This window comes from Arcicella sp. GW821-FHT09D11, from assembly GCF_059416265.1.
In genome coordinates this window covers 1-115343 of record NZ_JBWKOV010000008.1, presented here as the reverse complement: position 1 = coordinate 115343, position 115343 = coordinate 1, and the positions used below count along the sequence as shown (strand labels likewise).

At 34.3% G+C, this 115343-nt stretch carries 84 protein-coding genes, 1 tRNA gene, 1 other RNA gene and 2 CRISPR repeat arrays (1 of these 88 running past the window's edge); of the genes, 45 read left to right on the top strand and 41 right to left on the bottom strand.

Going from position 1 to position 115343, the window contains the following annotated elements; genetic code table 11:
- The 7 genes in view from AC07N0_RS19250 to AC07N0_RS19220 are tightly spaced (at most 60 nt apart) and all read left to right on the top strand, a layout consistent with a single transcriptional unit that may run on beyond the window.
- Positions 1–1119, top strand: partial view of a phage tail tape measure protein gene (locus tag AC07N0_RS19250; RefSeq protein WP_494590558.1) — the end only. It extends 2544 nt beyond the left edge of the window; the window shows 1119 of its 3663 coding nt (coding positions 2545–3663); its start codon lies beyond the left edge, outside the window; its stop codon occupies positions 1117–1119.
- The gene (locus tag AC07N0_RS19245; RefSeq protein WP_494590557.1) at positions 1116–2204 is read left to right on the top strand and encodes a hypothetical protein; all 1089 of its coding nucleotides are present in this window, start codon (positions 1116–1118) and stop codon (positions 2202–2204) included. Before AC07N0_RS19250 ends, AC07N0_RS19245 begins: the two co-directional genes overlap by 4 nt.
- Positions 2201–4057, top strand: coding sequence for a hypothetical protein (locus AC07N0_RS19240; protein WP_494590555.1), 1857 nt, complete (start codon positions 2201–2203; stop codon positions 4055–4057). Before AC07N0_RS19245 ends, AC07N0_RS19240 begins: the two co-directional genes overlap by 4 nt.
- A 60-nt stretch (positions 4058–4117) precedes the next feature.
- Positions 4118–4684: an N-acetylmuramidase family protein gene (locus AC07N0_RS19235; protein WP_494590553.1), complete on the top strand. Its 567-nt coding sequence runs from the start codon at positions 4118–4120 to the stop codon at positions 4682–4684.
- Positions 4681–4983, top strand: a complete 303-nt coding sequence (locus AC07N0_RS19230; protein WP_494590552.1) for a hypothetical protein — start codon at positions 4681–4683, stop codon at positions 4981–4983. The genes AC07N0_RS19235 and AC07N0_RS19230 overlap by 4 nt, the downstream gene beginning before the upstream one ends.
- Before the next feature lie 34 nt (positions 4984–5017).
- Positions 5018–5209, top strand: a complete 192-nt coding sequence (locus AC07N0_RS19225; RefSeq protein ID WP_494590551.1) for a hypothetical protein — start codon at positions 5018–5020, stop codon at positions 5207–5209.
- Between the two features lie 20 nt (positions 5210–5229).
- The gene (locus AC07N0_RS19220) at positions 5230–5706 is read left to right on the top strand and encodes a phage holin family protein (protein WP_494590550.1); all 477 of its coding nucleotides are present in this window, start codon (positions 5230–5232) and stop codon (positions 5704–5706) included.
- A gap of 49 nt (positions 5707–5755) precedes the next feature.
- On the opposite strand, the gene AC07N0_RS19215 is transcribed toward AC07N0_RS19220, so the two are convergent.
- The 3 genes from AC07N0_RS19215 to AC07N0_RS19205 form a co-directional block, all read right to left on the bottom strand.
- Positions 5756–6964, bottom strand: coding sequence for a site-specific integrase (locus AC07N0_RS19215; RefSeq protein WP_494590549.1), 1209 nt, complete (start codon positions 6962–6964; stop codon positions 5756–5758).
- 134 nt (positions 6965–7098) lie between these two features.
- Positions 7099–7182: transfer RNA gene (locus AC07N0_RS19210), tRNA-Leu, on the bottom strand.
- A 148-nt stretch (positions 7183–7330) separates the two neighbouring features.
- Positions 7331–8572, bottom strand: coding sequence for an ABC transporter permease (locus AC07N0_RS19205; RefSeq protein WP_492799143.1), 1242 nt, complete (start codon positions 8570–8572; stop codon positions 7331–7333).
- A 161-nt stretch (positions 8573–8733) separates the two neighbouring features.
- On the opposite strand from AC07N0_RS19205, the gene AC07N0_RS19200 reads away from it, so the two are divergent.
- Positions 8734–9999: an asparagine synthetase B gene (locus AC07N0_RS19200; RefSeq protein WP_494590548.1), complete on the top strand. Its 1266-nt coding sequence runs from the start codon at positions 8734–8736 to the stop codon at positions 9997–9999.
- Positions 10000–10045: 46 nt separating this feature from the next.
- Here the strand turns inward: AC07N0_RS19200 and AC07N0_RS19195 are convergent, their stop codons facing one another.
- The 10 genes from AC07N0_RS19195 to AC07N0_RS19150 are packed head-to-tail and all read right to left on the bottom strand — an operon-like array spanning position 10046 to position 22452.
- Positions 10046–11065, bottom strand: coding sequence for a glycosyltransferase family 2 protein (locus tag AC07N0_RS19195; protein WP_494590547.1), 1020 nt, complete (start codon positions 11063–11065; stop codon positions 10046–10048).
- A 59-nt stretch (positions 11066–11124) separates the two neighbouring features.
- Positions 11125–12063, bottom strand: coding sequence for a glycoside hydrolase family protein (locus tag AC07N0_RS19190; protein WP_492799146.1), 939 nt, complete (start codon positions 12061–12063; stop codon positions 11125–11127).
- Positions 12060–12719, bottom strand: a complete 660-nt coding sequence (locus tag AC07N0_RS19185) for an acetyltransferase (protein WP_323246810.1) — start codon at positions 12717–12719, stop codon at positions 12060–12062. Before AC07N0_RS19185 ends, AC07N0_RS19190 begins: the two co-directional genes overlap by 4 nt.
- 47 nt (positions 12720–12766) lie before the next feature.
- A complete protein-coding gene (locus AC07N0_RS19180) occupies positions 12767–13465 on the bottom strand; it encodes a WbqC family protein (RefSeq protein ID WP_494590546.1) in 699 nt (232 codons plus the stop codon).
- A 19-nt stretch (positions 13466–13484) separates the two neighbouring features.
- Entirely contained in the window at positions 13485–15536 is a 2052-nt protein-coding gene (locus tag AC07N0_RS19175; protein ID WP_494590545.1) for a glycosyltransferase family 39 protein, read from the bottom strand.
- 5 nt (positions 15537–15541) lie between these two features.
- On the bottom strand, positions 15542–16618 hold the full coding sequence (locus AC07N0_RS19170; RefSeq protein ID WP_494590544.1) for a DegT/DnrJ/EryC1/StrS family aminotransferase: 1077 nt from the start codon (positions 16616–16618) through the stop codon (positions 15542–15544).
- A gap of 50 nt (positions 16619–16668) precedes the next feature.
- On the bottom strand, positions 16669–17925 hold the full coding sequence (locus tag AC07N0_RS19165; RefSeq protein WP_492799150.1) for an ABC transporter ATP-binding protein: 1257 nt from the start codon (positions 17923–17925) through the stop codon (positions 16669–16671).
- 44 nt (positions 17926–17969) lie between these two features.
- Entirely contained in the window at positions 17970–18797 is an 828-nt protein-coding gene (locus AC07N0_RS19160) for an ABC transporter permease (protein ID WP_492799151.1), read from the bottom strand.
- Positions 18798–18810: 13 nt separating this feature from the next.
- On the bottom strand, positions 18811–19899 hold the full coding sequence (locus tag AC07N0_RS19155) for a hypothetical protein (protein WP_494590543.1): 1089 nt from the start codon (positions 19897–19899) through the stop codon (positions 18811–18813).
- A gap of 21 nt (positions 19900–19920) precedes the next feature.
- Positions 19921–22452 (bottom strand): polysaccharide biosynthesis/export family protein, encoded by a 2532-nt coding sequence (locus AC07N0_RS19150; protein WP_494590542.1) that lies wholly within the window; start codon positions 22450–22452, stop codon positions 19921–19923.
- Positions 22453–22798: 346 nt separating this feature from the next.
- On the opposite strand from AC07N0_RS19150, the gene AC07N0_RS19145 reads away from it, so the two are divergent.
- From AC07N0_RS19145 to AC07N0_RS19120, 6 genes are all read left to right on the top strand, one after another.
- Positions 22799–24673, top strand: coding sequence for a DNA topoisomerase IV subunit B (locus AC07N0_RS19145; RefSeq protein ID WP_494590541.1), 1875 nt, complete (start codon positions 22799–22801; stop codon positions 24671–24673).
- Positions 24674–24705: 32 nt separating this feature from the next.
- Positions 24706–25782, top strand: a complete 1077-nt coding sequence (gene pheA, locus AC07N0_RS19140) for a prephenate dehydratase (RefSeq protein WP_494590540.1) — start codon at positions 24706–24708, stop codon at positions 25780–25782.
- A 384-nt stretch (positions 25783–26166) separates the two neighbouring features.
- Positions 26167–26913 carry a 3-oxoacyl-[acyl-carrier-protein] reductase gene (gene fabG, locus AC07N0_RS19135; RefSeq protein WP_492799155.1) on the top strand — a complete coding sequence of 249 codons (747 nt, stop codon included), beginning with the start codon at positions 26167–26169 and terminating at the stop codon, positions 26911–26913.
- 165 nt (positions 26914–27078) lie between these two features.
- Positions 27079–29160 carry a vWA domain-containing protein gene (locus tag AC07N0_RS19130; RefSeq protein ID WP_494590539.1) on the top strand — a complete coding sequence of 694 codons (2082 nt, stop codon included), beginning with the start codon at positions 27079–27081 and terminating at the stop codon, positions 29158–29160.
- 80 nt (positions 29161–29240) lie between these two features.
- The gene (locus AC07N0_RS19125) at positions 29241–30554 is read left to right on the top strand and encodes an alpha/beta hydrolase family protein (RefSeq protein ID WP_494590538.1); all 1314 of its coding nucleotides are present in this window, start codon (positions 29241–29243) and stop codon (positions 30552–30554) included.
- An 84-nt stretch (positions 30555–30638) separates the two neighbouring features.
- Positions 30639–31244: a trimeric intracellular cation channel family protein gene (locus AC07N0_RS19120; RefSeq protein WP_494590537.1), complete on the top strand. Its 606-nt coding sequence runs from the start codon at positions 30639–30641 to the stop codon at positions 31242–31244.
- Between the two features lie 33 nt (positions 31245–31277).
- On the opposite strand, the gene AC07N0_RS19115 is transcribed toward AC07N0_RS19120, so the two are convergent.
- The 5 genes from AC07N0_RS19115 to AC07N0_RS19095 form a co-directional block, all read right to left on the bottom strand.
- The gene (locus AC07N0_RS19115) at positions 31278–31529 is read right to left on the bottom strand and encodes a hypothetical protein (protein ID WP_494590536.1); all 252 of its coding nucleotides are present in this window, start codon (positions 31527–31529) and stop codon (positions 31278–31280) included.
- Between the two features lie 20 nt (positions 31530–31549).
- On the bottom strand, positions 31550–32257 hold the full coding sequence (locus AC07N0_RS19110; protein ID WP_494590535.1) for an SIMPL domain-containing protein: 708 nt from the start codon (positions 32255–32257) through the stop codon (positions 31550–31552).
- A gap of 136 nt (positions 32258–32393) precedes the next feature.
- The gene (locus AC07N0_RS19105) at positions 32394–33032 is read right to left on the bottom strand and encodes a hypothetical protein (protein ID WP_494590534.1); all 639 of its coding nucleotides are present in this window, start codon (positions 33030–33032) and stop codon (positions 32394–32396) included.
- 91 nt (positions 33033–33123) lie between these two features.
- Positions 33124–33561: an aminoglycoside 6'-N-acetyltransferase gene (aac(6'), locus tag AC07N0_RS19100; protein WP_494590533.1), complete on the bottom strand. Its 438-nt coding sequence runs from the start codon at positions 33559–33561 to the stop codon at positions 33124–33126.
- Positions 33562–33642: 81 nt separating this feature from the next.
- Entirely contained in the window at positions 33643–34002 is a 360-nt protein-coding gene (locus tag AC07N0_RS19095) for a hypothetical protein (protein WP_494590532.1), read from the bottom strand.
- Positions 34003–34364: 362 nt separating this feature from the next.
- On the opposite strand from AC07N0_RS19095, the gene AC07N0_RS19090 reads away from it, so the two are divergent.
- The 15 genes from AC07N0_RS19090 to AC07N0_RS19020 all read left to right on the top strand — a co-directional run bounded on the left by AC07N0_RS19090 (position 34365) and on the right by AC07N0_RS19020 (position 64943).
- Positions 34365–34736, top strand: a complete 372-nt coding sequence (locus AC07N0_RS19090; RefSeq protein ID WP_494590530.1) for a DUF2200 domain-containing protein — start codon at positions 34365–34367, stop codon at positions 34734–34736.
- Between the two features lie 136 nt (positions 34737–34872).
- Positions 34873–35364, top strand: a complete 492-nt coding sequence (locus AC07N0_RS19085; protein ID WP_494590529.1) for a YchJ family protein — start codon at positions 34873–34875, stop codon at positions 35362–35364.
- Positions 35365–35485: 121 nt separating this feature from the next.
- The gene (locus AC07N0_RS19080; RefSeq protein WP_494590528.1) at positions 35486–36478 is read left to right on the top strand and encodes a DUF2027 domain-containing protein; all 993 of its coding nucleotides are present in this window, start codon (positions 35486–35488) and stop codon (positions 36476–36478) included.
- Between the two features lie 267 nt (positions 36479–36745).
- Positions 36746–38155 carry a DUF4403 family protein gene (locus tag AC07N0_RS19075; RefSeq protein WP_494590527.1) on the top strand — a complete coding sequence of 470 codons (1410 nt, stop codon included), beginning with the start codon at positions 36746–36748 and terminating at the stop codon, positions 38153–38155.
- A 24-nt stretch (positions 38156–38179) separates the two neighbouring features.
- Positions 38180–38581: RNase P RNA component class A (rnpB, locus tag AC07N0_RS19070), an RNA gene on the top strand.
- 224 nt (positions 38582–38805) lie between these two features.
- Entirely contained in the window at positions 38806–39597 is a 792-nt protein-coding gene (gene cas6 / locus AC07N0_RS19065) for a CRISPR-associated endoribonuclease Cas6 (protein ID WP_494590526.1), read from the top strand.
- A 421-nt stretch (positions 39598–40018) separates the two neighbouring features.
- Complete coding sequence (gene cas8a1, locus AC07N0_RS19060; RefSeq protein ID WP_492799169.1) at positions 40019–41419, top strand: type I-B CRISPR-associated protein Cas8b1/Cst1; 1401 nt, start codon at positions 40019–40021, stop codon at positions 41417–41419.
- Between the two features lie 34 nt (positions 41420–41453).
- Entirely contained in the window at positions 41454–42539 is a 1086-nt protein-coding gene (gene cas7i / locus AC07N0_RS19055; protein ID WP_494590525.1) for a type I-B CRISPR-associated protein Cas7/Cst2/DevR, read from the top strand.
- A gap of 2 nt (positions 42540–42541) precedes the next feature.
- Positions 42542–43222 carry a type I-B CRISPR-associated protein Cas5b gene (cas5b, locus tag AC07N0_RS19050; protein WP_494590524.1) on the top strand — a complete coding sequence of 227 codons (681 nt, stop codon included), beginning with the start codon at positions 42542–42544 and terminating at the stop codon, positions 43220–43222.
- Positions 43203–45530: a CRISPR-associated helicase Cas3' gene (gene cas3, locus AC07N0_RS19045; RefSeq protein WP_494590523.1), complete on the top strand. Its 2328-nt coding sequence runs from the start codon at positions 43203–43205 to the stop codon at positions 45528–45530. The genes cas5b and cas3 overlap by 20 nt, the downstream gene beginning before the upstream one ends.
- A gap of 166 nt (positions 45531–45696) precedes the next feature.
- Positions 45697–46227: a CRISPR-associated protein Cas4 gene (gene cas4 / locus AC07N0_RS19040; RefSeq protein ID WP_494590522.1), complete on the top strand. Its 531-nt coding sequence runs from the start codon at positions 45697–45699 to the stop codon at positions 46225–46227.
- 47 nt (positions 46228–46274) lie between these two features.
- The gene (gene cas1b / locus AC07N0_RS19035) at positions 46275–47279 is read left to right on the top strand and encodes a type I-B CRISPR-associated endonuclease Cas1b (RefSeq protein WP_494590521.1); all 1005 of its coding nucleotides are present in this window, start codon (positions 46275–46277) and stop codon (positions 47277–47279) included.
- A gap of 113 nt (positions 47280–47392) precedes the next feature.
- Positions 47393–47656 (top strand): CRISPR-associated endonuclease Cas2, encoded by a 264-nt coding sequence (gene cas2 / locus AC07N0_RS19030; protein ID WP_323246861.1) that lies wholly within the window; start codon positions 47393–47395, stop codon positions 47654–47656.
- Between the two features lie 204 nt (positions 47657–47860).
- Positions 47861–62856: a CRISPR direct-repeat array (repeat unit 29 nt; unit sequence CTTTTAATCGTACCAAGTGGAATTGAAAT).
- Between the two features lie 164 nt (positions 62857–63020).
- On the top strand, positions 63021–63977 hold the full coding sequence (locus tag AC07N0_RS19025) for a hypothetical protein (RefSeq protein WP_494590520.1): 957 nt from the start codon (positions 63021–63023) through the stop codon (positions 63975–63977).
- A 117-nt stretch (positions 63978–64094) separates the two neighbouring features.
- Positions 64095–64943 (top strand): SDR family NAD(P)-dependent oxidoreductase, encoded by an 849-nt coding sequence (locus AC07N0_RS19020; protein WP_494590518.1) that lies wholly within the window; start codon positions 64095–64097, stop codon positions 64941–64943.
- Positions 64944–65014: 71 nt separating this feature from the next.
- Here the strand turns inward: AC07N0_RS19020 and AC07N0_RS19015 are convergent, their stop codons facing one another.
- The 5 genes from AC07N0_RS19015 to AC07N0_RS18995 form a co-directional block, all read right to left on the bottom strand.
- The gene (locus AC07N0_RS19015; protein WP_494590517.1) at positions 65015–65725 is read right to left on the bottom strand and encodes an SDR family oxidoreductase; all 711 of its coding nucleotides are present in this window, start codon (positions 65723–65725) and stop codon (positions 65015–65017) included.
- A 121-nt stretch (positions 65726–65846) separates the two neighbouring features.
- The gene (locus AC07N0_RS19010) at positions 65847–67307 is read right to left on the bottom strand and encodes an APC family permease (protein WP_492799178.1); all 1461 of its coding nucleotides are present in this window, start codon (positions 67305–67307) and stop codon (positions 65847–65849) included.
- 294 nt (positions 67308–67601) lie between these two features.
- A complete protein-coding gene (locus tag AC07N0_RS19005; RefSeq protein ID WP_494590516.1) occupies positions 67602–68228 on the bottom strand; it encodes a Uma2 family endonuclease in 627 nt (208 codons plus the stop codon).
- Positions 68229–68343: 115 nt separating this feature from the next.
- The gene (locus tag AC07N0_RS19000) at positions 68344–70770 is read right to left on the bottom strand and encodes a zinc-dependent metalloprotease (RefSeq protein WP_494590515.1); all 2427 of its coding nucleotides are present in this window, start codon (positions 70768–70770) and stop codon (positions 68344–68346) included.
- 56 nt (positions 70771–70826) lie between these two features.
- Positions 70827–72875 carry a S9 family peptidase gene (locus tag AC07N0_RS18995; RefSeq protein ID WP_494590514.1) on the bottom strand — a complete coding sequence of 683 codons (2049 nt, stop codon included), beginning with the start codon at positions 72873–72875 and terminating at the stop codon, positions 70827–70829.
- Between the two features lie 67 nt (positions 72876–72942).
- Here AC07N0_RS18995 and AC07N0_RS18990 point away from each other — a divergent pair, with 67 nt between their 5' ends.
- Together AC07N0_RS18990 and AC07N0_RS18985 are read left to right on the top strand one after the other, a co-directional pair.
- On the top strand, positions 72943–73848 hold the full coding sequence (locus tag AC07N0_RS18990) for an EamA family transporter (RefSeq protein ID WP_494590513.1): 906 nt from the start codon (positions 72943–72945) through the stop codon (positions 73846–73848).
- A 59-nt stretch (positions 73849–73907) separates the two neighbouring features.
- The gene (locus AC07N0_RS18985; protein WP_494590512.1) at positions 73908–74822 is read left to right on the top strand and encodes an alpha/beta hydrolase; all 915 of its coding nucleotides are present in this window, start codon (positions 73908–73910) and stop codon (positions 74820–74822) included.
- A 73-nt stretch (positions 74823–74895) separates the two neighbouring features.
- On the opposite strand, the gene AC07N0_RS18980 is transcribed toward AC07N0_RS18985, so the two are convergent.
- The 4 genes from AC07N0_RS18980 to AC07N0_RS18965 all read right to left on the bottom strand — a co-directional run bounded on the left by AC07N0_RS18980 (position 74896) and on the right by AC07N0_RS18965 (position 78248).
- Positions 74896–75891 (bottom strand): glycosyltransferase family 2 protein, encoded by a 996-nt coding sequence (locus AC07N0_RS18980; protein ID WP_494590510.1) that lies wholly within the window; start codon positions 75889–75891, stop codon positions 74896–74898.
- A 449-nt stretch (positions 75892–76340) separates the two neighbouring features.
- On the bottom strand, positions 76341–77027 hold the full coding sequence (gene trmD, locus AC07N0_RS18975) for a tRNA (guanosine(37)-N1)-methyltransferase TrmD (protein WP_492799185.1): 687 nt from the start codon (positions 77025–77027) through the stop codon (positions 76341–76343).
- A 16-nt stretch (positions 77028–77043) separates the two neighbouring features.
- A complete protein-coding gene (gene rimM, locus AC07N0_RS18970; protein ID WP_492799186.1) occupies positions 77044–77607 on the bottom strand; it encodes a ribosome maturation factor RimM in 564 nt (187 codons plus the stop codon).
- A 107-nt stretch (positions 77608–77714) separates the two neighbouring features.
- Entirely contained in the window at positions 77715–78248 is a 534-nt protein-coding gene (locus AC07N0_RS18965; protein ID WP_323246884.1) for a 30S ribosomal protein S16, read from the bottom strand.
- A gap of 356 nt (positions 78249–78604) precedes the next feature.
- On the opposite strand from AC07N0_RS18965, the gene AC07N0_RS18960 reads away from it, so the two are divergent.
- From AC07N0_RS18960 to AC07N0_RS18950, 3 genes are all read left to right on the top strand, one after another.
- Positions 78605–79153 (top strand): gluconate 2-dehydrogenase subunit 3 family protein, encoded by a 549-nt coding sequence (locus AC07N0_RS18960; protein WP_494590509.1) that lies wholly within the window; start codon positions 78605–78607, stop codon positions 79151–79153.
- 56 nt (positions 79154–79209) lie between these two features.
- A complete protein-coding gene (locus AC07N0_RS18955; protein ID WP_492799188.1) occupies positions 79210–80934 on the top strand; it encodes a GMC oxidoreductase in 1725 nt (574 codons plus the stop codon).
- 294 nt (positions 80935–81228) lie between these two features.
- Positions 81229–82551: a DEAD/DEAH box helicase gene (locus AC07N0_RS18950; RefSeq protein WP_494590508.1), complete on the top strand. Its 1323-nt coding sequence runs from the start codon at positions 81229–81231 to the stop codon at positions 82549–82551.
- A 183-nt stretch (positions 82552–82734) separates the two neighbouring features.
- Positions 82735–84526: a CRISPR direct-repeat array (repeat unit 29 nt; unit sequence CTTTTAATCGTACCAAGTGGAATTGAAAT).
- Between the two features lie 189 nt (positions 84527–84715).
- Here AC07N0_RS18950 and AC07N0_RS18945 read toward each other — a convergent pair.
- Positions 84716–85486 (bottom strand): DUF475 domain-containing protein, encoded by a 771-nt coding sequence (locus AC07N0_RS18945; RefSeq protein ID WP_492799190.1) that lies wholly within the window; start codon positions 85484–85486, stop codon positions 84716–84718.
- A gap of 366 nt (positions 85487–85852) precedes the next feature.
- Between AC07N0_RS18945 and AC07N0_RS18940 the strand changes: the two genes are divergently transcribed.
- The 6 genes from AC07N0_RS18940 to AC07N0_RS18915 all read left to right on the top strand — a co-directional run bounded on the left by AC07N0_RS18940 (position 85853) and on the right by AC07N0_RS18915 (position 91862).
- Positions 85853–87523: an amidohydrolase gene (locus AC07N0_RS18940; protein WP_494590506.1), complete on the top strand. Its 1671-nt coding sequence runs from the start codon at positions 85853–85855 to the stop codon at positions 87521–87523.
- A gap of 215 nt (positions 87524–87738) precedes the next feature.
- The gene (locus AC07N0_RS18935; protein WP_494590505.1) at positions 87739–88503 is read left to right on the top strand and encodes an SDR family NAD(P)-dependent oxidoreductase; all 765 of its coding nucleotides are present in this window, start codon (positions 87739–87741) and stop codon (positions 88501–88503) included.
- Positions 88504–88519: 16 nt separating this feature from the next.
- The gene (locus tag AC07N0_RS18930; RefSeq protein ID WP_309916067.1) at positions 88520–89188 is read left to right on the top strand and encodes an SGNH/GDSL hydrolase family protein; all 669 of its coding nucleotides are present in this window, start codon (positions 88520–88522) and stop codon (positions 89186–89188) included.
- Positions 89189–89194: 6 nt separating this feature from the next.
- Positions 89195–90049, top strand: a complete 855-nt coding sequence (locus tag AC07N0_RS18925; RefSeq protein WP_494590504.1) for a fumarylacetoacetate hydrolase family protein — start codon at positions 89195–89197, stop codon at positions 90047–90049.
- A 155-nt stretch (positions 90050–90204) separates the two neighbouring features.
- Positions 90205–91032 carry an amidohydrolase family protein gene (locus AC07N0_RS18920; protein WP_492799195.1) on the top strand — a complete coding sequence of 276 codons (828 nt, stop codon included), beginning with the start codon at positions 90205–90207 and terminating at the stop codon, positions 91030–91032.
- 47 nt (positions 91033–91079) lie between these two features.
- A complete protein-coding gene (locus AC07N0_RS18915) occupies positions 91080–91862 on the top strand; it encodes an L-fucose dehydrogenase (protein WP_309916077.1) in 783 nt (260 codons plus the stop codon).
- Between the two features lie 93 nt (positions 91863–91955).
- Here the strand turns inward: AC07N0_RS18915 and AC07N0_RS18910 are convergent, their stop codons facing one another.
- The 6 genes from AC07N0_RS18910 to AC07N0_RS18885 all read right to left on the bottom strand — a co-directional run bounded on the left by AC07N0_RS18910 (position 91956) and on the right by AC07N0_RS18885 (position 100369).
- On the bottom strand, positions 91956–92606 hold the full coding sequence (locus tag AC07N0_RS18910; RefSeq protein WP_494590503.1) for a SanA/YdcF family protein: 651 nt from the start codon (positions 92604–92606) through the stop codon (positions 91956–91958).
- A 214-nt stretch (positions 92607–92820) separates the two neighbouring features.
- The gene (locus AC07N0_RS18905; RefSeq protein WP_494590502.1) at positions 92821–95487 is read right to left on the bottom strand and encodes a DNA gyrase/topoisomerase IV subunit A; all 2667 of its coding nucleotides are present in this window, start codon (positions 95485–95487) and stop codon (positions 92821–92823) included.
- A gap of 192 nt (positions 95488–95679) precedes the next feature.
- A complete protein-coding gene (locus AC07N0_RS18900; RefSeq protein WP_494590501.1) occupies positions 95680–97407 on the bottom strand; it encodes a hypothetical protein in 1728 nt (575 codons plus the stop codon).
- 72 nt (positions 97408–97479) lie between these two features.
- Complete coding sequence (locus AC07N0_RS18895) at positions 97480–98109, bottom strand: NUDIX hydrolase (protein WP_492799199.1); 630 nt, start codon at positions 98107–98109, stop codon at positions 97480–97482.
- A gap of 109 nt (positions 98110–98218) precedes the next feature.
- Positions 98219–99793: an NAD(P)/FAD-dependent oxidoreductase gene (locus AC07N0_RS18890; protein WP_494590500.1), complete on the bottom strand. Its 1575-nt coding sequence runs from the start codon at positions 99791–99793 to the stop codon at positions 98219–98221.
- A 135-nt stretch (positions 99794–99928) separates the two neighbouring features.
- Positions 99929–100369, bottom strand: a complete 441-nt coding sequence (locus tag AC07N0_RS18885) for a hypothetical protein (protein ID WP_494590499.1) — start codon at positions 100367–100369, stop codon at positions 99929–99931.
- A 115-nt stretch (positions 100370–100484) separates the two neighbouring features.
- Between AC07N0_RS18885 and AC07N0_RS18880 the strand changes: the two genes are divergently transcribed.
- Both AC07N0_RS18880 and AC07N0_RS18875 read left to right on the top strand, forming a co-directional pair.
- Entirely contained in the window at positions 100485–102107 is a 1623-nt protein-coding gene (locus tag AC07N0_RS18880) for a T9SS type A sorting domain-containing protein (RefSeq protein WP_494590498.1), read from the top strand.
- Entirely contained in the window at positions 102104–104074 is a 1971-nt protein-coding gene (locus tag AC07N0_RS18875; protein WP_494590497.1) for a thioredoxin domain-containing protein, read from the top strand. Before AC07N0_RS18880 ends, AC07N0_RS18875 begins: the two co-directional genes overlap by 4 nt.
- Before the next feature lie 116 nt (positions 104075–104190).
- Here the strand turns inward: AC07N0_RS18875 and AC07N0_RS18870 are convergent, their stop codons facing one another.
- Positions 104191–104481 (bottom strand): putative quinol monooxygenase, encoded by a 291-nt coding sequence (locus AC07N0_RS18870; protein ID WP_492799204.1) that lies wholly within the window; start codon positions 104479–104481, stop codon positions 104191–104193.
- Positions 104482–104493: 12 nt separating this feature from the next.
- Entirely contained in the window at positions 104494–105090 is a 597-nt protein-coding gene (locus tag AC07N0_RS18865; RefSeq protein ID WP_494590496.1) for an NAD(P)H-dependent oxidoreductase, read from the bottom strand.
- Between the two features lie 96 nt (positions 105091–105186).
- Here AC07N0_RS18865 and AC07N0_RS18860 point away from each other — a divergent pair, with 96 nt between their 5' ends.
- A complete protein-coding gene (locus tag AC07N0_RS18860) occupies positions 105187–106080 on the top strand; it encodes a LysR family transcriptional regulator (protein ID WP_494590495.1) in 894 nt (297 codons plus the stop codon).
- A 66-nt stretch (positions 106081–106146) separates the two neighbouring features.
- Complete coding sequence (locus tag AC07N0_RS18855) at positions 106147–107058, top strand: histone deacetylase family protein (protein ID WP_494590494.1); 912 nt, start codon at positions 106147–106149, stop codon at positions 107056–107058.
- A gap of 146 nt (positions 107059–107204) precedes the next feature.
- Here the strand turns inward: AC07N0_RS18855 and AC07N0_RS18850 are convergent, their stop codons facing one another.
- The 5 genes from AC07N0_RS18850 to AC07N0_RS18830 form a co-directional block, all read right to left on the bottom strand.
- Positions 107205–107978: a glycosyltransferase gene (locus AC07N0_RS18850; RefSeq protein ID WP_492799208.1), complete on the bottom strand. Its 774-nt coding sequence runs from the start codon at positions 107976–107978 to the stop codon at positions 107205–107207.
- A gap of 38 nt (positions 107979–108016) precedes the next feature.
- Positions 108017–108910: a glycosyltransferase family 8 protein gene (locus AC07N0_RS18845; RefSeq protein WP_494590493.1), complete on the bottom strand. Its 894-nt coding sequence runs from the start codon at positions 108908–108910 to the stop codon at positions 108017–108019.
- Between the two features lie 380 nt (positions 108911–109290).
- Positions 109291–110178, bottom strand: a complete 888-nt coding sequence (locus tag AC07N0_RS18840) for a glycosyltransferase family 8 protein (RefSeq protein ID WP_494590492.1) — start codon at positions 110176–110178, stop codon at positions 109291–109293.
- 117 nt (positions 110179–110295) lie between these two features.
- Positions 110296–110706, bottom strand: a complete 411-nt coding sequence (locus tag AC07N0_RS18835; protein ID WP_492799211.1) for a hypothetical protein — start codon at positions 110704–110706, stop codon at positions 110296–110298.
- 107 nt (positions 110707–110813) lie between these two features.
- Positions 110814–112040 carry an alpha/beta hydrolase family protein gene (locus AC07N0_RS18830; protein ID WP_494590491.1) on the bottom strand — a complete coding sequence of 409 codons (1227 nt, stop codon included), beginning with the start codon at positions 112038–112040 and terminating at the stop codon, positions 110814–110816.
- A 301-nt stretch (positions 112041–112341) separates the two neighbouring features.
- Here AC07N0_RS18830 and AC07N0_RS18825 point away from each other — a divergent pair, with 301 nt between their 5' ends.
- Positions 112342–115155, top strand: a complete 2814-nt coding sequence (locus AC07N0_RS18825; RefSeq protein ID WP_494590490.1) for a TonB-dependent receptor — start codon at positions 112342–112344, stop codon at positions 115153–115155.
- Positions 115156–115343 lie beyond the last annotated feature (188 nt).

Here is a 115343-nt window from a genome sequence, read left to right as displayed (position 1 = left end):
AGATTAGAATTACACAAAGATGAATTACAGGCTGAATTAGAAGAAGCAAAATCTTCTGAAGATTTAAAAGCTATTTATACGGCTGAGCTAAATCTTAGTGTAGCAGAAGAAGAAATTGAACTTGCCAAAGCTACAGCTGAAGAAAAAGCACAAATAGAGAAAAACTTTGCCAAAGTACGTAAAGCTATTCACGATAAATTCACGAAAGACCGTGAAACTAAAGATCAAAAGGAGAGAGCCAACGAGTACGATAATAAAATGAGCTTAATAAAGGCTGAAGAGGAAGCCCGAAAAAAGTTATTTGATAAAATCGCTCAATGGCAACAGTCAATCAATCAAGTAGTTTCTGCTTTTTTTGATTTTCAGTCACAGGGCTATCAGAACCAACAAACCCGAGAAGATAATCTTTATAATAAAAAGCTCCAAAATCTTGAGTCTCAAAAAACTAAAGGAATTATCTCTGAAGGGGAATATAATAAAAAGAAAACTGCTTTTGAAAAAGAACACGATGCCAAGAGCCGTACCATTAAACAGAAAGCAGCTGAAGCTGATAAAGTGGCTAGGATTTCTCAGGCAGTAATGACAACCGCACAGGCGGTAATTAATGCATTCGCAGTAGGTAAAGACCCTTTTTCAATTGCAACGTTAGCAGCAACAGCAGGTATCGTAGGAGCTTTGCAAGTAGCCAAAATTGCAGGCACTGAAATTCCACAATATTTTGATGGAGGCTGGACACACCAAAGCTCCAACAAAGGTGTAGATGGGAAAGGTGGACGTGTATCAATTACCCATCCAAACGAATTTTATGTCAATGCACGTGGTACTTCAGCTCCAGCCTTTGCAGCGGTTTTGCCGATTCTGGAAAGCCTAAATGCAGGCAATTCTATCAGTACACAAACAGTAGTCAATAATAGTAATGTATCTAGTACTAGCCAAGCTAATCAAGATAATAGTGCTTTGGTACAAACCCTTGGTAAAATGGTTGAGGTAACTAGTAAGCTTAGTGATAAGTTGGATAATCTTGAGGCTAAGATGGTATGGGATTACTCAACCCATAAAGACTATAACCGTTCTAAAAATAATTACGATAAATCTAATCAAGAATCATATTTACAATGATAGCATCACAGAAATATACACAAAACAGCATCCTGATGGCTGGGAATCCGATTGATATAGATTTTTCAGGTATTAGTCTTACAGAAAGGTTATTGATTACCGTAAAGGATGGGCCAACGGATATTCATAACCAACCGATGATAGCAGATTATAACGGTACTAACTATCAATGCACTGCCAATCGCCCAATATTGGATTATCTTGCTCCGATACCTTTTCCAGACTTTACTCAAAGGGGTTTTGTGGATGTTCCTGAGTTTTCAAAAGCTTTTGATATTGTATATCAAACCAAAACAGATAATACATTCCATGTTATTCAAAGTATGCGAGTAGCCAGGGCGAAAGTAAAGAAAACAGTTTTTGATATTACTAATCAGGAATTCCTTTCTCGTGCTATTGACTGGCATACTCTAAAACCCTTGATGAATCCAGTATATCCCTTGGACAACCTTTTGCATTTTCTCTGTAATCTCAATCCTGTGCCAGCTTCTATCACGGCCAAGGTAAAGATATATCATAGTGCTACTCAAGTAAAGGTTTTTGATTATGCCAGTATAGCACCTACTGAAAATACCTTATATTCTTTAGATATCTCTTTGTCAGAGATATCCAAGGTTTCGGGCATTGAAGCAAATAAAATAAGTTGCTTCGAAATTTTCTTAAAAGATGAAGCCAACGTAAGGCTTACACAAACCAAAGCTTTTTATCCACGTTCAGTTTTACCACCTTCTTTCAGGTGTATCTGGTATCTATCCACTTTGGGCGTTTGGGAAAATCATGTTTTTGCTGGACAACGAACACAAGCCCGTGAAATTGATGCCTTCAGAGATGAATACAATTTTCAACAAACAGAATTTTACACACATTCATTTCAGAAATTCACCCTGAATTCTGGTATACTTTTCCCTGATTATCAAGCTTATTTAGAGTATCAGTTAACACATTCAGAAAAAATCATGATGCTTGAGCCTGATGGAAGCTACCAGCAAATTGTAAAACTTAGCAAGTCTATCAATACCTATGACAGCCTAGAAGTGGATGAATGTTTAACCTTTGAATTTAGATATATCAATACCGAAATATGATAGTATCCATCCTTATTGATGATTTGGTGATAAATATTCCCATGGATCAAATCACTACGATTCAAAACCAAGAATCGTTCCTCTATCGCCAGAGTCGTGGCGAACGCTCTTTCCCATATCGTTTACCTTGGACGCCAGAACTTAGAAAAGTATTTGGTTATCCTGAAACAGTAGCCTTTCAGAAGCTTGATTCTTATAAGACCCAAGCAGTATTAAAGTGTGATGGATATTTGCTTACAGAAGGATTATTGGTAGTAACAGACGCCACTGAAAAATATTGTCAGATAGAATTTAGGATTCCACCAGGCAATATTCCTTCAGCTATTTGGAATAAGAAATTACGGGAATGTGATTGGGGAAATGAGACCGTCCCTAACAGTAGCTTAACGACAATTGAGCTATCAGAACACTATAAAAAGTTTGATGGCAATACCGCCATTCACCATACTACTACCGCTGGTGGGATTGACTACACTCAGCGAACTTTTAGACTACATCTTTGGTATAATCCCAATGGAACTTTAGGGTCAGTTTGTAAGGTGGATATCAAAGGCACACCCGTAAATTTAGGCGGTGGAAATTCAAGAATTGATTTTGAGGTAAGTGATATTTTAGCAGCACTTAGTTTGTTGAATAATGCCATTACTGCCAGACAAACCGATGATGGTTTTCCACCCATTAATGTTACCTACGCTGATGGCGTTCTGGTATATTATAATGAAACAATTGATAACAATTACTCCCTAAAAATCAACATTACTGATTTTTATAACATCACGTTAGATTTCACTAGTCATTCATATCAATCCGTCGGCAATTATTATAATACTTATGCTTATGGCGATATTTCAAACAGAAAGCTTGCTTTGCCACAAATGTATAATGCCGATTTTTATGCTGATGGTGGAGATACTTATATTAATAAGCGAACATCATCTGGAGGAATTGAATTAAATACAGAAGATAATCCCGTGGGTAATGTATTAATGCCTTGTTTGACCTTGCATTTTATCCTGGAGAAAATAATGGCAGAAATTGGCTATACCCTAACGGGCGATTTGGCGGATGATATTTTCTTAAAAAAGGCAGTGGTAGTAACAAATGTTGCCGTAGGGCGATCAGTATTAGGTACAGACTATTTCGATGTATTCGCCACAAGCTTTGGCTATGCCAGTTTAGCTCCTGATTTTAGCATTAAGGAGTTTGTAGATTATCTATTTGATCAGCTTGGAATCGTACCTGAATATGATACTACCAGAAAACTATTGCATACTACTTATGTAGACGCCGTCATTACGAATAGTAATAATATCACTCAGTTAACTAAAACCAAGCAAGACCGCAAAGTACGCCTAACAGAAGCAAAGCCAATAAGGGTAAAATGGAATGATGTGGACGATAGCCTACCACAATACCAGGCGTATCCAGTAGCAGAAATTGCAGATGCAGAATCCATTGACTTGCATTTTCCACCAGTACGGTTTGCAGATGGCTATTATCTAACAGACGAAGCAGGCGTTACCACGATTAAAAATCAAAGTACTAATAAACCTCTGTGCAGGCTCTGTTTTGTAGATGATGCTGGCAATGTTAGGAATAATTATGGTAGTTGGAATATTTCACTCTTTGGTACAGATAATTTATACGATAAAGTTTTTGCTCCACAGATAGAATACCTAAGTTCAGCAGAATATGAATACCAAACTTATCTTACACTATCGGCCCTGCTTAGTATTTCTTCAAACAGTAAGCTAAATATTGAAGGCGTGAACTGTTTCAGGAAAGAACTCATCTACAAAGTTCGCCCAAATTCTAATTTAGTTGAAGCTACTTTTACAGTAGTAGTAGCCTAAACATTATCCTTTTTATAACTCATTTTAGCAGTAATCTTTGGTGTATAATGAAAGATTATTATGCTAAAAGAACAAGATTATCAAAATGCTTCAATCCTTTTAGGCTGTTCAATAGCAGCTATCAAAGCCGTTACCGAAGTGGAAGCTCAGGGAGAAGGGTTTTTGAAAAGTGGTAAACTAAAAATCCTATTTGAAGGGCATAAATTTTTCAAATATGTCCCTAATCCTTCGGAAGTAGCCAAACAAGAACCTACAATTTGTTACCAAAAGTATTCTAATCAGCATTACTTAGGGGGCGAAAGTGAATACAAACGATTCAACAAAGCATTTGAAATTAATGCACGTGCTGCCATGCTCAGTACATCTTGGGGAATGTTTCAGGTAATGGGATTTAATTTCCAAGACGCTGGCTACACTAGCGTAGATGAAATGATTGATGATTTCAAAAAAGGAGAAGATAGACAACTACTAGCCTTCTGTAGGTTTCTGAAAAAGGTTGAGTTAGACAAATGCCTTCAGGGAGATAATCCAGACTTTGAGGCTTTTGCAAAAGGCTATAATGGTGAATTATATAAGATTAATAAATATCATATCAAACTTCCAAAAGCATACCAAAAATACTTATGAAAATTCTAATCATCCTTTTTATGCTTTTGGTATTGATGGGCTGTTCGAGTAACAGACAACTATTAACCGAAATAAGAGATAGGGTAGGGAAGCTACCAACACAAGAGCAATTATTTGCTTTTCAGAAAACATTTAGTGCTTTGGATAGCACCATCCGTTCAACCCAAATAAATGTATTACAGTATGAAATCAATAAGACAAATAGCATATACGATACTTTGCGTACTGATGATGCTATCCTTAAACGGACAAACGAAGTCCTCAACAGGCTACGTAAATCTACCGATAGAAAGCCTTAAAATTCTAACCCAAGCGGCTGACGTTGGCGAACAAATGGCAAGCCAGAATGTACAGTTAAAAGCTAATATTGCGGTAAAAGATGAGCTTATTTTAAAACAACAGTCAATCATTAAGCAAAATATAGAACAAATTAGTAGCATGAAAAAGACTTTGATTTATGTTTCTATTGCGAGTTTTATATTAGCTATTGGACTAATTTATCAATCCAGGAAACAAAAAACCTAACCACATTTTACAATCTTCTCATGAAACAATTATTGAATTTCTGTGACACATTCACAAACAAGATTTCTATTTTAATTACGATGCAACTTGCATTGGTAATAGAGCTAATTAAAAGTATTGCTAATACGTATTTATGGTCTGATTGGCAATATATTGGCTTTGTATGTACGATTATCGTTGTCGATACCATAACGGGGGTAATGGCTTCTAAATTTGGTAGGAAAGAAAACTTCTCAAGTAAAAAGTTAGAGGGTTTCTTTATAAAAATTATTCTTTATGTATGTTACCTTATCTCTGTCCATGTAGCACTACACTTTACCATAGAAGGCGAAAAGTCTTTATTGTTTGATTATTTTAAAACTATCTTCTATATAATGCCTATTATCAGAGAAATAAGGTCGATTATAGAAAACTTTGAAGCCCTAGGGTTTACTATTTTCCCTGCCTGGATAAAAGATAAAATACAGGATTTGACGGAGAAAAAACCTAACCCATAAAAATAGCCTGGCAATTTATTGTCAGGCTATTTTTATGAATTAGGTTGCCCTAAGCAACTTTTTTAAAATTTTCATCATCGAAAAATGTATCCAAAAGTTTGATTTGATTACGCTTATGTTCTTCAGTGACGTGAACGTAAATCATCGTCGTTTCTATTTTAGTATGTCCCATCAATTCTTTTAATACTTCCAATTTGCCTCCTTTTTCTAAGAATTGAGTTGCAAAGCTATGTCTGGCGACATGAGTAGTAATATTTTTATGAATTCCGCATATAATTGCAATCTCTTTTAATATCTCGTTAGATTTTTGATTTGAATAAACAGTAAACAAATTTCCCTTTTTTGTTTCTATCAGATATAGGGCATTTGAACAAAGCGGTACTATTACTATTTTCTGAAGTTCCCTGGTTTTATATGGCTCAAAAACCATGTCATTGTTCTTTTTTATTTGTTTCCAAGTTATTCTTTCTAAATCGGAATGCCTTAGACCTGTAAAACAGGCAAATAGAAAATGTCGGAGAACAATACGGTGAGATTCATTAATCGTATCAGCGTGAAAATATTGCCATAATGCTAATATTTCATGTTTGTCGAGAAAAGTAATCGAGCCTTTAGTTGTAGCTATTTTTATATTTTCGAATGGGTCTTCAAATAATATACCATCAGCTTTTGCTGTCTTCAGATAGAATTTAAAATCAGTCAAGAATTTGGCTATTGTATTTATTTTATATTTAGTGCCTTTGTTCGTTTTCTGTTTTTTTACAAATAGTTTAAACTCTTCGACAGTTTTATTATTTAAATCTTTAAAAGGTAATTGCTCTTTAAATTTTAGAAGCATATTCAAAGAACTATTTACATTTTTATAGGTCTGCTTTGATATAAGTTCATTCTTAAGCTTTTCATCAATTTTAGTTTTCCAATACACCAAAAAGTCTTGTCTAGACTTTGTATTTAATATCTCTTCTTTAAAAACCTCTTTCGTGATTTGTTTGCCCGACAGTCTGTAAAATTTAAAAATTTCATTGATGTCAGCTCTAACTGTTTCAATGATCATCAAATAATCATGAAAATCCTTATCGTTTTTATGTCGTGGAAGTATTGTGTCTTTCTCTGAATCAAAAAAAGCCACTGGCCAACGCAAATTTATCTTTACGGGCACTTTTTCGGAATCTATTATGACTTGAAAATAAAGGGATGAATATCCATCCTTACTAATTTTTTGTTTGTTGTAAACCAATTTAACAGAGAATGATGCCATAGGAATGATGTTGAAAAAGGTTGAAATTGGTTACTCATAACAGTCCTTAACGCGCGCAAACTCCTTAGGTTGAAATAGGTTGAAACCGAAAAACCCCTTTCAGAGCTATCTGAAAGGGGTTTTAACAGTTTACGTACCCAGAGCCGGAGTCGAACCGGCATGCCAATGAAGACACAGGTGTTTGAGACCAGCGCGTCTACCAATTCCGCCATCTGGGCATTTGATTTCTCAAACTTGATGCAAAGATAAGTGATACTTTTTTACTACACAACCTTAACATTTAATTAATCTAAAACTTTTTTGTAAGTGTTCTTGTAAGTTTCTGATTACTAGCTTGATTATTGAATGAATAAATTTGAAAAAAAATTATTCATATCTCAATGATTCTATCGGATCAAGCTTTGAGGCCTTATAAGCTGGGTAAATTCCAGAAAATAATCCTACTACTACACAAACTCCAATCCCGATTGACATCCATAGCCAAGGAATGATAAAGCTTGAAGTTCCACCCATCAATAATTGAGCAAATACGTTACCAATGATAATGGCTAAGAAAATACCGCCCAGACCTCCTAAAATACAAATTACAATGGCTTCAATCAGGAATTGTAAACGAATTAGATAGGGGGTAGCTCCTAATGATTTTCGAATACCTATTTCTTGTGTCCGTTCAGTGACCGAAACTAACATAATATTCATTAAAGCAATGGCAGCACCTAATAAGGTAATAAAACCTACGCCAAAGCCTGCTATTCTAAGAATACCTGTAATACTTTCAGACTGCTTAGCCAAAGAATCCGAACGTTCTATTGAAAATGAATCTGGTTGACCGATTTGATCCTGTCTGATGACCCTCATGACCCCTCTAGCTTCTTCTATTACGTTGTCAATATCTGTAATGTTAGGTACAGATGTAACAATATCATAAGTAAGTGTTTTGCCCTGAGCCATCTTTCTTCCAGTTTCCAAAGGCATAAAGATTACTCTGTCATCACCACCGCCCATCAAACTGCCTTTTTTCTCTAATAAGCCTATTACTTTAAATTTTTGTCCAAGAATATTGATTTCTTTATCAAGAGGGTTAATGTTTTTTCCAAAAAGTTGATCTACAATGTCGACCCCAATAATACAAACATTGACAGCATACTGTAAATCATTGGCTGAGAATGTTCTGCCTTTCAAAATTTTATAGCCTTTTATGTCCATAAAATTATCGTCAGTACCCATTATCCTTGAATTGGGATTGGTTTTTTTCGATTCATATTTTACTTCTACCGAAAAACTAACATTAATTTTTAGACCAATAATGGCTGAATGACCAAATTTTTCTTTGTATAATTTTGCTTCACGATAATCAATTTGGGGATAATTTTTTTCTTTTTCGCCATCTTTTCTGATTTTGAAAATATCTCTGTTTCTAAGGTCGAAGGCATTAGCACCCAAGCCTGCAAAACTGTTATTTACAGAACTTTGAATACCATCAATTACGGTAAGGCTACCAACCAAGGCAGTCACACCAATGGCAATGATTAGGGCTGTGAGGGTGGTTCTAAGCATATTTGCCCTGATAGAGCGTAAGCCCTCACGAATATTTTCTAATAAATTCATAGTTGTGGATATTGAAATGGATTCGATTTGAAACCAACATAAATTATGACGAATATATGTTTAATCCTAATCAGCATTGTGATTAGCACTAATAATATACTAAATTCGTTTATCGTTTATGAATAACAAATTTAGTTCAGAGAACTTAAATAACTTCACCAATGAAAAGGCTATTATTTCCGTTTATCATATTCTTGACCTTTACAAGCCGTTTATGGGCTTCTCAGATCTTGATTCCGATGGATGACACTCAAAAAAATCATTTAAAATCTTACGGAATTGCCTATTGGATTCTCAAAACGCATGATACAGAAGTAGAGTGGCTTTTGAACTATAGAGGAGGGGCTTTTATGTTTCCACAAGCCCAGCAATTCGAGAATGAGTTGATTATTCGAGGGGTAAGTTACGAAGTGATTTCGGAAGGACAGGCTTCACAAATTAGGGCAGAAGTAACTAGTCCTGATGTAAATATGGATGTTGTGAAATTGCAAAAACCACCCAGAGTGGCTGTATATTCCCCTAAAACAGCCCAACCTTGGGATGATGCTGTTACTTTGGCCATGACTTACGCCGAAATACCTTATGATTTGATTTTTGATGATGAAGTAATGAATGGGAAGTTACCTGAATACGATTGGCTACACTTGCATCACGAAGATTTTACAGGACAAATGGGTAAATTTTTGAACCAAAGCGGTCAGCCGTGGTATCAGGCACAATTGAGGGAAGATAAAAAGAATGCTCAAAAATTTGGTTTTGATAAAGTGTCGCAATTGAAACTAGGCGTAGCCAAAAAGATTCAAGAATTTGTGGCAGGCGGAGGATATATGTTTGCTATGTGTACAGCTACAGATACGTATGATATTGCATTGGCGGCCGAAGGAATTGATATTGTAGATGCGTTTTATGATGGTGATGGTTATGATAAAAATGCGAATGGAAAGCTTGACTTTGCGAAAACGTTTGCTTTTCAGAACTTTAATTTAATTTTTCTGCCACAGGTAATAGAATTTTCAAATATTGAAGCCTATTCAAATGAATCGAGACCAGTAGGAGAGGAGAATGATTTTTTCAACCTTTTCCAGTTTTCTGCTAAATGGGACCCTATTCCAACAATGTTGACACAAAATCATGAAACAACGATTCATGGTTTCATGGGGCAGACTACTTCTTATAAAAAAGAATTGATAAAACCTGAAGTAGTAGTATTAGGCGAGAATCGTTCTTTGAATGAAGCTAGGTATATTCACGGTACTTTTCTGAAAGGCTTCTGGACGTTTTATGGCGGACACGACCCTGAGGATTATAGACACTACGTTAATGAAGAACCAACCGATTTGAACTTACATCCCAATTCACCGGGCTATCGATTAATTCTCAATAATGTACTTTTCCCTGCTGCTAAGAAGAAAAAGCAAAAGACTTAATCGGCATAAAATATTGTCTGTCTTGTCCACAAAAAAGGCTCTCAAATTATTGAGAGCCTTTTTTGCCAAATAACTTTTCTATTTTCCATTTTACATTCGCATAAACTTTCATCAGTCCATTAGGAATAATAAACGTTTGTAAAACATCTTTTAAGTGCTTGCTTGAATTGGGTCTTGATAAATACAAGGAAATGAAAGCAAAATAAATACTTTGAAAATATTGATTTCTTATTTTAAAAACATTCGTCAGCAATAAATAATATTCACCAAGAATAGGTTTAATCAGATGGGTATATTTATAGCCTAATTCTTTATCAACATTTGAATACATAAACATCCTATTCTTAATAAAAACCTCATCAAGGTTACTGTCTGTATAACTCATCCCGCCCAAGTGTCTTCTATAAACGCACATTACTTCTGGTAGATAACCAATATAGCCTTTGCTTGATAGGAGAAGGTAAAGAGGAATATCACCGCTTTTAGATAACAAGAACCAATCTGGAAATTTATCGCCGATTAGATGTCTCCTAAACATTACACTGGCTGTAGCCATAAACCATACTTCCTTTTTAGTCAGTAAGTCTTCAGGATATATTTTGTCTTTTTGGTCAGGCGGATTAATATTCTCATTGGGTCTTCCTGTACCATCCTCGTATGCCATGATGGCATTATGAAAACAAGCTGATGCTTCTGGATTTTGCTCAAGAAAATCATATTCCATTTGAAGTTTATGATTGTTGATTAAATAATCATCTCCTTCAATATGGACGATATACCTGCCTTTGCATTGGTAAAAAGTATTGACAAAATTACCTTTGCCAGGGCATTTCTTTGAGCCCTGATTTACTTCATACAAAAGTGGTACGATAATATCTGGGTATTGATTGGCATATTCAATGAGAATGGCTCTAGAAGTATCAGGGGAACAATCTTCGCCAACAACAATTTCAAATTTGAAATTAGTAACTTGATTTACTAGACTATCTAAGCACTCTCTAAGAAAATGTTCGTGATTATAAACAGTAACAAGAATGCTTACCTCAGGTTTGATTACTTCAGACATTATCAGACGCGTTATATGATTAATTAAATTAAAGTAAGTAGTGTAGAAAACAATAACAATTAAAGCGCAGCTTCAGCATAACCAAAACCACTGGCTCCAAATCCGTTTCCGTTATAAAACATTATTTTTTTATCAAGGTGATTCATCACCAAAGGATATTCTATCATTTCAGCATCCCAACCAGTTTCGGATACATCAATCCCCACTTGGTCGTCTAATCTTGTCCAATCCATACCATTATCTGATTCTGCATAGCCAATTCTGTAGCTTCTTGCTACATTGTTTCTATAATCATCAATGGCTCTGTAAGAATACCACATTTTATAGATACCATCTTCTATTAAAACAGATGGACGCGAAATACCACCTTCTACTGCATCTTTATAATCAATGGCGATTTTCCCTTGGCGAACCCAATTGATACCATCTTCAGATTCCGCATATTTAATATTATAACAAGGTTCTAGCTTTCCATCAGGCGCATTATACCAATGTGTACAATTAAGATACCATACTTTAAAAATGCCTTTGTCAAATAAGACACAGCAACTGCCATTAAAAAGAGGCTCTGTAGCAATGGTATGAATGACAGGTCCTTCAAATAGCTTGGTGAAGTTTAACCCATCAGTACTTTTGGCAATTCCGATTGAATTATGGTATGGAATGGTATTTCTAACTGTCCAACCGATGTAATAGAGCCACTTTTCGCCATTAGGATGATGCAATAACCAAGTTGGCATAATACCACAGTCATCAAATGTACCTGCTGTCCCTAATTCAAGAATGGGCTTATCATGCACATAAATTACTTCTGCTAAGTTTGTAGGATTCAAATCCAGAAAAGATGCAATACACCTTCCTTTTTGGTCGCGTGCAGAATAATAAATTCTTACTTTGTCTTCAAAACTAGTGTCTGCACAAACCACATGAGCATGTGTTTGATTCCAGCCAAATTTGCCATCAGGCTTATATATCAACCCCTTTTTCTCCCAAATCATAGATTAATGTCTTTACTTGAAACTTTTGCTTTTTCTGCTGGATTACCTTTATAAATACTCCATTCATCTGTCTTCTTGCCAGTAAAATTCGTTCCCATCGCTATCAATGTACCTTCTGCTAAATGCACGCCATCTCTAATAGTCGCGTTTACCCCTAAAAAACAATAAGGCTCAACAACACAGCGACCAGAAAGTACGATATGAGAGGTAAAATAAACATGGTCTTTAATCACACTATGATGCCCAATATGGTTGCCCGACCAAAGTACTACGTCGTTGCCAATCGTTACAAAAGGCTGAATGGTGTTATCTTCTAAAATAAAGCAGTTTTCACCGATTTTATCAGTCAATACTGTAGCTTTCGAGCTGATGTATGAAATAAATTCATAGCCTTTATCCTTTGCTTCTTGATATACTTTTGCCCTTACCTGATTCATTTTGCGTTCAGAAAGAGGAGCAAAAAACTTATATTCAGTCGTGGGATAAAGCGTAGTTACCTCCTCAAATGGAACTACTGGAAGTCCACAAAAAGTAGGTTCTTTGATATATGCTTGATTGACTGTAAAAGCAACAATTTCGTGCTCAGAGTCGTGTGTTAAATAATAGTGCGCTAATTCTGCCACTAATTCCGTTCCGAAAACTACTACTTTTGCCATCCTGTAAGGTATTTATTAAGTATGAAAACCATTTCTTTTAATATCATCTACACTAACTCAAAGTTATCTAAGAACTCTTTAATCGTTTCTTTTGAATTAAACATCAACACATCAATGATTGAAAGCCAAGGTACAAACTCATTTTTAAATTGAGGGTAAACACAAGGTTTACTTTTGATAAAAAACAATTCCATCTCTTTTTTGCTAAAAGCAGATTTATCATATAATTCAAGTCCACCAATCGGATTAATATATGTATCAGCTTTTTCTTGCAAGCAGATATCTATAATCCTTTCCTGTGCCTTTAAATAAGTGTTGACGTATATACTTGAGCTTGATACAATTTCAGTAGTAATATTTAGGTATTCAGCAATAATTGTTAGGTTATTCGTAATTACTGCTGAAACATTGGTCTGTTCGGTATTAATCGTTTTTTCAATTAATGGAAGAACATCTGCATAGAAAGGAGCTTTTTTATAGCTTAATTCTATCGTTTTTTGAAACTTATTTTTCCAAGCAACATCCCAATTTATATCAATTGTATTAATCAATTTATTCTGGCTTGCCTCTTTCAATGGAATGGTAAATAAACTATCTTTTCCATTGACTAATATCCTGTTACGATTAATCCAACCCTTGTTGATATAATTAACATCATCATAAATTATAAATTTATCAACAGCATTAATTAATTGAAAATACCCAATGTATGGGAATATATAGGGTTGCATAATGGCAATTTTCATAGTCAGTCATTAAGGATAACTAGCGTAATTTTCGGAGGTAATAATCTTCACCTTTTACGATTACATTAACCATCGTTGTATCTGTCCCCAAGCGAATATCGCCAATTTGGGGTTTAATAACACTTTTAGCAAAAAATAAATAATCAGCTTCTTTAGGAATAGGTCTAAGCCCTTGTTCAAATGGGTTAATAACGATTAACTTTCTAGTTAATTTATCTCCCCAAAGCGGATATTCATAATCATCATTTATCGTTGCCAATGCCACAGTGGCATTTTGTGGAACAAGCTTATTGAAATTCTCATAAGCCTTAGTAATGTCGGGACGGGCTTCTGTTAATATTTCCATTCTCGTCATATCAAAAGCCGACTTTCTACCATACGCACTTATTGGTAAACATCTATAGTTTAAAAATGTTGCTAAAAGCCCTGAAACAATACCAATGGCTACCACAAAACCTACATAGGTTTTTAAGAATACATGATTAGGCTTTTCGATAGAATATTTTCCTGTGAAAAGTAAGGTAAGAAAAGGCACAGCAAAAATTGCTGTACTTATCATGTATCTACCTTTCCAAGGGTCGTAGGCAGCAGTATAGGATAATGCTACGAAATGTAAAACAAATGCAAGACCCAAATAATAATAAACAGCCTTGTTTCTGATAACGCCGATTAATACAAGGATAATCAATGGAATAATTAACGCAAATCCGAAAATGCCCCAATAGGGACTCATATTATAAAACTCGAATCGTTTATCATACGTAAATGGAACAATCGTAAAATTAGTTTCAGCTTCTAAACGAGTTTTGAGCACATTTCTTTCAAACCACATAATTGGTTTTTTCATGGCTCTGTTCAGCTTTTCTCCTTGATCCCAATTTCTAAAACCATCTAAATTGATTAAGTCGATACTATATCTGAGGACATTACGAGACCCCTGTTTAATGAGATTTGCCTTTGTGCCTGCTCTGTCAATAGATTGGTGTTTTAAAGCCGTTGGAGGGCCAATCGGGTGATGATATTCCTGAATATTAGGAATGTAACCAGCTGGAAGTGTAAACAATACAAACCCAAGCACAAAAGCTACAAACAGGTGTTTAAAATGAGCAAATGTTATATGAAGGAAATTGCTTTTTTTGTCGTCTTTGAAAACAGTATAAAGCAATATCAAAAACACAGGAGGAAGCGAAAACACAAACGTTATTTTATGACCTAAAGCTATGCCAAAAGTCAGTCCTGCCAAGTAAATGTATCTTCTTTTCTTCTTTTCATTAAAGCTAAATAGAAAATATACCAGACACCCCAAATAAGAAGCAAGCACTATATCAGACTCAGTTGTAATGGCTTGTTTTAATACATCAGGCAACATCAAAACCACTAAGCCACAAAAAAAGCTTGCTGTAAGGTTTTTGCTGATACTTCGTGCAATACCAAAAACGCTGAATCCTATCATCCAATAAGCAGTATGATGAATGGCTTTGAACCAGTTTTCAACCTTGCCAGACATTAGGTAATTATAGAGTTGGATCGTACAAGCACTTCTAGGGTAAGTATCTATGTTCCAATTAGTTCCACCAAAATGTGCCATCGTTCCATGTTGAAGGTAGTACAACAAACGGTTTAAATGACCAGTCATACTGTCCCATTCATTAGGTGGAGTATAGCAGATTAGGATAAAGTTGGTGATTTCAATAATCGCTAAGGTAATGAAAAGACCACCGAAGATAAATTTTAAGAATAGTGATAAATTGCCAAACCAATTCCAAACGGCTTGGATTCTGCTGCCAATTATTTGAAAAATAGTAAAGTTTTCGTTCCTATCTTTCCCGAAGAAATTGTTGAATTGAATATAGAAAATATAAGCAGGAATAAATACACCAACTGCCCAGAACCTTCTATCATTCATTTTATTGATTTCAGAAAGCGTAAAACCTGTTAGGATAACACTTCCACAGAAAACAACATAAGCAATAATAATGATGTCAATTAATGATTTTTGACAAACTCGTGCCGATACTCTAAATACAAAGCCAATGAAAATGGCAAATATGATAGGATACAAGAAAGTCATATTGTTTATGAAATAGTGTTATTAATTATCGTACTAATTCTTTCAACATCGGTATGTGCTAAATCATAGTAAAGAGGCAATGCTAGAGCTCTAGGAGCAAAGTCATCTGAAATTGGACAATTACTTTGTTCGGTAACAAACTTTAAGGTACTTAAAGAAGGGTAGAAGTATCTTCTAGGAATAATGTTTTCAGCTTCAAGCGCCGCTTTTACTTGTAATAATGCTTCTTCTGATTCCAGAAAAATAGGATAGTAAGCATGGTTACTTACTATAGGTACCTTCACGACAGGTTTGACTAATTTATCCCAATTCAATAGTCTGTCGTATAGTTCAAAAATCTTTTTCCGGGCTTCTACAATTTCAGTAACCTTGGGCAAAACACATAACCCCATTGCTGCATGGAATTCAGAGTTTTTACCATTTATGCCAATGGTATAATAAGTATCACTCTTATGTCCGAAACTTCTATAACTATCAATCAAATAAGCTAAATTATCATCGTTTGTAAAAATTGCACCGCCTTCTGTCGTATGAAAAACTTTAGTAGAGTGAAAACTACAAGTGCTTATATCTCCAAAATTAAATAAAGACGTTCCATCTACTTTTACCCCAAAAGCATGTGCCGCATCATAAATTAATTTGATGTTGTGCTTTTTGGCAATATCTGCCAATTTTTCTACTTCGCAAGGATTACCATATACGTGAGTAGCCAAAATAGCTTGTGTATTTTCAGTAATTAGTGCTTCAATTTTTGAAGGGTCTATACAAAAATCATCAGGAGAAATATCAGCAAAAATAGGCGTACAGTTTTCCCACACGATTGAATGAGAAGTAGCACAATATGAAAAGGGAGTAGTAATTACTTCTTTGGTAACATTCAATACTTTCAGTGCTATTTGTAAGGCAATCGTTCCGTTACTCACATAAAAGCAATGCTTTACACCTAAGTATTCTTTGAGTTTTTTTTCTAATTCCTGAACTAAAGGTCCATTATTAGTTAATTGGTTTCTCTGCCAGATACCTTCTACATATCGCTGGAATTCTTCAATTGGAGGTAAGTATGTTTTTGTAACGTTTATCATTTGTTGATGCTATGCTAGAATAAGTAATAAAAAATAAAATATACTTGGTCCTAAATAACATTTTCTAGTTCAAGTTGAGTAATAGGGAAGTTGATTTTTGGTCGGATATAGCCCGGCCATTTTCCATACCATTCACTACCCTCACGATAATCTTCAATCTCAAAAATCAATACCTCTCCGAAATTATAAATTACACTAGACTTATCTTTGACAGCCATTAATGAAATCGAGTAAGACCCATCATTCATAAAATCAGCAGGAATCTCGCATTCTGCATAGATTACTCCTTTTCTTAAGTTCAAAGATGGCGTACCAATGTTAAAAATACATTCACCCGTCAAAGAATTAAGATGGAGGCTAATATTAGTATCAATATCATCGACCATACTCCAAAATTCAATTTGAATTTTGAAAGAAGTCCTTACATCAATATGTTTTAAATTATCGTGATAATCAGGCGTAAGTTTTACTTTCTTTAATCTAATGCTGTCATTACCAGGGGCTTCGTTAGGATTCGTCCAACTTGATTCTAAGGCTGTTTTTTGTACATGGCTTAGATAAGTTGCCAATACCTGATTGGTTTCGCCCATTTCAAGCAATTTGCCTTTTTGCATATACATTGACTTATTGCAAAGCCCTTGTACAGCCGTAAGGTTATGGCTTACAAAAAGAATAGTTCTACCCGAAGTAGAAGCATCTTTCATTTTGCCTAAACATTTTCGCTGAAACTCAGCATCACCTACCGCTAGTACTTCATCAACGATTAAGATTTCTGGTTCTAAGTGGGCAGAGATAGCAAAACCCAGACGTACGTACATCCCAGATGAATATCGTTTTACAGGAGTATCTAAAAACTTTTCAACACCAGCAAAATCAACAATAGCATCAAAATGCTTTTTGATTTCCTGTCGCTTCATTCCTAAAATAGAACCATTTAAGAAAATATTTTCTCGTCCTGATAATTCTGGATGAAACCCCGTTCCAACTTCTAATAAACTGGCTACCCTTCCTTTTATCTTGATTTTCCCTTGTGAAGGCTCAGTAATCCTACTCAATATTTTAAGCATTGTTGATTTCCCAGCTCCATTAGAGCCAATGATACCAACCCTATCACCTTGATTAATCTGAAAACTAACATCCTTCAAAGCCCAAAATTCTTCATGGCTTATTTGTTCTTCAGTTTTCTTTGAGAATATGTTTTTTAGTTTATCCGTGACTACCTCTCTCAGCGTATCAGCTTTCGCATTACTTTTGATGTGGTCGATAATGTATTTTTTACTTATATTTTCAGCTTCAATTACCGTCATTTTCAAGGGGTTTTTTTACATTATTTTTTCAAGTTAGAATAATGTTAAATGTAATCCACAAAAGAGTTTTCTTTTTTCCGGAAAAAAATAATTGCTAGTGTAGTTGTGATTGTTACAAAAATAATTGTTGGGATAAATGAATTCCATTCAAAATCTTGATAATTTGGAATTAAACACCATCTAAACCCTTCTATGATGCCTGCTAATGGGTTAATCCACTGATAAATGGGATACCAAGGAAAGCTTTTAAGCGAAGCCAGCGGATATGCCACAGGGCAAACAAAAAAGCCGTATTGAACTACTAAAGGAACTATTTGTTGAAAGTCTCTGAATTGTACATTTAACGAAGCGAAAATTACCCCCAAACTAAACGAAGCAAAAAAGGCTAAAAATAAAAAAACTGGTACAAATAAAATATTTATAGTAGGTGGGTATCCTTTATAAATCAGAAAAGGAATCATTACAACAAAGCCAACGATGAAGTCAAGCAAAGGAACAGCTACAGCACTTAACGGCATTAATAACCTAGGGAAATATACTTTAGAAACTAAGTTGGCATTACCAGTAATACTGTTGCTTACTTGTTGGAATGACATCGCAAAGAAGTTCCAAAAAATAACTCCTGTAAAAATAATAATTTGCAAAGGTATTGCAGAATGACTTTCAATTTTAGCTACTTTATCAAAGGCAAAAACGAAAACTAGCACTGTAAGTACGGGTCTGAAAATAGCCCAAGCTACCCCCACAAATGTTTGCTTATACTTTACGGTAATATCTCTAATTGCTAAAATATAAAGTAATTCTCTGAATCTCCATAAGTCTTGCCAATAGTACTTTTCTGACCGTCCTGACTCTATTACTGTTTCGTGCATAATATTTTTAAAATTATTCTTCTGTCTTGTGCGCTATTTTTCCAAATGTTTTTGAAAATACAATATATAAGATTGAGAGAAATAGGCCCAGAACAGTTCCAATAATTGTTCCTTTTGTAATTCTATCTATTTCTTTAGGAAAAGGTAATTCTGCGTCATCAATAATTGTAAATAGCGGAGATTCCTTTACCATCGAAAACTTCATATTGTCTAAGCTTCTTACAGCTTCAAAATACAAACTTTGTAATTGAGAGCTATTGGTAGATAAACGTTGTTGTTGGATTAAGCCTTGCTGAACGATTACTTGTTGATTTTGGTCAGCAAATCTTGCCGCTGCACCTTGCGTATAATATAGTTCCTTTCTTAAAGAGTCTACTCGTCTTTCTACTAAATTAAGTAGATCTTTAGTCTTTTTGGTCTTAGTCTCAATATAAAAATTAGTAATTGTTTTCAAGTAAAGATGAGCCCATTCGTTTGAAAGCGTATCATTCCTAGTGATAACATGCAAGGTCACAAAAGAAGCTTTTTTACTCTCATTTACCATGCTAGTCAAGGGCATCAAGAAGTTCTGAATAGTTCTAAGATAAGCCTTTTCTTTAATCGTACACTTATCAAAAGCATCATGCGTAAACTTGAAAGTTTGAATCACCTCATCATCATACATTTCAATTTCACGAATTCCACTTTTTTTCAAGACATAATTAGCAAAAATTTCATCTTTACCTTTTATTTTCACTCTTGTAAGTAGTGCTCTATTGTAAAGGTTTTTAGTCCTAATCAACTCGTTAAAGTTCTCGCCAGTAAATAAATTAGAAGAAGGAGCTGCGCCAGTATTTACCCCGAAAGCACTTGCTAAATCAGATAACCCGCCTCCACCTGAACTACTACTATTTTCCATATTAAACAATATAGTCGCAGTATAAACAGGTGGTTTTCTAGTGATTAACTCCCATGCTAGTCCACAAGAAGCACCGACGATGGTAGAGATAAGTATTACCTTCCAGTTTTGTACTATCAGTTTTTTTAGCTTTACTACTTTTAAAGCAATGTCTTCCAGAGAAAACTGATCTTCAGGTAATGTGGTATGTTGTTTTGCTGACATTTTAAATCCTAAATTATAATATTACTTGAAAGCTCTGATAAGTGCAAAAACAGTCCCTAGACTTGTTAAACCTATTGATATTGTTTGAATCGTTTGTAATACCTGTTGCGTAGCACCTTGTCTGATATTCAAACTTGGAACGATGATTTCTGAACCCGGATAAACTTTAGGATATATGTTAATTATTCCCAAGAATTTTCTTGTTCTATCAACAGAGCCATTAGCATAGATGATATAAGAACGCTTGCGTGATGATAATTCTGTAAAACCACCTGCTTCAGAGATATAGTGTTTAAATGGCAAGCCATCAATATATCTCGTTGAAGTAGGGTACAATACTTCGCCTTGCATTCTTACAGTTTGTGGCTCTTTAGGAATTTTAATGATGTCGCCATCTTGTAATAACATATTCGCTGGAGAATCTGGCTTGTCTAAGGCCTCTACTAAATCAATGCCTACTGATTCAGAAGTTTCTTCTTTAACAGCTTTTACTTTTACAGAGGCTTCTTGCGTATTGTCTGAAAGTTCGCTAAACTGTTCGCTTTTTCTGTCAGCTTCTTGCTTACTTATTTTAAATTTACGCACTAACGTAGCTCCTTTTGGATACGCTTGAGCATTTAATCCTCCCGCTCTAGCGATTACATCCGAAATACGTTCATTTTTTCTTTCTAGTCCATATACACCTGGAAATGTAATCTGTCCTTCAATAGAAATAAACTGTTGTTTTTCGTAGTTTGGAGACGAACGAACAAACACTTCATCAAATGGCTCTAAGATAAATTTAGAAGCATTTGGATCAAGCGATAAATTATTATTGATAGAAAAATTAAAGCGTTCTCCAATCGTTGAATTGATTTGCGCTGGGTCGTCCTTACCAATATTTTTCTTTCTTCTGATTACTTCAATTCTACCTGTAGCAGCAGATTCTTTTAAACCACCCGCCTTTTCAATTAAATCCTCTACAGTCATATTGTAGATAAATGGAAAAGTACCAATAGGAGAGTCGTTATTAGGGCTTTCGCTTGGTGTTTCTGAAACCCCAGTGGAGCCTTTATCTGTAGCACTCGTTAAAGGTGCTGTGTCTTTCAAATTAATTTCTCCCTGAATTCTGACAGTATATTTTTCCATTAATTCAACTACTGAATAAATAGTCACAATATCTTCACGACGAAGGGCTATATCAGGAATTTTACCTGAGGTAAGGTCGTTGTAATTAATAGAAATATTTTCTTTGGTTAAATCATCACGAAGTCTGGTAATAGTTATTCTTCCAAGAAAAGCATCTTCTCTGAAACCTTCTCCTCGCTTGATTAACTTTGTTAGTGTTGGGCTATCATTAACCGAAAACTTTCCTGGTCTGAACACTGCACCTTCTAACGTTACAGCATTTTCAATTCTGTTCGTTAAAACTTTTTCGACAGTAATAATATCGCCTGGTTTTGGATAAAACGATGAAATTAAATCATTGCTTAAATCGATTAATTTACTTTCCTTTTCAGTAATACGCTGAACTTTCAAGAGACCTTTATAAGCCATCGCTGTAAAGCCACTGCCATATTCATTGATGATTCTTTCTAAGTTTTCGTTTGGTAAAACCTCAAACACAGCTGGCTTTTTTACTTCTCCTATAATCTCAACTCTTGATTTATAAGCACCTACTTGGATAAGGTCTTGGTCTTGTAGACCAACGTTTTGGCGTAAATTTCCTGTTGTCAACAAGTCATATAAATCTACTTGTGCAATTAGTTTTTTATCTCTTATTACTTTAATCTCACGGAATGTACCATTTTCGTTAGGTCCGCCAGCTAAATAAAGTGCATTCATTACCCTTGATAGAGAAGAAATAGAGTAGGTTCCTGGGGCTACTACGTTTCCTAATACCGAAACTCTGATAGTTTTGATGCTACCAAGGGATACTGTGGCAGTAGTATTGGCAGGAGCACCACCATAAGGCTTAAGGCCAATATAAATTTTTGATAATCTATCAACAATTCTTCTCTTAGCTTCTTCGATGGTAATGCCACTTACAAAAACATTCCCCACTTTCGCGATTTTGATATATCCATCTGGCGTAACTGGAAGTGTATAATGCTCTTCAGAATATCCATTAATGTCAATCACTAATTCGTCACCAGCCCCTAATATGTAATTTTTAGGCGTTGGGATATTAAGTGAACTTTCAAAAGTAATGTTTGGATTATTGAAAATATCGATACCAAATATTTTTTTGCGATAGGCAGCACTCGCAGAATCTGCACTTGATAAAGCTTTCTCTGCTGATTTTGCCTTCAAACTATCACTTGATACTTTATTGCTACCTGCTGAGTTTACCTTTCTCGGGTCTGCGTTTGGCAATTTTGTTGCCGATGTTTGAATTTTAGCACCCTGCATAGGTAACGCTAAATTTTGAAGATCTCCGAGGTTAAAGGTTTGACCATTACTACGATTTGATAGAAAGGAGAGACATAGAAAAAGAATAGAAACGATAAATTTACTAATGTGTGAAGAAATAAATCGTACGCCTACCTGATTTGGGCAATCGTTTGCTTGCATGATTTTAAACATATAAATTGTTGCCTGTGGGTTTAAAAGGATTCTTTATGCTATCAATTTAATCTTATTGACAATGTTTGATAATTCTAAACAAAATGCAAAGTAAAACAACTTTTAGTAATTTCTAACGCCCTCCGTCAATATTAATTATGTGTCATAAGATTAAATTACGCTAATTTTATAAATTCTTAATGTTTTTGTAGCTTTGTTTCTCTGATATACGGAATAGTGAAAACGTACAATTTTGTATTGAATCATTTTTGTAGTAATTATTAGTTTTTAATTGTTGTTGGATAGTGTTTATGTTGAAATAAATGCTATAGTAGTACTAAATCCTTGCTTGAATATGTCAACAAACCCTACTTCAGTACAATATACAGAAGATAATATTCGCTCTCTTGACTGGAAAGAGCATATTCGCCTTCGTCCAGGTATGTATATCGGGAAATTAGGAGACGGTTCTTCTATTGATGATGGTATTTATGTCTTAGTGAAAGAAATCATGGATAACTCTATCGATGAGCACATGATGGGAAACGGAAAAACCATTGAGATTAAAATCAGCGACCATCGGGTAGAAGTTCGAGATTACGGTCGTGGTATTCCGCTTGGGAAAGTGATAGATTGTGTCTCTAAGATTAATACAGGAGGTAAATACGATTCTGGTGCATTCCAAAAATCAGTAGGGTTAAATGGTGTTGGTACGAAAGCGACCAATGCACTTTCGTCGTATTTCAAAGTTCAATCTTTCCGTGAGGGTAAAACCAAATGGGCTGAATTTAAACAAGGTGAATTAATCGCTGAATCGCCAGACGGAACAGAATCTAATGCCAGAAATGGTACGTTAGTGATGTTTGAGCCTGATAATACTATTTTCAAAAATTATCATTACATCCCTCAATATTTAGAAAATCTTATTTGGAATTATGCATATTTGAACGCTGGATTGACAATCAATTTCAACGGTCAGAAGTATTATTCACAAAATGGATTATTTGATTTGTTGAGTAAATATTCTGCCGAAGAAGAGCGCAGATACCCAATCATTCATTTGAAAGGCAATGATATTGAAGTAGCACTTACGCATGGAAATCAGTATGGCGAAGAATATTATTCTTTTGTAAACGGACAAAATACTACACAAGGAGGCACGCACTTACAAGCTTTTCGTGAAGCCATCGTTCGGGCGGTTCGTGAGTTCTATAAAAAGGATTATGCTCCTGAGGATATTCGGGCTAGTATTGTTGGCGCTATTGCCATTCGTGTACAAGAACCTGTTTTTGAGTCGCAAACTAAAACGAAGTTAGGTTCAAATAATATGTCGCCTGATGCTAGTTCACAATCTGTAAGAAGCTTTATTGGAGATTTTATCAAAACTAATCTTGATAATTATCTGCATAAAAATCCTACAACTGCTGATGCTATCAAGAAAAGAATTGAGCAGTCGGAACGTGAGCGTAAAGACATGGCAGGCATTAAAAAGCTAGCCAATGAACGTGCTAAAAAGGCCAATTTACATAATAAAAAACTAAGAGATTGTAGAGTACACCTGACAGATGAAAAAGCAGATAACAGATATGAATCGATGCTTTTTATTACCGAAGGGGATTCTGCCAGTGGTTCAATCACTAAATCTAGGAATGTGCAAAGCCAAGCCGTATTTAGTTTGAGGGGTAAGCCTTTGAATTGCTTTGGCTTAACCAAGAAAATAGTGTACGAAAATGAAGAATTTAATTTACTTCAACATGCGCTAAATATTGAAGAAGGATTGGAAGGACTTCGTTATCATAAAATTATTATCGCAACCGATGCCGATGTGGATGGTATGCACATTCGTCTGTTAATGATGACTTTCTTCTTACAATTCTTCCCAGATTTAGTAAGAAACGGGCATTTATATATTTTGGAAACGCCTTTGTTTAGGGTAAGAAATAAGAAAGAAACGATTTACTGTTATTCAGACGAAGAACGTTTGAATGCTATCGAAAAGTTAAGTCCAAAACCAGAGATTACTCGTTTTAAAGGCTTAGGTGAAATTTCACCAGAGGAATTTGGGAAATTCATCAACGATGATATTCGATTGGAACCAGTGATTTTGACAAAAGATACAACGATACCTAAGATTCTGACTTATTTCATGGGCAAAAACACGCCAGACCGTCAGAAGTTTATCATTGAAAATCTAATCATAGAAAAAGACCCTGCCGAATTAGCGGCATAAATTCAGCGAAGTTCGCTCTAATAAAAGTTAAAATGTCTCTCGAAGAATTAAGAAATCAAATTGACTCGCTTGACAACCAAATGCTTGAAATTCTCAACAAGCGGATGGATGTTGTGAAACAAGTCGGTGAGTTAAAAAAACAAACTCAAACAGTTATTTATCGTCCAGAACGAGAAAAGCAAATCGTTGATCGGCTTGCTGCTGCTAATAATGGATTATTGAATAGAGCGGCCATAGAAGCCATTTATTTAGAGATTTTTGCTGTTTCTCGTAATTTAGAATTACCCGAAAGAATTGCCTATTTAGGACCAGAAGGAAGTTTTACACATCAAGCAGCCGAAAGTAGATTCGGCGCCATGAGCGATTATTTAGCTTTGCCCAATATTCGTTCTGTGTTTGAAAGCATTGATACAGGTCGCGCACGCTTTGGGGTAGTACCTATCGAAAATAATTTAGAAGGAATTGTTAAAGAGACGATAGATTTACTCAATGAAACAGACTTGAAAATTGTTTCAGAAGTAATCATTTCAGTACATTTTACCTTTGCGACAAAAGCTGAAAAACTATCAGATATTAAGAGAATCTATTCAAAAGACATCGCTTTTGGTCAATGCGAAAAATTCTTGAATGATTATTTTGGTGGAAAAGAAGATGATTTTTTTGTACAAGTAGATTCGACCTCAAAAGCAGCAAAATTGGCTGCTTCGGAAACAGATTCTGCGGCAATATGCTCGCACATCGCGGCTAAGTTGTTTGATGTCCCAATTCTATTTGATAATATTCAAGATTCAGCCCAGAACCGTACGCGTTTCTTTATCATTGGTAAAGATTTTATCAATCAAAAAAGCGGGAATGACAAAACAACGATTATTGCAAAATTACCAGAAGATGGTAAGCCCGGTACGTTGGTTAGGTTTTTGCAAGAATTTGAAAGTCAGGGAATTAACCTATTGAAAATAGAAAGCCGTCCCGTAAAAGAAGGCGAGCAATTCAATTTCTGGTTTTTGATGGAATTTGATGGTTATTTCTTAGATGAAAGCGTGCAAACGATTATGTCTAAGCATGCTTCCGAAATAAAATGGTTGGGTAGCTATGTTAAAACCCAGTAAAGTAATATAGAACATGAGTCATCGCGAATTTTAAAATCACAAAAAAGCGGTCGAAATTAGTTTTCGACCGCTTTTTGATTTACGGAGACAGATTATAGTTCCGTTAGGAACACTATATCGGTAGAAGAAGCATCGTATTAACTCCTCCAAGCCCCATCGGGACGAAATATTTCGCCCCGATGGGGCTTGGAGGGAATGTTATTTACAATAAGGCTACCTATATTTCGCCTCTATGAGGCTATTTTAATTAGAAATACATAAAAAATAAACACCTGAATAACATAAAATAGAAAGCACTAATGCTAAAGATACTGGATATAATTTTGTGGTCTTGGGGCGTTATGTTATTTTTGAACTTTGGAAATAACAATTAATTCAAAATAAATGGCTTTATTACAAGACAAGGTGGTGTTAGTAACGGGTGCTTCAAGAGGCATCGGCCGTGCAATTGCCTTTAAAATGGCTCAAGAAGGAGCAAGTGTTGCTTTTACTTATCTTTCATCTGTAGAAAAAGGACAGGCTTTAGAAGCAGAATTGTCTGCTTTAGGAATAAAAGCAATTGGCTATCGTTCAGATGCTTCTGACTATAAGCAAGCAGAAGAATTGATGAATTCAGTTGTTGCTGATTTTGGTAAAATAGATGTATTGATCAACAATGCAGGTATTACCAAAGACGGCTTATTAATGAGAATGACTGAAGAACAATGGGATTCGGTTATCCAAGTAAACTTGAAATCTGTTTTTAATTTGACAAAAGCAGCTACCAAGCCAATGATGAAAGCCAAAGCTGGTTCTATCATCAACCTTACCTCTGTAGTAGGTATTCGTGGTAATGCTGGTCAAGCAAATTATGCGGCCTCTAAAGCAGGTATTATTGGCTTTACTAAGTCGGTTGCTTTAGAATTAGGCTCTAGGAATATTCGTTCAAATGCAGTTGCTCCTGGTTTTATCGAAACTGAAATGACAGGAGAATTGAATGCTGCGGCTACCGAAGAATGGAAAAAATCAATTCCATTGAAACGTGGCGGACAGCCAGAAGAAGTAGCAGATGCTTGTGTTTTTCTTGCGTCAGATATGTCTCGTTACATCACTGGTCAAGTATTACAAGTAGATGGCGGAATGTTAACTTAGTGATTAGTAATTGGTGATTGAGTGATTTTAAATAGTTGTGAGTTAGTGAATTGTGAGTTAATGTTATAAAGGAAAATAAACTCAACATTAACTCACAATTCACTAACTCATAACTCACAACTAATTTTTCTACCCTTTTTTGATAAGAGACAACAAACAAAGCCCATGATGAAATTCGATTTTCTCTTTCAATCTTCTCCTTGGTTTATTCCACTCTGTTTTTTATTGGCTGGCGTGTATGCGTTTGTGTTGTATCAAAAAAATACAAATTGGACAAAACGCCAAAATTACATAATGGCAGCTTTCAGATTTTTGGCTGTCAGTATTTTAAGTATGCTTTTGTTGAGTTTTTTAATAAGACAAATAAGCCAGAATATTCAAAAGAAAACAGTGGTTTTTGCTATAGATAATTCACAGTCGATGAATGTGGCAGGGCAAAAAGTATTAGAAGAGCTAAAGAAGAATCTGAATGAAATAAAAGAAAACCTTCTTGAAAAAGACTATGAAGTAGCCTTTGTAAGCTTTAATGAAGAGAATACTCAAGACCTAGAAAAACTTCAATATAACCAAAAAACATCCAACCTTTCAAATTTACTTTCAGGCATCAAAAACACGTTTGAAGACCAAAATTTAACTGATGTCGTCCTAGTGTCAGATGGAATCGTTAACGAAGGTATTTCTCCCGCTTCCGAATCTTTCAAATTTCCTGTACATACCATTGGCTTAGGAGATACCATTCCTAAAAAGGACGTTGCCGTTAAAACGGTTTATGCCAACAAGATAGCATATTTAGGTAACAAGTTTCCTGTACAAACGGATATTACCGCTTTTGGATTTGAAGGAAAAACTGCCAATGTATATTTAAAACAAGGAGGGAAGTTATTAGAAAAACAGACAGTAGTTTTCAATCAAAAAGACGATTTGAAAACATTGACCTTCAATACTACCGCCACTCAGGTAGGGGTACAGCACTTAACAGTTGAGGTAGATTTACTGTCAGGAGAGTTTTCAAATAGAAATAATCGTCAGGAAGTTTATATAGAAGTAATTAATGGGAAAGAAAAAATATTACTCTTGGCATTGGCTCCGCACCCTGATGTAAAGGCATTAAAAAGCATCATTGAGAAAAATGAAAATTATGAGTTAGATGTAAAGATTCTGACAGAAAATGCCAATCCAGAAATTAACAAAACTTACGACTTACTGATTTTACATCAACTGCCAGATGGCTACAATACGTTCTCTAATGTCTTTAAACCCTTATTAGACAAAGGAATACCTGCTTTTTTTGTGTTGGGGAATCAATCAGGGATGAATTATTTAAACCAACTGAATCAGGTAATGCAAATAAATGCTGGTTTAGGAGAAAGTGATAAAGTAACAGGTATTTTTAATAAGAATTTCAAGGTATTGAATTTTGATACAGAACAAATGGATATTATTTCAAAGTTCCCTCAGCTTTCGGTTCCTTTTGGCGATTTTACGTTGCTTCCTAATACAGAAGTATTATTGTATCAAAAAGTTGGTACTGTTCAAACCCAGAAACCACTTTTGGCTATGAATATGGGGGCTAAAAAATCTGCTATTTTTACAGGCGAAGGACTTTGGGCATGGCGATTAGAAGAATTTCAATTGACAGAAAAACATGTAGTCGTTGATGATTTCATCACCAAGGTTTTGCAATATCTTTCTGCCAAAGATGATAAAAGAAAATTAAGAGTTTATCCATTAAAAACACCTTTGTCTTTAGGAGAAAAAGTAGTGTTTGAGACCGAAATATATAACGGTATCTACGAAAAACTATACAATCAGCCAATCAAGCTTACGATAAAAGACGAAAAAGGGTTTACTCGAAACTATACATATTCGACTACAGCCGACAATACTAAGTTTGAAATTAGTGGATTACCCGCAGGTGTGTATCGTTTCAATGCAACTTCCACCATACTTGGTAAAGTTGAACAAGCCACAGGCGAATTTGTCATTCAAGATTTACAAATTGAAAATGTTAACCTTACCGCTGATTTTGATGTGCTAAGGCAATTATCTAATAAAACAGGAGGGAAGTTTTTTAATAAAAATGAATTTGAAAAACTGAAACAGACAATGCTAAGTCACCAAGTGCCAGAGAAAATAGAAGCTACTGAAGATTTAAAAGAAATGATAAACCTTCGCTGGATTTTCTTCTTGATTCTTACACTGCTCACAGCCGAATGGGTGATGAGGAAATATTTGGGAGGATATTAAATTTACTATAAATTCAGTCTATAACAGGCTGAATTTATTTTTTTATGCCATCTTTAAAAACAAATCATCTCAAAACAACTATGAAAAACAATCCTCATCCATTGCTGAAAGTAGCAATATTAATATTATTGGTTTTATTTACTTTTAAGACCAGTTTACAAGCACAACATAATGAATCATATATTTTTGGGGATGCCTTGCCCGACGCACCCGAATTGTCAGTAAGAGGAGAATACAAAGTGGGAGTACGGACACTAGAATTTATTCATAAAGGGCAAATAGATGTACTAAAATCTAAAGATGGGGTAGATGCTGTTTATGACCGTCCTTTGAAAGTAGAAGTTTGGTATCCTGCTAATTTGTCTGATAATGAAAAAGAAATCGTAACTTATGACCAAGTATTTGGGGTGTCAAACGACCCTAAACGCCCTTTGATTCCCTTTCAGTTTTTAGGTAGAGCAGCCCGAGATGCTAAACCTAACACTGGTGTTGGTGCTTTCCCTCTAATTGTAGTTTCGCATGGGTATTTAGGGTCAAGACTGTTAATGACCTATTTAACAGAGAATCTGGCTTCTAAAGGTTATGTAGTCGTAGCCATCGACCATACAGAGTCTACCTATCGTGATGCATCTCCCTTTCCAAGTACTTTATTGAATCGTGCCAAAGATATTTTATTTACTCTCAACCAAATAGCTGAATTGGCTAAATCCAAGAGTAAAAGTTTTTTAGAAGGATTGGCAGATGCTAATAATACTGCATTAATTGGTTATTCAATGGGCGGTTATGGTGTTCTGAATGCAGCAGGTGCTGGTTATAGTCAGCAAGCAGGTACATTATTTACTACCATGACAGGCGGAAGTAAAGCTATTGAAGTACGAACATCAGGTAATGCTGACTTTATTGCTTCGCAAGATAGTCGTATTAAAGCAGTAGTAGCTTTTGCACCTTGGGGAATGCAACGGGGTGTGTGGGATGCCGAAGGATTAAAAGGACTAAAAGTGCCTACTTTTTTTGTAGCAGGTAGTCAAGATGATGTATCGGGTTATGAAGACGGTATCAAAGCCATTTATAAAGGAACAATTAATAGCGACCGTTACTTGCTTACTTATATGAATGCCCGCCATAATGTAGCGCCGAATCCGCCACCAGCCGAATCTTACAAACCTGAACGTGCCAGAGATTATGCGCATTATTCAGAACCTGCTTGGAATGAAAGACATATTAATAATATCAATCAGCATTTTGTAACAGCCTTTTTGGGAATACAACTAAAACATCAGGATTTAGGAAAATACCTATTGCTTCAACCTAATTCAAATGAAAAGAACTGGACAGGCTTTCCGCCACGTTCGTCGGTAGGTTTAGAGTTATTGCATGAAGTGCCAGTAAAATAGCTTAATTTTGTGGAAAATATTAAAAATGACTTGATGATTGCTTTCAAAGTAATTATCAAGTCATTTTTACAAATAGTTATTCAGATGGAATTTTTCACAATTATTAATATCGGCGGAACCATAGCTTTTGCCATTTCTGGTACTTTAGCAGGCATACGTAAACAATTAGATATTTTTGGTTTATTGGTTATCGCTTTTGTTACATCCATTGGCGGAGGAACTATTCGTGATATTTTAATTGGTCATTTGCCTGTAAGATGGCTTTTAGATTCTTCCGTGATTTTATTAATAACCTGTACTTTTATTCTGACAATCCTCTTAAAAAATCATATCGACAAACTAGATAAAACACTCACTTTTTTTGATTCGCTTGGTTTGGGTTTCTTTACGCTAAGAGGCATTCAAGAAGGATTAGCCATCAATTTAGACATTTCTGCTTGTGTTATTTTAGGAACAATCACCGCTTGTTTTGGAGGATTAATTCGAGATATTTTGTTAAACGAAATTCCGTATCTTCTTAGGAAAGAAGTTATTTATGCCACGCCCTGTATTATCGGTGGTTTGTGTTATTTCTTGATGAAACAACTAGCTTTGCCAAATGAGTTGGTAGATTTATTAACCATTCTTATCATTTTTGGAATTCGATTATTAGCTGTAAAAAAGAGTATTACCTTGCCTAAGGTTAGTTAAAGAGACTTCTGTTTGTGATTGGATTTATACAGGTTAATTGGCTTTTCGTGATTTTATTTCAGTTTCTATTTGCTTTAGAACGATAATACTTGGTAAAAGAGTGAGACCACTACCACCAGCAACAGCAAGTAACGCATAATTTTTACTTTTTGTAGCAAGATAAATAAGGGTAATTAAAGCAATTGCCATCACAATGCCGAGTCCTATAACAGCACCTTTTGCCTTTTTTTGTTTTGCCTGTAGCTCTTCTAATGTTAATTCTGTGAGGTTTTTATTCTCTTTCATGTGATTATTTTGTTGAAATTTTATTTGAGTATAAATTTTACGCTTACTGTTGCGCTTATTTTAATCTTTTCAAATTCTATTTTTGGAGCTTCATATTTTGCTTTGTCAACCGTATTATATCCACGAATTTGGACACCTGGAATTCGCCCCTGAAGTTGATTATCAAGGTTTGTTTCATTGTCTGTAATGTAAATTGCGTTTCCAATAGTTTGTGAAATAGGTTTGGTCAATGCAATGGCTTTTTTTTGTGCATTCGCAATTGCTCTGGTTCGGCAAATATTTTTCAAATTTTCAATATCAGAATGGTCAACTTTTTGAATAGAAGAGTTTGATATCCCTAAGTCTTCAAGTTGTATAAATACTTTACTTGCAGTTTCGGCATTGGTAACTTTTAAAATATACTCTTTGGTCTTTAGGATATCTTTTTGTTTTAAGAAATAAAACTTGTAATTACTCACCATATCGCTACTGGTCAGGTCCATTTCTATATTAATACCCATTGCTTTAAATGCTGTAATCATCTTTATTTCTTGTTCTTCAACAGGAACTTTATCTCTACTGTCTTTTTCTGTAATGATGATTTTAATATAGATGAGATTTGGCGTTACTAAGGTATCTTGGTAACCACTAACTTCAATATAAGGCTGGTCAATAAAGTTTTTTTTCTGTCCATATCCCAATGTCAATATTGTGCAATAGAAACAAAATGTTAAAAGAGTTTTTTTCATTTGTGAGTTTTGTATTTAGAGTGTTTTAGCATGATAGTTAAATAGGTATTCTACTTGTTTTGAAAGCCAAGTATAACTTTTGATAAATCGGGTTTTTAATCTAAATATTAATTATTTAAACGTTTGAAGAACATTTTTATCTATAGGATTGCCGTAGAGGAACAATTGGAACAGCTTGAATAAGAGAGCTAGGTAAATGCATTCTCTTTATATCATCTATCTGCCACTTATCTTCGTATTTGCTAAGATTATAGGTGATTTCATTTCCATAGGAAAAATATAATTTTATTGTGGCACTATTATTTGATATAATTTTCGATTTTATTTTGGCTTTTTCTACTATCTCCAAATCATCATTATACTCTTGCCCTAACATTATAAAGTCAAAATCAAAGCCATCAGCTGGTCCGTCGTTAGTTTGAGGATTTTCTTCCAAGTTTTGCTCACACTTTTTGAAATATGCTCGCCATTTGTTTATGTATTTATCAGAGATATAACCTGTACTTTGTAATTTAGATAAATACCTCTCTGTTTCATAAAAATTAATTGAATAATATCCTATTGTATCTTTTGGCAAATTTGGATCAATTTTCAACAGATTTCCTTGCATTCCTGTATTATTACGATACCATTTTAGGAAATCAATTATAGTTTTTACAGGTTGCTGATAAATGGTAAACTTAGGAGACTGTTTTGTTTTTCCTATTTGAGCCTTAGCAATAAGGGTACAAATAGATAAAATAAGTATTAAAAGTATTGTAGTATATCGTTTCATATCTCTATTTTAACACTTATTTATAATCTGTTGTCAGCAATTACCTAACATTTTTAAATAAAATAATAGTCGATTCTTGTGGTTTTTAATTTTATAAATCTTTAATCAAACAAACTATACGTTCCACTTCGGTAAACCCCATCTTCTTATGAAAATCTATGCTTCCAGTATTCATAATCTCTGTATCAGAGGCAAGTTGCTTGTAACCTTTTTGCTTAGCCCAATCTTCTGCAACATTCATTAGTTTTTTCGCAATACCGTGTTTTTGATAAGTTGGTTTTACATAAATACCCTCAACATAAGCTACTGGCAAATCTACGGCTCCTTCCACATAGTCATTTCTAGTGCTTACATGTATAAACGCAATATAATTTTCTTGATTTTTGCATAGATAACAAATTTCATTTTCAGAACCAATTATGTCTTTGTAATTCTCAAATTCTTCCTCAAACTCACAATCTTCCCAAAGTGCTAAAACAAGTTCTATTAGCTGTGTGAGGTTGTCTATTGAAAGCTTTTCTATTTGCATTTTACTATAATTCAATGTATTGTATAAATCAGTTGAGTGATTTATACTTAAAGTTTCATTTGAAAAATTTGGATTCTGCAGTTATTTTATTTTTTCAGAAGAGAGCATTTTCTTTCTTAGATATCCTGCAATAATCGTGACTAAAACAATTAAAATTGTGAGTAAAAAAGGTTTTCCTTTATTGATATGCACAAAAACTACAAATGTCATATAAGAAGCTAAAATTGAAGTACCTATAATTACTGTTTTTTGAAATAAAAATAAAGCAGTGGCAATTAATATAAAAATGCCTACCAAAATAACGGATGTGTTACTTAATCCAAGTTTAGATATTTGATTTGACTGAAATATTTTTTCAATAGCATTTTGGATAAAGAATAAAGCTATTATTATTGAAGGAAGCCATATTAAAGCCGTCTTAACATTTTTTTTAGTTATCATTTTATTTTAGCTGAATATATGTGTTGAATGGCAAAAAATACTGATAATTACAAACTGAAATTTATCAATTGAAATAGCGTCAAGAAGTATCAATAATGTTTTCATATTCTGCTTTTATAATCGCTAATATGCAAAAGGGGTTGTAGTACTTCTTATTTTTTTCCTAAAGTAATAATTTATTCTTAATGCCTAATAACAACCTTATTTTAATTAATCAACAGATTTACCTTTTTCAAGCTTAAAACCAAACTCAACTAATTTTTAATAGTTATTTTTGACGGATAAAATAAAGTCGATTTAATTCTTTATATAGATTTGAATTATTTGGTAATATCAAGAGACTTGACATAAAAACATACCTTATGAAAATAACAGCAGAACACAATGAGCGAATGGCAAAATTGACTTTTGCATCGGTATATCCACATTATGTTGCAAAAGTTGAGAGTAAAGGCAGGACAAAAGCGGAATTACACCAAGTAATAACATGGTTGACTGGCTTTGATGATGAGAAACTACAGCAACTAATTGATGAAAAAGTGACTTTTGAAACATTTTTTCAAAGAGCCTCACTAAATCCAAATGCTTCACTTATTACTGGAGTAATTTGTGGCTATCGCATAGAAGAAATAGAAAATACTTTAACTAAAGAAGTAAGATATTTAGACAAATTAGTAGATGAATTGGCGAAAGGCAAAAAGATGGAGAAAATTTTGCGTGTTGCCAACATATAAATAAGTAATGAATATAATTTAAGCGATGGTTTTTAATAAATAATTGATAATTAGAAATTTATAATTCTACCGCGCCGGCGGACCGTTCACCAATCACTATTTACTACTTAACTCGCAATTCACAACTCCAAACTTTATGATTTCTATTCAATGTTATTGTGGTTCAAATGTAGCCTTTAGTGAATGTTGTGAACCGATTATTTTAGGAAAAAAAGAAGCACCTACTGCAGAGGCATTGATGCGTTCAAGGTATTCAGCTTATGCCTGTGTTGCACCTGATTATTTATTAGCAAGTACGCATTCTTCCGAACGTGCTAAGTTTACCAAACAAGATTTAGCAGATTGGGCAAGCGAAAATCAATGGCAAAAATTAGCAATACTTCATACTAAAAACGGTCTGCCAAATGATATAAATGGTGAAGTAACTTTTAAAGCCTATTTCAAAAACGCTAATGGGCAAACGTCAATTCATCATGAGCAATCTACTTTTGTGAAAGAAAATGGTAAATGGGTTTATGTAAAAGGAATTATTTATCCTAAAAATATTACTTCAGAAGGCCTAATTAACAGAAATGACCCTTGTATTTGTGGAAGCGGAAAGAAATATAAAAAATGTTGTGGCGTTTAAATAGCTGTAAGCTTTGAGATGTGAGCGGTGTTTTAAGGTTAAATTTTATACATAACAGATTACAAATAACCGATAACCGCTTGCAAAGTCCTAAATTGCGGACAAATTAACAATTAAGAAAATGAATATAGGAGATAGAGTAAGACTATTACGTGGAAAAGAAGAAGGAATCGTCACCAAGATATTGTCGAATAATATTATTGAAATAGAAATTGAAGACGGTTTTACGATACCCGTAAAGCGTTCTGATGCTGTAATTATAGATGAATTAGAACAAAAAACATTTAAGCCTGTTGCCCCTTCTCGTTCTTTTGAACCACAAGGAAGTATTGAGCGTCGCCAACCAACAACACCTGAAATTTTGGCAAACAAAGGTGTTTATATGGCTTTTGTACCAGTGAACGACCGTGAACTTTCGCAACACCTTATCAACAATACCGATTGGGAATTGCCATTTATGCTTTCTGTAGGTGCAGACCCACACCATAAAGGTTTGGCATCTGGAACGTTGAAGCCAAAATCATCTATCAAAGTTCAAAATGTATTGGTGAAAGACTTTGAAGAATGGGGAACCTTTGTATTCCAAGCATTTTTCTACCGTTTGGCATTTATGAAATTGCCAGAACCATTGATAAGACGACTAAAATTCAGGGTAAATACTTTTTTCAAGAGCAAGCAAAAAGCACCAATTTTGAATCAGGATGCACATTTGTTTCAGTTAGATGCTGAGGATTCTGTTAATCCTGTTCCTACAAAAATTGATACGGAGAAATTGAAGGAGCAAATGTTTGAAAAACAAGCTCCTGCACCTGTGGCAACTTTGCCAACTAAACCAGCTCTTGAAGTTGATTTACATATCGAAAAGCTATCTGCTGATGCTTGGGCGATGTCAAACAGAGAAATGTTGGCGTTACAATTAGCAACTTTCGACAAACAATTTGAAGCGGCAATTGCCAATGGAATGGACGAAATTACGTTTATTCATGGTGTTGGCAATGGGGTATTGAGAGATGCTATACATAAAAAACTTTCGGGGCATAAAAATGTAAAATACTTTGAAGATGCTCAGAAAGAGAAATTTGGTTATGGGGCAACGAATGTGAAGATTAAGTAGTTGTCGGCTATGAGCTATGAGCTATAAGCCTTGAATAGGAGAAAAGTCGAAATTGTTACAATATTACTAGCGAGGGACTTAAGTCCCTCACTAGTGATAAGTGTAAGATTATCAAATACTTATATGATTGTTGGTAATCAGTAGAAACTAAGTCGCCTGCTAGAAATAAAGATTAGAGAAATTATATTCTTGATATTAACCCAATTAATTTTTAATAAAATATTCCCTTATAAAAAGTCATCATTTTAACAATTGTTTTAACCAAAAATGAAAAAAATACTTATTGCCTTAATAGCTGCAAGCTTATTTCAAGGCTGTTCAAGTTCAAAGAATACTAATACTACTGCTAATCCAGAAGCTCCAAAAGAATCTTACATGTATAATGGAAAACAAGTAGAAAAAAGTCTTTCCACTATTGGCATTCCTTTTGAAATTACCATGGGGGATGTTGAAAGACAAATAAATGCTAATATCAAAGATTTGATTTATGAGGACGCCAGCATGGAAGACAACAATTTTGATAACTTCATGTGTAAAGTTAACAAAAGAGACAACATCACCGTAACGACCAAAGATGAAGCCTTTTTGTTTAGTGTGCCTCTGAAAGTCTGGGTAAAAGCTGGTTATAAAGTAATGGGTATTTCAATTCCTCCACAAGAACTATCTTTTGATTTTAACCTGAAATTTGGTACAAAGTTCTCAATTGCTCCCAACTGGACGGCTACTGTACAGAGTTTCCCATTAGGTTATGAATGGATTAAAAAACCAACTTTACGCTTAGGTGGATATGAAATTCCAGTTACATCACTAGTAGAAAGAGCTTTAAATTCGCAACAAGCTACTTTGTTGAAATCGGTTGATGATGCTGTAAAGAAAAATGTAGATATTAAAAAATATATCGTTCAGGCTTGGAATACAGCTATGCAACCATATTTACTTTCTGAAAAATATCGTACATGGTTAAAAGTAACGCCTATAGGATTACAGATGTCGCCCCTTACTACAGTCAATAATAAAGTAAAAGCGATGATTGGTATTCAGGCTTATACAGAAACGATTACAGGAGCTAAACCAAGTTTTCAAGCTGTCAATACTGTACCTGATTTGAAATTGGTTAACGATATTGCTGATAACTTTAAAGTAGGCATTATTGCTGAAATACCTTTGAGTGAAGCCGCTAAATTGACCGCTGATACCTTGATTGGTCAAAATTTTTCTTTTAAAGACGGGAAGTATAACGTAGGGGTGACAGAAGTTGATATTTATGGAGACCAAGAAAAAATGGTTATCAAAGCAGGTTTAAAAGGCAGTATTAATGGTAACATTTATTACAAGGGAGTGCCAGCCTATAACCCAGCTACAAAATCTGTTTATTTAGAAAACTTTGATTACGACTTAAAAACCAAGAATTTGTTGATTAGTACGGCCAACTGGTTTTTCCAAGGGAAATTTGCTAAAAACATGAAAGACGCTTTAACTTTTAAAATTGGTGGGCAAATTGATGAAATGAAAAAGCAAATGCAAGCTAACTTAACCAATAATAAAGTCGCAAAAGGAGTTACTTTGAATGGAAGCATTAGTGAACTAACGCCTGATAAAGTATATCTAACGCCTAATTCAATTATCGCTGTAATAAATGCCAGTGGAAAGTTAGATATAAAAGTAGATGGTTTGTAAAAACTAAAAGTTAACTTTGTAGCAGAAAGCATTCGTCTTATCGCCTTTGTGAAAGCAGGGGAGGAAAGTCTGGACAACACAGAGCATCATGCTTCCTAACGGGAAGGTACGTTTTTGGAGACGAAACCGTAACAGCAAGTGCCACAGAAAATAACCGCCTGCAAGGGTAAGGGTGAAAAGGTAGCGTAAGAGACTACCGCTCGGTTGGTGACAAACGAGGCATCGGTAAACCTCATGAGTTGAAAGACCAAATAGGCTGGCAAGCGGCGTTGGTAACAACAAAGTAAAGGACGGCTCGTTCGTGTCAGTGGGTAGGTTGATAGAGGTAGTAGGCGACTACTATTCGAGATAAATGATAAGACTTTTGGAGATTTCTGCAAAGAAAAATTCAATCGACAGAATCCGGCTTATAGAATGTTTACTAAAAAAAATCCCTACAGTATTTTAAACACTGTAGGGATTTTTTTTTGACTTTGGGAGTTGTGGACTTTAAGACTTGATTACTTTAGGTATGATACTATTTAAAATCTTTTAGTCCTCCAGTCCTGCAATCCTCCTAAACTACCGTTTAATAAAAATTGAATTATTTTTTGAAACAATATGGAGAAAATATGTAAGTTTAATCATCGTTTTAAAATTAATATATATTCATGCGTTTTACACTACATCTAACTCCCCAAACTAAGCATCCAAAATTGATGTGGAACTATCATTATCCTTTGGCATCATGGCTTTATGGTATTATTGCCAAGGCTGATGCCGAGTATGCAACTTTTTTGCATCAAAAAGGATATGTATCTACTAATGGAAAATCATTTAAGCATTTTACTTTTTCAGACTTGCGCTTTAAGATGGGGAAGAAGTTAACGAATGGTTTTGAAATTGCTTCTCCTAAAGTACAATGGACAGTATCGTTCTTAATAGACAAAACAGCAGAACATTTTATTATAGGACTTTTCCAAAACCAAGAAATTCAACTTTTTAACAAAGAATTTGACACAACGTTTATTGTAGAACGTGTAGAGACCTTCCCTGAACCAGTTATTAGTACTATTACCCAACTTTGGGCATCTTCGGCAATGGTGGTTGCTGAAAAAATAAATGGTAAAGACCAATACTTAGAACCCACAGATGAGCTATTTGGAAAATATTTGATTGATGGATTAATTGATAAATATATCAGCATGAGGTTAGAAAGAGGTGAAGTAATAGATCCAACGTTGAATAATCAGCACATTACATTCAAATTGTTGGATACCTCAAAAATGAAATCCAGAAAAGTAACCATTAAAGAAGGAGGAGGAGCTGCTACTGAAATAAAGGGTTATCGTAATTTTTCTTTTGAACTAACTGCCCCACCAGAGATTATAAAAGTTGGCCTTTATGGCGGGTTGGGGAAGTATGGAGCTACTGGGTTTGGGTTTTGTGAAAGGGTTATTTAGTGAATTTCTATAAGGGAAAGTAAATAGGGGTATTCAATTGGTACGATTAAAATAAACAACTTGTTTATATATTTCAATTCCTCAAAGAATATCCCCTGCTTTGAAGTTAATTAATTTTTAGAAGTTTAACACAAATTAAAGAGATATTTTCTTATCAAAAATCTAATTTTTAAAATATTTTTATTTACATCTTGTATATATTGGATGATATATTATATATTTGTTTAAATCTTTTAAAAAGAGAAATATGACAAATAATGATATATTGATTAATAGGCCTTTTTATAGACAAAAATGTCTAAAATGTTGCAGAATTATAGATGCGATAGTAGATGATTGCCAAGACTGTAATAATCTATATTTTATAGTTGGAACAAATAGCTTAGAATATTAAGTATATATACAAAATATGTAATTGGAAATGAAAGAAATACAAGAAAGTTTTACAAAACCTACTGGAGACCCTTTTATAGATGTTGGAGGGTACGTCATACAATGTTTAGGTGAAAGGTTTCCTCAAAAAACAATTTTTGAGTTAGTAGAGTATGCGACAACCATTTATGTAAAACAATGGAACAGTAAGTTACATACCTACTTTTTAAATTCATCTATCACTCAACCTGCATTTAATGCAGAGAAGAAAGTTGCTGAAACCTTGAAGTATTATAAAGGGCTTCTCGAAGAAACCAACCCAGATATTAAATATGGTTTTTGTAGAGTTTTAGGAGAAGAAACAAAATTATATGTAGCAGGGAGAAGTAACCACATGATGTCTGCATCGGGCGCTTTTATAAATTTTCATAGTGCTTACGAAAGTGGATTATATTTATCTAAGGAAGCTTTGATACGTATATTCTTTGTTCCTTTAGGTGTTTGTTTTGTGGGAGATAAAGTTGCTTTGTTGCAAAGTAATCATGTTCAAGTATCAAGCTTTCTAATACAGAAGAACGTTGAAGAAAACCTAAAAAATGTTTCATCAGGTTTATCTGAAGGAACATTGAAATCTGAATATGGTATTGTAGCTAATGCCTTATTTAGCTATGCTGATTTCTGTATTGGTAATCTAAGAATTGCTATTCTAGACGAAGAAGACCCTCTTGCTTTAAAAGATGTTCAATTGAATATGTATCATTTTACCAATTTTGGAGCAAGTCCAGACATTGTACTGTACACATTTTCTAATATACTATTTTCATTTTATGCTTACTGTAAAAAAAACTATTCAAAAGAATGGAATGGATTTATAAATCAGCATTTCAAATATTCAAAATTCAAAGATGCTCATTTTGATGTATCAAAACAGGAATGGTATAATACCAAAGAGCGATTAGGTTTTGATAGTTACAAAATTTGGAATAACCCTATTCTCAACAAGTTATTGAAAAATGAATCTATTATTGGGCATTTATGTAAATGGAGTCGTAAAAATCAGTTTAGTTTTAACATTGTAGAAATTTATTGTATTAATTTATTGAAAATGGACAAATATACAATTCAGAAAATCAAGGAGTTATCGGATTTTATTTTAACTAATAAGTCTGATGATCAAATTACAAAAGCGATAGTGAAACTTAATGGTTTAAAAGGTAGTGCAGACTTTAGGCTTTTTCTAATAAAGCTTATTAAGGAAAACTATGAAGCAAAAAATCCTGCGCCACTAATTACTTTAGAGGACTATGTTTTATATCTTTTCCCAGATGGTTCATTTTGGAAAAATACAAGGGATTTATTGCTCATTTCTATTTATCAAAAATTGCATGAATTAAACTTAAGATTAAATGACTTGCCTGATATAGAAGATATTGAAGAAAACGAAGAATAATTTAAAATTTAAGCCAATTAAATAAACTAAGAAAATGGAATTATTAAAAACCCAAGGTTTTGTACTTATTGACGTAGATGTTGTTGCATTAAACAATGCAGGTGCAAGTACTACTACAAATTTTGACAATGGTGTAGCTACTAAGACAATTACAAAAAATGGAAAAAAATATGCTTACGTATCTGGACAAGCATGGCGTTATTGGTGGAGAGATACATTAAAGAAGGATTTTGGCTGGGATTTGTCACCTATAACAAGAGAAAGTAAGATAGCTTTTACAGATGCCAATCCTTTAAAATATTCAGATGATGATGTATTTGGTTATATGAAGGCAGCTAAGGATATAATTCTTAAAGAAGATGGTTCTCCAGAATTAGATTCCAAAGGTAAAGAGAAAAAAGAAGATGTTACAGTAACTCGTGTTTCACCATTGAAAAACTCTGTACTTGTATCAGTAGCAAGTATAAAATCAGAAGAACACTGGTCTAGTATGGCACGTCATGAAGGTGATTCTGTTCCTTATAGCAAAGAAGAGTATAGTGCTATTATGAAAGGAATGTTTTCTTTAGATTTAGCTCAAGTAGGTACTTTCGCAACCTATAATAAAACGGGGTTCAAAAACCTTACCACCAAACTACAAGAGGAGGGTTTGACTAATGGCTGTACTTTAGTAAGCGATTCATTTGTTAAAGATGCGAAAGGTAATCCCAAACAATTAGTACAATTACCATTATCAACCAGATTAAAAAGGGTAGCTGATACATTGAAAGCATTAAAAACTATTTCAGGTGGAGCTATGCAAACTAATAATTTAGCTGATGTTACTCCCAAATTTATTGTTTTAGCTACCACTAAAAGTGGAAATCATCCTTTTTCTCATATTGCTTCAGGAGAAGGTTTATACAATAATATTGCTGTTTTAAATATCTCAGCCTTAAAAGAAGTATTAGAAGATTATAAGGAACAAATAATCGGTACAGTATTTATTGGCAAAAGGTCTGGATTTATGGATGAATGCAATGGCGATTTAGCAACACTTAACTCAGAGTTTGTTCAAGTAACTACTATCAATCAAGCAATTGATGGCTATTGCGAACAGCTAAAAAAACAATTGAATTAATTATGAAATTCCATAAAATTGATATTTCAGGTTGGACAGCCAGTTTTAGATACCCTAATCTATTAAGTGGTTTTCAGCCCACATTGGAAGTACCACCATTGAGTACAGTGTTAGGACTAATTAATGCAGCTGCAGGAAAATTTATTACTTATGAAAATGAAAAATTAGGGTATTATTTTGAATATGATTCAAAAGCTGTTGATTTGGAAACTATTTATCAAATGGATGGAAATGGTAAAAGTACATCGAATAATAATGCAAAATCAAATGTTATTCGAAGAGAGTTTTTATTTAACCCACACCTTATAATTTACACTAGTAATAATGAAATTGCTCAATATTTTAAAGAGCCTGTATATCCTTTGCTACTTGGTAGGATGAATGACCTAGCTAGTGTTGATAATATTGCAGAGGTTGATTTATCTATAAACGATAATGTTAGTGAACTTAAAGGGCAGATTGTTCCTGTGTTCCCCTATAAATTGTCAGGGATGATACAAGCTTTGCCACAATACTTTACGAACACTTTCCCTAGGAAGAATTTAGGAACAAAACCCTATTCTATTGTTTCATGTAAGAGTGCTGTAGGTACATCTAATATTGAAACCTTCAGAGACGAAACTATTGGCTTGAATGTATTTTTACATCAACTAAATTATAGTTATGAACAACTTGTTAGCTAAATCTGAGCCTCAGATAACATTATTAGGTCATATAAATGATTGTTTATCTATCCATTCACTTTTAGAACGCCAATTTGCTAATATTATCCAAATGCCAAACATCCCAAAAGATTTTTGGCATTTGGTAAAAATAGCGATGATTTTTCATGATTTAGGGAAAGGTCATATTGAGTTTCAGAAAATGTTGAGAAAAGAAAAAGATAATTGGAAAAGACAAAGACATGAACTCTTTTCATTACCTTTTTTTCTAGCTTTTGATGAAATTCAAGAGAGTAACATTAATCACTTAATATTTTTAGCAATAGCGGGTCATCATAAGGATTTTGGTCAACTCTTTTCAAAGTATATTTCTAATTTCTATGAATCAGATAAGAATGACCCTTACAACCTTGATTTAGGCTCAATAGATAAAATTACATTTGAGTTAGAATTTAGTAAAGTTAAAGTAAAAGAGATTAGAGAACTTCTTAAGGATGAGTTCAATATTACGTTAAAGGATAACCCCAAAAAATATTTAAATGCCATTCAAAATGAAATCCCCAAATATTTAAAAAATGGAATAAATATTAAAAATAAAGATTATTGGTTTTTAGTGTTGTTATTTGGTGCTATTAAAAATTGTGACCATTTAGGTTCAGCAGGGGTAAAGCACATTCCAGCGACAACTTTGAAGGATTTTGGATTTTTAAACAAGTACCAACTTGACCTAAAGACAAAAGGTTATGATTTTTATCAGCATCAAAAAGATTGTGCTGAAACACTAGGGAATGTTATACTTACTGCTCCAACAGGCTCAGGAAAAACTGAGAGTGCTTTTCTATGGTTAAGAAGACACTTTGAAGAAAGCCAAACTGGTAGAATTTTTTATATTCTTCCTTTCACGGCATCTATTAATGCTATGTTTGAAAGACTTAGAAAGGTAATTGATGATGAAAAAGTAGGAATGCTACATGGAAAATTGAGTGCATATCTCAATAATTATTTTGAAGAACACCAATATAGTCAAAGTAATAAAATAGAAGCAATTAAAGAGTTAAAGCAGAAATTTAAATATGTAACCACCCCAATAAAAGTATGTACACCCTTTCAATTGCTAAAAAATCTTTTCGGTTTAAAAGGATTTGAGCAAGGTTTTTTTGAATGGGTTAATGGATATTTTATTTTTGATGAAATTCATGCGTATGACCCTAAAACATTTGCTCAAATAAAAGTATTATTAGAGCTTGCTACAAAACATCTTAATGTTAAAGTTATGATTATGACAGCAACATTGCCTCGGTTTTTAAGAAATGAACTTGTAATGGCAATTGGTGAATATAAGCCTGTTTTTGCTAACAATGCTCTTTTTGATACTTTTAAAAGACATAAAATTATCTTAGAGAATGGTTTATTAGAGGAAAACTTATCTATTATACAACAAGATTTAAGAAAAGGTAATAAAGTTTTAGTTGTTTGTAATACTGTGGCAAAATCACAAGAAATATACAATATCTTAAAGAAAGAAAATGTTAAGTCTGTGCTTCTTCATGGAGGTTTTAATGGAGTGGATAGAAATAGTCATGAACAAACACTTTTACAGTCAGAATTAAACAAAGATATAGATGATGTAATGTTGCTAGTAGGTACCCAAGCTATTGAGGTTAGTCTTGATATTGATTTTAATATAATTTATACAGAACCTGCCCCTATTGATGCTTTGCTTCAACGATTTGGAAGGGTAAATAGAAAAAGAGAGAAAGGGATTGCGCCATGTATCGTATTTCGTGAAAATAATGAATCTGATTTTCATATTTATGATAAAACAGTGATAGAAAGAACTATTGAAATATTTTCTAAAAATGAGAATGAAGGCATAATAGATGAAGCAATTTTACAGAAGTATATAGACTTTGTTTATCCTGAATGGTCGATAGAACAGTTAAATGATTTTCAAACGACTTATGAAACAATGAAAGCTACTATTGATTTGTTGATTCCTTTAGTTCATTCCAAAAAGACAGAAGATGATTTTTATTCTAAATTTGATGGAGCAAAAATATTACCACAGATGTACAAAGAACAATTTGAGAAGTATTTGGTTTCATTTGATTTTATTAGTGCTGAGAACCTTAAAGTTTCAGTAAGTAAAAGACGTTTTGCGAGTTGGATTAATAAAGATACTATTAGAAAAGAATCATTTGCATTTGAAAAAAATAAGAAAGGTGATTTAATGAAGATAGATTATTTTTTAACAAATAAAATTTATAACACTGAATTGGGGCTTTTTACCGATAAAGAAAATCCTTGGGTTGATGACAATTTATGGTAGACAAAACCATACAAAACTTAAAATAAATATAATTCAATTATTAATTAAAAAAAGGATTTGTTACATATCAAGATAATTTGTATTTCAACGCCTATAAATTGAGGTCTTTTGTACAATCATATATTAATAATCACATAAATGTAAACAAGATAAAATTTTACACACTATGAATATCACCGCTACACATTTAAACTACTTACATGTATGTCATCGAAAGGTATGGCTGTTTTCCAATAATATTACAATGGAGCATACTTCAGATTTAGTAACTGAGGGAAAGCAAATTGGGGAGGAGAGTTACCCGCAAAGAGCTGAACGAAATCAAGAAGTAGCTATTTCTACTGAGATTAATGGGATAACCTGTAATGCAAAAATAGATTTTTATGATGCCAAGACTGGAGTAGTTCATGAAATAAAGAAGTCTAGTGCTAAAGAGATGGCCCATGTTGCTCAGGTACAATTTTATTTGTATTTGTTGCGTAAAAATGGAATATCAGCTAATTATGGATTGATTGAATACCCCAAGTTAAGGCAAACTGAAAAAGTTGAATTGTTGGAGGATGACATTCAGAATGTAGAACGTTGGGTGGAAAAAGTGAATGAGATTATCAACCAAGAAATGTGTCCGCCTCCATTACCAAAAAGTAAATGTAAAAATTGCTCTTATTTCGAATTTTGTTGGAGTGGAGAAGAATAAAGATGTACTATTAAAATATATAGCTTACCGTTAGTAAATCTACAATGATGAAAAAGCCCTATTATTTATTTAACCCTGGAAGATTATCTCGACAAGATAATACATTGAAATTTCAACCTATTGATGAACATGGCAATGAAGGTCAGCCCCGATTTATCCCTATCGAAACAGTAGATAATCTTTATTGTTTTGGCTCTTTAGATGCCAATTCAGCCATGTATAATTTTTTGGGAAAGAATCAAGTAGCTGTTCATTTCTTTGATTATTATGAGCACTACACAGGTTCATTTATGCCCAAAGAGTATTTACTGGCGGGTAAAATGCAGGTAGAACAAACAAAATATTACCTAACCAATAAAAAGCGAATTATACTTGCCCAAAAGTTCGTATTAGGAGGAGCTACGAATATGTTGAAGAATTTAAGCTATTATAATAATCGACAAAAGGACGTAGCAAGACAAGTAAAAGCAATAGAAGGATATATAGAAAAGATTGCTCTGACTACTCAAATAGATGAATTAATGGGTTTAGAAGGAAACGTTAGACAGACTTATTATGAAGCCTTTGATGTAATAATTAATGATTTTCAGATGGGAAATCGAACTAAACAGCCTCCTAATAATGAAATAAATACCTTAATTTCTTTCGGAAATATGATGTGTTATACCCTTTGTTTAGGACAAATTTATCATACTCAGTTAAATCCTACGATAAGTTTTTTGCATGAACCAGGCTATAGGAGGTATTCTTTAGCGTTAGATTTAGCTGAAATATTTAAACCCATATTAGTGGATAGAACTATTTTTAGCTTGCTCAATAAGAAACAAATTCAATCAAACGATTTTAGACAGGAATTGAACCGTTGTGTGATGAAAGAATCTGCCAGAAAGATATTTATGGCAGCCTTTGACGAAAAACTAAAAGAGACTTTTAAACACAGAAACCTTGGGCGGTCAGTAAGTTATAAACACCTTGTAAAACTGGAATGCTATAAATTGAGTAAACATATTTTGGGAATAGAAGAGTATAAACCTTTTAAGATGAATTGGTAAAGGGTAGCAAAGTGTCTAATAGTTTTTATGTAACATTTGTACATATAAATTATTAGACATTAGTCTTTTAATATACCAGCAACATTTTTAATTAACAGATAGATTATAAAATTATGTATGTAATATTAGTATACGATATTGGTGAAAGACGAGTAGGCAAAATGTTGAAACACTGCCGAAAATATTTAAATTGGATTCAGAATTCTGTTTTTGAAGGAGAGATTACAGAAGTGAAGCTTAAAGAGCTAGTGATAGGAGCGAAAAAAATAATGAATGAAGAATTTGATAGTTTAATTTTGTTTAAAAGTAGAGACCAAAAATGGCTAGATAAACAGATAGTAGGTAAGGAATTAAGTAACATTGATAATTTTTTATAAATATAAATGTCGTCGAAGAAGAAAAACCCCAATATTTTTTAAGCATAATTAACTTGAAAAATATCTCAAAATAAGCTAAGTGATTGATTATCAATTGTCGTCGATATCCCATTAAAATCATATCATTATAGGTTGACGATTTTTAGTTGTTTTTTATAACAAAAAAAGTGTTAAATTGAGGCAAATAAGCCGTTTTTGCAACGGCTTTTAATCGTACCAAGTGGAATTGAAATTTAGAACCTGATCAGTATGTATATAGTAACATCAGCTTTTAATCGTACCAAGTGGAATTGAAATATTGTAGGCCTTGATTTACAATACGACGACGATAAGCTTTTAATCGTACCAAGTGGAATTGAAATGATGGTGATTATGAGTATGTCTCACTATACATTAACTTTTAATCGTACCAAGTGGAATTGAAATATACATTTGTAACAAGTGGAGCGAAATATATTACTGCCTTTTAATCGTACCAAGTGGAATTGAAATTTAATAGTTTTGTCGCTTTGTCTTTTTCAGGATTGCTCTTTTAATCGTACCAAGTGGAATTGAAATATGGTTTTTACATGAAAACGTTTTGGGAGTTCCTGATACTTTTAATCGTACCAAGTGGAATTGAAATTAAAATAATTTCTCTATCTACAAGTTCCTCAATGACTTTTAATCGTACCAAGTGGAATTGAAATGCAAAGGTCACTATCCTAAACGATATAGACCCAGCCTTTTAATCGTACCAAGTGGAATTGAAATTTTGAAAAGTGGTTTAGTTCATCCATTAACAAAAACTTTTAATCGTACCAAGTGGAATTGAAATTTTAATATGGTTCTAGGTATCAACAGTATTACACTAGACTTTTAATCGTACCAAGTGGAATTGAAATGTAACTTGCACGTTGTGCATATTCATCCGCTTTCTTCTTTTAATCGTACCAAGTGGAATTGAAATAGTTCTAATACTTCAACCTCTTCGTGTATTTTGTGTACTTTTAATCGTACCAAGTGGAATTGAAATTTTGACAATATTTCGTCGCTAGGTGTTCTTATATCTTTTAATCGTACCAAGTGGAATTGAAATCTCATGCCACGTGTCTAAGTCAATTAATTCCTTTTTCTTTTAATCGTACCAAGTGGAATTGAAATAGTGCATCTTTTGAGAATGCAATTCTACCTTTGAAGCTTTTAATCGTACCAAGTGGAATTGAAATCAAAATGAAAAAGGGGCTACTCTAATGAAGACGCTAGACTTTTAATCGTACCAAGTGGAATTGAAATATTCCAGAACTTTTTTATTAATTCCTTTTCCTCTTTCTTTTAATCGTACCAAGTGGAATTGAAATTGAATTTTTATATAATCAACCGCTCTAGGGTCGCTTATTCTTTTAATCGTACCAAGTGGAATTGAAATAGTAATTGTGTAATCGTTGGGCGTAAAGCTTCATCCTTTTAATCGTACCAAGTGGAATTGAAATGAAGGAACAGCATAGGCATTCCCTAAAATTGGAAACTTTTAATCGTACCAAGTGGAATTGAAATTTTGATGTAATGCGATTAATGCAAAATGTTTGAACCCTTTTAATCGTACCAAGTGGAATTGAAATAATTGAGCAAAAGAGAATTGGTAATTGTAAAAGGTACTTTTAATCGTACCAAGTGGAATTGAAATGAAAAAGAAGACCTTGATAAAGAACTTAAAGAGAAAACTTTTAATCGTACCAAGTGGAATTGAAATGAAAATAAGTACTTCTCTTGATGGCACAACAGTGCTCTTTTAATCGTACCAAGTGGAATTGAAATATACTTAAACTATTCAAATCCACAACAACGCTTTTAGCTTTTAATCGTACCAAGTGGAATTGAAATTCACCTGTTATTTGTGCAGAAACATAAACCTTATCAGTCTTTTAATCGTACCAAGTGGAATTGAAATAAGCCTAGTAGCGTTAGATTCCTATACCTTAACTCATCCTTTTAATCGTACCAAGTGGAATTGAAATCCTTTTGATATTCCTAAGCATACGAACGGAAAATACTTTTAATCGTACCAAGTGGAATTGAAATACCAGTTGGAAAATTCTGAGTAAAATCCGAACAGAAACTTTTAATCGTACCAAGTGGAATTGAAATAGATTTGGCGGACATTGATTTTCATCAAAATGCGGGCTTTTAATCGTACCAAGTGGAATTGAAATAGCTTCCAATTTCTTTGCTTGATTATAATATTGTGGCTTTTAATCGTACCAAGTGGAATTGAAATTACTTTTTTGATTCTGCTTAGTTTGCTGAAGTACTTCCTTTTAATCGTACCAAGTGGAATTGAAATGACAAAACTCTTGTAGTCAAGTTTATTTTTGCATCCCTTTTAATCGTACCAAGTGGAATTGAAATAAATCTGATAATACAGGTAGAAAAGGTAGAATTGTTCTTTTAATCGTACCAAGTGGAATTGAAATTTGAAATTTCTGTAGGGGACGAGACTAGAATCTTTCGCTTTTAATCGTACCAAGTGGAATTGAAATGCTAAAAGGCCTTTTACAAATTCTTGTGAGTCAATTCTTTTAATCGTACCAAGTGGAATTGAAATAGTGAAGTGCCAACTTTTACCCACATTTCATCACTACTTTTAATCGTACCAAGTGGAATTGAAATATTATCGCTATTGTAGGAGTTATTAAAGTTCTGGACTTTTAATCGTACCAAGTGGAATTGAAATATACAAACCTCAGTCTCAGCCCTAAAATTCAAATAACTTTTAATCGTACCAAGTGGAATTGAAATTAGGCTTATAATTTTTAACAATTCAATATCATCATGCCCTTTTAATCGTACCAAGTGGAATTGAAATTGTTCATATTTTAGGAAATAAAGTTTCGCTAATAATACTTTTAATCGTACCAAGTGGAATTGAAATATAATTGTGAATGATAATGCAACGCATTATCATGTCTTTTAATCGTACCAAGTGGAATTGAAATGTGCAACCCAAGCCGCCGCCGAAGCCCAAAAAGCCGCCTTTTAATCGTACCAAGTGGAATTGAAATTCGTATGTTTGATAAGCTGAACCTGAAATATTCCCCTTTTAATCGTACCAAGTGGAATTGAAATGCATCAACGCTTGAAGGGTCTGCGACTTTGTTCAAACTTTTAATCGTACCAAGTGGAATTGAAATTTTGAGGTGGGGGTACGCTTAATAAACCTTTTAAGCTTTTAATCGTACCAAGTGGAATTGAAATATGATGGGCGGTTTGTTCTGAATTTTGAAACCATGCTTTTAATCGTACCAAGTGGAATTGAAATTCACCTATTGTGCTTTTTCCTGAGCCGTTTTTGCCCTTTTAATCGTACCAAGTGGAATTGAAATGCTACGGATAATAGCACTTATGGAATTGATGGGATTAGCCTTTTAATCGTACCAAGTGGAATTGAAATTACTTCGTCAGGATTTTGAATAATATCGTTTATCTTGCTTTTAATCGTACCAAGTGGAATTGAAATTTTTGTTCCATCAATCCCGTTTTTGCCAGTAAATAACTTTTAATCGTACCAAGTGGAATTGAAATGCGAGTGAACGGAGGTTTGCAGATGCGTTGCGAAACTTTTAATCGTACCAAGTGGAATTGAAATATAATAAAAACCAACCCCAAAACCTATGTAACGGCAGACTTTTAATCGTACCAAGTGGAATTGAAATAAAAATGGTAGAGACGAGGGAAGTTAAAAGAATACGACCCTTTTAATCGTACCAAGTGGAATTGAAATCTGCGATTGAGTTGTAATTTCCCTGTGCCTTCCCCTGCTTTTAATCGTACCAAGTGGAATTGAAATTTGTTTTATATTTATTTTCTTTCAAATTTATATTTACTTTTAATCGTACCAAGTGGAATTGAAATTTCCTTCTCAGATGGCAACAGCAAAGAAAGCTGAAATCTTTTAATCGTACCAAGTGGAATTGAAATTTAATGACTGTAATAGGATTAGATGAAATTGTAGGAGCTTTTAATCGTACCAAGTGGAATTGAAATTGAAATGAGCAAAGAATCATTGATTTACCGCCTTCTTTTAATCGTACCAAGTGGAATTGAAATTGATACAATCAACGAAATGTTGAAAACAATAGGTTTTGAACTTTTAATCGTACCAAGTGGAATTGAAATTCTGCTGAGAAAACTGATGATTGGAGAATCACATTTGCTTTTAATCGTACCAAGTGGAATTGAAATTAAATTGACGCTGTGGCATTTTGATGGTATGGGCTTCTTTTAATCGTACCAAGTGGAATTGAAATGATGGTAAAATAACTCATGAAGAAATATCATCATTCTTTTAATCGTACCAAGTGGAATTGAAATACTGTTGATGTGCTTTATGGTACGAATGACGAACACTTTTAATCGTACCAAGTGGAATTGAAATATTATTTGCATTGGGTATGTCAGTGCATTAGATGTCTTTTAATCGTACCAAGTGGAATTGAAATGAAATTGAAAGAGAGAGGTATATAAAAAAATACAAAGCTTTTAATCGTACCAAGTGGAATTGAAATTTTGGAGAGGGGGAGTAAACTAAAAATAAAGATGAACTTTTAATCGTACCAAGTGGAATTGAAATTTAAATCTTTTTTTGCTTCACTAACCTGCTTTTGCTTTTAATCGTACCAAGTGGAATTGAAATTGGATAGTGTACGAGCCTGAACCTGAATCGGTTTTCTTTTAATCGTACCAAGTGGAATTGAAATAAAAGGACAAATACGATAGAATAGAATCCATGTCGCTTTTAATCGTACCAAGTGGAATTGAAATTCTTGTCCCTTCTGTATTGATTGTGTGCTACTTGAACTTTTAATCGTACCAAGTGGAATTGAAATTTATAGTCTGCATTTATATTTTGAATTACAAAAATCTTTTAATCGTACCAAGTGGAATTGAAATTAGTTATTTTGTCTCCGTTTTCATCAATAGCTTTTTCACTTTTAATCGTACCAAGTGGAATTGAAATACAAAATACAAAATACAATTGTTGATATAAAGGGGGCAAAAACCTTTTAATCGTACCAAGTGGAATTGAAATGACAAATCTAGAAAAGCTTCGTCAATACTGTAAACTCTTTTAATCGTACCAAGTGGAATTGAAATTGAACGACCTACAGCATCGAACCTCAATTTACATTTCTTTTAATCGTACCAAGTGGAATTGAAATGCTACTAATATCTTGGTACTTAATCATTTTTGTAAACTTTTAATCGTACCAAGTGGAATTGAAATTATAGTGAGTCACTATCGTTACCTTGGTTACTGATTCTTTTAATCGTACCAAGTGGAATTGAAATGCAGCATTATCAGGGAGGCCTTTTAAGCCTTCGATATTCTTTTAATCGTACCAAGTGGAATTGAAATAACGAAAATCGTTTGGGCTATTTTTTGTATTTATTTTTCCTTTTAATCGTACCAAGTGGAATTGAAATTTTGGTACGGAATGGCAGCGTGTTATGATGCGTCATCTTTTAATCGTACCAAGTGGAATTGAAATATCTTAATCATCAGCATGCTTTAGCTACTGAAAGTAACTTTTAATCGTACCAAGTGGAATTGAAATTTGGAAAATGATAAGGCTTTGTCCAAGCACTAGTACTTTTAATCGTACCAAGTGGAATTGAAATAGTTCTCTTTGGAGTTTGCAAAGCATCTAATTTGGTGCTTTTAATCGTACCAAGTGGAATTGAAATTCAGTTTTAAAACAGGAATATTTTTCGCAAGCTCACTTTTAATCGTACCAAGTGGAATTGAAATATGATGAAATGTGGACAGATTTGATTGATGTTAACTTTTAATCGTACCAAGTGGAATTGAAATCAAAACATAAATCCTACATTTTTAGATAACATTGATACTTTTAATCGTACCAAGTGGAATTGAAATAATGGTTGGAATTGCAGATGTTACGTGATACCTCGTCTTTTAATCGTACCAAGTGGAATTGAAATTTTACTATTTCGTTGCGAAATAATACAATTGAAGTTCTTTTAATCGTACCAAGTGGAATTGAAATTTTTCAAACTTTATTTGCTTCGGATTCCCTACACTAACTTTTAATCGTACCAAGTGGAATTGAAATTTCATCATTGGGATAATGACTTTCCAAACCAATAAAACTTTTAATCGTACCAAGTGGAATTGAAATCACATACCACCCAACAAAATAGACATAGCCAGATGTTCTTTTAATCGTACCAAGTGGAATTGAAATAGTTTGGTTCACAATGGGGGCTTTTACCTTACGCAGAACTTTTAATCGTACCAAGTGGAATTGAAATCACGGTTTATGGCGTGTGCCAATTGCTTTTTATAGGCTTTTAATCGTACCAAGTGGAATTGAAATGTAAAGTAGATCTCTATTAGTGTCATGGTAGTATTCATCTTTTAATCGTACCAAGTGGAATTGAAATAAATAGGGGATTTAATCAAAAACACGGCAGTTTTTCTTTTAATCGTACCAAGTGGAATTGAAATCATGATATTTTTATAGAAACACACGCAGGGTTAGCACTTTTAATCGTACCAAGTGGAATTGAAATATTCTCTTTGGCTCAAAGATATAGCCGAAAAGGATTCTTTTAATCGTACCAAGTGGAATTGAAATTTACTGTTGTGGCTTTGTATGTTTTCTGTGGCAATAATCTTTTAATCGTACCAAGTGGAATTGAAATAAAATGTACATGATAAGGTTTCGTTTACTCAAGTCGAGCTTTTAATCGTACCAAGTGGAATTGAAATATTGTGACAAATAAAGGCACGCTAGGTAAATATTTAGCTTTTAATCGTACCAAGTGGAATTGAAATATTTTATTGTTTTTGAACACGGTCGTAATGATTCACTTTTAATCGTACCAAGTGGAATTGAAATTTGATTTAGCTTTAGAAATACCATCTTCACTTAATAACTTTTAATCGTACCAAGTGGAATTGAAATTAAATAAGGGCGTTTCCATAACAGCGAATTGTATAGCTTTTAATCGTACCAAGTGGAATTGAAATTCAAATCTTAGAAGTGCATTTCAAACCGAAGTGATTCTTTTAATCGTACCAAGTGGAATTGAAATGTACAGCAGTTTCGGATGACGCTAAAGAAACTACTCTTTTAATCGTACCAAGTGGAATTGAAATCGATAATTGTATTGGTGGCATAGTACTCTATAAAATTCTTTTAATCGTACCAAGTGGAATTGAAATCAGTTCCCACACCAGCCACAGCAGCAGTCGCAGACACTTTTAATCGTACCAAGTGGAATTGAAATAAGATAACTCAATGTAATCAGTAGCAGGCGAAGGACTTTTAATCGTACCAAGTGGAATTGAAATATTGGCATCCTCATTGTATTGAGAATCAAAACTATTCTTTTAATCGTACCAAGTGGAATTGAAATTTTACGTCAAGATTTTCACCTAAGTTTTGATTTTCAGCTTTTAATCGTACCAAGTGGAATTGAAATGACAAACGACCCTGATGCTGATTATGAGCAATATTCTTTTAATCGTACCAAGTGGAATTGAAATGATAAATGGTTTTACCGTACCAGACTAAAAAACCCTAACTTTTAATCGTACCAAGTGGAATTGAAATATTCTTCTTGAGCTTTCCGCTCTAGTTGAATTGTCTTTTAATCGTACCAAGTGGAATTGAAATTTAGTCGGGGACGCCTCTGAAAAAATTCTTTACTTCTTTTAATCGTACCAAGTGGAATTGAAATGTATTTCCTCGAATTTTGACATTTATTTAATTGTTTCTTTTAATCGTACCAAGTGGAATTGAAATTAAATGTTGATTATAAGGCACAGCATAAGTCTATAATTCTTTTAATCGTACCAAGTGGCATTGAAATCAAGGAAATATTTTAAAAAAGGTAGAAAAGCAAAATCTTTTAATCGTACCAAGTGGAATTGAAATAAATGTAAGCCGATAGATTGGAATATGGTTTTGCCACTTTTAATCGTACCAAGTGGAATTGAAATTTTGATAAGTCAACCTTAGCAGGAATCTTTGCAAGCTTTTAATCGTACCAAGTGGAATTGAAATCAAACTAATCTTACACCGCTTTATTGCCGTCTTACTCTTTTAATCGTACCAAGTGGAATTGAAATAAATGTAAGCCGATAGATTGGAATATGGTTTTGCCACTTTTAATCGTACCAAGTGGAATTGAAATTTTGATAAGTCAACCTTAGCAGGAATCTTTGCAAGCTTTTAATCGTACCAAGTGGAATTGAAATCAAACTAATCTTACACCGCTTTATTGCCGTCTTACTCTTTTAATCGTACCAAGTGGAATTGAAATACTATTGATGTGCTTTATGGTACGAATGACGAACAGGCCTTTTAATCGTACCAAGTGGAATTGAAATCTGGCAACCCAAATGGGTTTACAATTTCGTTAACCGACCTTTTAATCGTACCAAGTGGAATTGAAATTTGTTAGTATTGGATGACGTCGTCCTAAACAAAGTATACTTTTAATCGTACCAAGTGGAATTGAAATGTAGATTTAGGATATTGGGGTTCTTTTCTTATATTTCTTTTAATCGTACCAAGTGGAATTGAAATTCAGCTGAAAAGGATGCTGAGATTGAAAAATTAAAGCTTTTAATCGTACCAAGTGGAATTGAAATTTTCTTCAAGTAATTTTCTTAATTCAAAAACTTTGCCTTTTAATCGTACCAAGTGGAATTGAAATTGGTAATACTAATAGTTTGCTCCTCATAAGAACTCCTTTTAATCGTACCAAGTGGAATTGAAATTTGTAAATACACTATTTCAGCTTCATTTTGAAAAGGCTTTTAATCGTACCAAGTGGAATTGAAATATCCTCAAAGAATCTTCTTGTGATTTAAAAGATTCAATCTTTTAATCGTACCAAGTGGAATTGAAATAGATTTTATAATGTTTTAAAGATGGATATACACAAACTTTTAATCGTACCAAGTGGAATTGAAATTTGCTCTGAGGCGTGGACGTGTTGGGTACATGGACGCACTTTTAATCGTACCAAGTGGAATTGAAATAGATTCCCGTCCTCAAATGCGATACTAACATTAGGTAACTTTTAATCGTACCAAGTGGAATTGAAATAAGTTTCTTGAGATTGCACCGACAACTTTGTCATCACTTTTAATCGTACCAAGTGGAATTGAAATGTGCTCATGTCAATGACAATCGCAATATTGGATTTCTTTTAATCGTACCAAGTGGAATTGAAATCATTGGGTATCTATATTGTTTTCCCAAGGAAGTCCTGTACTTTTAATCGTACCAAGTGGAATTGAAATGCACTTGTTTTATGTAGTACCTGAACTTTCCCACCCTTTCTTTTAATCGTACCAAGTGGAATTGAAATAAAGAGCTACATCTTTTTATTCAGCAGTCCGAAACTCTTTTAATCGTACCAAGTGGAATTGAAATTTGCTATCGAGCCATCCACTTTGTTTACATATTCTAGGCTTTTAATCGTACCAAGTGGAATTGAAATCCTTTTGGTATGCTATTACTCTATCAATCAAAAGAGTCTTTTAATCGTACCAAGTGGAATTGAAATTTTGTTAGCAAGTACATCAAAATCCCATTGACCATTACTTTTAATCGTACCAAGTGGAATTGAAATTATTAGGTTCGATTGATATTCCAGATTCAATATACTCTTTTAATCGTACCAAGTGGAATTGAAATCATGTATTTGGTACATATTCTACACTAAAACTTGGCACTTTTAATCGTACCAAGTGGAATTGAAATACGTTATAATGATATAAGGCTTCTTAGTGTCTGGTAAACTTTTAATCGTACCAAGTGGAATTGAAATATGTTTCGGTTGCTAATTCTTTCAAATTAGATAATTCTTTTAATCGTACCAAGTGGAATTGAAATTGCTGTGATGGTTTAATGGTAAAAGCTTTTACTTGTCTTTTAATCGTACCAAGTGGAATTGAAATTTGTTACAGGCATTGTCGAGACAAACGTAATCCTCCACTTTTAATCGTACCAAGTGGAATTGAAATTGCTGTGATGGTTTAATGGTAAAAGCTTTTACTTGTCTTTTAATCGTACCAAGTGGAATTGAAATATATTTTTCAAGTAGGCATTGATGATTACAATCATCCCTTTTAATCGTACCAAGTGGAATTGAAATAACGTACAAAATTCTCATCAATGGAGTTTTCAATCACTTTTAATCGTACCAAGTGGAATTGAAATGAACTTTTTTTATTTATGTGAAAATCGTTGATATACTCTTTTAATCGTACCAAGTGGAATTGAAATTACGATAATGTCCGATAATGGAATAATAGCAACCCCTTTTAATCGTACCAAGTGGAATTGAAATGAAAGATATGGAACGAGAAATTTTTAAAGTAAATAACTTTTAATCGTACCAAGTGGAATTGAAATTTCAAATAATATCTTTTTGATTAAAGACAAACAGCTCCTTTTAATCGTACCAAGTGGAATTGAAATTTTACAGTCCTTCCTATTTTATAAAGCTCATCCTGCTTTTAATCGTACCAAGTGGAATTGAAATATTAGAAATATTTACAAAGCATAACCATGAATTACACTTTTAATCGTACCAAGTGGAATTGAAATAGATTATCTAAAGATGAGCTTGCAATTATAGCCAAACTTTTAATCGTACCAAGTGGAATTGAAATATAATCATTGCTATCAACTTCAAATTCATGCTTTTTCTTTTAATCGTACCAAGTGGAATTGAAATCTTTTCAAACTCTTTCTCTTCACGATGTTTCTTTATACTTTTAATCGTACCAAGTGGAATTGAAATTAGTAGTAAAACTATTAGCACGCTACAGTTACTCACTTTTAATCGTACCAAGTGGAATTGAAATAATTTTTAGGGCAAGCAAGCAACGACGCGTTACTAGGCTTTTAATCGTACCAAGTGGAATTGAAATTTTGTTAAGGGGTGATAGTACTCGCGAGCTATGTACTCTTTTAATCGTACCAAGTGGAATTGAAATAGTCTAAAATTTCCAAAGGTTCCACTCCGTTTAGTTTTCTTTTAATCGTACCAAGTGGAATTGAAATATCGAACAAATAAGCTCGTTTTCGTATGCATGGTATCTTTTAATCGTACCAAGTGGAATTGAAATTTATAAACAATTAGGTTTCCTTTTATATTTGTTACCTCTTTTAATCGTACCAAGTGGAATTGAAATAGCAAATACCTGTTGAAAGCCCTTGAAGGAAAATATCTTTTAATCGTACCAAGTGGAATTGAAATTTCGTTTAGTCTTCTTTCAATGCTTAGAGAACCAAAAGCTTTTAATCGTACCAAGTGGAATTGAAATGTACTAAGCAAAGCATTAGTTGCATCGTAAATAGGGCTCTTTTAATCGTACCAAGTGGAATTGAAATGAGATTTATAAATTCATCATTCAAAATGAATTTACCTTTTAATCGTACCAAGTGGAATTGAAATTTGTTTCAGAAAAGCCTACTCTACCACCATGAGGCAGCTTTTAATCGTACCAAGTGGAATTGAAATAAGGATTTAACAAGTCAAAATATGCAGATACTTAGCGCTTTTAATCGTACCAAGTGGAATTGAAATTTGCGCGAACTCGTCCGCTTTGTCTTGCGAGTAGTCTTTTAATCGTACCAAGTGGAATTGAAATTCCTAAATCTGATAGGTCTTTTGCTTCAACTTCTATCTTTTAATCGTACCAAGTGGAATTGAAATATTCCTCTTAATAACCAATCGAGCGTACATTTAAACTTTTAATCGTACCAAGTGGAATTGAAATTTGTTGGAAGTCGTCAATGTTGTTAGATACATCAAATCTTTTAATCGTACCAAGTGGAATTGAAATTTTTGAAACCTAAGTCCAACTTGTACACATTTTGTCTTTTAATCGTACCAAGTGGAATTGAAATTAAGGAATATCAGTTATTGCAATATCAAAGAACCCGCTTTTAATCGTACCAAGTGGAATTGAAATTTGATGCAAATCAACGGAATTCATGTAGGTAAGCGTACTTTTAATCGTACCAAGTGGAATTGAAATTAATTTTTTCTATGGCTTCGTTTAGCCTTTTTCTTCTCTTTTAATCGTACCAAGTGGAATTGAAATAACGGCTTAACACGCAAATACTTCAACTTAATTTTCTTTTAATCGTACCAAGTGGAATTGAAATGTGTCGATATTTCAGCCTGTTTTTACTCGACATGTTCTTTTAATCGTACCAAGTGGAATTGAAATATCTTACTTGGCGAAGTGGGAAACTAGAATAGGAACACTTTTAATCGTACCAAGTGGAATTGAAATATACCGAAAATGTTTTCTTGAAAACAAAAGTCAGGGTGCTTTTAATCGTACCAAGTGGAATTGAAATTTTTAATTTGCAAAAGAAAAAATCCTTTTGCAAATTCTTTTAATCGTACCAAGTGGAATTGAAATAGGAGAAAAAAGCGTCCAAAGAAGATAAAGAACAGCACCTTTTAATCGTACTAAGTGGAATTGAAATTGAACTTTAGTAATGATGATATTCTTTCGTTATTTGATCTTTTAATCATACCAAGTGGAATTGAAATGCAGGTTGTACACATATCTCTTTCCAAATCTATGCTTTTAATCGTACCAAGTGGAATTGAAATCCTGAAGGAATTCCTCGTTCATTACAGATTATTACCACTTTTAATCGTACCAAGTGGAATTGAAATGACACAGACAAGCTCTTAACTTTTAGAAATTATTTCTTTTAATCGTACCAAGTGGAATTGAAATGACTATGAGGATGTAGTCAGAACGAAGGTAGATAACTTTTAATCGTACCAAGTGGAATTGAAATTATTTTGAGCATTAATCAATAGTCGTTTCATTAAACTTTTAATCGTACCAAGTGGAATTGAAATTTGAAAATCTTCTTAATAAGTACTCCTTTGCCATCCTTTTAATCGTACCAAGTGGAATTGAAATTGGGTACTAATAATTGACCCACCACTATTTTTGTAACCTTTTAATCGTACCAAGTGGAATTGAAATATACGGTATATGATAAAATTGTTTGCTCGTCAATACTTTTAATCGTACCAAGTGGAATTGAAATGTAGCATTCATTCTTTGATTTTTGCTTTCAATCGGAACTTTTAATCGTACCAAGTGGAATTGAAATTACACTAGGGCGTTGTTGTAGTGGTGCTTTTAGCCCTTTTAATCGTACCAAGTGGAATTGAAATGAAATTCGGGCAATTCGTGATAGTGTGTACATGAAACTTTTAATCGTACCAAGTGGAATTGAAATTAGCATAAGACTTTTGCATAAAATTTTTAATTGAACTTTTAATCGTACGAAGTGGAATTGAAATATGATAGCAATACGGGCATATGGGTTATACTGATAACTTTTAATCGTACCAAGTGGAATTGAAATGAAATAAACCGATATACATTTTATTACATGCAATTCTTTTAATCGTACCAAGTGGAATTGAAATTAATATGCCCGTCATTAATCTTGTGCTTCTTGTGACTTTTAATCGTACCAAGTGGACTTGAAATTGGAAGTGATTGGAACAACAAAAATACAAGGCACTCCTTTTAATCGTACCAAGTGGAATTGAAATCATAAACCCTACTAGCCGCTTGTACAATTGGCTGAGGCTTTTAATCGTACCAAGTGGAATTGAAATGATGTAATAGCTGCTTTCCATCCCGAATGGTTTCCTGACTTTTAATCGTACCAAGTGGAATTGAAATAAATGGGACCTTCGTTCCATGCCTGGGCAGATGGTTTCCTTTTAATCGTACCAAGTGGAATTGAAATATGAAGATAATGAGTTAGACTTCGCACCCGATACTCTTTTAATCGTACCAAGTGGAATTGAAATCAAACCGAGAGCAAAATGTATATCAAAGAATTGGAGCTTTTAATCGTACCAAGTGGAATTGAAATAGGCTAATGATTTAGCAAAACTCAAAATGAAGTTTGCTTTTAATCGTACCAAGTGGAATTGAAATTTAATCGTGTCAAAATTTAACAAAAAGCCTACGAAGCTTTTAATCGTACCAAGTGGAATTGAAATATGCTACCAAGCGAAGATCGACATGATTAGCCATATCGCTTTTAATCGTACCAAGTGGAATTGAAATACGATATCACCTAAGCCCTTTGCAGGTTGTCTGCGATTCTTTTAATCGTACCAAGTGGAATTGAAATGTAATTGATATTCTAGTTCAGCATCATACTTTGGGACCTTTTAATCGTACCAAGTGGAATTGAAATAGGGTTTGTATGCAGTGGTTAATAAACCATGCTTCGGCCTTTTAATCGTACCAAGTGGAATTGAAATTGTGAAAATAAACATTTACTGGAAACGCTTAGTGGCCTTTTAATCGTACCAAGTGGAATTGAAATGATTAAAGCTGAAACAGTCGATGCCAATGTCGAGGTCCTTTTAATCGTACCAAGTGGAATTGAAATCTCATTTCATCATCCAAAATCATAAATTTCTCACTCCTTTTAATCGTACCAAGTGGAATTGAAATAATAAACCAAATTCACAAAAAAAGCTACTAAATATTCTTTTAATCGTACCAAGTGGAATTGAAATCTCATTTCATCATCCAAAATCATAAATTTCTCACTCCTTTTAATCGTACCAAGTGGAATTGAAATAATAAACCAAATTCACAAAAAAAGCTGCTAAATATTCTTTTAATCGTACCAAGTGGAATTGAAATAACATTTTTGTTAAATGTTGTTTTAAATCTTGGGCTGCTTTTAATCGTACCAAGTGGAATTGAATTTTTTTTAAGCCTAATAGAACTTTGTTCATTTTTTCTTTTATCGTACCAAGTGGAATTGAAATAATTTCTCTATCTACAAGTTCCTCAATGAGACTTTTAATCGTACCAAGTGGAATTGAAATATTTATTCAGGTTATGAAACAGATTGTAATTTCTCAACTTTTAATCGTACCAAGTGGGATTGAAAGTTGACCGTAATTTTGTTACAGGCATCAACCTTTAGTTGCTTTTAATCGTACCAAGTGGAATTGAAATCTACCATCTGTATAGTAAATATCTGATGCTGACGTAGCCTTTTAATCGTACCAAGTGGAATTGAAATGACTTTGATATTGATTTCAGTTGGGATGAAAGAGATGCTTTTAATCGCACCAAAAGGAATTAAAATAAGTAATTAAACCTAATCGTTATATGGCTGAAATTTAATTCTAATTGTATTAAGGATAGTTAAAAGCATTTTATATGATATAATTTTGCCTCAAAATTTCACCAAAACTTGCATGTTTTACTTTTCTGTGCCTTCTTGCGTGAAATCACAAAATTCCCCATAAAATGAAAACTAAGTTGTTATTTTTTTTTATCTCTCTAACTTTTTGTTTTACTACTTTAGCCCAAAAGAAAAAACCTGCTAAAAAAACTCCTCCTGTTAAAGTTTCAAAAATTGATTCTACTGAGCTACTTAATAAAAATCCTCTAAAGGTGGGTGCTCAACAAGCAAATGATGTTGTCGAAGCTAGCCTCACTGGTAAGGATTTAACGGCTAATCAAAATGGAGAAAAACGTTTTTATGATTCTTATAAATTATTGCTTCATGCGGGTGAAGAGCTTTTTTTAGAACATTCTTCTTCAAATTTTAGAGTGATGCTTAGCTTGAAAACACCTGCTAAGGATAAACAGGATCTTAGCTACGATTCTCAACCTTTTAAAGGAAATAGTACAAATAAATTCCATTATGTTGTGCCAGTTACGGGTACTTATACTTTATTGGCTACGTCAATGGACGCTGGACAAACTGGAAAGTATAAAATTACTAAAACGATAACAACGTCTTCGGTAATAGAAGCTGGACTTGACCAAAATTTTGCTAATCAATTTAAAGCTCTTGAGAAATCAAAGAAGGTGAACTTTAAAAATATTACTGGCGATAAAATTAAAAAGGATAAAAAAGAGGAGAAGAAAGATAAAAGTGCTGGATTAGAGAGCTTTAAAACATCTTTTGAGTTAGTGACTGGAAAGTCTGCTTTTATTTTTCAAGATAATGGGGGACAAACGGCTAATTATAAAAGTATTTTGCTAGAAAGTGAGAATGAAGCTGATGCAAAGGCTTATTTTGAAACATTAAAAAAACAATTGCAAGTGCTTACTAGAAATTGGATAGAGCAAAGTAATACCGAAGCTAACTATAGTTCTTCAACAGATGCTGATTTTATTACCTTGAAAATTAATACGATTCCTCCTCTAAAGAAAAAACAAAAGCAACTTTATCAAGTAGAGTTCGTTTATAATTAAGGAGGGTTAATATTATCTTCAAAGAAATTAAAACAGATGGCATGGCTCACTAAGTCATGCCATCTGTTTTAAAAATGATTGCTCGTTTAATTTATAACCTTTATAACAAAAATGATTATGCAAATAGCTTTGATTACAGGTGCAAATTCTGGTATTGGATTGGCTACAGCAAAGGCTTTGGCTATTGAAAAATTTGAATTGATCTTGCTAGTTAGAAGTCATGAGAAAGCAATGGCTACTGAATCTGAGATTTTAAAGGTTGCGCCTACCACTAAAATGAATTTCATTATTGCTGATTTAATGGATTTGGCTTCTGTTAAAAAAGCTACGGATGAGATTAAAACAAAATATACTACAATCGACCGCTTAATTAATAATGCTGGATATTCACCTGTAGGAATTTCTTTTACAAAAGATGGTTACGAAAAATCTTTTGTAGCAAATCATTTAGGGCATTTTGTATTGACGATGAATTTGATTGATTTATTGAAGAAATCAAAAGAAAGTAGAGTAATTAATCTTTCTTCTGCAGCGCATGCTTTGGGAAAAGTAACGCGTCTTTTCGAGAAAAATAATACAAAATTATCGGATATGGGTGCTTATGGTGATGGTAAACTAGCCAACATTTTGTTTACCAAAGGTCTAGCTAAGTATTATAGAGATTCTTCAATTACTGCTTATAGTGTACATCCAGGCGTAGTAAAGTCAAATTTTGGAAGTGATATGAATGGGTTACTAAAAATAGGTTTTGCAATAGCCCGTCCATTTATGATTTCTGTGGAAAAAGGGGCTGCTACTTCCATCTACTTAGCCACTACAGATATTCAGGATTTAAGATTCAGAAATGGGTACTATTTTACAAAATCAAAACCAGCTTCGACCTTCAACAGTGGCATTACTCCAGAAAGTATTGAATGGTGTTGGGAAAAAAGTTTAGAAGCTACAGAAGAGTTTGTTAAGCTATAATGAGCTATAAGCTTTGAGCATTGAGCCTTGAGATTTTTTTTAACTCATGGCTCAATGCTCATAGCTCCTAGCTAAGCAGGCATTGTAGGACGAACCTCTATTTTACTAGGTAACGTTCTTGCAGGCATTTTGATTAAATCTGCTACAATCTGCCCAATATCTTCTGGTTGAATCTTCCAAGCATCTTTTTCTGAAGGAGAATGTCCGTTAAAATGAGTCGCAACCGAGCCTGGCATTACGGTTGTAACCTTAATACCATCTTTTCTTAAATCCATCATAATGGCTTGTGAAAAACCTACTACGCCAAATTTACTAGCATTATATGCGCCACCATTTGCGAAAAAGTTGGTACCTGCCAAACTAGAAATAGTAATAAAGTATCCTTGAGTCTCTTTCAATGCAGTGTAAGAAGCCTTGATACTATTAAAAGTTCCCGTTAAATTAATGTCAATTGTTTCTTGCCATTGTTCAGCCGTAAGGTCTTGAATAGGAGCGAAGTGACCCACCCCTGCATTGGCAATAACATAATCAAGCCTACCCCAAGTAGCGATAATGGTATCAACAGCACTTTGTTGTGAAGCAAGGTTTCTTACGTCTGACTCAATACCAATTGCAAAACCTTCTTTGATTTTATTTAATTCATTCGCTGCTTCGTCGGCACTGCTTTGTGTACGACTTGTGATTGCTACTTTAATGCCATCTTTAATAAGGGCTTCAGCAACGCCATAGCCTATTCCTTTTGAACCTCCTGTGATAAGAGCTGTTTTGATAATGTTTGTCATTGATTTATAAATAAGTTTGTTCCAGTAATTATGAAAAAGAATTGCCTTGTTCTTCATCTTGACATGAAACGAACAAGGCAATTCGCATTAGAGTAACATTAAGAGGTAACTTGAAGTTCGACTAAACTTTTTTCTTTTTCCACAAATAAAAAACTGGAATACCCAACGCTACAATCCCCACACCTGCCCAAGATGGTACAGGTTTGTAAATCAGAAGATTGACACAAAGTGCTGTAGCAAATAGAAGATAAATTGCTGGAATTACTGGATACCCAAAAGCCTTGTATGGTCTTGGTACATTTGGTTGTTTTTTACGAAGAATAAATACACCTACAATGGTAAGAATATAGAATACTAGAATAGCAAAAACGGTATAGTCTAATAAGTCACCATAAGTCCCTGTTAAACAAAGTAAGCAAGCCCATCCACATTGAATTAATAATGAAAAGGCAGGAACACCTTTACTATTTAATTCACCTGCTTTTTTGAAAAAAAGTCCATCTTTTGCCATGGCATAATATACTCTGGCTCCTGATAAAATGATGCCATTATTACAACCAAAAGTAGAAATCATGATAAAAACTGCCATAATGATAGTCGCAGGATTGCCAAAAATCATTTCAGCAGCAGCCGTTCCCACGCGGTCATTTGTGGCAAACATAATTCCTCTAGAAAGTGTATCTACACCATTTGGATGTCCCTGTACGGGCAAAAGCATCAAATAAGCAACATTGGCTAAAATATACAAAGCACTTACCGTCAAGGTTCCATATAGTAAACTTAGTGGGATATCACGTTTGGGGTTTTTCATTTCTCCTGCGGTATAAGTAACATTGTTCCAAGCCGATGATGAAAACAAAGGACCAATCAAGGCTAAACCCATTGCTGACCATAATCCTATACCCGACAAATATTCATAGTCCATGATTTTTCCATTTTCCCAAATGATTTTCACGGGACTCCAGAAGTCAATTGAATTAATTGCCCACATCCCTTTTTTAGGGTCAGCACCTACAATGATTCCTACAACTGCTAAACCCAACAATGCCCCAATTTTGGTAACGGTAAAGATTAATTGTACCAATTTGGCATTTTTTACACCTTGAATATTAATGAAAGTGAGTAGAAGAATGAGGGCAATGGCAAGGAGCTGTTGAGTATCAAAAAATAAAAATTTATGTTCTGTGCCGATGTATTGTGGCAATAGTACACCTGTGTATTTGGCAAAAGCCACAGCTACGGCTGCAATGGTTCCAGTTTCGATGACTAAAAAGGTTGTCCAGCCAAACAAGAAACCCGTTAAGGAATTATAGGCTTCTCTTAAATAAACATATTGACCGCCAGCGTTGGGCATCATACCTGCCAATTCACCATAAGAGAGCGCTGAGATTAAGGTAATGATACCTGTGATAATCCAAGCTAATAATAAATAACCAGGGGAGCCAAGATTTCGGGTAACGTCTGCTGAAACAATAAAAATACCAGAACCAATCATTGAGCCAATCACAATCATGGTGGCATCAATTAGGCTGAGTTCTTTTTTAAGTTCTTGTGATGAAGTAGGGGAAGTGTTTTTTTCCATTGAAGGACTTTGGGTTAGTTTGGTTGATAAACAAACTTAACGAAATGAAGCCTGATTTCAAAATTAATCAATACAGATGGCATGACTTCAAGTCATGCCATCTGTATAAAGTCATATTTTAAACAGAGATTACACTGATTAGACAACTTTCTAAAAAGTTGTCTAATCTAAACAAGACTATAAACGACAAAGCCCAATTATTCTTTTTGAATGATTGGGCTTTGAAAAAAATTAAGTAGACATTATCTGCTACACAGATTAGACAACTTTCTAAAAGTTGTCTAATCTAAGGTATTATCCCTCAAACTTAATTTTATGATAAATATCTGATACCAAAATACTATTTCCTTCTACAGTTATTGAATCTTCTAGAGAATAAAAGTCTTGATTTATCCAAGTATTTGGATTATCAGAACGAATAAAAGTAGAAACACTTACTTTCTCAGGATTGATGTAAATCACTTGTTGAAGACTGCTCAATAATTTATATTCAGATAGTTTTTCTGATAAATCAAAGGCTTTGGTGGCTGGAGAAAGTACTTCAACAATGATATAAGGATTAGTGATGATTGCTCGAGAGTTGGCTTTAAATGTAGGATTTCCTTTCACCACCATCACATCAGGCATATAATATCCACCTTCAAATTTTGGAATTTGTACACCAGAATTACTTCCTAAAACAAGAATATCTTCGTTTTTGAAAAAGAGTATATTGAATATTCTACCCAAATTCATAATAATGGCTTCATGCCATAAAGATGCTAATCCCATTGTAATAATCTCATTTTCATGATATTCTATTTTAAAAGGCAAATCGGCTACAACAGAGAAGAATTCTTCCTCTGAGGCAGGAATTCGAACCAATTGCTGAGCGTTAAGCTCAGATAGTATGGCTTCTTTGATATTTTTAGCAACTACCATAACCTTTATTTTTAATCAAATATAATGAAAATTATTATTCGTATTACTGCTGACATCAATCGGACAATAGATTAGTCAACTTTCCAAAAGTTGACTAATCTGCTTATAAGTCTTCTTAAAATTCATCTTCACAACCAATCGGTGCACCTGGAGGTAACTCTTTGTGAACAGCTATTTTGGCAGCCGATGGACTTTTCATACGTTCTAACACATAATCTAAATGTGCTAAATATCCTGAATCTTTTGCCGTCTTTTTACTTTCTTCTATATAAGCCTTTAAGTCTTTTAGATTTTTAGCAATCAATGCCTTCACCTGATAGCTAGCTTTTTCATTTACACTCAAAGCTAATAAATGTGTCAACAAAATTTGCTCTGTTTGATACTGTACTTCAAGAGCTAAACCTTTCTGACGTGGGACTTTAAATGTTCCTTCTATTAATTGGCTAGTTAAATCATCTAAAGTTAAACCTTCACCACGAGAAGCATATTCTACCATTCTTGAAGCGCGTTCTGGATGTAATAAGAACTGCAAAGGAAAATCTGCGGCCGATTCTGCCGCTGCTAAAGCATCAAATGCTAAACCTGTTCTCTTTTTAAACAATTCTCTTGATGCATTATATCCCGCAGGGCGAGGAGGAATCAATTTGATAATGCTTTCGGAAAGTGTCAATACTTCTGGACTTAAACATTTAATCGCCGCTGTCAATGCTTTTTGTTGTGTTTCTTTTGAAACTAAAATAGTCGGTGTTTGTCCGTCACCACGTAAAGCATAACGATAATCAACTCCACCTACGATTTTAGCAACGGCTTCTATTTGATAACGATGTAAATTGTAAACTGGTACTAATGCATCTTCTAAAAAGGCCATAGGCACTCCTTCACGAATGGTCTTTTCGCCAAAATTACTTAATGCTTTTTCTCTTACTTTCAATAGTGTTGTCAACCCTTCAATAGGGTCTTTGCCTTCGTCCCATAAATGAGCATTCGGACTTACTGCACCTGCTGGACGAGCATCTTGATCCGTTAAAAACAATAAACCTTTATTTCTAGCTTCTTGCAGAATCTTGTTTAACCCCGCTTTTTCATCAGTTCCTTTAGGGAAATCTTGATAACCGAAAGCAATAGATGCTTTGTCCCATGCTCCAATACCCACAGCATAAGCATCAGACATATCGATATCTCCTTTCGCGTTCAAGGTTACTCGCGGATGCGGATAGTCCATCACCGAAGCACGTTCATTCGTACTTGCTGAATAATTGTGCATAATGCCCAACGTATGACCTACTTCATGAGCCGCTAATTGTCTGAGACGAGCCAAAGCCATTTTCAGCATCGGGTCTTTTTCAGGGTCTAATTTTTTGCCATTTTCAAAAGGAGAAAGTAAGCCTTGGGCTATGAGGTAATCCTGACGAACACGTAAAGAGCCCAAAGTAACATGTCCTTTCAGAATTTCGCCAGTACGTGGGTCAATCACTGAAGCACCATACGACCAACCACGCGTAGAGCGATGTACCCAGTTGATTACATTATAACGAACATCCATTGGGTCGGCATCATCAGGTAATAATTTTACTTGAAAAGCATTTTTATAACCAGCGGCTTCAAAAGCCTGATTCCACCAAGACGTACCTTCCATCAAAGCCGAACGAATAGGCTCAGGGGTACCATTGTCTAAATAATAAATAATGGGTTTTACCGCTTCAGATACCTTAGCATTAGGATCTTTTTTCTTTAGGCGATGTCTTACAGTATAGTATTTTTCAACAGGTTCGCTTACAGGAGTTGAATAGTCGAAATACGAAATAGCATTGAAGCTTGAACGTGGGTCGAATTCTCTTTTCTCAAACTGATTATCTGGTAATTGTACAAAACCGTGATGCATTCTTAACGTAATAGCATCAGACGAAGGTGTAACTGATCTGACAAATCTTCCTGCATCACTTCCGCCAGTAAATGTCAGACTTACTTCAAATTCAGAGTTTTGAGGAAAGTTTTTAGTACGTTCAAAATACATGGCTGAACGAGACTTATCTAATGAATAAGAACCTTCGCCCATGCCTTTAATACGGTCTGTTACACCCATGGCATCCTGCATTAGCAAGTCGGTGATGTCAACTAAGTATTTGCCATTTTCCTCCGCTTCAACGGTAAAACCTGCAATAGTAGACTGTGCGAAAGATTGCATAACAGCACGTTTCTCATTGGCATCGTTTGTTATAGCACGATACTTTAAATTAGGCTGAATTAATAAAATCTTTCTACCTACTTTGTTGAAAAATACCACTTTTTCATCGCCTAGAAGTCCACGGTCTAGTCCAATGTCATTTGAACCCAAACCCGCAGGAAGTGAAGTAATGTATAGAAACTCTTGATTGAGATTAGCGACTTCAAGCCAAATTTTGCCATTGTCTTCATCCCACCAATAATTCATAAAACCTTCATATTTTTTGAAGGAAGCCGTTTTTTCAGCAATCGTGGGCAATTTCTGCGCATAACTTTGAAAGAAAATTAACAATAAAGTGAGGGAAAATAGTTTTTTCATTGAATTGTAATAAGTTGATGAAAATTAAATTAAGTGAGTAAATAATATAAAAGCTTTTATTTATCTAAAGGCATTTCTACTGCCTCTTTCCAGATGTATTTATTAAACCAAATCCAGTTGTGCCACATCGCCGCCAGGCGTTCTTTGGGTTTAGTAATTCCGTGTCCGAAACCTTTGTAAACAATCAGTTTTGAAGGAATACCTCTATCTTGAAGACCCTGTAATAACTCATAAGCATTGGAGATGGGTACTCTTCTATCTAATTCTCCATGCTGAATAAGCGTAGGAGTAGAGGCATTATTGATGTTGGTCATCGGAGAGGTCTTTGAATAAACGTCTTTATCGCTCCATGGCGTTGATTGTAGGTATTGTCTGGTAAAAGGATGGATGTCTGTACTGACATAATACGTTACCCAGTTCGATATACCAGCACCTACCGAAATGGCTTTGAAAACATTGGTATTAGTTGTTAAAAATGCCGAGATATATCCACCTTGGCTCCAACCCATTGAGCCCATCCGAGTAGTATCAACAATGCCTTTGCTTTTTAAATAATCAACACCTGACATTACATCCCACATATCGCCAACGCCCAAATTTCTAACATTCAGCGAACGAAAAGCTTCTCCATACCCAGCAGAACCTCGATAGTTAGGACGAAGTACTAACGCCCCTTTTTCCAGAAATTGTAAAATAGGATAAACACTTCCACCTGGTGTTGGCGTTGGTACATCTATACCTGTTGGACCACCATGAATCAATACTAATAATGGATATTTTTTGGTAGGGTCATAATTTTTGGGTTTATGCAAAATGCCTTCAATCTCTGCACCATCCTTGCTTTTCCATTTTATTACTTCACTACTAGCGGTTTGCCAACCAGCAATTTGGGCATTCATATTGGTCAAGGCAGTAAATTTTAAGTCTGATACTTCACCAATTTGTATATCAAAAAGGCTATCATAATTTCTGCCTAAAAAGGCAACTTGTTTAGCATCTTTTGAAAAACTTGGACTAGCTATCAAATCAAATTTAGCCTGAATTTCTTTTACTTTTCCTGTGATATTATCCGCCAAAAACAATTTCATTTTAGTTCTTTGCGAAGCTGTAAAATACACGCCCTCATTCGTCCACTCTAATATATTAATGTCTTCATCAAAATCACTCACCCACTGTTTCGTCTTTTTTGAACCTAAATAGATGCTGAAAGTTTTAGGATTTTTATAATAATTTGAAGTTGTATCATTCAGCGAAGTAGTATATAAAATACTTTTTGAAGCTTGGTCACAAGATTCAAAAAAATCACCCCCTGTATTGTTAACTAATAGTGTACTCTTCTTAGATAAAACGTCTAAATATGAAACATCAGAATAAGCACTTGATTGAATGAGCGGATTAGGTTGATGAACAAACGCAATCTTAGTCCCATCAGGCGACCATTTGAAATAAGTAACCGTAAAATCACCTTGGGTCAGCCTACGAGGTTTAGGTAAGGTAATACAGGTTTTAGTAGAGTCTTTTGAATCATAGCAAGGTTTTTCGTTGGGTGACGGAAACAAATCTGTTGAAAAATCTACCAACCATAAGTGCGAAAGCTTAAATTCTTCATCATCTACCTCAAAGCCTCCATAACGTTCTTTCTTGGATTTTAGGCTTTTTGAATCTTTTTCGGTGATAGAAATCGCTAAAGTTTTACCATCTGGCGACCAACTAAAGCTATTAATTCCTTCGTCTTCTTTGGTTATTTGTTGTGCTTCTCCACCGTCAGCTCTGATGACATAAATTTGATTTTTATCCCCTCTATCTGCTAAAAAAGCAATCCATTTACTATCTGGTGACCAACTAGCAGCTACACTATTCCCTTTTACTGTTCTGGTTAATTGAAAGGGCGTTTGTTTGTTTTTAGATAACCATAACTCTGTATCATAATTATTCTCTTTCCAGTCTGCTGTCGTAACCGAAAAAACAACATTTTTTCCATCCGGTGAAATAACAGGATTTGCTACATTTCGTAAAGACAGGTAATCTTCAAACGTTAAACTACTATTTTTTTGAGCAAATGTACTCAGAGAGAGTAAAAGTAAAATAATGACATTCTTTTTCATGGAGGTTGATTGATGAATAGTTTGTTTTTACAGTTTAAATATCGTAAAAAAACGCCAATTTTGTGTCATGAATAATCAAAATCAACGACTTAAAATTTGGGCAGGACTAATTACGCTTTACTTAGTTTGGGGTTCTACTTATCTAGCATTGCGGTTTGTTGTAGAAACCGTTCCATCGATGATGGCCTCTGGTTTTAGAAATCTAATTGCTGGTACTATACTTTTTCTTTTTTCTATCGTTAGTAAAAAGTATCAGAAACCCTCTCGTAAAATGTTGGTCACTTGCTTATTTACTGGCTTTTTGATGCTATGCTTTGGTAATGGATTATTCACTATTGCCGCCAAATGGATGCCTTCAAGCTATTCAGCCTTGTTTTCAGCCTTAGGGCCTGTTATGCTGGTTTCTTTGCTTTGGATATTCAATCATGAAAAACCTAAACCTAAAGTAATTGCTGGGGCATTGTTGGGTATTGTTGGTGTAGGAATCCTGATGAGCTTGAAAACATTAGCCCTAAAAGGCTTTGAACAATATTATATGTTAGGCGTTTTATTCCTATTTCTAGCTACTTTAGCATGGAACCTTGGCGTAGTAATCGTTAAAAAAGCAAAGATATTTGATTATCACGCTTCTCAGATTTCAGGCATGCAGATGATGACTGGCGGTATTATTTCCTTGATTATTAGCTTAGGACTAGGAGAATTTAGTCATTTTGATATTGCCAATATCCAACCAAAAGCATATTTATCTTTTATTTATTTAGTAGTTTTTGGGTCTAGTTTGGCTTTTCTAATTTTTAACTGGTTATCAAAAGTTACTTCTCCAACCTTAGTTGCTACGTATACATATGTCAATCCATTAGTAGCCATGGTTTTGGGAGCATTGTTTGCAGGCGAAAATCTACATCCATTAATGCTTTTGGCTGGAGGGGTAATTATTACCGCTGTAATTTTAATCACAACGGCCAAAAAATAAAGATTTTACAAAAAATACATAACATCATTATCAAATTTTTACCTTTCAAAACCAATCGTATGAAAAAAATTATTTTAACATTTTCTTTTTTATGTTGCATGAAGTACGCACAAGCACAACAAGAAATGCCATTGTATCCAGATGGTGTTCCCAATGCGAAACAAGTCCCGAATACCCAAAAATCTGTTACTGATAAAAACGGTGTACTTAGAATATCAGAAGTAACAGTTCCTACACTAACCGTCTATCCAGCCGATGCAGACAAAGCAAATGGTACTGCCGTAATTATATGTCCAGGAGGAGGCTATGGTATTTTGGCTGCTAGCCACGAAGGGTCAGATGTGGCGAGTGTATTTAATAAAATGGGTGTAACAGCTTTTGTATTAAAATATAGATTGCCTAATAGTGATGCTCAGGTTGATAAATCAATTGCTCCCTTACAAGATGCACAACAAGCACTAAGAACCGTTCGTAAAGATGCCGCAAAGTATGGCATTAACCCTAGCAAAATAGGCATAATGGGTTTTTCGGCGGGCGGACACTTGGCTTCAACCGCAGGAACACATTTTAATAAACAAGTAGGAGAGGTGACAAGTGAAGTTTCTGTTCGTCCTGATTTTATGATTTTAGGATACCCAGTAATTACTTTTAAAGACTTTGGACATGCAGGTTCAAGAATCAATTTAATTGGTAAAACGCCTGACCAAGCTTTGATTGATGAATATTCAAATGAATTACATGTTACCGCTGAAACACCTCCTACTTTTTTAGTACATGCTGGTGATGATACAGCAGTACCTGTTAGAAACTCGTTAGAGTTTTATCAAGGCTTACAAAAAAATGGGGTACTGGCTGAATTAGTAATTTATCCTAAAGGTGGTCACGGATTTGGTTTGAACAATAAAACCACCAAAGAAAAATGGATGGATAATGTGAAAAACTGGATGGATTCGTTGGGTTTACTTAGCAAATAGCTTTTAGTAATCAGCCGCGAGTTTCAAGATTATTCTTTTTAGTTCACGGCTGAAAATATCATTTAAATTAAGCCTAGCGAAATATTAAATCAATATTATCGCTGGGCTTAATTTTATAAAAACCTTTGATTTTGAAGAGAGTTTTCCAGAAAAACTTTAGAAAGACCAATGTTTTTAAAGCAAAGATTTTCTGACTTCTCAATTCGAAAAATGGATTCCTAAGCTTAGAAATATTCACAGATATTTTCCAAACATAAAAGAAAATAGCCAGACTTACATAATGGAAAATAAGAAATAAATAAAAACCTACACCATACTCTTTCCGAATCCATAATAAATTAGAAACTTGCATTTGCGTACCAAATCTGTTGATGGGCGAAATATTAGTTCTTCTAAAAGGAGAATCTTTTTCGAGGTGAATGAATTTGATATCTTCCGAACAACAGATTTTTCCTACTTTCCTTAGCCTACCAGCCCACTCGAAATCTTCGGCATACATAAAGAAATCTTCATCCATTTTGCCTACCTTTTCTACTGTTTTGCGAGCAATCAGCATAAAAGCTCCACAACATAATTCTGATTGATTAGGGTCTTGAAATTGAGGTTCGGGAAATAATTTTTCTAAGTATTTATGAAAGGAATTTGGAGCAATAATCAAGAATTTTAAAAACTCATTCCTATTTCTGAAATAAGGCATTTTGACTAAATCAGCCGTAACTTGAATACCTCCAATGACAGAAACTTCTGGTTGAGATTTAAGCAACTGCCACGCTTTAAAGATAGCGTTATCGAATAAGAGTGTATCTGCATTTAATAATAAAAAATAATCACCTTGGGCAACGGACATTCCTTGGTTATTCCCTCTTGAAAAGCCCGAATTATATTTACTAGCAACCCAAACAATTTCTGGATGAACAGACTTAATAATACTTTCTGAAGCGTCCTGAGAATCATTATCTACCACCACTACTTCATAACTAATATCCTGAGTAAATTTTTTAATAGAGCTTATGCAATTGACTGTTAATTCTGCTGACTTGTAATTAATAATGATAATCGAAACATCCATGTGATACTGGGTTGTTGAAAATTTTCATAAAATTATTTTTGATTAATGGGATTAGATAATTGTTAATCTTATCAATCAAAAGTGCTTGCTTATGGGCTAGATTCAAAAAAATGAATACAAATATAATGTTTCCATTCCACTTGATAAGATTAAAGGAATGAAATAAGTATTAATAGAGACGTTGAAACCCAATGGGCACAAAAAAGCCCGATGCCACAGACATCAGGCTTTCTAAATATAATCCTTACTTTATTTAATGTTATTGTCTTTGTTTTTCTATTTTAATTGCTTCACCCTCTCGTTTTTCTCTTCGTTACAAAAATAATAAAAAATCCAAATAAATAAACATATAATACAATTATTTGTAAGAAATATTTATTTTTTTTGATTTTAGCCTCTCTTTTCATCATTTAGACAAAAACTAGCACTAAAACCGCTCGTATTTTGTGCTATAAACCACTTTTTGCGTACAAATCTGGTCTTCTAGTCTTAGTTCGTTCAATAGATTGGTCGAATCTCCATTCATTTATTTTCGCTTCATGCCCAGATAAAAGGACAGGAGGAACGCCGACGCCTTCAAATTCAGCAGGGCGAGTATATACTGGTGGTGCCAAAAGATTATCTTGAAAGGAATCAGTCAAGGCTGAAGTTTCATCATTCAATACTCCTGGAATCAATCGGATAATAGCATCTGCACAAACCGCCGCCGCTAATTCGCCTCCAGAAAGTACATAATCACCAATAGAAATTTCTTTGGTGATAAACATATCTCTAACCCTTTGATCAACTCCTTTATAGTGCCCGCAAAGAAACAATAGGTTACCTTGAAGAGAAAGTTGATTGGCCGTTTGTTGATTGAACGTTTCACCATCAGGCGTCATGTAAATCACTTCATCGTAATGTCTTTCGCTTTGCAAATGTCTGATACAACGCGCAATCGGCTCGACGCTCATTACCATGCCAGCACCGCCACCAAAAGCATAATCATCTACTTGACGTTGTTTTGAAAGAGAATAATCTCTTAAATCATGTAAAACAACTTCTACATGACCAGCCTCTTGTCCACGTTTTAAAATTGAATGAGCAAAAAAGCTTTCCATCAATTTTGGTACTACAGAAATAATATCTATTCGCATGGTAGGTTTTTTGAAATTAATCTTCCAGATACACTTCTAACAAACCTTCTGGTAAATTTACATGAAGGATTTTTTGCTCTTTTTCCGCTTGCAATATAATTTCATCAATGACTGGAATCAATACTTCTTTGCCTTTGTAATCCATCACCAACAAGTCTTGTGCTTGCATTGAATGTACGGTTTGTACTGTGCCTAAATTTCCTAAATTTTTATCAACTATCTGAAATCCAATGATTTCATGATAGTAAAATTGGTCGCTGTCTAGTTCTGGGAGTTCTTCTAACGGCAAAAATGCCTGTAGGTTAATCATTAATTCTGCTTTTTCGAAAGAGTCTACATCTTCAAAATGCACAATAGCACGATTACCTGATAGTCGGTATGATTCTATAAAATAAGGAACTAATTCTCCTTTTACTTCCAAGAAAAGGCTTTCTAAATCTTCATAATCTTCAGGGAAATCTACATCCAGCCAAAGGATTACTTCACCTTTTAGTCCGTGAGTTTTTGTGATTTTTCCTAGTTCAAAACAATCTTCTTTAGTCATTAGTATATATTCAGCATCAACTTTATGGCTTGACACTTGATTTTGCTTTGATAAAATGGACAAATGTGTTAAAATAAAAAATGATACAAAACAGCTTATCAAAAGAGTTTTGTATCATTTTTAATGAAATTTCTTTGGGAAAATTACTCAGCAGATTCTGTAGTAGCTTCTCCTTCAGCCGCTGGAGCTTCAGTTTCTTCTGCAACAACTTCTTCTTCTACAGTATTTTTCTTTGCAATTGCAGCAGCACGAGCAGCATTAATTTCAGTTTCTCTTGCCATACGAGCAGCTTTATCAGCAGCTTTAGTAGCTTCAAGACCGTCAGTTTTACCAGTGATTTTTAAATCTTTGCTAGTTTTCCAGTCGTTGAATTTAGAGTCAGCAATTTCTTGAGAAATAGCACCTTTGTTAACACCCACTTGCAAGTGTTTTTTCAACAATATACCTTTATATGACAAAATTGCACGAGTAGTATCTGTTGGTTGAGCACCGTTTAAAACCCATTTCAAAGCGCTATCTTCGTTCAAATTGATTGAAGCAGGGTTTGTGTTTGGATTGTACGTTCCGATTTTCTCAATGAATTTACCGTCACGTGGAGCTCTTGCGTCAGCAATAACGATGTCATACATCGCTAATTTTTTACGTCCACGACGTGCTAATCTAATTTTAACAGCCATTTTTTATTTACGTTTTAGTGAAGGAACCCGTCCTTCGGTTATGGTATTTGTAAATTGGAGTGCAAAGATAGTTAAAATTAAAGATTTAACAATGATTTGATTGACAAAATATTTTAGAATACCTAAAAAGAATGCAATTGGCTTAAGAATCGATTTTATTAAAAATAAATAATTGTATTTTTAATATATTTATTTTTAATTTACTTTGATTTGAATGTTTCAGCATAATATTTATCACTGCACTGATTTACATGGTGGCTGATAAGTAGTTTAGCAAATAATAATGCAATTTTTTGCAATATAAATGTAATTTTACGTTCAATACTGAATTATAAACAAAACTTAAATTAATATACATGAAAAGAAGAGACGCAATTGCCAAAATGGCTCTGGCGATGGGAGGAATCCTTTCGGCAAGTACTTTGGCAACAGTTTTGGAAGGCTGTAAATCAAGCAGCTCGACAGAAGCAACAGCCCTAAGTTTTTCGCCTGAGGAAAGTGCAATGATATCTGAAATTGCTGAGATTATTTTACCCCGTACACAAACACCAGGAGCAATTGATGCTAAAGTACCAGAGTTTATCCAGATGATGGTGAAAGACTGTTATAAAGAAGAGCAACAAAAAGCTTTTTTTGCAGGCTTAACTAAATTGGATGAAGATTCTAAAAAAGCAAATGGTACTGAATTTTCAAAAGCAACACCAGCCCAAAAATTAGCGTTGATTAAAGCAGAAGATTCAGCAAAAGAGCGCTCTGAGTTTTGGAAAACAATGAAGGATTTGACGATTTTGGGATACTTTACTTCTGAGCCAGGTGCGACAAAAGCACTAGCCTATTTGGAAGTTCCGGGTAAATATGAGCCCATTAAATTAGAAAAAGGACAAAAAGCTTGGGCAATGAGCTAGTTGTTTTTTTAGAAAAGATGTCACAAATAATTCATTAATTTCAAATCAATATCACAGTGGAAATTACAGGAACAGGAAATAAAGCAAATACTTACGATGCCATCGTAGTTGGCTCAGGAATATCTGGCGGTTGGGCTGCCAAAGAATTGTGTGAAAAAGGCTTAAAAGTAATCATGCTTGAAAGAGGGCGTGATATTAAACATATTCAAGACTATCCGAATGCGACTAAAGCGCCATGGGAATTTGAACACCGTGGTAGAGTAGATAATAAATCTGCGGAAGAGCATTTCATAGGCGTTCGTACGGGTTATACCGTAAATGAGCCTTGGAGAGATATGTTTGAAAATGATAAAGAAAACCCAATTGTTGAGAAAAAACCAATCGACTGGATTCGTGGATACCATGTTGGTGGTCGCTCTCTGATGTGGGGTCGTCAATCATATCGTTTGAATGAAAAGGATTTTGAAGCAAATGCTAAAGAAGGTATTGGTACCGATTGGCCAATTCGTTACAAAGATTTAGCTCCTTGGTACGACCACGTAGAGAAATTTGCAGGGATTAGTGGTAATAAGGATGGTATTGATGTGTTACCACATGGTGACCATTATTTGCCAGCCATGAACATGAATGCTTTAGAGAAAGAACTAAAGAAAAGAATTGAAAAGGAATTCTCTTCTCGTCACTTTATCATGGGGCGTACTGCACACTTAACGGGAGAATCTAAAATTGCTTATGATTTAGGACGTTCGCAATGTCAGTTTCGTAACCGTTGTATGATGGGTTGTCCTTACGGAGGATATTTCTCTACACAGTCATCAACGCTTCCAGCAGCGGTAAAAACGGGCAATCTAACACTTCGTCCAGATGCTATCGTTCAAGAGGTTATTTATGATGATAAATTAGGCAAAGCAATAGGGGTAAGAATTGTAGATCAAAACACTTTACAATCAATTGAATATTTTGCAAAAATTATTTTCTTGAATGCTTCTGCGTTTGGTAGTACAGGCATTATGTTGAATTCAAAATCGCAACGTCATGCTAATGGATTAGGAAATGAGTCAGATCAGCTAGGTCGTAACATCATGGACCATCATTTGGCAGTTGGTGCAAGAGGCGAATTTGAAGGCTTAGAAGATGACTATTACTATGGTCGTCGTGCTAATGGTATATATATACCAAGATACCGCAACTGGGGAACAGACAAACGTGATTACTTACGTGGTTTTGGTTACCAAGGCGGAGCTTCTCGTGAAGATTGGGGTCGTGGTGCTGGTCAAGAAGGATTAGGTGCAGACTTTAAAGATGCATTGAGTTACCCAGGGAAATGGACATTCAATATCGGTGGTTTTGGTGAAGTAATACCAAATCCTGAAAACAGAATGACATTAGACCCTAGCCAAAAAGATAAATGGGGAATGCCATTATTAGTATTCGATGCAGCTTATGGCGACAACGAACTAAAAATGCGTGTCGATATGAAAAACGATGCAGCAGAAATGTTAGAAAAAGCAGGTTTGAAAAACGTTACTCCTTATGATGACCAAACTAAGCACTTGGGAATCGGTATCCATGAAATGGGAACTGCTAGAATGGGAACAGATGCTAAGAACTCTGTATTAAATAAAAACAACCAAGTTTGGGGTGCAGAAAACGTATTTGTAACTGACGGTGCAGCTATGACTTCGGCTTCATGTGTAAACCCATCGCTTACTTACATGGCTTTAACAGCAAGAGCAGCCGCTTATGCCGTTGATGCTTTGAAAAAAGGTGAGTTGAAATAATGATGAGCTATCGGCTTTGTAAATCGAAGTTTTAGTTTTCAGAAAATAATTAAAAGTCCTCAGTTTTAAGTAACTGGGGACTTTTTGTTTTGAATATTCTTAATTTATCAACTACTTTAAATCTATCCCTTAATTACTAATATCCCCTCCGAAAGCTGAAACCTGACAGCCGATAGCTATCTTTAAATATATCTCTTAATGACTAATCTACTTAATAAACAGACGATTATGTGCTATTAATTTATCTTTCAGAAAGATAAAAGCTACCTTTGTAGTAATAATCAATTTATAGTCATGACTTTCGAAGAATTAAATCTTAATAAACAATTACTTAACGCCCTTGAGGATTTGGGCTTTACTTCACCAACAGCTATCCAAGAAAAAGTTTTTTCTGTAGTAATGTCAGGGAAAGATGTTTGTGGAATAGCGCAAACAGGAACAGGAAAAACGTATGCCTATTTATTGCCATGCCTTCGTCAGTTAAAGTTTTCAAAAGAAAAAGACCCACAATTAGTAATCATTGTGCCAACTCGCGAGTTGGTAGTACAAATTGTAGAAGAAGCTCAGAAGTTATTGACCTACATGAGCTTTAAGGTATTGGGCGTTTATGGCGGTGTAAATACAAAATTGCAAGTAGCAGAATTATTAGAAGGAGCAGATATATTAGTGGCAACGCCGGGAAGATTAGTAGATTTAATATCAGTGGGTGCCTTTTCAGGTAAAGCAGTCAAGAAATTAGTGATTGATGAATTTGACGAAATGTTGAATTTAGGTTTTAGAGCACAGTTAAAGATTGTTTTTGGTAAATTGCCCCAAAGAAGACAAAATTTACTTTTTTCAGCTACCCTTAATGAAGAAGTAGAACAGTTGATAGAAGACTATTTCAATAGTCCAGTAAGGGTAGAAGCTACTCCTGTAGGTACGCCTCTTGAAAATATTAGCCAATCTTATTACGAAGTACCCAACTTTTACTCAAAAGTGAATTTCTTGAATTTGTTATTAGCCAAAGATGAAACAATGACAAAAGTATTAGTCTTTGTTTCAACCAAACACTTAGCTGATGTATTATTTGAAGAGGTTAGCCCAGTATATGGAGAAGCAGTAGGAGTAATTCACTCTAATAAAGCCCAAAAGCACCGTTTTGATAGTGTAGATAAATTTCAATCTGGAGCGTGTAGAGTTTTAATTGCTACAGATATTATAGCCAGAGGGTTAGACGTAGCAGAAGTAACCCATGTAATAAATTTTGATTTACCAGAAACGCCACAAAACTACATACACCGCATAGGCAGAACTGGGCGAAAAGAGCGTAAAGGAATAGCGGTATCGTTTGTGGTTGAGAAAGAGAAAGAATATCTTTCGGAGATAGAAAATCTGATGAATTATTTGATTCCTCAACAAGAATTACCAGAGGAATTGGTATTATCAACGAAAATTTTGCCTGCGGAGACTGAGAGAGTAACCATGAAAACCATTCAAGTGAAAGCTCCAAAAAAAGAAGAAGGTGGTGCGGCATTTCATGAAAAATCAGAGAAAAACAGCAAAGTAAACGTAAGAAGAAACCATGCCGCGGAAATGAAAAAGAAATATGGCAGGGCTTATAAGAAGAGAGAGTAATTTGGTGAATTAATCATCAAAAGGTTTATATAGAAAATATGTAAGATAAAGAGCGTTTTAAATAAATGGCGATAATCGTCGATTATAGAAATGATATATTTATTTTACATATTTTTTTATTTTAAGGGTAGTTTTTTTGATAAAAAGTGCTAAATTAAGGTAGTATAGCCATTTTTTAAATAAATTTTAATCGCACCAAGTGGAATTGAAACTCATTTATAAGAATATCAAGACCGTAACCTTGTCTGCTTTTAATCGTACCAAGTGGAATTGAAATTATTGAACAAGCACCCTCAATAATTGCCGAAACCGCCTTTTAATCGTACCAAGTGGAATTGAAATTTTGTTGCGGTATCATCATAGTTTTTGAAACCATTCTTTTAATCGTACCAAGTGGAATTGAAATTAATTTATGTTTAGAAGCCCTACTTGTTTTTCATACCTTTTAATCGTACCAAGTGGAATTGAAATTGCACTAGACTTTGTAATTCTGGTGTTCGATTGTTGCTTTTAATCGTACCAAGTGGAATTGAAATCAAATTCTTTTACTACTTCTGCATTATTCACCTTCTTTTAATCGTACCAAGTGGAATTGAAATAGGCAGGAGTATGATGCCCAGCTGTGGGTTGGTTCATCTTTTAATCGTACCAAGTGGAATTGAAATGATTGTTTCCTGTTTGAATTCTATTGTTTTAGGTTCAACTTTTAATCGTACCAAGTGGAATTGAAATTCTATAATATCAAGTATTTTAATCTTTCCATATTCACTTTTAATCGTACCAAGTGGAATTGAAATATTGCTGAAGCGAAGTTAGCGGTGACGTTTTGATACTTTTAATCGTACCAAGTGGAATTGAAATATATATCCTTTAGGTATTTCTAAGCTTATTCCGAGCCTTTTAATCGTACCAAGTGGAATTGAAATTTCTAATACTTCGTGGTTTTTTCATCATTTTTTTTCTTTTAATCGTACCAAGTGGAATTGAAATTCTAAGATGTCTTCACGAACTTGTTTAAGAGCTGTCTGCTTTTAATCGTACCAAGTCGAATTGAAATTCATCTTCGCCTAAATCTTGGCTTATGAACGTCTTCTTTTAATCGTACCAAGTGGAATTGAAATATAAGCAGCACAAACCCCCGTATGTTTCCATGAGTACACTTTTAATCGTACCAAGTGGAATTGAAATACTAGCTACAATGCAACTATGGGAGGTGATTATCAACTTTTAATCGTACCAAGTGGAATTGAAATGGAACTGCCCTAAACGAATAGCATCTAAATCACTCATACTTTTAATCGTACCAAGTGGAATTGAAATTTTAAAGCGTTTAGAAGCAATCAGCACTAGTTATTCCTTTTAATCGTACCAAGTGGAATTGAAATGCAACTGTTGCCAGAGCCGCCATGATTGCACCCAATGCTTTTAATCGTACCAAGTGGAATTGAAATTGGAGAGCAGGGCGCCGTGATATATCAAATGTGGTTCTTTTAATCGTACCAAGTGGAATTGAAATTTAATGCGGAGGTCTTTATACAAAATGGCGTCTCTTACTTTTAATCGTACCAAGTGGAATTGAAATTCTCTATGATATTTAGAATTACGATGCCCTGCCCATCTTTTAATCGTACCAAGTGGAATTGAAATTTGAATGCACCACTCGAATATTGTCCGTCAGTTCTGCTTTTAATCGTACCAAGTGGAATTGAAATAGTGCATATCCTGTAATACTGTTCTGTTTTTCATCTTACTTTTAATCGTACCAAGTGGAATTGAAATTTATTTTCGTCCTCAACAACAATTATATTACTATCACTTTTAATCGTACCAAGTGGAATTGAAATTCAGGTAAAAATACCACAAAGGCAATACCCAAAGACCTTTTAATCGTACCAAGTGGAATTGAAATTTCGTGATGGCAAACGGCAAAAGAGTATGGTTTTATACTTTTAATCGTACCAAGTGGAATTAAAATAGATTTTTTATATACTACTTAGTTTATTGGGTTTAACTTTTAAGCACACCAAGCAGAATTGAAAAATATAAGTTTAAAGCAATAAGCTTTACTGAGGAGGAAAAGGAAAGAGGAGAAAATATTCTAAATGTAGAAAACAAATGGAATAGAGTATAACTAAACTACTCCATTTGTTATAGAAAAGGAAGATTACTTCTTCCCAGCATGATGCGGATAATTAAAGAAATAAGACGTTAGTAAAGGCACGCCAAAAATTCCTACTGTAATCAACGAGATATAAGCATCTGCTTCTTCGCTTTCCAAGAATTTAGCAATCGGATTTTCTGGTAAGAAATGCGTTAATAACGATAAGGTTAATTTTAAACCAAGTACGCCAATCACTAAAAACGCTGCTGTTTCTAGGAAAGGGTATTTTTCCATCAACTTCACAAAAGCTTGGGCTACAAAACGCATCGCCAAAATACCAATAAATACTCCTATACAGATTAGATATAGGTTATCTGTAAAGGCTACGGCTGCAAAAACATTGTCGATAGAGAATGCTAAGTCCATTACTTCTACCAAAAAAACAGTAGCCCAAAAAGGCCCTAATGCTCCTAAGGTCATACGATAAAACCAATTACTTTTTTTGTCTAGCAAGTCATCGCTTTCTGCTGGAGTAGTTTCTTTTTTGAAATAATCATACGTAAGATACAATAGATATAAACCGCCTATAGGCTTTAGCCACCAAACTTTTACCAAAAAAGAGGCGAATAAAAGACAAATACCTCTGAAAAAATACGCACCAATAATACCATATTTAAGGGCTTTTTTCCGTTTCTCTGGCGATAAATCCATTACCATTGTTGCCAGTACCGCTGCATTATCCACCGAAAGAAGACTTTCTATCAATATTAAATTACCAACTATTAAGGCTGCTGCCCCTAAATCATTCCCAAAAATTTGATGCAAAAAATCCATAAAAACTGTTTAGTGTCCAAAAGATTGCCAAAGTTACAAACTTTGACGCCTAAAAGATAAGGCTGATAAGAATATTAATTTGGTTGGTTATATAGGATTAAGAATGGTAAATGAATAAGGGCAGATTTAACTAAATAAAAGAAGAATTGTTTAGAAACATTGATAGGCAATTGTTAGGAGATGGTTTTTATAAATTATCTCTCTTTTCTAGCTATAATTACTTATATGCTGATAAAAGAGTACTTATTTTTACAAGTGTTATCTTTTTTATCAATAAATAAGTAAGTTCATATTTTGTTTCAAATGAAAATTTGAACAAATTAGATAATACAATTCATTCAACTAAACTATCTTAATATCAATAACATGAAAAAAAACACTTACTTTTTATCTTACCTTCTTTTGTTGTGTTTGGTCAGCCAATTTCCTCTATTTGCTCAGTCGAAAAAAGTAGCAACTAAGTTGGAAACAACATTGATTGATGCCAAAAAAATAGAAAAATTACAGAAAGAGATTATAGAGGAAATTGACAAGAAACAGGTGTTTTCTCAACAGATGGTCGATATGATTTTCAGTTTTGGCGAGCTTGGCTTCCAAGAATATGAAACTTCAAATTATATAACAAGCATTCTTGAAAAAGAAGGATTTACTATCGAAAAAGGTGTTTCGGGGATTCCAACGGCATGGATTGCTAAATGGGGGAGTGGCAAGCCTGTGATTGCGTTAGGCTCTGATATTGACTGTATTCCGAAGGCCTCTCAAAAACCTGGCGTAGCTTATCATGACCCAATTATTGAAGGTGCTCCTGGTCATGGCGAAGGACATAATTCTGGTCAGGCGCTTAATATCACTGCTGCATTAGTTATTAAAAAAATTATGGAGCGTGAGAAAATAGCAGGTACATTAGTGCTATGGCCTGGGGTGGCAGAAGAATTAGTAGGAACGAAAGCTATTTTTGTACGTGATGGTCATTTCAAAGATATTGATGCTTGTATATTTACGCACGTGGCTAATAATTTAGGCGTACAATGGGGTGATGCGGGTAATAATGGATTGGTTTCTGTAAAGTTCAGTTTTGAAGGTGAGGCTGCTCATGCGGCAGGTGCACCATGGAGAGGTAAAAGTGCTTTGGATGCCGTTGAACTAATGAATATTGGTTGGAATTTCAAAAGGGAACATTTGTATCCTTCTCAACGCTCACATTATGTCATTGTTGACGGAGGTGACCAACCAAACGTAGTGCCTTCCAAAGCGGCTGTATGGTATTACTTCCGTGAAAGAACATATCCGAAAATTAAGGAGTTGTATGAAGCAGGGGTAGCAATTGCCAAAGGGGCAACGATGATGACAGGGACTACGATGAGTTACGAAGTATTGGGTAGTGCTTGGCCCGGACACTTTAATAAACCTATCGCAGAAAATGTTTATGAACATATCAAAAAAATAGGTTTGCCTAAATGGAGTGAAGAAGACCAACTATTGGCTAAATCATTACAAATTGAATTGAAATCTCCTGAGAAAAAAGGTTTAGCGATGAAAGTGGATACTACCATCGAGCCTGTCTTGGTAAGTATGGGTGGAGGCTCGGATGATATTGCTGATATTTCATGGAATTTACCGACGGTTGTACTGCGTTACCCTTCTAATATTCCTGGATTACCGGGGCATCATTGGGCAAATGCTATTAGTATGGCTACGCCGATTGCACACAAGGGTGTAACGGCAGGAGCAAAAGTAGAAGCCCTTACTTTATTAGATATGTTAGTAAAGCCTGATTTGTTAACCAAAGCATGGGATTATTATAAAAATGAGCAAACGAAGGATGTAAAATATGAACCGTTGATTTCACCAAACGATAAACCTGCTATTAATCTCAACCAGCAGATAATGGCTAAGTTTAGACCAGAAATGAAGAAATTATATTACGACCCATCGAAATATAAAAGCTACATGGAACAATTAGGCATTACCTATCCAACTATCAGAAAAACGCCAACTGAAGAGAATAAGAGTAATGTAAAGAGTGGAGGAAATTAAAATGAAGAAAATATTGAATAATTTTAACCTGTTTGATACAATTTGATTTATCAATTTGGGTTTTAACATAGATAGACGGCTATTTCTGCCGTCTATTTTTATTTTATGAATAATATTTTTAAAAATTTAGGGTATGATTCCGTAATAAACTACTTATATATCCTGATTACTTTTTTCATACAAAGGACTAAACAATCAAGAAAAAAATCAGAACAATGTTTTCATTAATTAACAAGTCAGTCGTAATAACAGGTGGAGGGTCAGGAATTGGTCGGGCAATCTCATTATTATTTGCTAAACAAGGAGCAGAAGTAAATATTTTAGAACTCAATGAAACAGCTGCGCAAGAGACGGTTGACGAAATTCGTGCAGAAGGAGGCAAAGCCAATGCTTATGCTTGTAATGTAACTAATCAAGAGGCTGTTAAAACTGTTTTTGCTAGCATCGGTCGCGTTGATATTTTGATAAACAACGCTGGAATAGCGCATGTAGGTAACCTTGAAAAAACTTCGGAAGAAGATTTCGATAGAATTTATAATGTAAATGTAAAAGGAGCTTACAATTGTTTGTACGTTGCCGTTCCGATGATGAAGGAAAACAAAGGAGGGGTAATATTAAACATGGCCTCTGTAGCCTCATCCGTAGGCATTAACGATCGTTTTGCTTATTCAATGTCGAAAGGTGCTATCCTCACGATGACATTGTCTATAGCCAAAGATTACATCAAAGAGAATATACGTTGTAACTGCATTTCTCCTGCCCGTGTGCATACTCCTTTTGTAGATGGCTTTTTAGCAAAGAACTATCCGAATAATATTGAAGAGATGTTTGAAAAACTTTCGGCTACCCAGCCCATAGGAAGAATGGCCAAACCATCAGAAATTGCTTTTCTTGCACTATATTTATGTTCGGATGAAGCTGGCTTTGTTACGGGCTCTGATTACCCAATTGATGGTGGATTTATTAGATTAAACAACTAAATTTTAAACAATACTTATGAAAAAAATAGTCCTGTTTTCTGTATTATTCTGGACGATGACCTCATTTATTCAGGAGGGAAAACCTAAAAAAATTATTTTCTTCGGCGACTCTATCACCCAAGCTGGCGTACAACCCAAAGGATATATCTCGCAATTGCAGGAAATGATTGATAAGAAAGGCGATAAAGCTAAATATGAATTGATTGGTGCTGGCATTGGAGGGAATAAAGTTTATGATTTATACTTACGCTTAGAAGATGACGTATTGAGCAAAAAACCTGACTTGGTAGTGATTTATGTTGGTGTAAACGACGTTTGGCACAAAGCGACCTCAGGTACTGGTACTGACCCTGATAAATTCATTAGATTCTATCAAGCTTTAATCAACAAGATTCAAGCAAGTGGTGCAAAATTGATTTTGTGTACACCTGCTACTATCGGAGAAAAAACCGATTTCAGTAATCAACAGGATGGTGATATGAATCAATACAGTACTTTTATCAGAAATTTGGCGACAAAGAATAATATTCCTTTGTGTGATTTAAGAAAAGAATTCTTAGCGCATAATCTGAATAATAATCCTGAAAATAAAGATAAAGGCATACTTACTACCGATAGAGTTCATTTAAATGAGCTTGGAAATCAGTTTGTTGCCGATAAATTATTCCCTTTAATTACAAAATAAATTGTTATGAAATTATTTAGATTTGGCGAAGTAGGTAATGAAAAACCTGGTGTAATCTTAGAAGAAAAATGGCTAGATGTTTCGGCCTATATTCAAGATTATAACGAATCTTTTTTTGAGAATGATGGCTTAGATAAACTAAGTTTATTATTGGTTGAAAAACAAAATGATTTACAAGAGATTCCTACAGATGTGCGTATTGCTTCATGTGTGGCTCGTCCTTCTAAAATTGTTTGTATTGGGTTGAACTTTGCCGATCACGCTCGTGAAACAGGTGCAGCTATTCCACCAGAACCTATTATTTTCTTTAAGTCAACTACGGCACTTTCTGGACCAAACGATGATATTATTATTCCTAGAAATTCAGTGAAAACTGACTGGGAAGTAGAGTTAGCATTTGTCATTGGGAAGAAAGCACAGTATGTAGATGAAGCAGATGCCCTAAATTATGTAGCAGGTTATTGCTTACACAATGATGTTTCAGAAAGAGAATTCCAAATTGAAAGAGGAGGAAACTGGAGTAAGGGAAAAGGTTGTGATTCATTTGCACCACTTGGACCATTTTTAGCGACTACGGAAGAGATTGAAGATGAGAATGATTTAAAAATGTGGCTTTCTGTCAATGGAAAGACTGTACAAAATAGTAATACCGACCAATTGATTTTTAAAATACCTACTTTGGTTTCTTATTTAAGTCAATTCATGACATTATTACCGGGTGACGTAATCTCTACGGGTACTCCTCCAGGTGTTGGTCTAGGCTTTAATCCTCCAGTTTTCTTGAAAGAAGGAGATGTAGTTGAATTAGGTATCGAAGGTCTGGGTACTCAAAAACAAACTGCTAGAAACTGGAAAGCATAATTTTTTATTTAAAAATGAGTTATGTAGTTTGGAAATTTGAAAATGAAGAAGATACTATCAGTTTTTGCCAACTGTGTCTTATCTTTAGGTAATTTAATACTTACCTCTTTTCAAATTTTCAAACTATTTTCAATTTTTAAAGAAAAACAAACCTTATGACCATAGATGCACATCAACATTTTTGGCAGTACGACGCACAACGACATGATTGGATTTCAGATGAAATGAAGGTAATTCAGCGAGATTTCTTGCCTGAACATCTTGCTCCAATTTTAGCAAAAAATAATATTTCGGGTTGTGTAGCCGTTCAAGCTGATCAAACTTTAGCAGAAACAGATTTTTTGATTGAATTAGCCAACAAAAATGCTTTTATTAAAGCTGTAGTTGGTTGGGTAGATTTACGCGCAGACGATGTTGATGATATTTTAGAACATTATGCAGAATTGCCTATCGTAAAAGGTTTTAGGCACGTAGTGCAAGGAGAAGCGGATACTGAATTTATGCTTAGACCAAAATTCAAAGCTGGAATTACAGCCTTAGGAGCATTTGATTTCACCTATGATATTTTGATTTATCATTATCAGCTAGATCAGGCTATCCAACTAGCAAAGTTGTTCCCAGACCAAAAGTTTGTCTTAGACCATATCGCTAAGCCCGATATAAAATCTGGCGAATATACCCAATGGCAAACCAATATCAAGAAATTAGCCTTACACCAAAATGTGTATTGCAAATTATCAGGAATGGTTACCGAAGGCGAATGGAACGATTGGAAAGTAGCTGATTTTAAAATATACTTGGATACTGTAGTAAAAGCATTTGGTACCGAACGCCTTATGTACGGTTCTGATTGGCCAGTTTGTTTAGTGGCTGCTGAATATGAAGAACAATTAGGGATTGTCAATGAGTATTTTTCTACTTTTTCGACCTTAGAAAAGAAAAAGATAATGGGAGGGAACGCTCTCAAATTTTATAATATTTAAACCTTACCTCAGCTATATGCAATTATTGCTTTGGGTAAAAATTTAATATGAACTTAGGACTCAAAGAAAAAGTAATCATCGTTTCGGGCGGTGCAAAAGGAATTGGTGAAGGTATTTCGGGCGTATTGGCTACTGAAGGAGCGTATGTTGCTATCGTAGGTAGAAATGATGCTGATAATCAGAAAGCAATTGAGAAAATTCAGGCAGCAGGCGGACAAGCATGGTCGTTTGTAGCTGAATTATCAAAGCCAGAAGAATGTAAAAAAGCTGTTGACGAAGTGGTAGCTAAATTTGGACGAATCGATGGACTAGTAAACAATGCGGGTGTAAACGATGGTGTGGGACTAGAAAGCGGTAACTACGAACGCTTTGTGGCTTCGTTACATAGCAATTTAATTCACTATTATTTGTTAGCGCAACACGCTTTACCATACTTGAAAGAATCAAAAGGAGCAATCGTAAATATCGGTTCAAAAACGGCTGAGACAGGGCAAGGTGGTACTTCGGCTTATGCAGCATCAAACGGAGGTAGAAATGCCCTCACACGTGAATGGGCGGTTGAATTGTTGCCTTATGGTATTCGGGTGAATGCAGTGATTGTTGCAGAGTGTTATACCCCTTTGTATGACCGTTGGATTAAGACATTGCCTAATCCAGAGGAAACATTAGCAAAAATTACGGATAAAATACCTTTAGGTAAGCGTATGACTACTGCCGAGGAAATTGCAAACATGGTAGCATTTTTAATGTCAAAACGTTCAAGCCATACAACAGGTCAATTAATTTATGTAGATGGTGGCTATACGCATTTAGATAGAGCTTTGTTGTAGAAAAACATTGAGTAGATTCGTGAAAACTCTCTTTAAATCAAAATCCTTTCTTCCTAATAGGAAGAAAGGATTTTGAAAATTATATTATCAATACTATTCCCCCGCTGATTCTTGATATTTAGCTCTTTCAAGGATATATACGTCAAGTATAGCTTTTGGACGTGCTAAGTATTCTCTTAGATAAGTTTTATAGCCAGACTGTACATCTTGTGCCGCAAAGGCCACAGCATCAACTCCTAGGTGATTGGCTAAAAATAATGCCCTCGCATTATGGGTAGGCTGAGATATAATCGTGAATTTACGTTGACTGAATACGTCTTTGCAACGAATGATAGAATCGTAAGTGCGATAACCTGCATAATCAAGTATCAACACATTTTCTGGGACACCCAAACGCATTAAAGACTTTTTCATGTCGTTTGGCTCATTGTAGAAAATTGAATCGTGATTCCCACTCAAAATCAAAAACTTTACTTTTCCTTCTTTATACAAACGGGCTGCTGCTTCCATTCTATATTTATAAAATAAATTTGCTTTGCCTCCTTGTACAGCTTTGCTGGTACCCAAAACCAATCCTATATCATTTGAGGGAAGTTTGTCGAGACTGTAAAAATTTCTATCTTCAGTTGAATAGACAATCCAAATATTACACACTAAAATACCAATCAACGCAAAGAAAATCAATGCGATGATTCCTTTAAAGAACCATTTTACTGATGTAGTGAAATCGAATGGCTCTGTCAATGATATTTCATAGGTATTTTTCAGCAGTAATAATCATTTATAGTGGAAGTTACTGATTATAAATATATTAACTAATTCGTAGATTTGAAAATAAGTAGTTCGTTAAAATCACTTTTAACATAATAAATTATTCAAAAACTATTTTTAATGTATTTATAATCAGTAATTATTGTATTTTTTATGGAAAAATGAAATTTTAGGATTTTTTCAAATGTTAAAATAATCCTAATTGCTCACCTGTTGAGCCATCACCAGATTCTGGAAAATCAATTTCTTCTGGCGCTATCAACTTCGGTGGTTGTGTACTAGCATCTTTATTAGCCGAAGGTTCATCCAATTGCTTCACAGACGTTTCTACAATTTTGGGTGCCAAAGGTGTAATATGCTGAACTTTGAAAGTAGATAATTTACTTCCCATCGCTTTCCAACCTCTTACTTCTGCTATTTCATCGAGATTAACTTCTTCTTTAATAATTCCAGATTGATTATCTTTTTTATACGACATTGCGATGCGTGGATATACGTCAACACTAGCAAAAGTCAACTTAGAACCTTTTTCGTCCGAAATAAACAAGAATTTTTTATCAATCGTGGTTGTCTCTATCCTGAAACGTTTTACATAATACAATTTAGAGCCACCGTCATAGTATAAAGCCGTAATAATACCATCTGGAATAAATTTGGTCAACGAAACAATGTCTTTTGACTCATAACGGTTTGTTAGCTCAAAATTTGTCAATTCATATTGCCCATCTTTATAAATAACCAAGATATTATCTTTGGCATCAAAATTACCCAAATATTTACCGTGTTCATCTCGATTGAGTCGCCCTACGTTCTCATCATAATAGATATCTACGCCTCCTAAAGTAGAAAGTCCAGCAGATTTCAAGGTAATTTTTCTGATAGGGTATTTCGTCAATAAATTACCCATAGAATCACGCCCTTTGATAAGCAACTCTTTGAAATCATATTCAAATTGCTTGACTCTGGCAGTGCTCGAAGCCGTTAAATTTATTTGAATGGTTTCTGCCTCTCCATTTTCATTAGCTGTGAAGTACAGAATTTTTGATTTAGGATTACCTGCCGTTAAGTCATATTCACGGTCACGTGTAACAGCGGTAACCTTGAAGCGTTTTACATACGAAATCCCTGTTTTACCATCAAAATAGACTAAATTATATACTTTTCTATCATCATTCTTTTTGAAAACAGATACATAAATAATGTCTTTCCCAACAAATACCTTTTCTTGTACTTTCGTCACCATGCAGCGTCCATCTTGTCTAAAAACGATGATATCATCAATATCCGAGCAATCCATTACATACTCCTCTTTCTTTAAACCATAACCGATAAAGCCACCCACACGGTCGACATATAGTTTTTGGTTAGCCGCTGCCACAACAGCCGCCGAAATAGTATTAAAGTTTCTGATTTCAGTTTTACGCTCACGACCTTTACCGTGTTTTTTCAGGATATTTTTGAAATAATCAATCGAATAACGAATGATATTCGCAAGGTTATCCAATACCTCCGCCAATTCTTCTTCTAAGCGTTTCATGGCTTCATCCGCCTTGAAACCATCATATTTAGAAATACGTTTGATACGGATTTCTAATAATCTTAAAATATCCTCTTCAACGATTTCTCTGTAAAATTCGGGCTTATAAGGGTCTAAAGCTTTATCAACTGTAGCAATTACATCTTCAAATGTCTCGCATTCTTCAATTTGGCGATAAATACGATTTTCAATAAAGATTTTCTCAAGAGAACTAAATAATAATTTCTCCATCAATTCATCTCTGCGTATTTCTAACTCACGTTCTAACAGTTTTACAGTTTGTTGGGTACAAACTTTTAACACTTCAGAAACACCCACAAAGTGAGGTTTATCGGCAATGATTACACAGGCATTCGGAGAAATTGAAATTTCACAATCTGTAAAGGCATATAATGCATCAATCGTGACATCTGGTGAAACTCCTGGTGCAAGCTGTACTTGTATTTCTACCTCTTTGGCAGTGTTATCAATTACTTTTTTGATTTTTATTTTTCCCGCATCATTCGCTTTGATGATAGACTCAATCAAATTAGTAGTAGTGGTAGAGAACGGAATATCCTTAATCACTAAGGTTTTCTTATCGAATTCTTCAATTTTGGCTCTTACTCTAATTTTTCCACCACGATGACCATCCTGATAATTGGAAACATCTATTGACCCACCAGTCAAAAAGTCTGGATATATTTCAAAAGGTTTGTTTTTTAGAATTGCTATGGAGGCTTCAATCAATTCAACAAAATTATGAGGCATAATTTTGGTTGAAAGCCCTACGGCAATACCTTCAACGCCATGTGCTAAAAGTAAAGGGAACTTTACGGGAAGAGCAACAGGCTCACGCTTACGGCCATCATATGAAAGTTGCCAGTCGGTAGTCTGAGGGTTAAAAATTACATCAAGGGCAAATTTTGAGAGCCTTACTTCGATATAACGAGCTGCGGCAGCACCATCGCCAGTGCGGTAGTCTCCCCAGTTTCCTTGGCAATCAAATACTAAATCTTTCTGACCTAAATTAACCATTGCTTCATTAATTGAAGCATCACCATGAGGGTGATATTGCATAGTTTGGCCAATTACGTTCGCAACCTTATTAAAACGACCATCGTCCATTTCTTTTAGTGCGTGTAATATACGGCGCTGAACGGGTTTCAATCCGTCCTCAATTGCAGGTACAGCTCTTTCTAAAATTACATAAGAAGCATATTCCAAAAACCAGTTTTCATACAATCCTGCTACAGCGACTTGCTGATGAAGGGCATCGTCTTGGGGATTATCGTTTGTGTTCTCTTCTAAATTTTCAGGCAGACTTTCGTTTTCCATTGACACTTATTTTACTTCTCTACGTTTTTGGTGGTATTTCAAAACCCTAATTTACATAAAAAAAGCTAAGAAAAAGCATCTAATACTGATAACATCTATGAATTAATATAAGTGAAACACTATAACAGATAATAAATATTACAGCCTAATTGTGCTGAAATAAGCTAAGAAACCTCCATCTATTTAGTAAAATTACTGAACACTAATAGATTGCGGAGTGAAATGACAAATCAGTTGATTATTTATTTGTTGAATAATACCTATTTGATAAGTATTTTTTTCAAAGGAATCGAGCAAGACAGAAGTGCTGAATCCTTTTGTAAAGTAAGGCTCCAATTGCATGAATCTTCGTCTGCCAGACTTTTGATGCAAGACAGGATAAATATAAGTGTTTTTGGAAGATTTGAATACTACAAAAGCCTGACCGTCATAGGGTAAGGTAGTATTTTTTAACATTACCCTAGGTAAGTAATGCGATTCTTTAGCATCTAACATCAATAACGAATCTTTTGATATCACAAGGTTATATTGACTTGAAGAATCTGGTATTTGGTTAGCAGCTTTGAAAATGCTTGGTTGTAAAAAGTTGTCGGGAAAAACACTTACACCATTTTGGAAAGATTGTGCCAAAACATCTCTGATATTTCTATTAAATGATGCCGCGTTTTCTACCGTGATTTTATCCTGTTGATAATTGAATGCTTCAGCTTGATTTAAATACTTTATATAGATTATTCGGTCGAAATTTTGATACCAAGAAAAAGCATTAAATACTATCCCTATTATTAAAAAACTACCAACAATTGATCTTTTAAAGGCAGGTAAGTAATACAATAATGTACAGTAGAATAACACAAAAAGAATAAATGAGTTGTGTAAATACCTGTTAGCGAAACTTGATTCCAATCCCGACCACGACCTGCTCAAGGTAACCAAAAGAGCTGTAATGGTAAAGAATATAAAATATGCTAACAAAAAATGACCATTAACTGATGATTCCTTTGCTTGAATAGTTGAATATTTTTTGCTGAATAAAGTTAATGCTTCCTGATAGGTTAATCTTAGGTTAAAAAATAATAAGGTGATAAATACGATAAAGCCAAGTGCTATTGCTTGATAATACGTTTCTAAGCTATGTGAAATAATAGAAACAAAACTTCCCCAAAAACCACCAAAGCATAAGGCTAACCTCGTTGGGTCGCTTAAACTACCTGCTAGGTTTGAGTTTTGTCCGTTCTGATAACCCCAAAAGTAAATTACAGCAACAAAAATCATCAGGCATATCCAAATGATTAATTGCTTAAATCTCTTTTGAAAAAGAAGTACTAAAGCAACCACGGGAAAACTAAACAAGCCATTACCATGCGTAAAGGTCAAGACTAAGACTAATATTATTGAAACCCAAAAGTATTTTGGCGAGAAAAAGCAAATACTATAAAACAAAAGCATTGCCCAGAAAATATTCCCGACTTGTTGTAATGTCGAAATCGTCCAAAGGTAATTATCCGTAGAAGCAGGCTGAAATATAATAAAAGCAATGGGAACGGCATAAATAATGCTGAGTTTTAACCTTTTTATAAATAAGCTAAATATAATAAAAATGCCCAAATAGTATAAAGTAGCTACAGTATTTAATACTTTCCAGTCGATATGACCTTGTAAATAGCAATCTATCAGTACAAAAAGCCTTGGAAAAACAATGCGGTGTTCGTTATGCAAGCTCCAAAGTGCTTGTAGTTTTTCATGGAAGCTCAATAAAGGATTATAAGCAGTATTTACGAAACTGAGGAGGTGATAATCATCCTGAAAAAAGAAATTGTAGGAATAGGAATAACAAACAGTGTAATAAATACCAACAATTAAAATAATTGAAAGGTATGCTATTGTATTAACAAAAACATTGGGCTTTTTTAGTATCATAGGTACTTAGGAATAGTTTACATAAAGTTAATGATAGTAAGGCAATCCATTGTGATAGAGGTATTATTTTACTTAAATAGATTCAACCACATCTATTAATTCAGCAATCATCATGGCTGTGGCTCCCCATACAGTATGTTCTTGGATATTATAAAAGGGAGCATCTACTTCAATACCTCTTACATTAATGATAGTTCTGCCAATAATACTAGGGTTTAGCATCTCTTCTAAGGATACTTCCACTACCTTATCCACTTCACGAGCATCAGGATAAAACTCAGGCTTGTGAGGGATAAATCCTATGACTGGCTGTACATAGAAATTAGAAGCAGGAATAAAAAGCTTTGTGAGTGTGCCTAATACTTTTACATCAGTCAGGCGCACCCCAATTTCTTCTTGGGCTTCCCTCATGGCTGTTCGTACAAGACTTTCGTCTTCTTTTTCTGCTCTACCTCCCGGAAAAGCCATTTGTCCTCCATGTACACCATCATATTGTGGACGAAGTATCAAGGGAATGTATATATTGTTATTGTGAGGATAAAATAAAATTAAAACTGCGCTTTCTCTTGTTCGTTCGCTCGGTGAAGGCATCTTCAATTTTAACCTTGAATCAGAAAGCATTTTTTCATGAGCAATTCTTCCGGGTAAAGGTTCTTGAAGCCGTTTTTTTATTTTTTCAGTAAAGGGTACAAAACCTATCATAGGCATTTGTATTTTAAAGGTTAGACTACCGTTGACAAATTGTATAATCTTTCCGTTAAATTAAGGATGATATTTAATTAGTAAATTAACATTAAATTTATCATACAAATTAATTTTTAGCATAATTTTCAATCAATTTTTCGGCACAACGCTCTCCATCCATTGCTGCCGACATGATTCCTCCTGCATAACCAGCACCTTCGCCACAAGGATACAACCTTTTTATTTCAAGGTGTTCTAAATTTTCTTTGTCTCTGGGTATACGAACGGGCGAGGATGTTCTACTTTCAATACCAATAATTTGCCCTTGATTAGAAGCATAATTCCTCATTTTTTTACCAAATTGTTGTAGCCCATCCTGTAAGGGTTTTCCGATAAAATCTGGAAGTACTTCAAGCATATCCATTGATTGTAAACCCGGCTGATAAGATGTTTCCAATAGGTTTTTGGATGTATGTTGCTTGATAAAATCATGTACGAGTTGTGCAGGTGCCGTTTGACCGCCGCCTGTCATTTTACAAGCTTTTTGTTCAAGTTCTCGTTGTAATTGCAAGCCCGCCAAGGCTCCGTATTCTTTATAAGGCAAAACGTCTATTTCATTAATAGCTACTACCATCCCTGAATTAGCGAAATGAGAATCACGACGAGAAGGCGACATCCCGTTTACGACCAGTTCGCCAGGGGCTGTAGCTGCTGGCACAATAAATCCACCCGGACACATGCAAAACGAAAATACACCTCTTTGAATACCTTTATGAAAGGTTTGAGCTACCAAACTATAGGAAGCCGCAGGCAAATATTCTCCGCGGTCTTTACAATTATATTGCAATGAATCTATCAAAGACTGTTGATGCTCAATTCTTACGCCCATTGCATAAGGTTTGGATTCAATCAATACATCTCTTTTCTGGCATAATTCAAAAATATCTCTGGCTGAATGACCTGTTGCTAGCACCACACCAATGCCTGAAATCTCTCTGCCATCCTCTAAAACAACGCCTCGAATTTCCTTTTGTTGAATGATAAAATCAACTACTTTCGTATTGAAATGTACTTCTCCACCAGCCTTTAGTATACTTTCTCTGAGGTCAGCTACTAATTGCGGTAATTTGTTCGTACCAATATGTGGATGGGCATCTACTAGTATTTCTTCTGTAGCACCATGTGCCACGAAAATTTCTAATACCCTACGAATATCCCCTCTTTTTTTGCTTCTGGTATAAAGTTTTCCGTCAGAATAGGTACCTGCACCACCTTCACCAAAGCAATAGTTTGATTCTGGATTTACAATGTGTTCCTTATTGATAGCCGCTAAGTCTCTTCTTCTAGTCCTAACGTCTTTGCCACGTTCTAATAGAATTGGTTTTACTCCCAGCTCAATCATTCTTAGTGCTGCAAATAAGCCCGCAGGGCCAGCGCCAACGATGATAGCTTGTTGAGCCTTAGAAACATCTTGATAATTTTTCTGAAATGCTATTCTTGAAGGAGGTGTTTCATCCAAGAATACTTCTGCTTCGATATTTACCTTTACTTGTCGACCACGGGCATCAATAGACCTCTTCAGTGGGCGAATGATGGCATTAGCATCAGCAGGAAAATGTAGTAATTGGCTTAAATGATTTTTGAAGTTTTCTTGGTCTAAAGCTATTTGGGGCTCTAAAACTAATGATATATGTTTTCTCATGATTGTAAGGTATTTATCCTTAAATGAATAATAAATTCTGTATAATAATGTTAATTGAGGGATGTCTTGAGAAAAGACAATAAAAAATCCCGTAAGGTTTTTGCATAGAAAAATACTTACGGGATAGAAAAAATCTTATTTAAAAGGAATGAATTCCATATTAATTGCTACTGTTACTCCTGCATAAACAATATTATTTCTTAAAATCATTTTTTGCTTAGTAAGTGAAACAACATCAAAAGTGCCATCTAACCCTTGGATATTGATTTTTAGCTTTGTATCACTCTGGATTAATTCCCAAGTTCCATAAGCCTGTGCTTGTTTAGAAATTTTGTCATATGAACGCACAGTATAGGTTTTATCAAAAACATACGTAAGTTCTCCAATTAGTTTTGAATTCCCTCCAAACAATGTAGGGTCAACCACAGCACCATCAGTAGTAGTAAAACGGTCAATTTGCCATTCAGATGACTGGATAACAGTAACTTTGGATTCAGTAGGGTTTACATTATTATCAGAGCAAGCAAAAGTAACAAATGCAAAAAGGCTTAATAAGAGGAAATTCTTTAGTTTCATGTTGTTGGGAGTTTAAAAATTCAAGAATCGAATTTTTCTTTAGCAAAGTTAAAGGTTTTCTTCCGAAATTGCCAGAAGTTATACTTTGAACACTATTAAAATACATTAAACAAACGTGCAAAAAAGGGATTTTATTACATTATTCTGTTTACTGTTTGGTCGATTAGCTTTTGCTCAATCCGACTGCCAACCTAGTTTTCAGTATACGCCATCTACTCAGAATGGTGTAATTAATTGGGGACAGTTTCCCGAGTTTTCATTGCCATTTAAAATTGTGTATAATGGACCTAGATTCAAAGATGCCAATCGCCTTCCTTTGAAACACGGCTTTACACATTTGGCTAATTTTACGGCAGCAGATGTTAATTTACCACAACAAAATAGGGCAATTCTGTGGGGTGGCGTAGCCAGTTTGGCAGGTCAGCCTTGGTATGAAATAGAAAGTCCTTGGGCAAACGATTTAACCAAATACAAGCAAAAATGGACTGACGATATGAAGGGAATGGCAGGGCTTTTTACTGATACCCAAGGAAAAGCAATGCCCAATTTAGATATTCTGATGTTGGATATAGAAAGGGAGATTCCTACTGATGCAGGCATCCGTAGCTTAAAAACTAACCAAAGTGTTCCTGCTCAATACCGTGCTTTATCTGATATCGATTTTACTGAACGCTATAAACGCGATTTGTCAAAGCTTTATGCTGAGCCAATAACTTACCTTCAGCAAAATAGCATTCCTTCCACAACGAATTTTGCTTCTTACTCAGATGCTCCGATAAAAAACACAGAATTTCCCCTAAATTATACTTGGCAAGAATGGCTGACGAGTGACAAGGTGTTGAATTATTATATGAAAGATACAATTATCAGCCAGACGGGAGGGAAGTTCTATCAGCAAAATACCTTTTTAGCACCGTCGGCTTATTTTTGTTATGAATATAGCTCATTGCCTTATCCAAACATCGCTTATCAATTATTTCAAATTGAAGCCAACGTCGCTCGAAGTAGTAAAGACGTAATGTTGTTTCAATGGCTTACTTATAACAAATGTCAGCCAAGCTCTACGTATGGTTTTAATGTCAGTATCAAGAAATATTTAGCAGAGGCACAAGGGATTTTTCCCTTTTTTTCAGGAGCTAAAGGGCTTTGGCTTTGGGAAGGGCCGTCTACGCCCGATAATGTCAATTACTCAATTTATGAATCTTACATTTATGGATTATACAGACTATCTCAATTCAAAGACTTTTTTACGGGTAACTACCGTTTAGTAATTCCTAAAACGGCTTATGACCATTTTAAAGACCAAGATGCCGTTTGGAGGGGAGTGGTAAAAGGGAATGAAATTTTGATTGCTGCCATTAACGAATTTGCAAGTGATGGAGCTACCACAGAGTTTAATGTCCATTATGGAGATTGGTCGCAAAAAATCACATTAAAAGGCAAAGAAACATTTCTGTGCAAGTTTACCTTGCCAGATTTACAAAACAACTATGTGCTTTATCCAAACCCAAGCAATGGTAAATATACCTTTGAATATTATGGAGAAGGTTATCTAAAAGGCGATTTTAAAATTTTCGATGCCTTGGGAAGGGAAGTGTATTCAGAGAACTATACTCCAGCCTCAAGTTATATTTCAAGGAAAAAGGAATTTGACTTAAAGCAACCTTCGGGGACTTATATATTGAAATATGTAGAAGGAGAGAAAAGTATTATCAAAAAAATTATTATTAATCAATGAACAGGTTAGCAAAAGAAACATCGCCATATCTATTACAACACGCTCAGAACCCTGTGGATTGGTTTCCTTGGGGAAAAGAAGCACTTGATAAGGCGAAAGCAGAAAATAAGCCTATTTTGGTAAGTATTGGCTATTCTGCTTGCCATTGGTGCCATGTGATGGAGCATGAATGTTTTGAAAAAGAAGAAGTAGCGGAGGTAATGAACCGCTATTTCGTCAATATAAAAGTAGATAGAGAAGAGCGTCCTGATGTTGATGCGGTGTATATGGATGCCGTACAGGCAATGGGCGTACATGGAGGTTGGCCATTGAATGTCTTTTTAATGCCAGATGGCAAACCTTTTTATGGAGGAACCTACTTTCCTAAGCCCAATTGGTTGAAATTGTTGCAAGCAGTAGATACGGGTTTTAAAAATAGCCAAGACGAATTGCAAAAGTCGGCAGAAGGTTTTACTCAGAATATGTTATTCAAAGATTCTGAAAAATATGGATTGATGCCCGAGAGTGAGATATTTACTAAAGATGATTTAAAAGTAATGGCAGAAAAACTGTCGAATACTTTTGATGATATGTGGGGTGGGTTTGAAAGAAGTCCCAAATTTCCAATGCCCTCTATTTGGGCTTTTTTATTGAGGTATGTGCATGAAACTAATGACCAAGCTATCCTAAATCATGTTCAACTTACCCTTAATAGAATGGCTATGGGGGGAATTTATGATCAATTAGGAGGCGGGTTTGCTCGGTATTCTGTAGATGGTGAATGGTTTTGTCCTCATTTTGAAAAGATGTTGTATGATAATGGGCAATTAGTGAGTTTATATTCAGAAGCTTACTCTTTGACAGGAACAGCTTTGTATAAAGAAGTTGTCTATGAAACCATCGAATGGTTAACTCGTGAAATGACCAATGAAGAAGGCGGGTTTTATTCAGCGTTAGATGCCGATTCGGAAGGAGTAGAGGGGAAATATTATGTATGGACTAAACCAGCAATTGAGGAAGTTTTAGGGAAAGAAGCTGAGGCTTTTTGCCAACAATACCAAGTGACGCAGGCAGGGAACTGGGAGCATGGCGTGAATATTTTGTGGAAAGACCAGCCTAGTTTAAATGGAGATTTTAAAGAACAGATAGCAAAGCTTAATGCCGTAAGAAATACTCGTATTCGCCCCGGATTGGATGATAAAATACTTTGTTCATGGAATAGTTTAATGTTAAAAGGATTAATCGATGCCTACAGGGCGTTTGGTGACGAGAGCTTTTTAACGCTAGCGATTCAAAATGCTAATTTTATCAAAGATAAATTTATTGTTGGCGAACAATTGATGCATAGCTACAAAAACGGAGAAACCAAGATTATGGGTTTCTTGGAAGATTATGCTACGTTGATTGATGCTTATTTGAATTTATATCAGGCTACTTTTGAAGAAAACTGGTTGCATTATGCTGAGAAACTGACGCTGTATGCCTATGAAAATTTCTGGGATGAGGAGGATGAATTGTTTTTCTTTACAGATAAAAATGCAGAAGAGTTGATAGCACGCAAAAAAGAAATTTTTGATAATGTAGTACCAAGTTCCAATTCAATAATGGCAAGAAATCTATATACTTTAGGACTGATTCTGGAAAGAGAAGACTTCGGGTTATTATCAAAATTGATGCTCTCCAAAATGAAAAATCTGTTATTGAAAAATGTAGATTATTTGACTAATTGGGCTTGTTTTTCTACGCAAATGGTGTCTAAAACACCAGAAATAGCCATTGTAGGAGATGATTTTCTGACTTTTAGAAAACAAATAGACCAACAATTTTTCCCTAATAAGGTATTATCAGGAACTGCTACAGAAAGTCAGTTACCTTTATTACAACATAGAACAACAAAGGAGGGAGAAACGCTAATCTTTGTTTGTTATGACAAAACTTGTCAATTACCAGTAAAGACAGTTGAAGAGGCTTGGGAACAGATTGTTTAATAATGAAAAATAAAAAACACTTAAAGAGTTTAATGTGCTGTAAATGAGGTTATTAAATTTTATTTTTTCCTATTAGGGGGTGACTTAAGTCACCCCCTAATAGGAAAAAATATGTTCTATGCTATTTTCAGTGCCTGATAAACCGTTACTGGTTGTTCTAATAATTCATCAAATTGAGCCACAAAACTCGCAATATATGGTTGCTGATTATGATTATCCAATCCGCTAATGCTTTCCCATATTTCATGAAAAGTAAAAATGTTTGAAGCCGCAATAGACTGGTGCAAATCGTATTGAATGCACGCTGGTTCTTTGCGAGATTCAACTACTAATGCTTCTAAAATGGCTTTTACTTTTTCAACATGTTCTGGTTTACTGTTGACAATGGCCGTGAGATAAATATTCATCAGAGAAAAATGTTAGTTTAAGAAAATTTTACGGAGATGGTCTTGATAAAGACTCATATCTCTTACAATATTACTATTTTTCTCCACATCGTGAAAATGAATACTATCAAGGGGAGTCATTCCTGTAAAAGCATTCATTCTATGAAAGCCAAACAGTGGTCCATCATCTACACTTCTTTCCATGAAAAATTCATTAGGCAGTGTAAATGCTTCTTTTGGTGCATTCCATGACGTCGTTAACATATATTTTCTTCCATGAAGTGTACCGCCTGTTCCGTAATTGATGGTTGGATTAGCAGACGAACGCCCATCACTGCGATAAATTCCTTTGTTATAACCTTCCGTAAAAACCACATCAATATATTTTTTCAAATCATGCGGTAATTGAAACCACCAGATTGGCGTGTGATAAATAACTACATCTGCCCAAACATACTTTTCTACCTCCTCAGAAGGGTTGTATTCTTCGTTAATATTAGTAGTTTTGATTTCAAAATCAGGATGTTGTTTGAAAAAACTGATACTCTCTTGGAAAATAGTTTCATTGAATCTTCCCCCAGAATGACCGAACTTTTGTCCGCCATTTATTATAAAAACTTTTGTTGTCATCTTTTCTTTTATTATTAATGGAACAAAAGTATAGCGAGTAATTGTATTATAAAAATAACATGATTTATAGTAATCTATCATAATTATAATAGTAAAATGGTTAATTTAGAATGGTATCGAACTTTTAAAGTAGTGTATCAAACAGGGACGCTTACAAAAGCAGCCGAGCAATTATTTATTTCTCAGCCAGGAGTAAGTTTGCATTTGAGTTCACTGGAGACCTATGTGGGCTATAAGCTTTTTGACAGAACAGGCAGAAAGATGATTCCGACTGAAAGGGGGAAAGTACTTTATAATTTTACAGTTCAAGCCCTGAGTAAACTAGAAGAGGCAGAGAAAAACTTTCAAAGAAGTACTGAAAAACATACACCAACCATTAGTTTGGGAATGTGTTTTGAAACTTTTCAGGCTTCTTTAGAAGAATTTATACCAAGTTTTCCTTTTAACATCATTTTACAATTTGGTGAATACCCTTTGATGATAGAAAACCTAGAAAAGGGAATTATCGATTTGATTGTTACCCCACAAGTGTTAGAAAAAGAAGGCATTGAATATTATCCATTTTCTTCTGAAAATATAGTGATGGTAGGAGGCAATGGAATTGATGTAGAGGAGTTCCAAGAAATACTCTCTACGAATGACTGTGAAGTATTAGAAGCATGGCTTAAAACCCAGAAATGGTATGGCACTACAGGCGATATGGAACATTTAAGGCATTTCTGGCAATTGAATTTTAATAAGTATCCCGATTTCCGCCCTAATTATATTGTTCCGAATTTAAACTCTATCGTTCGCTGTTTAGCGCAGGGACAAGGCTTGGCTATTATTCCTAGTTTTCTTTGTCAAAAGGAACTTGATAAAGGCAATATCAAGCTAATTTGGGAAGGCAAATCAAAGCTAATTAATACACTATATTTTGCCCATCGTAAAAAAACAGTGTATGAAAAAGAAATAGCATTGATTAAGAAAAGTATAGCAAGCAAAATGTGATATTGACTAATTTGCCCTGTAACTGAAAGAGGTATCACAACCAATGATTGTATTATGTTAAAGTGTATGTTAAAAATAGCTTATTCACCCATCTATCAACACCCGCTTCCCGAAGGACATCGTTTTCCGATGTTGAAATATGAACTTATTCCTGAGCAATTATTATATGAAGGTACTTGTGATAAAGATAATTTTTTTGAACCAATACCTGTAGATGAACAATGGATTGTTCGCACACACTCCAAACAATATTGGGAAGATTTAAAGTATCTTCGGCTTGACCCTAAAATGATACGTAAAATAGGTTTTCCGTTATCAGAAGAACTTGTATGCAGGGAAACCATCATTACACAAGGAACAATAGACTGTTGCCATTTTGCTTTAGCAAATGGTATTGCCATGAACGTAGCAGGAGGGACGCATCATGCCTATTCTGATAAAGGCGAGGGCTTTTGTTTATTAAATGATGTGGCTGTAGCTTCCAATTATTTAATAGATAAGGGGCTGGCTACAAAAATATTAATCATTGATTTAGACGTTCATCAAGGCAATGGAACAGCCGAAATTTTTCATGAGCAAACAAATGTTTTTACATTTTCGATGCATGGACAAGAAAATTATCCCTTGCATAAAGAAAAATCTGATTTAGACATTGGTCTTGAAACTTATACAAAAGATGAACAATATTTAAGTGTTTTGTATCAAACTTTACCAGCGTTAATTAAGCATCAAAAGCCAGATTTCCTGTTTTATATTTCAGGCGTTGATATATTAGCAACCGATAAGTTGGGTAAACTGAGTATAACGAAAGAGGGCTGTTATCGTAGGGATGAATTTGTGTTTGAACAAGCTATCAACAATCAATTACCCATTGTTGTATCGATGGGCGGAGGATATTCTCCTAAAATTATTGATATCGTCGATGCACATTGTAATACCTTTAGACTTGCTCAAAAGATGTTTTTTGAAGGTGTATAATAGAGCATATAATGAAAAATCCGCCCCAATAGAGCGGATTTATATTATATAAAAATAGCTAAGTAACAGGTCAAAATTAAACCAAATTATCTCAAAGGATAGTTTTTGGATGTCTTAATCACTAAGTCACACATTCACTAAATCACTCAATACTTATACTTAGTAAACAACAAATCATAGTTATACCTAGTTTGTCTATAAAAATATCTTACTAATTGTATCACAGGATTTTCGCTAGTGGTCCAGCTTCCCCTTGACATCGTTGTTGGTTCATCAGCAGAATTCACTTGGTCAAAAAGTGATTTATATTCATTAAAGAATAGAGCTTTCCCTTTGTTTTGGATAAAGGCCAAACACATTCTATATTCCGTACGGTCTCCTTTTATACCTTCTGCATATCGTCCAAATTTTTCAAAATAATTACTTCTTCTCAAATGTGGATGGTCGCTATAATAATATATCTTATGATAATCTGTGTACCAAGGCTTATAAAGCATTTCTGAATAACCTTTATCGAAGTATTTAAGATAAGGATATTGTATATAAGCATAAAAACGAACCATGTCTAAACTCTTGTCCTCATTCATAAATCTGAGTGCATCCTCAAAATGAGTAGGGAAAATAGCTGTCGGCACAAAATCCTCTTGAACATACAAAGTATAGGGTGTTACTACCGCATCCTGTCCTTTGTTAAGGTTATTCCCTAGCCCTTTGTTTTTGGGTGTTGTAATAAGCCTAAAAGAATATTCAGGTTGTATTTTTCTTAAATATGCTTGATGTTCTTCTTTACTGCCATCATCAGAAACCACAATGTCTTCAAAAACACAATCTAAATCCTGAAAGCTTTTCAAAAGGCGTTCTAATGAACTGCTTCTATTATAATGGGTAACTAATAATGTTACTCCGTCAAATTTTCTCATTAGGTAAATGATTTAAAATATTCAAAGTAAGTATCCAATTATAATCTTAGCAAAGCTTTTTTTACTTTGTTAACCAGCTTTCTAAACATTCTCCACTTGCCACTAAGCGGTTTGAAGTTTTTCCAAGGGGTCATCGCTAGATACCTGAAAAACTCTTGTTTATAAACTTCTTTAAAGTGATAATTAGAGAAAATTGGTTTAATCTCAACAAAGTGAACTAAGTGAGGTTTTTCATCTTCATATAAAGCAAACCAATTCCATTTTGGGTCAAGTTCCATCCATTTGTTTGCCAATACCACGTTTAATCCATACTGGTCACCCATCTGAACATGCTCTTTATAATCTACCAAAGCACTAATTACTTTGTTCGTTAATTTTTCTTCACGCCATTTTTTTGGGTTCATTAACAAAACACCTGCATTGAAATATTTTGTGTCGGGTGCCAGTCCTAATTCTTTATAGTTCGGAATCCCTGCCCATTGGCAATCGACAGTTTTAGAATAATCTTGAACAGCACCAACTGTATAGTCGCCTAAAGAAATATTCCAGAATTTTGAAATATCATCTTGTAAAATAATATCTACATCTAAATAAATCAATTTATCTAGTTCAGGGTCAATAATATAAGGGGCGAAAATACGTAAGAAGGTAGTGAGGGGCATAGACGTAGTATCTACAGGTATTACTATGTCTGCTGGAATGATTTCTTTGCTCTTAAACCATTTCAGTGTAATTCTTGAAGGATCAGCTATGGTTTCAAGTCTGCTTTTTGCTTTAGCAGAAATACCGTCATCAATGATATAGAAATCAATATGCTCGTCAGTTTTGTGATTTAGATCTATCGACTTTAGCAAAGCTGCAATCAAAATGGCAAAATGATTATCACTTGCCACCACAATGGTTATTGGTTTCTTTTCAATAGAATTTGACATAATATTATAAATATTTTGGTTTTTGTAAGCTGTGTTATATATACAATGATGCTAATTTTAAAATTAAATATTTAAGCTATTAGAATTAAAAAGGTATTGAACCAATAGACTAATCCCTCTAAAGATAATTAAAAATTCAGGTCTTTTATTGTATAGCATATTTTATACCATACTTTCATACAATCTAAAAAAAAAATACACATAATACAATTTACTTTGATACAATTATAAAAACTTTCTTTATCCGTTCTTTAATGAATAATTTAAAAAATAAAAACGGTAACTTTTGAGAATTGCCGTTTTTCTAATGTTAATGGAGAAAAAAATACTTATACAATAAACTATTGAAGTTAATTATAGTTTTAACATTTTTTTCATTCTTATATAAATTTAAGCACAATCTTTTTGAGTTTATTCTGTACTTTTCTTAGTAATCTCCAATTGCCACTGATGGGCTTGAAATTCTTCCAAGGAGTCAGCGATAAATACCTGTAAAACTCATCTTTGAAGGTTGGATTAAATTTGTAATTCAAAAAAATAGGTTTTATTTCAACAAAATGAATGAGTGAAGGAGCTTCATCTTTGTAAAGAGCGAACCAATTCCATTTGGCATCTAATTCTAGCCATTTATTGGCAAACACAACATTCAAACCATATTGGTCAGCCATTCTTACGTATTTCTTGTATTTGATTAATATGGCAATTACTTTATTGGTAATGTCTTCCTCTCTCCACTTTTTGGGATTAATCAATAATACGCCTGAATTAAAATACTTGGTATCAGGGGTTAAACCTAGTTCTGCGTAGTTAGGTATGCCCGCCCATTCGCAGTCAACAGTTTTAGAATAATCCTGTACGGCACCAATAGTGTGTTCATTCAAAGGAATATTCCATAATGTAGAAATATCATCTTGAACGATAATATCTACATCTAAATAAATTAATTTTTCAAGCGTTTCATCAATGATATATGGAGCAAACAAACGAAAGAAAATACTGATGGGAAAGCTGGAGCTATCGACAGGAAAAAACACATTATGAGGAACAATTTCTCTACTTTTAACCCATTTAATGGATAATCTTTCTGGATTGACTATTTTTTCAAGTTGACTTTTGGATTCAGCAGAAATGTTGTCTTCAATAATATAAAAATTTATATGTTCGTCCGTTTTATGGTTTAAGTCAATAGATTTCAATAAAGCAGCAATCAATACAGCAAAATGATTATCGCTTGCCACTACTATTGTTATAGGCTTGTTTTGTTTCATACTGTCAAAAATTATATTTAGTTGTAGGGTTTAGGTTTTTAATAAACGTTTGTTTTTGGTTATATTAATTACTTTTAAAACAAAAGGTTGATTAAAACCTTTAATCAACCTTTTGTTTTAAAAAATAGAAATATCGTCTTTGAAAGGGCCGTTTTTTTTCTCTTTTTTTACCTTTTCAAAGGTCACCTTTTTCGTCTTGCATTCAGCTTTCAGTCCCTTTTGAATTTGCAAATTATGTTCAAAAAACTCGATTGCACGCTGTACTTTCTTCTTATTAATGGTTAAGAAATAAGGCTGACGCCCATTTTTTTGTATCAGTCGAGCATCCAATTTATAGATTGTACCTTCAGGAAAATCTGAAATTATTTTTGTAGGGCAACCAATTTTTAGGTCGCAAGGAATGGCTTGTCCATCAATGGTTTTTAACCTCGGTCGGTTACGGCGAGTATCAAAATACACCTTAGCATAAATGTCCAAGAAGATTTTCTTCTCCAATTCGGGCATTTCAGAAATTAGCGAAAGTTGCATTGATTGTTAATGGATTTTAATGGTTTTGATAAAATTATAAACAATTATTGAAATTTTCAATAGTATGGCGATTTTTACTTAGAAGTAAAAAACCATTTTGAAATAATTTACTTTTTACCATTAAAAAAGTTAAATGTTCCTAGCGCATAATCCTGCAAAGTAGAACCATGAGTACCACCTGCTTTGGTTATCAATGTCACATTGCCACCTTTTGCTTTCATGGCAGCATAAGCTGTAGTAGCATTCAGATAGAATACTTGCTGGTCGGCATCGCCATGATAAAGCTGAGTTTCTGTTTTAGGAGCCCAATCAAAAACATCATTATCTTTTACCGCATTCAAGAACTGAGTATCCGTTCCATCATTCACATTTTTCTTGAAGGCATCTGCAAAAGTCAAATTGAAGCTAACAGATACATTCGCATTGTTGCCATTATTCTGAATATCTGTCGCATAAGGCTCTTTGAAATAGGTATTCATAGCCCTATTCAATCCGTAGATACGGTTATACGTTTGAACTACCCAAATATAAAGCTGATTGTATGTCGAAATACCATGAGTGGTTTCGTTAATTAAATACTTCATAAAGGCTGTTTTGTTGTATGCCCCAGCCCCACAAGAAGATGCTACTAGATTAAATTCTGTAGGATATTGCTCTTCTATTTTCTTTTGTAAAGACATCGTCGCAAAACCACCTTGAGAATATCCTGTAATCATTAATTTCTTACTCCAATTTAATTTTTCATTGGTAATAAATTCTTTTGAAGCACGAATCATGTCTAAGCTAGCTTGTGCTAAGCTTTCACGATGCTCGTATGGATGGGTAATGCTTTTAGAGGTTCCATAGCCAATATAATCAGGACAAGCTATGATATAGCCGTTTGAAGCAAACAAAGAGGCGATAGAATATGATTCACTACTTGTACCATAATTAGAAGGAGCGTCGTTATCTGAACGAATAGTGCCGTGTTGTTGGCTAATTAAAGGAATGGCTTCGGTAGTCTGGGGAACAATCAGTGCACCCGACGCCTGAATTTCGGTTCCATCTGTATTCTTTGTTTTATAAACAATTTTATAAGCCTTAATATCATATTTCAATAAACCATTGATGAAAATCGCAACGATTGGGTCGTTCACACCACCAGTTAATACTTCTGTTCTGGTTTTTAACACATCTTTTGAATAAGAACCAATAAGCGTACTACCAACTAAATACTGATTGCTCGGAGTAGGGTCTGGCGTAGGAGTATCATCACTTTTACAGCTTGAAATCCAAATATTAAAGCAAAAAAACAGGAAGTATAATACTATCTTATTGTGTTGAGGTTTTTTCATTGTTCTTTTTTATGGTTTATAACGAAGAAAATAAAATATTATTTAAGCAACAAAGATTAGTTTAGGCAATTTATTTGGTGAAACTAAAAAAAATAAAATTTATGATTAAACCATTACCATTTACGCTAATCTAAGCGTTTTATATGAATTATCTAAGGTTAACATGAACTATGGAAATCAAAGTTACCACAAAAGAAATTAATTCCAGATAAGTCGCACAATTATTCGTGCTTGTCTCAAAACTGATTGCTTAGATAACGGTTTTTCTAATTTGTGTTAAAATAAAAATCAAATTTTTGCTATGAAAAAAATAATTATTCTCTTAGCCCTAGTCCTATTTTGTTCAAAACTCTCTGCTCAGACGACCATCAACGGTGAAATCAGAGAGATGGCGACACAGAAAATACTTAAAAGTGCTTATGTCTCGCTTGTTAACCTTGCAGATTCTACCAAAAAAAGAACAGTGCCTACGGATGAAGCTGGTAAGTTTCAATTCACACAGGTGGGAACAGGGAACTACTCTGTTCGAGTAAGTTTTCTAGGATATAAAGAATACAGACAAGCCGTTACGGTTGCCGATGAAGCGACCATTCCATTAGCAACCATGTTTTTGATTGAAGATAGCCAAACCTTGAATGAAGTACAGGTAGTGGGACAGGTAGCTGCTGTCATTCAGAAAAAAGATACGTTACAATTTAATGCTAGAGCCTATAAGGTAAACCCAGATGCCAATGCCGACGAATTGATTGAAAAACTTCCGGGGGCTGTTGTTGAAAATGGCAAGATGCAAATTCAAGGGGAAGAAGTAAAGCAGGTAATGATTGATGGAAAGCTTTTCTTTGGAAAAGATGCTACAGCAGCCATGAAAAATATTCCGGCTGAAGTAATTGATAAAATTCAGGTATTTGATCAATTGAGCGAGCAGTCACAATTGACAGGTTTGGATGATGGTAATACTACAAAAACAGTTAATATCACTACGCGTCCCGACATGAGAAATGGTGTTTTTGGACGTAATGCGGCGGGTGTCGGAACGAATGATACCTATAGAGTAACATCAAGTATCAATAGATTCAAAGGAAATAGTCGTCTGACGCTTTTATTTCAATCAAACAATATTAATCAACAAAACTTTTCTTCTGAAGACCTTATTGGAGTAGCGAGTGGAAGCGCACAATCGCGTAGAGGCGGTGGTGGTGGCGGAGGTGGAAACCGTGGTGGCGGTGGAGGTGCTGGCGGCGGCGGTGATAATTCTGGTAATTTCTTAGTCAATAATCAGCCCGGTTATAATTCAACAAATGCCTTTGGTCTGAATTATTCTAACGAATGGGGAACCAAACTAAAGTTGCAAGGAAGTTATTTCTTAAATCAAGCGAGTAATTCAATTGTTGAGAAAACCTACCAACAGTATATTCAAAGTTCAAATACAGGACAAACCTACAGCGAAAACAGTAGTTCAAGTTCAAACAGTTTGAACCATCGTGCCTATTTTAGATTAGAATATAAAATAGATGATAACAATTCATTGGTGATGACTCCCAACCTAAGTTTTCAGACTACTGATGCTAACTCTGGGTATGATGGGGTAACCAATTTTAATACTACTAAATTGAATGATGTTACTAATAAAAATGCTAGTAATAATCATGCTATCAATTTCTCAAATAACATTTTATTTAGACACCGATTTGCCAAAATGGGTCGTTCTTTGACTTTCAATGTTACTACTACGTATAATGATAGAAACGCTGACGGTTCATTGAGATCAGTTAATAATTTTTATGGTACTAATCCATCAGCCAGAATTCTAAATCAGCGTTCTCATACTGATGCTAATGGTTTTGGATTATCGTCAAGTTTGTATTATTCAGAACCTATCAGTAAACAAAGTGCTGTTTTCTTGAGTACAAGTTTTGGATATAACGAAAACCAATCTGAAAAATATGCTTACAATTTCTCGGATGCAGAGCAAACGTATAGTCGTTTAGATACACTTTTGAGTAACGTTTTCAATAGTGACTATTACAATTATAAAATTGGAACAGGGTTTCGTCAGTTTTCAAGAACGATGAATATTTCAGCAGAAGTACGTTATCAAAATGCCCATTTAATGAATGAGCAAATATTCCCTAAAGTGTATAACCTAGATAAAAGCTTTAATAATATTTTGCCTTCATTCTCGATGCGTTATAATATTAGTGGCAATGCTAAATCTATCCGTTTTAATTACCAGACACAAACGCAACAGCCAAGTATTAGCCAATTGCAAGAGGTAGTAAATAATAACAACCCATTGAAATTGTCAACAGGTAATTCAGCCCTTACGCAGGAATATCAACACCAACTTTCATTGCGTTATACAGCAACTAGCCCAACTACTTTCTCAAACTTTGTTACTTTGATGAGTGCTAATTTTGTGATGGGAAATATTACTAACAGTAGCTTTATTGCAGCCAGAGATACCGTAATCAGTAGAGACATTATATTGAAAGCAGGTTCTCAATTATCACGACCAGTCAATTTAGATGGTCAGTATTCTTTAAGAGGGTTTATGTCTTATGGTTTCCCAGTGAAGGCTATTAAATTAAACATTAATACCAACCTTACCGCTAGTTTATCGCGTACACCGGGTTTAATCAATAATGTTTTAAATTATAGCGATTCTCAGCGATATGCCTTCGGCTTGGTAGTGAGTAGTAATATTAGTCCAAATGTTGACTTTACGATTTCGTCAAATTCAAATATTAGCTATGTTCAGAATACAGTTTCTTCAAGTTTGAATAATAATTATTTTAATCAAAACTTGAAAGTACGTTTGAATGTTATTTTCTGGAAAGGTCTTGTATTTAATACAGATGCTACTTATTATTCAAACTCTGGACTTTCTTCATCGTTTAATCAGTCTTATACCCTCTGGAACATGGCTGTAGCGAAGAAATTATTCGAAAAGCAACAAGGCGAAATTCGCTTGTCTGTATTTGATTTATTGAAATTGAACACAAGTATCCAAAGAAATATTACAACGACGTATATTGAAGATGCACAATCGAATGTTCTGCAACAATTCTTTATGCTTACGTTTAGCTATAATTTGAAGAAATACTGGAAGAGTTAGGTGTTTAATTGTGAGTTAGTGAGTTAGCGATTGAGTGATTAAATTTTTTTAGGTTTTTTCGAAAAATATGAATTTTTAAGGAACTATCTATACAAGATTCTAATTTTCCTTAACTCACAACTCACAACTCACAACTCACAACTCACAACTCACAACTCACAACTCACAACTCACAACTCACAACTCAC

Coding starts and splice junctions, on each gene's coding strand:
- AC07N0_RS19245 (WP_494590557.1), top strand. CDS start 1,116: ATGATAGCATCACAGAAATATACACAAAACAGCATCCTGATGGCTGGG.
- AC07N0_RS19240 (WP_494590555.1), top strand. CDS start 2,201: ATGATAGTATCCATCCTTATTGATGATTTGGTGATAAATATTCCCATG.
- AC07N0_RS19235 (WP_494590553.1), top strand. CDS start 4,118: ATGCTAAAAGAACAAGATTATCAAAATGCTTCAATCCTTTTAGGCTGT.
- AC07N0_RS19230 (WP_494590552.1), top strand. CDS start 4,681: ATGAAAATTCTAATCATCCTTTTTATGCTTTTGGTATTGATGGGCTGT.
- AC07N0_RS19225 (WP_494590551.1), top strand. CDS start 5,018: ATGGCAAGCCAGAATGTACAGTTAAAAGCTAATATTGCGGTAAAAGAT.
- AC07N0_RS19220 (WP_494590550.1), top strand. CDS start 5,230: ATGAAACAATTATTGAATTTCTGTGACACATTCACAAACAAGATTTCT.
- AC07N0_RS19215 (WP_494590549.1), bottom strand. CDS start 6,964: ATGGCATCATTCTCTGTTAAATTGGTTTACAACAAACAAAAAATTAGT.
- AC07N0_RS19205 (WP_492799143.1), bottom strand. CDS start 8,572: ATGAATTTATTAGAAAATATTCGTGAGGGCTTACGCTCTATCAGGGCA.
- AC07N0_RS19200 (WP_494590548.1), top strand. CDS start 8,734: ATGAAAAGGCTATTATTTCCGTTTATCATATTCTTGACCTTTACAAGC.
- AC07N0_RS19195 (WP_494590547.1), bottom strand. CDS start 11,065: ATGTCTGAAGTAATCAAACCTGAGGTAAGCATTCTTGTTACTGTTTAT.
- AC07N0_RS19190 (WP_492799146.1), bottom strand. CDS start 12,063: ATGATTTGGGAGAAAAAGGGGTTGATATATAAGCCTGATGGCAAATTT.
- AC07N0_RS19185 (WP_323246810.1), bottom strand. CDS start 12,719: ATGGCAAAAGTAGTAGTTTTCGGAACGGAATTAGTGGCAGAATTAGCG.
- AC07N0_RS19180 (WP_494590546.1), bottom strand. CDS start 13,465: ATGAAAATTGCCATTATGCAACCCTATATATTCCCATACATTGGGTAT.
- AC07N0_RS19175 (WP_494590545.1), bottom strand. CDS start 15,536: ATGACTTTCTTGTATCCTATCATATTTGCCATTTTCATTGGCTTTGTA.
- AC07N0_RS19170 (WP_494590544.1), bottom strand. CDS start 16,618: ATGATAAACGTTACAAAAACATACTTACCTCCAATTGAAGAATTCCAG.
- AC07N0_RS19165 (WP_492799150.1), bottom strand. CDS start 17,925: ATGACGGTAATTGAAGCTGAAAATATAAGTAAAAAATACATTATCGAC.
- AC07N0_RS19160 (WP_492799151.1), bottom strand. CDS start 18,797: ATGCACGAAACAGTAATAGAGTCAGGACGGTCAGAAAAGTACTATTGG.
- AC07N0_RS19155 (WP_494590543.1), bottom strand. CDS start 19,899: ATGTCAGCAAAACAACATACCACATTACCTGAAGATCAGTTTTCTCTG.
- AC07N0_RS19150 (WP_494590542.1), bottom strand. CDS start 22,452: ATGCAAGCAAACGATTGCCCAAATCAGGTAGGCGTACGATTTATTTCT.
- AC07N0_RS19145 (WP_494590541.1), top strand. CDS start 22,799: ATGTCAACAAACCCTACTTCAGTACAATATACAGAAGATAATATTCGC.
- pheA (WP_494590540.1), top strand. CDS start 24,706: ATGTCTCTCGAAGAATTAAGAAATCAAATTGACTCGCTTGACAACCAA.
- fabG (WP_492799155.1), top strand. CDS start 26,167: ATGGCTTTATTACAAGACAAGGTGGTGTTAGTAACGGGTGCTTCAAGA.
- AC07N0_RS19130 (WP_494590539.1), top strand. CDS start 27,079: ATGATGAAATTCGATTTTCTCTTTCAATCTTCTCCTTGGTTTATTCCA.
- AC07N0_RS19125 (WP_494590538.1), top strand. CDS start 29,241: ATGAAAAACAATCCTCATCCATTGCTGAAAGTAGCAATATTAATATTA.
- AC07N0_RS19120 (WP_494590537.1), top strand. CDS start 30,639: ATGGAATTTTTCACAATTATTAATATCGGCGGAACCATAGCTTTTGCC.
- AC07N0_RS19115 (WP_494590536.1), bottom strand. CDS start 31,529: ATGAAAGAGAATAAAAACCTCACAGAATTAACATTAGAAGAGCTACAG.
- AC07N0_RS19110 (WP_494590535.1), bottom strand. CDS start 32,257: ATGAAAAAAACTCTTTTAACATTTTGTTTCTATTGCACAATATTGACA.
- AC07N0_RS19105 (WP_494590534.1), bottom strand. CDS start 33,032: ATGAAACGATATACTACAATACTTTTAATACTTATTTTATCTATTTGT.
- AC07N0_RS19095 (WP_494590532.1), bottom strand. CDS start 34,002: ATGATAACTAAAAAAAATGTTAAGACGGCTTTAATATGGCTTCCTTCA.
- AC07N0_RS19090 (WP_494590530.1), top strand. CDS start 34,365: ATGAAAATAACAGCAGAACACAATGAGCGAATGGCAAAATTGACTTTT.
- AC07N0_RS19085 (WP_494590529.1), top strand. CDS start 34,873: ATGATTTCTATTCAATGTTATTGTGGTTCAAATGTAGCCTTTAGTGAA.
- AC07N0_RS19080 (WP_494590528.1), top strand. CDS start 35,486: ATGAATATAGGAGATAGAGTAAGACTATTACGTGGAAAAGAAGAAGGA.
- AC07N0_RS19075 (WP_494590527.1), top strand. CDS start 36,746: ATGAAAAAAATACTTATTGCCTTAATAGCTGCAAGCTTATTTCAAGGC.
- cas6 (WP_494590526.1), top strand. CDS start 38,806: ATGCGTTTTACACTACATCTAACTCCCCAAACTAAGCATCCAAAATTG.
- cas8a1 (WP_492799169.1), top strand. CDS start 40,019: ATGAAAGAAATACAAGAAAGTTTTACAAAACCTACTGGAGACCCTTTT.
- cas7i (WP_494590525.1), top strand. CDS start 41,454: ATGGAATTATTAAAAACCCAAGGTTTTGTACTTATTGACGTAGATGTT.
- cas5b (WP_494590524.1), top strand. CDS start 42,542: ATGAAATTCCATAAAATTGATATTTCAGGTTGGACAGCCAGTTTTAGA.
- cas3 (WP_494590523.1), top strand. CDS start 43,203: ATGAACAACTTGTTAGCTAAATCTGAGCCTCAGATAACATTATTAGGT.
- cas4 (WP_494590522.1), top strand. CDS start 45,697: ATGAATATCACCGCTACACATTTAAACTACTTACATGTATGTCATCGA.
- cas1b (WP_494590521.1), top strand. CDS start 46,275: ATGAAAAAGCCCTATTATTTATTTAACCCTGGAAGATTATCTCGACAA.
- cas2 (WP_323246861.1), top strand. CDS start 47,393: ATGTATGTAATATTAGTATACGATATTGGTGAAAGACGAGTAGGCAAA.
- AC07N0_RS19025 (WP_494590520.1), top strand. CDS start 63,021: ATGAAAACTAAGTTGTTATTTTTTTTTATCTCTCTAACTTTTTGTTTT.
- AC07N0_RS19020 (WP_494590518.1), top strand. CDS start 64,095: ATGCAAATAGCTTTGATTACAGGTGCAAATTCTGGTATTGGATTGGCT.
- AC07N0_RS19015 (WP_494590517.1), bottom strand. CDS start 65,725: ATGACAAACATTATCAAAACAGCTCTTATCACAGGAGGTTCAAAAGGA.
- AC07N0_RS19010 (WP_492799178.1), bottom strand. CDS start 67,307: ATGGAAAAAAACACTTCCCCTACTTCATCACAAGAACTTAAAAAAGAA.
- AC07N0_RS19005 (WP_494590516.1), bottom strand. CDS start 68,228: ATGGTAGTTGCTAAAAATATCAAAGAAGCCATACTATCTGAGCTTAAC.
- AC07N0_RS19000 (WP_494590515.1), bottom strand. CDS start 70,770: ATGAAAAAACTATTTTCCCTCACTTTATTGTTAATTTTCTTTCAAAGT.
- AC07N0_RS18995 (WP_494590514.1), bottom strand. CDS start 72,875: ATGAAAAAGAATGTCATTATTTTACTTTTACTCTCTCTGAGTACATTT.
- AC07N0_RS18990 (WP_494590513.1), top strand. CDS start 72,943: ATGAATAATCAAAATCAACGACTTAAAATTTGGGCAGGACTAATTACG.
- AC07N0_RS18985 (WP_494590512.1), top strand. CDS start 73,908: ATGAAAAAAATTATTTTAACATTTTCTTTTTTATGTTGCATGAAGTAC.
- AC07N0_RS18980 (WP_494590510.1), bottom strand. CDS start 75,891: ATGGATGTTTCGATTATCATTATTAATTACAAGTCAGCAGAATTAACA.
- trmD (WP_492799185.1), bottom strand. CDS start 77,027: ATGCGAATAGATATTATTTCTGTAGTACCAAAATTGATGGAAAGCTTT.
- AC07N0_RS18965 (WP_323246884.1), bottom strand. CDS start 78,248: ATGGCTGTTAAAATTAGATTAGCACGTCGTGGACGTAAAAAATTAGCG.
- AC07N0_RS18960 (WP_494590509.1), top strand. CDS start 78,605: ATGAAAAGAAGAGACGCAATTGCCAAAATGGCTCTGGCGATGGGAGGA.
- AC07N0_RS18950 (WP_494590508.1), top strand. CDS start 81,229: ATGACTTTCGAAGAATTAAATCTTAATAAACAATTACTTAACGCCCTT.
- AC07N0_RS18945 (WP_492799190.1), bottom strand. CDS start 85,486: ATGGATTTTTTGCATCAAATTTTTGGGAATGATTTAGGGGCAGCAGCC.
- AC07N0_RS18940 (WP_494590506.1), top strand. CDS start 85,853: ATGAAAAAAAACACTTACTTTTTATCTTACCTTCTTTTGTTGTGTTTG.
- AC07N0_RS18935 (WP_494590505.1), top strand. CDS start 87,739: ATGTTTTCATTAATTAACAAGTCAGTCGTAATAACAGGTGGAGGGTCA.
- AC07N0_RS18930 (WP_309916067.1), top strand. CDS start 88,520: ATGAAAAAAATAGTCCTGTTTTCTGTATTATTCTGGACGATGACCTCA.
- AC07N0_RS18925 (WP_494590504.1), top strand. CDS start 89,195: ATGAAATTATTTAGATTTGGCGAAGTAGGTAATGAAAAACCTGGTGTA.
- AC07N0_RS18920 (WP_492799195.1), top strand. CDS start 90,205: ATGACCATAGATGCACATCAACATTTTTGGCAGTACGACGCACAACGA.
- AC07N0_RS18915 (WP_309916077.1), top strand. CDS start 91,080: ATGAACTTAGGACTCAAAGAAAAAGTAATCATCGTTTCGGGCGGTGCA.
- AC07N0_RS18905 (WP_494590502.1), bottom strand. CDS start 95,487: ATGGAAAACGAAAGTCTGCCTGAAAATTTAGAAGAGAACACAAACGAT.
- AC07N0_RS18900 (WP_494590501.1), bottom strand. CDS start 97,407: ATGATACTAAAAAAGCCCAATGTTTTTGTTAATACAATAGCATACCTT.
- AC07N0_RS18895 (WP_492799199.1), bottom strand. CDS start 98,109: ATGATAGGTTTTGTACCCTTTACTGAAAAAATAAAAAAACGGCTTCAA.
- AC07N0_RS18890 (WP_494590500.1), bottom strand. CDS start 99,793: ATGAGAAAACATATATCATTAGTTTTAGAGCCCCAAATAGCTTTAGAC.
- AC07N0_RS18885 (WP_494590499.1), bottom strand. CDS start 100,369: ATGAAACTAAAGAATTTCCTCTTATTAAGCCTTTTTGCATTTGTTACT.
- AC07N0_RS18875 (WP_494590497.1), top strand. CDS start 102,104: ATGAACAGGTTAGCAAAAGAAACATCGCCATATCTATTACAACACGCT.
- AC07N0_RS18870 (WP_492799204.1), bottom strand. CDS start 104,481: ATGAATATTTATCTCACGGCCATTGTCAACAGTAAACCAGAACATGTT.
- AC07N0_RS18865 (WP_494590496.1), bottom strand. CDS start 105,090: ATGACAACAAAAGTTTTTATAATAAATGGCGGACAAAAGTTCGGTCAT.
- AC07N0_RS18860 (WP_494590495.1), top strand. CDS start 105,187: ATGGTTAATTTAGAATGGTATCGAACTTTTAAAGTAGTGTATCAAACA.
- AC07N0_RS18855 (WP_494590494.1), top strand. CDS start 106,147: ATGTTAAAAATAGCTTATTCACCCATCTATCAACACCCGCTTCCCGAA.
- AC07N0_RS18850 (WP_492799208.1), bottom strand. CDS start 107,978: ATGAGAAAATTTGACGGAGTAACATTATTAGTTACCCATTATAATAGA.
- AC07N0_RS18845 (WP_494590493.1), bottom strand. CDS start 108,910: ATGTCAAATTCTATTGAAAAGAAACCAATAACCATTGTGGTGGCAAGT.
- AC07N0_RS18840 (WP_494590492.1), bottom strand. CDS start 110,178: ATGAAACAAAACAAGCCTATAACAATAGTAGTGGCAAGCGATAATCAT.
- AC07N0_RS18835 (WP_492799211.1), bottom strand. CDS start 110,706: ATGCAACTTTCGCTAATTTCTGAAATGCCCGAATTGGAGAAGAAAATC.
- AC07N0_RS18830 (WP_494590491.1), bottom strand. CDS start 112,040: ATGAAAAAACCTCAACACAATAAGATAGTATTATACTTCCTGTTTTTT.
- AC07N0_RS18825 (WP_494590490.1), top strand. CDS start 112,342: ATGAAAAAAATAATTATTCTCTTAGCCCTAGTCCTATTTTGTTCAAAA.